This window comes from Pseudomonas kurunegalensis (genome assembly GCF_030291635.1).
Lineage (GTDB): Bacteria > Pseudomonadota > Gammaproteobacteria > Pseudomonadales > Pseudomonadaceae > Aquipseudomonas > Aquipseudomonas monteilii.
On record NZ_CP127871.1, the window covers coordinates 455,582 to 566,975 of the forward strand.

A 111,394-nucleotide genomic window follows, 5' to 3' on the forward strand; every position below is an offset into this window, starting at 1 on the left:
ATAAGCACTTTGCGCTGGCGCGGGAAAGCGTCCAGCACTTCGAGCATGCCGCCCGGGCCGTTCTGCGCCAGGTGGCCCATTTCGCGGCCCGTGCGAGTGCCCACGCCACGGCGTTTCATTTCATCGTCTTCCCACAGCGTGCCGTCGACCAGCAGGCAGTCGGCGCCGTGCATCATCGCCAGCAGTTTGTCGTCCACCTGGCCCAGGCCTGGGGCGTAGAACAGCTTGCCGCCGGTGCGGGTGTCTTCGACCAGCAGGCCCAGGTTGTCGCCCGGGTGCGGGTCGAAGCGGTGCGGCGAATAAGGCGGTGCGGCGCTGCGCAGAGGGAATGGGGTGAACTTGAGGTTTGGGCAGGCCTCGATAACGAAGCTACCTTCCAGCTCGATGCGGTTCCACTGCAGGCCACCGTTCCAGTGGCTGAGCATGTTGAACAACGGGAAGCCGGTGGTGAGGTCCTGGTGGACCATGTCGGTGCACCACACCTGGTGCGGGCAGCCTTCACGCAGGCTGAGCAGGCCGGTGGTGTGGTCGATCTGGCTGTCCAGCAGCACGATGGCGTTGATGCCGGTGTCGCGCAGGGCCCGGGCTGGCTGCATCGGCGCGAACGCCTGGAGCTGGGCGCGGATGTCGGGCGAGGCATTGCACAGCACCCAGTGTACGCCGTCGTCGGACAGGGCGATGGACGACTGGGTGCGCGCCGTGGCCCGCAGGGTGCCGTCACGAAAGCCCTTGCAGTTGACGCAGTTGCAGTTCCACTGCGGGAACCCGCCACCGGCGGCGGAGCCGAGAACCTGGATGTACATGGCCACTCTCTATGCAGAAAACCGGATCGGAAAAACGAAAACGCCCCGGCAGGCCGAGGCGTGGAACCCTAAGCCGGGCTTAGCGGTTAGCGAAGTACATGGTGACTTCGAAGCCGATACGCAGATCAGTGTATGCAGGTTTGGTCCACATGGGATTACTCCTTCCGGATGGGTTTGGGGTTGCTCAGTTACTACTTGGGTACCACCACGCAAAGGCGGTTCCCGGAACTGGGATTGCGCTATCTTACAAGAAAAATTTGTACTGGAAGGTTAATTATTCGAAAAGTGCCGTTGCAATTTGCGTAACAATCACGGGTCTGGATCACTTCCACGTAGGAGTTGGCGCGGCAGCGTTGGCCAAACACAACCAGGAGGCGTCTGCATCGAGCAGGTTACCCAGCAGGTGGTCCAGATCCGTCTGCCGCGTGTTCAGAATAGCCCTGCGCAACGTATCCAGCCTGCTGGGTTGTGTAGCCAGGTGTGTCTGCCACGCCCATTCGGCGACATCGGCGTTGGCCATGGCCGGTTCATCGAATTGACTGGCCAGGGCTTGTTGGATGCCTGGGTCAAGGGTGACACCCTTGCTGAGTAGCGTGAGCAGGTGGTCGAGGATCTGTGCCTGGTGGGTGTGAGGCGATTGCACCCCGAACAGCAGGCCGCCGACCCCCTCTATCTGACGAAAGGTGCTGAATACCGCATAGCCGAGCTGCAGCTCCACCCGCAGCCGCTGGTAAACCGGCCCTTGCAGCAGTTGCGCGAGCAGGCGGCCGCTGGCTTCGCTGGCCGCAGGTAGCGGGCAGAACAGCAGCAGGGCGTGTTCGCTGCCCGGTACTTCGGCATGTTGCCAACGGTGGTTGGCCCATGTGGGTGGGGGGACAGGTAGCGAGCCGTGCCCGGGGCAGTGCTGCAACGCAGGCCCCAAAGCGCTTAGCGCGGCATTGTCGAAGCCCGTGGCAAGGCCATGCCATTTTGCGTGCTGCCACAAGCTTTCGAGTTGCTGTTGCTCCAGCGTGCAGGCAGGCGCAACTGGGGGCGGGGTGCCGAGCACCGCGTCTGGCAAATGCTTGAGCAAGGCCCTGATGGGGATCAGTGCCGCTGGTGGCGTTGTGCAAGGCAACCAGCATCTGGCCGGGGGGGTGAGCATCAACGCCAAGGCCTGCTCCACTGCCCGCAGCACCGCTGCCGGTAGCCCGGCGCAGCGCAACTGCCAGTATTCCCCGGCAGCCGTGTAGTGCAGTTGAACAGAGGCGCGTTCACAGCGCTCCTGCAGAGGCGCGAGGGCCTGTTCGAGTACGCCCTGAAAACGCTGGCGCAACGGTGAGGGTACGTGCCAGCGCAGGTAGAGCGCTGCGTATTGGCGGGCGCCAGGGAGCTGCTCACTGACCTGCAGCGCTGCCGGTAGTGGTATTGCATTGGCATGGGGCAGATCAGCCATCAGCAAGGGGTCGACCAAGGGCATGTGCCATTGGCCATACTCGCTGCATGGCAGGCCTTCCAGTACGGCTTGCAGGGCCTGTAAACCCTGCGCATCCAACTTGGCGAATGGCTGCCCTGTGCTATCCCGGCGGGCCAGCTCAAGTGCGCTGGCGCTGCGTTCGCGGCTGTGCTGCAGCAGGCCGAATTCGCGGTTCAACAGCTCGAGGTCGACCTGGCGGATGAAGCTGAACCAACCGTGCAACAGGGCGCTGGCTTCGTCTGGGCAGGCGTCGGCGCTGAGCTTCAGGTCGAGGTGCCAAAGCAGTTGCCCGGCAAAGGCATACAACGTTTCGGCCTTGAAGCTTTGCAGCCAGCCACGCTCGCGAAGTACGCCCAACCAGGTGCCCGGGCGGCTGTCGCCGAGGCAGGCGATCAGCAGCTCCAGCGCTTGCTCGGCACCTGCCGGGAGGTTTTCGTGAGTGAAGGCCAGTGGTGTAGCCGTCGCAGACAATGGCGGCGGTTCGATTTGCGGCACATGCTTGCCTGTGGCGAACAGCGTCGCATACTGCCGGCCAAGTTGCTCCAGCTCATCCAGCGGCTGCGGCCCGCACAGGCTCAAGACGATCTGGCCGCCCTGGTAGAAGCGTTGGTGGAAACCCGTAAGTGCTTGCTGAAAGGCAGGGGCCTGCAGGGCCAGGGTATACCGGTTGCCGGCATGAAATGCGCCCAGCGGATGGCCTTGCGACACTGATTGCAACAAGGCGAATTGCTGCTGGGCCTGCGGGTTGCGTGACCAGGCAATGAACTCGGCGTGGATCACTTCACGCTCGCGGCGTTGGCGCTCGATGCCCAGATCCGGTTCGGCGAGCATCTGGCACAGACGCTCGAGGCCCCCGGCCAACGCACTGGGCGGCACTTCGAAGAAAAAGTCGGTCGTGCGTTCCCGGGTGCTGGCGTTGACTTGGCCGCCCAGGGTCTGCACGTAACGCATCAGGCCGTCGTCCAGCGCAAAGCGTGGGGTGCCGAGGAAGAACAGGTGTTCGAGGAAGTGGGCCAAGCCCGGCCATTTGCCCGGTGCGTCGTGGCTACCCGCATGTACCCTTAGGGCGGCGGCCGAACGCTTCAGGCGCGGGGCGTGGCGCAGGGTCAGTTGCAGGCCGTTGGCGAGGGTGAGGTGGCGGATGGCGTCAGGCATGGGGGCTCCGGTTACTGCTGTCCATGCTAACCCATTTGTTTGCAGGCCCGGCCCAATCGCCGGCAAGCCAGCTCCCACAAGTACCCCACAATGTTCCAATCTGTCGCGATCCTGTGGGAGCTGGCTTGCCGGCGATTGGGCCGCACCGCTGCCCCTGTCAGCGGTTACGCAGATGCAGCTCCTGACGCAGATCTGTCAGGTAAGGAAATGCCATCCGCCCATGCACCACTTGCTCATGCTCCAGCTCGGCCAGCAACAGGCATTCATCCCGCCCGCCCATGGCCAGCAAACTACCATCCGGGCCGATGATGCTACTCTGCCCGCAATACTGGATCTCGTCTTCCGCGCCGCAATAATTGGCATACACCAAGTAGCACTGGTTCTCCTGCGCCCGTACCCTTACGGTCACCTGGCAGATGAAGTCATACGGCGCCATGTTCGCCGTCGGCACCAGGATCAGCTCGGCACCCGCCAGCGCCAGGCGCCGGGCGTTTTCCGGGAACTCGATGTCGTAGCAGATCAGCAGGCCGACTTTCCAGCCTTCAAGCTCGACCACCGGAAAGTGGTCCGGGCCTGCGCTGAACATCGAACGGTCCAGTTCGCCAAACAGGTGGGTCTTGCGGTAGTTGCACAGGCTGCGGCCATGCGCATCGATCAACTGCACGCTGTTGTAGATCGCGCCATCGTCCGCCCGCTCCGGATAGCCATAGACAATGGCAATGCGGTGCGCCTGGGCGATTTTCGCTACCTGCATGGCAGCCGGGCCATCGTCAGCTTCAGCCAGGCGCTCGACCTGAGGCAGGCCGATGTTGTAGCCGGTCAGGAACATCTCCGGGCACACCAGCAGCTGTGCGCCGCGCTCGGCTGCCAACTGCGCCTGATGGCGCAGCCGTTCCAAGTTGCCGGGCACATCCAGTGGCTTGGGTGTGCCCTGGAACAACGCGATGCGCATGACGCCTCCTTGATTCAGTCTGCCAGGGCAATAGGGCCGATTTCATCGAACACATCGCCCGGGCCTGGGTTGTCCGGGTGGGTGTGGCCACCGAAGTGGTTCATGATACCCCACACCGCATTCAGCGATGTTTGCACCGCGCCCTCCACCCAGGCGGGTGTCCACGATACATCGTCACCGGCGATGAACATGCCGCGCTGCTCGGCGGGCATGTCCTGCTGCATGAAGTGTGCGTACATGCGCTGGTTGTAGCGGTAGTGACCTGGCAGTGCGCCCTTGAAGGCGCCCAGGAAGTGCGGATCGGCCTCCCACGAAATGGTGATCGGATCGCCAATGATGTGCCCGGCGATATCGGTTTTCGGGTAGATCTTCTTCAGCGCATCCAGGGCCAGTTGCACGCGCTTTTCCACCGGATGCGGCAGCATTTTGAGCGCATCGCTCATCCACGCATAGGACAGGCAGATCACCCCCGGCTTGTCGTCGCCGTTGTCGAACAGGTAGGTGCCGCGGGTGAGGCGGTCAGTGAGGGTCATGCTCATCAGGTCGCGGCCGGTTTCCGGGTCCTTGTCCTTCCAGAATGGCCGGTCGACCATGACGAACGTCTTCGATGACTGCATGTAGCGGGTGCGGTCCAGGGCCATCCACATCTTTTGCGAGAACAGCGATTCCTCGCAGTCGATCTGGGTGGTCAGCAGCCAGGTCTGGCAGGTGGCGAGCACGGCGCCGTAGTGCCGGGTGTCGCCCCAGTTGTCGGTAACCGCCAGACGGCCATCGGCGGCACGGGCAATGCGTTTCACTCCAGTGCGCGGCGCGCCGCCATGCAGGCCGCTCAGGCTGGTGCCCTCCGGCCAGTGGGCACAGCGCTCCGGCACATGGCGCCAGATCCCTTGCGGCACCTGCTCCACACCGCCGACGACCAGGTGTTGGTGGTCGTCGCAGTTGGTCATCACCACGCGGAAGATTTCCAGCATCGAGTTGGGGAAGTCCGAGTCCCAGCCACCGGTGCCGAAGCCAACCTGGCCGAATACTTCGCGGTGCTGGAAGCTCAGTTTGGCGAACGAACGTGAGGTGGCGACGAAGTCGTAGAACGTGCGGTCGTCCCACAGTGGTACCAGCTTGTTCCACAGCTCTTTAAGGCGCGGTACGTCCCGATCACGAATGGCTTGCTGGATGTCGGCGAACTGGGCACCGCTTTCCAGCGCGTCGGCCCAGGCGTCGGCCACTTCGTGGAACAGCTTGGGCAAGTCGGTGGTTTTTTCGGCGTAGTAGGTCTGGCCTTCAAGGTCGATCACGGTGCTGCCCGAGGCCGGCGTCAGCGGGTTAGGGAAGGGCTTGGTTTCCAGGCCCAACTTGTCCACATAGTGGTAGAAGGCGGTGGACGATACCGGGAAGCGCATGCCACCCAGCTCGGCGATGATCCCGTCGGTGCCATTGAAGGCTTGTGAACGCAGCCGGCCGCCCAGTTTGGAGGCCTCATACACCACCGGTTTGAGGCCTAGCTTCATCAGCTCGTAGGCCGCCACCAGGCCGGCAATACCGGCACCCACGATGGCCACTTCTTCACCCTGGCGCTCAGCCGGAATACTGCCCAGGCCTGCGGGGTGTTCCAGCCAGTCATCGAAAGCGAAGGGGAAGTCCGGGCCGAAGATGGTGATGGGCTTTTTGCCGTCGGCGGGGTGGCGGTTTTTCTTGTTCATGAAGTGACCTTGCCAGAGGGGCTGCGCGGGTGGTGGAGCCTGAGTATAGGAGATGGCTGGAGGTCATTTTAGGGAGTGGGGTGTTCGTTAATAAGGCACAGAGTGGTGTCTTAATGTAGCTTTTGTCGTCATATTTACCATTTAAAAGATGTTTATGACGATTCAGGTCAGGGATGCCAAGTGATTCACCGTCTCGGGATACTTCTGTACAAGACGAATCAACGCGACGGCCTGTGCATTGGGCCTGGAACGGCCTTGCTCCCAATTCTCCAGCGTTCTGGCATTGGTCCGTAAATAATTTGCGAACAGTGCCCTGGACATGTTGAGGTGCTGGCGCAGCTCCAGCAGTTCGTTAGGGGCCAAGGGGGCAAGCTCGGTGAAGCTGACTTTGTGCGAGCGCAGGGTTTTCTTGCCCTGGCGATCTTCAGCTAGCGCATCAAAGCCTTCAGTCAGCTCAGTGAACAGGTTGCGGTGCATGGTTTGTCCTCGACAGATATTCGCGCTCGAGCAGAGTTCGCAGTATTTTTCGCTCGGTGTCGCTCCAGTCATCTTGCATGTCTTTCCCGTACACGGTGAAAAGCCAGAACTGACTGCCAGGAAGCCAGAAGTAGTAGATGACGCGGATGCCACTTCGCTTCCCCTTGTGACGTTGAGCATCAGAGAACCTCAGCTTTCTGAGGCCACCTGTGCCTTTGATCACATCCCCGGCAAGCGGATCGTTCATCAAGAAACGCTGCAAGGAACGAAAACCCTCGTCACTCAGGTAGCTGGCACGATGCCGCTCGAAAGGGGGGAGCTCGACAAAAACTGCTTCCATGGTGTGTACGTTATCTGCGTATAGTTTGGTGTTGGCCACGAGGTATGTCAATCCATCGCTAGCCAGCCTATACGCATTCGAGCTACACCTAAGGAGTAGTGAGTTGCAGCTTGTTACTTAGATTGCTGTACAGTCCGAGTGCCATTTCAAAGTGGTTGCCCACGGTCCACCTTGCTGCTGAGAATGATCGACGTGGTGGTTTTCTCCACCCCGTCGACACTGCCAATCTGGTCGAGCAACTGGTCCAGCTGCTCAGGCGAATCCGTAAGCAGCCAGGCCACGTAGTCGAACTCGCCGCTCACTGCGCACAGCTGCTGGACTTGGCCCATGGCACTCAGGCGCCGCACGACTTCCTTGCCGGAGCGCGGTTGCACCTTGATCCCCACATACGCCTGCAGCCCGCCACCCAGCACCCGCTGACCCAGACGCACGCCATAACCGGAGATGACCTTGTTCTTCTCCAAGCGCTCCAGGCGCGAATTGACGGTGGTACGGGCGATACCTAGCTGGCGGGCGAGGGTGGCGACGCTTTCGCGGGCGTTGATCTGTAGCAGGGCGATCAGCTGGCGATCGATTTCATCCAGCGTGATGGAGCGGGAATCCGACATGGCGAGTCTCTTCGGTTGGCCTGCTAGCCTAGCGAGCGACTGCCAATCAGGGCAAGACCGCGTCTACAGCGACCGCGCTGGCCTGAAGGCTGAGCCTTCGGCATGATGAAACGCTAGTCCAACGAGAACCTGAGCGTGAACCTCGACAACCTGCTCGAATGCTGGCGACTGGAAGTCTCCAACAAGAAAAGGCCAGGACGCCGTATCAGCCTGCTGTTCAACGTACTGCGGCGCGCACGCAAGGACAACAAACTGCGCTTTCTCTTTGCCTACCGCCTGGCCCAATACCTCGATGCTCGCGGCGGCCTGGCCCGGCGTCACACCCGGCGCATGCAACAACGGCTCAACCTCAAGTACGCGGTGGACATCGACATCGGCGCACAAATCGCGCCCGGCCTGCGCATTGCTCACCTACCGGGGGTGGTGATTACTCGGCATGTCAGCATCGGGCGAAACTTCTTCATTCGCCAGAACTGCTCTATCGGCATCAAGACGCTCGGGCTGGAGGAATACGCGCTGCGCATTGGCGACAACGTGAGCATGGGTGCCAACAGCTGCATTGTTGCCGACCGTATCGACATTGGCGACGAGGTGGTGATCGGGGCTATGTCGCTGGTTACGCGGGATATCCCTGCTGGGATGGTTTTCTACAACCAGAGGCAGGTCGAGATGCGGCCGATAGGGGAGTAACGTGAAGAGTTACATTTTTTGGACTGCGAGCGGATTGCTCGACTGGTACTGTCTGGTGCAATCATTGCACTGTATGATCAGCCCATGCCCACGATCCATCGACTGTCCAATTGCGTAATCTGCCTGTATGCAAATGACCATCTGCCACCGCATTTCCATCTGCGATTCAGTGACGGCCGTCAGGCACTGATTGCGATCAATGATCTGACACCGGTGACCGGTTTCGGTGGTTCGCAGGTTTCCCAGCGCGAGATGAGTGAAGCGCTTGAGTGGGCTTCGCGGAACAGGGCTCGACTGTTAGCAATGTGGGAGGAGCTGAATCCATGACCAACAAACATTTCCAGCTGACCGAGGTTGCGGTGGTGGGCCCTGGTTCATTGTTACTGACCTTTGCCGACGGGCAGCAATTCAATGTTGCTCTGGATGAAATCATCGAGAAAACTGCGACGCTGGCCCCCCTGGCCGATCCCAATGTATTCGCAACGGCTGCAATCGGTGAGTGGAAAGACACGGTCATCTGGGCAGGTGACGACAATCTTGAGCTTGCTGCCGACAACCTGCGCGCACGCGCGGTCGAACAAGCAGGTGAGTGTTCGCATGAGCTTATCTGGAACTGGATGGCCCAGCATGGGTTGACGTTGGATCGTGCAGCTCAGGAGCTGGGTTTGAGCAGGCGCATGCTGGCTTACTACCGAAGCGGCGAGAAGCCTGTGCCTAGGACAGTCGCCTTGGCAATGAAGGGGTGGGAAGCGTTGCGGATGGCTGATGTGGTAAGCGCAGCGGCTGGGCATGCCTCGAAGAAACGGGCGTGATACCTAAAGAGACAACGGGCACAAAAAAACCGCGCAATTGCGCGGCTTTTTCATATCTGGTGGGCCCACACGGACTCGAACCGTGGACCAAAGGATTATGAGTTGCCCGGCCAACCGATATGCCTGGCGAAATCACTCAAAGCTGAGTGAAGGTTAGCATAGCTGGAGGCCACGTAATACATGGCGTTAAGCGTAATTTAGACAAGCTTGCTCAAGCTGGGCAGTGTACCTTGGCTGTACTGTTTTTGCCGGTTGTTCGGTATTCTTCACAAGACTACTGGTGGCTCCGCTGGGCAGCCCAAATCACGGGGAGCACCTGGTCAGCGCACCATTAATGCAGCGGTGAGATGAGTTTGGTTAGCAACTATTCGCAGACTGGTACCAGCGTGGCGTGTAGGCCCATACTCCGCCCGACAAGCGAGGAAACATGCAGGTTGTAGAGGAGCCCACCAGAACCATGGTACGCATGTCGACCATTTCTGGCAGCAACTCGGCCAATGTGACTACCTTCAGCGTCTGCCCCGGCCTACCGATGTCACGGCCAAGGACTACAGGCGTGTTCCCGTCGCGGTGTCGGCGCACCACCTCCAGCGCCACACCCAGCTGATGAGGCCTGGCTTTGGAGATCGGGTTGTAGAAGGCCAGCACCAGATCAGCCTGGGCCGCCAGGTCCAGGCGTTTTTCGATGATCGACCAAGGCTTGAGGTTGTCCGACAGCGACATCACGCAGAAGTCATGCCCCAGTGGAGCACCTGCCTGGGCGGCCGTCGCGAGCGAGGCCGATACGCCAGGCAGTATCTCGAGGTCGACGCGGTGCCACGCCGGGTCACTGGACTCATGCAACGCTTCAAGCACCGCAGCAGCCATGGCGAACACGCCCGGGTCACCCGACGACACCACCACCACCGAACGGCCCTGGGCCGCCAGTTCGAAGGCATGCCGGGCGCGCTGCATCTCTTCACGGTTGTCGGTGCAGTGCAGCACCTGGTCGTCACGGAACGGCCCGGCCATGCGCACGTAGGTTTCATAGCCGAGTACGTCTTCGGCACGCGCCAGCTCGGCCTTCACCGCCGGCACCATCAGTTCGGCAGCGCCCGGCCCCAGGCCGATAACGGCCAGACGACCACGACGGCGGCCAACCTGCGCCACCTCCACCGGGGCAGGCGCCACCGCAATGGCCGCACCCTCAAGCTCGGTCAGCCGGGCATCGGGCAGTGCCGCCGCAAGCATGCTGGCCACCCCGTCTGGATTGGCAGCGAAGCGCAAGGCAACACCCAACGCCTGCGCGGCCTCATGCAAGCCGCTGTCGGCCATGGCCTGCTCGTCCGCCAGCAGGCAAGCTACCGATGGCTCGGCGAGGCCGGCCTGCTGCAGTGCGGCACGAATACCGTGCAGGTTACCGCCTGCAACAGCCACAACCACCGAGCGCGGGTGAATCAGTAGTTCGTCGCGGTTGGCCGGGCGCGCCTGATGCCCCACATGAATGGTGCGCCGAGCCGCCTCGCTGGCGGGCAACTGCGCCTGCTGCAGCCATGGGGCATCACCTTCGATGCGCACCGATTCGCCGGCCAGCAGGTCGGAAACAAAGCGTTTGCCTTGCTCGATATCCGCCAGGGCATAGCCCTGCGGCGGGTTCAGCAAGCAGGTACCAAAACGCAGCTCGCCACTGGTGGTAATGGCAGCGGCAACCCCCAGCGCTTCAGCCAGTTCACGCGCCATCACGTTCACGCCGCTCAGGCCACCGAGTAGCGGCACTACCGCGCTACCATCTTCGGCCACAGCCAGCACAGGCGGCTCGACGCCCTTCTCGCTGAGCAGGCTGGCCAGGCTGCGGATGACGATACCTGCGGCGCACAGGGCGATGATCGGCGTGTCCTGCTGGTACAGCCGGCGCAGGGTGTCGCCGAACGCGGTGTAGTGAAGGTCGACACCTTCGACCCGGCCTTCCAGGCCATGGATCGACGCCTGCGGGTAACGCTTCTGGATACGCTGCGCGGTGGCCAGGCTGCCGGGGCCAAGGATGACGATGGCGGGTGCCTTGTGCATGTTCAACCCTGCCATTTTTCACCCGGCACGATGATCAGCGAAAAATACGGCGACGACTGCGGGTCGACCTGGTCCAGCGGCACGATCTTCTGGTTGGCCATGGTGGCCCGCTCCACATACAGCGCACGCCCGTCCAGGCCCAGTTCGGCCAGCACCTCGCGCACCTTGGGGAAGTTGCGGCCAAGCTTCATGATCACCGCAGCATCGGCGTCGGCCAGGCGGCGCTTGAGCTCTTCGGCCGGCAATACGCCCGACAACACCGACAGGCTCTGGTTGCGGTACACCAACGGCGCGCCCAGCACCGAAGCACCACCCAGCATCGAGCAGACGCCCGGGATCACTTCGGCCTCATACCGCTGCGCCAGGCGATCGTGCAGGTACATGTAGGAGCCGTAGAAGAACGGGTCGCCTTCGCAGATCACCGCCACGTCGCGGCCGGCATCCAGGTGCTCGGCGACCTGCACGCTGGCTTCGTCGTAGAAGTCGCTGATCACCTGTTCATAAGACAGCGGCGCCGGCAGGGCTTCGGTGGTAACCGGGTAGACCAGTGGCAGCAGGGTCTGCTCGGGCTGCAGGTGTGCCTCGATGATACCGAAGGCGTTGCCACGCTTGCCCTTGGCCACGAAGTAGCCGACCACCGGTGCTTCGCGCAACAGGCGCAGGGCCTTGAGGGTGATCAGTTCAGGGTCGCCCGGGCCCACGCCCAGGCCTAGCAGTCGTCCATGCGGCGCCATCATTCCACCTCCGTGGCCAGGGCGTTGACCGCGGCGGCGGCCATCGCGCTGCCGCCCAGGCGGCCCTGCATGATCACGAACGGCACGCCACGGCTGTCGGCGGCGAGCATGGCCTTGGACTCGGCAGCGCCGACAAAGCCAACCGGGAAGCCGAGGATCAATGCCGGCTTAGGTGCACCGGCATCGAGCATTTCCAGCAGGTAGAACAGCGCGGTGGGGGCATTGCCGATCACCACCACGCTGCCTTCCAGGTGCGGGCGCCACAGCTCCAGGGCCACAGCGGAGCGGGTGTTGCCGGCGTCCTTGGCCAGGGCCGGTACGCTCGGGTCACGCAGGGTGCAGATAACTTTGTTGTCCGCTGGCAGGCGTGCCCGGGTAATGCCTTCGGCCACCATGTGCGCATCGCACAAGATCGGCGCGCCGTTAAGCAGCGCTTCGCGCCCGGCCCGGCCGGCACCTTCGGAGAACTGCAGGCCGTCGATGGCGTCGACCATGCCGCAGGCGTGGATCACGCGCACGGCGAGCTTTTCGAGGTCTGCGGGGATCCGCTCGAGCCGGGCTTCCTCACGGATGATCCGGAAGGAATTGCGATAGATCTCCTGACCATCGCGGATGTAGTCAATCATCTAAATCACCGGGCTCAACACAAATACCAAGGAGCTAGTTGGCTCTTCAGCGTTATCGCGCTTAGAAGTTGTCCAGTAAGAAGTTGCCAGCACCTTGACCGTCAAGCGTCGGAATTTCTGCTTCGTCCTTCAAATCAACGCCTGACAGCTGCCTCTTGCAGGCTTCGCGCATCAGATACATCAGACGGAACGCTGCTGTACCGTACGGTAGGCCCTCAAGGCGGACATTGGAGATGCAGTTTCGGCTTGCATCAGTAAGACCAACCTTGGGCCCATAGGTGAAGTACAGACCCAAGCTATCGGGTGAACTGAGGCCTGGACGCTCACCGATCAGGATGACAGTCATTTTGGCGCCCAGGATTTCTCCGACCTGGTCAGCTACTGCAACGCGGCCTTGTTGGACAAAACATACGGGGGCGACACTCCAGCCTTCTTCCTTGAAGCTTTGTAAGAGCCTTTGCAGAAACGGCACGGTGTGACGCTGAATCGCTAGCGCGGACAGTCCATCAGCGACAACTATGGCCACGTCGAAAGCTTCCTTTCTTTCCGAGACGTAATTACGCAGAAATACATCGGAATCCTCATGCAGCTTTCTGCCGTAGTCAGGTCGCTGAAGGTATGTGTCCCGATCGATAGCGGCGCTCTTCAGTTGCAAGCTATCCAAGCCAAGCTGCTGAAGGTTCGCTGCGAGCTGCTGGATGTCGAGCGCCGTATGGACAGCGTCTCGTGCCAATGCATGAGCAAACTGAAAATCGAGCGATGGCTCGGTTGGCAGGCTGGTGCCCGCACGCCCGAGCGCAATGCGCGCGGGCGTGTGGTTACGCAGATGCTGCCATTCGTTTTGAGTTGCAGGGGATTTAGACATAACGAATAGCCCTTCAAATTCATGGTCCAGCTATTGCGTGAGCGTCAGTTCAGACGGCCAATTGTGTGACGGAATGCCGCTGGCATCTCGCTCCCCATCAGCAAATTTCCCCCGTTTTGATGGAAGATGCCGGTGGTCTCCAGCCACTTCTCAAATTCCGGCGTCGCGTGAAGCCCGAGAATTTTTCTCGCATACAGAGCGTCGTGGAAGGAGGTGGTTTGGTAGTTGAGCATCACGTCGTCCGAACCTGGGATGCCCATGATGAAGTTGATTCCTGCGGCTCCTAGGAGGGTGAGCAGGTTATCCATGTCATCCTGGTCTGCCTCAGCATGGTTTGTGTAGCAGATGTCACATCCCATTGGGACGCCGAGCAGCTTGGCGCAAAAATGATCTTCCAGACCGGCGCGGATAATTTGCTTACCGTTGTAGAGATACTCAGGGCCGATGAAGCCAACCACAGTGTTAACCAGGAACGGGTTGTAATGTCGTGCCACCGCGTACGCACGCGTTTCGCAGGTCTGTTGGTCGCAATCGAAATGGGCGTTTGCCGAGAGCGCGCTGCCTTGCCCTGTCTCGAAATACATTACGTTGTTACCAACGGTGCCTCGATTGAGGCTAAGGCCCGCTTCATAGCCTTCCTGCAAAATTTGGAGACTGATGCCGAAACTTTTGTTGGCCGCTTCTGAACCTGCAATGGACTGGAAGACCAGATCCAGAGGTGCACCACGTTCGATAGCCATGATCGAGTTAGTTACGTGGGTGAGTACGCAGGATTGCGTGGGGATCTCGTAGCGTTGAATTACTGCGTCGAGCATTTCTACCAGCGTAGTAATCGAACTCATGCTATCCGTGGCCGGGTTGATGCCGATCATGGCATCGCCGTTTCCGTACAACAGGCCGTCCAGGGTACTGGCCGCGATACCTGCCGGATCGTCCGTGGGATGATTAGGTTGCAGTCGGGTGGACATCCGACCGCGCAAGCCCATGGTGTTGCGGAAGCGAGTAACTACACGGATCTTCGATGCGACGAGGACCAAGTCCTGAAGTCGCATGATCTTGGAAACTGCCGCTGCCATTTCTGGAGTCAGCCCTGGTGCAAGGGCCCGTAGAGCAGCTTCATCGGCTGCGTCACTCAACAACCAATCGCGGAACCCACCAACGGTCAGATGGCTCACTGGTGCGAAAGCGCTCGCGTTGTGGGTGTCGATGATGAGGCGGGTCACTTCATCCACTTCGTACGGGATCAATACCTCAACGAGGAATTGCTTGAGCGGAATGTTGGCCAAGGCCATTTGGGCGGCAACGCGTTCTGCGGCACTGGATGCTGCAACACCAGCGAGGTAGTCGCCAGAGCGTGCTGGACTAGCCTTAGCCATCACCTCACGGAGACTGTCAAACCGCCAAAGCTGGCCACCGACTGTATGTGTGTACTGCGCCATGTTCTTAACCTCTAAAAGATTCGAGTTTGTTCAGTGCGCTGCAGGTCAGTGCAGCGCCTCCTCAGCGGCTTTCACCGCAGCAAACTCCTCCTCGGGGGTGCCAGAAACTAGGTGATGACGGCTATAGAAGGCGAAGTAAGCAATGAACAACGCGTAAATCGCGATGGCACCGAAAACAACACGCGGGTCTACAAGGAAGCCCGCCAGCAATGCGATCGCGGCCAATACCAACGCTATAGAGGAAGTCACAATGCCGCCTGGGGTACGGTATGGGCGAGGCATGTCCGGGCGACGAACGCGTAGGGTGATGTGGGCCGCCATCATCAGGACGTACGACAGTGTGGCCCCGAAGACTGCGATGAGGATCAACAGGTCGCCTTGTCCGGTCAAAGAAAGAGCAAATCCGAATACGCCAGGCACAATCAAGGCGGCTACAGGAGCCTTGTTTTTATTGGTGATAGACAAGCTTCGAGGCAGGTAACCTGCTCGAGAGAGCGCGAAGATCTGCCGCGAGTACGCATAGATAATCGAGAAGAAACTGGCGACCAGACCCGCCAAGCCAACGATATTTACGAACTGGCTCATCCAGGTCGACTGGCCATAAACCTTCACCAAGCCTTCGACGAGCGGGTTACCAGTGCTGACCAATGCCTGGGCGCCTGCTGCGCCTGGCCCAACCAGGAGAATTAAGCTGGCGAAGGTGAGAAGCACCAAGACCGCACCAATAAGACCACGTGGTAGGTCTCTCTTCGGGTTCTTTGTCTCTTCTGCTGCGAGCGGTACCCCCTCAACGGCTAGGAAGAACCACATTCCATAGGGAATGGCAGCCCAAATGCCGAAGTAGCCATTGGGAAGGAAATCGCTGGCCCCTACTGCGGTGGTAGATGCCGGGATGTCGAACAGATTTTTCAGATCGACATGTGGTGCCATGGCGAAGATGAAAACAGCCAGAGCACAGGCAGCTATCGCAGTGATGACGAACATGATCTTCAAAGCCTCGCCTGCACCGAGGACATGAATGCCGATGAAAATCACGTAGAACGCGAGGTAGACCTGCCAGCCGCCAAGGCCGAAAAGAGACTCGCAATAAGAACCGATGAAGCAGGCAATCGCAGCTGGAGCAATTGCATATTCCATCAATATCGCAGTTCCGGTGAGGAAGCCACCCCAAGGGCCAAATGCTGTCCGGGTGAACCCATAACCGCCGCCTGCAGTTGGGATCATGGATGACAGCTCGGCGAGCGAGAAGCACATACACAGGTACATGCACGCCATGAGAAGGGTCGCCAGGAGCATCCCGCCCCAGCCCCCCTGTCCTAATCCAAAGTTCCATCCGGCATAGTCGCCGGAGATTACGTACGCAACGCCAAGGCCAATTAGCAATACCCAGCCAGCGGCGCCTTTTTTGAGCTGACGGCTGGCGAAGTAATCTTGATCGACACTTTCAATATCCACACCTTGGGTATGGACTACGGTGTTCGGTTCGTGGCTTGCCATTTGAACTCCCTCTTCGTCCGCCACCCAAGGGTGACGGACGTTATAGTGATTAGATGAGGTTTTTGGCGGAGTGGTTAGAAGAAGCCGAGTGGATTGATGTCGTAGCTGACTAGCAGGTTTTTGGTCTGTTGGTAGTGATCGAGCATCATCTTGTGGGTTTCACGGCCAACGCCTGATTTCTTGTAACCGCCGAATGCTGCGTGGGCTGGATACAGGTGATAGCAGTTGGTCCATACGCGACCTGCCTGAATGCCGCGGCCCATGCGATAGGCGCGGTTGATGTCGCGGGTCCACACACCTGCACCAAGGCCAAACTCGGTATCGTTCGCGATCGCCAGAGCTTCTGCTTCGTCTTTGAAGGTAGTTACCCCCACTACAGGCCCGAAGATCTCCTCCTGGAACACACGCATTTTGTTGTGCCCTTTGAGCAGGGTCGGCTGGATGTAATAGCCAGTAGCGAGATCACCACCGAGCTGCTCACTGCTACCACCGGCCAGCAGTTCAGCACCTTCACTTTGGGCGATATCGAGGTAGGAAAGGATCTTGTCGAACTGCTGCTGGGACGCCTGGGCGCCGACCATGGTCTCGGTATCGAGCGGGTCGCCACGTTTGATGGCCTTGATCTTCTTCTGAACTTCAACCATGAACGGCTCGAAGATTGATTCCTGAACCAGTGCACGCGAAGGGCATGTACACACCTCGCCCTGGTTGAAGAACGCGAGCACTAGGCCCTCAGCGGCTTTTTCGATGAAGCTCGGCTCAGCCTGCATGATGTCTTCGAAGAAGATGTTAGGCGATTTACCACCCAGCTCTACGGTCGACGGGATAATGTTCTCGGCGGCACATTTCATGATGTGCGAACCGACTGGGGTCGAGCCGGTAAAGGCAATCTTCGCGATTCGCTTGCTGGTCGCCAGGGCCTCGCCGGCTTCACGGCCAAACCCTTGCACGATGTTCAGCACACCAGGTGGCAGGAGGTCGCCGATGAGCTCAACCAGGACAGTAATCGAGAGCGGGGTCTGCTCTGCTGGTTTAAGGACGATGCAGTTACCTGCGGCCAGAGCGGGAGCCAGCTTCCAGGCTGCCATCAACAGCGGGAAGTTCCAGGGGATGATCTGGCCGACTACGCCAAGCGGCTCGTGGAAGTGATAGGCAACGGTGCCTTCATTGATTTCGGAAGCGCCGCCTTCTTGGGCACGAATGCAGCCGGCGAAATAGCGGAAATGATCGGCGGCCAGAGGAACGTCAGCATTCAGCGTTTCACGAATAGGCTTACCATTGTCCCAAGTCTCGGCTACTGCGAGTACTTCGAGGTGCTGCTCAATGCGATCGGCGATCTTCAGTAGCACCAGAGCGCGGTCTTGAACCGACGTACGGCCCCAAGCTGCTGCCGCTGCATGCGCTGCGTCGAGGGCTAGCTCAACGTCTTGACTAGTGGACCGGGGGAACTGGGCAATGACCTGGCCAGTGACGGGAGTACTGTTTGTGAAGTAAGCGCCTTCCTTCGGCGGAATGAACTCGCCACCAATGTAATTCTCGTAGCGAGTTTTCGGAGTGAAGATGGCACCGGGCGTGCCAGGCTGAGCATAGATCATCGAAGTCTCCAAGCGGTGTTTCTTATAATAAAAATCACTTGCGCGCCAGCATCGCGCTAGCGACGGGGTGTTTTAGATGATGCACCCCTTTCTCCCCTTATGACTTGACCTTGAGGACCGATGCTCAGCACCTAAAGCCAACCTTCCGTGTTTTTTACACAATTTTTTACAAATGCTTGACGCTTTCCGGAAAATGAGGCATCTGTAAAAAAGCTCTGGCACAGGGAAGCGCTTATGACAGCTTGCTCTTATAGCAAGAGATGAACCTGATATTCTATTCAGATCTATGCCATCAGGTGAGCTCTAAACGCACCAGGTGTAAGTTATATGCATACAACAAATTCGAAAATGTTTATTCCCAGCGACACAGCCCCTCATAGAGGAGTGCTCGCCGCTGCGGCGACTGGACTGCTTGAGTTCATCAAGAGCCAAGGCGGTGAACCAGGAAAAGTAATTGGGCAATTAGGTATCAATCATCATTTGATTGAGAATCCTACAGTCAGCTTGTCCTTGCCTGATTACTGTTCGGCGTTGGAAGAGTCGGCGCGAATTTGTAAGTGCGACAATTTTGGCCTTTATTATGGCCAGCAATTTAAGCCTCAAAGCCTGGGTCTATTAGGCTATATTGGATTAACTTCAGATACGCTTGAAAAAGCTTTAGTGAATTTTGCACGCGCTTTTCCGTTGCATCAGCATCACAGCCTCGTCCGCCTGATTGATCAAGGAGAGACTTACCGTTTTGATTATCAGGTTCGCCATGGCGCAATTATGATCCGTCGCCAAGATGCCGAGCTTACATTAGGGATGGTTGTAAGCTTGATACGAGAGGTTTTAGGTCGGGACTGGTCGCCTCGTGCGGTCCATTTCGAACATCCCAAGCCAAAATCATGGAAAGATCACGAGCGTCTGTTTGGCGCGCCGGTACACTTTGGCCAAAGCTATAACTCGCTGATCATTCCAAAAAATCAGTTGGCTCGACCCATGCCAACACGAGACCCGATACTTTTGGCACTTATGCAGGGCTCTCTGAGTCAGATATCTAGCCAAGTTCTCAGTTCTCAGCAGACCATTGTTGAAATCGTTCGCGAGTATGTTAGGCAAATGCTTAAGTACGGCGAGCCAAAATTAAATGATGCTGCACTTGAGATGAACGTTACACCGAAGCTGTTGCAGGCTAAATTGCGTGATGAAGGAACGTCTTTTAGCCAGGTTTTGGATCAAGTGAGAAAGGAGATAGCGTCGTTCTACCTGAAGCACTCACAGCTTAGTGCGTCCGAGTTGACTGCTCTCTTGGGTTACTCTGAAATAAGTGTTTTTTCACGTGCAACGAAGCGTTGGTTTGGTATAGCATCCCAACAAATTCGCAAAGGAAATTAGGAAGCTATCTTCAGTCTTGTGTTTATAAGATTTTTAGGGCGCACTGCTTCAGTGCGCCTTCTTTCTATTGACTTCGACTCAAACGGTTTCTTCATAAGTTTACTGTGGCTAGTTGCCCCTAGAGCCTTCTTTAAAGGACCGTAAGGTCAATCCCTCGAATTTTTTCTTGTTAACTTGGTCGGGTGGATCTACTGAATTTTCATTCCGTTAACTTACCCGTGTGAGAACTCAAAGCGCTAACTTCGCGGATTCCCGCTCCTACCCGAGTTACCCGCATTTTATCTGCATTACTCCATCAACTCGCAGTATCTGCACCGACCAGAATTGGAGGTAGACCATGGGCTATCGATTGTCGAAAATCTACACACGCACTGGCGACAAAGGGGAAACAGGCTTAGGAGATGGTCGCCGAGTGTCCAAAGATCATCCACGTATAGAGGCAATTGGGGAGATTGATAGCCTCAACAGCCAATTAGGTTTGCTTCTTGCAGGTTTAGCCAAAGCTGGGCTGGATGAGGTAAGGGAAGTTTTGGCACCCTGCCAGCACCGCTTGTTCGATCTCGGTGGCCAATTGGCCATGCCGGGGTACCAGGCACTCAAAGCCACTGAGGTAGAACGCTTGGAGGCTGCGATCGACCAGTGGAACGACGAACTCGGCCCATTGAAAAACTTCATTCTGCCAAGCGGCTCTACGTTGGTTGCCCAGGCCCACGTTTGCCGAAGCCTTGCACGCAGTGCGGAACGACGGTGTCAGCAGCTAAACCATGTGGAACCGCTAGACGAAGTGCTCCTTGCATACATTAACCGGCTATCTGACGTGCTCTTTGATGCCGCTCGCATTATAGGCCGCAGGCAGGGAGTGCCTGAAGTGCTATGGCAAGCTACTGATCTGCAGTGAGTGTTCAATCTTAGGAAATTTCATCGTAAGTAAACTCAAGTTTATGCCCGCTTTGGGTTGGTGGGTATCGCCACGACCGGCACAGACCAACCTAGAGTGGGCACCTACCGTGGACGGGCAGGATATGCCAGGCCGTCCCCATCTCGGCCATAACTGAGCACTGAGTTGAGGATATGTCGTGCTCATGTCTAGGGCTGAAGCAGTCAATTCTGCACTCCTTTGGCCGCTTCGATTTTTTGTAGATTTTAGCGTATGCTTGTAAATACGTGATTTTTACATTGGCTCTTTTGTTTGGTGGTCTGGTATGGTGCCTGGTCCGGCAAGATCAGATATCTCTTTCACTCCATTTTTCTTCAGAATTGATCGTAGCGTAGTTTTCGTGACATAGATTGGGAACGTTTCTATAGGCCCGCTATCGTCATCATTAAAGTGTGGAATTAATTCTGAGTTGGGTGTGTTAATTTACCTTCTCCAAATATCAATTGTCGGCATTGTTCAGGGACCTCCAGGCCAGATTTCGAGTGTTAGCATGGCGTGGAAACGAGTGGCTACGGCCATCCTCCGGGCATGCTGCAAAGCTTGGCGGCACTAGCTTTGCGCTTGGGCTCGAGGAAATGCGTCGTTCAATAGATTAGTTCACATCGATATGAGCGCTCTACGCCTCTTGTTAATCATCAAGTTGATCTTTGTTGACAAACTTCGCAACTTCATCTGATTCGGTGCCATCGATTTCCTTCTCTAGATCTGGATTGACTTCCGCTTTCGTATTTATGCTCGCATTGATCGCGGCCGCTAGGCGCCCTCCGACAGTGCCTGCAACCGCAAGATTGGCCCTGTCGCGTATGCTCTGGCCGGCATGCTCTGCCAAGAGTGAACCTGCATTCGCAGCCACAACTAGAGCGCTTGGGTGACGGGAGGCAGAGCTTAAACCCTGGTGGCTGCTCGACGTCCCCATAGCTTGTGCGAAAGCTGATTGCGCTGGAGCGCCTTCAGCATGCTGTTCACCGCCAAGATCAACGTTGCCGCTGTCATTGGAAGGATTGTCAAGCCCGGCCTGGGCGGCCTTGAACGCCGCTGAAAGAGCTGAGCTCCCACCAGCAATCTCTTTTGCTCCTGCTAGTACTGTCGTGCCGGCAGATGCTAATGCCGAGGCCGCCACAGTGGCCGCACCGATTGCAGCGCCGGCACCAAAACTACCGATCCCCGCGTTTTGTCCTGTAGAGCCTACTATTCCTGCCAGCGTGGGAGGGAGCTTATTGACCAAGGAAAGCAAAATCACTGATGCAACCAACAACACGCAGAGACTGTTCAAGTCCGGAGTTCCGGTCGCAAAGGCTCTGTAATACTGATCAAGGAATGACTTACCTACTCCAATCAAAAATGTCATGGTGAAAAGCTGGACGCCAATCCCGAGCACCGTTTTGTAGAAGCTAATCGCAATATCTGACGTCCATCGGCTGCCGCCAAAGCCCAGTAGGAAGATCCCCGCGTAAGCAAGCAGCCAAGCTGATACGAGCAATAGCAGCATGTTCACGGCGATGAGTGCCAGGATCACCAGAACCACTATTGCGGCTGCGAGCATCAATGCGGATACCACTGGGGACAACAACGAAGCAGAAGCGCTGACCTTGGTCAGAATGCCGAATCCGATATCCACGATGCTCGACGGAGATAATCCAGTTCCTAGGCCCGCCGCCTTTGCGCTTATCGCCCGCATCGTGTTGATGATGGACATTGAGATAGCTGGGCCACTTTGGAGCAGCCACCAGAAAAAGCTCATGGTGCCGAAGAAGCGGACGGTTTCGGCAAAAAATGACTGTAGGTCAGCATTTCGTAGTGCCATGAGGCCGTAAGTCCACACCATGCTGATCAGCGCGAGGCTCCAGAACAGCCATGACGCGCTGGAGGTGATCTCGGATTGCCAGGTGGTGGCAACGGTCGAGAAGCTGTCGAGGATTTTATTAAGCATGTTTCCGCTATCGAGCCCACCAGCGAGGGCGGTCTTGCTAAACGAAAGTGCTGTCATGGCTAGGTAGATGGTCAACGATCTTTTCATGGGTCACCATTTCCTATCGTCGCTTTGGGTGTTTTTATGCCCAAGGACGCAAGCGTCGTAGCTATTTTTTTGAGATGTAGCTCGTCCTACCGTCGATGTATCGCACTCAGTAGAGGTAGGCGTTTCTGGAGCGTCACAGCCGTTGAGCAGCAGCGTGCTCAGAATGAGGATCCGTTTGAGTTGTACGTGCATGCTTTTGCCCTCACCAGCCTTTATCAGCGCTTGGGCTGTTTCGGCTACTCAGTGCTCGTTTGTCAGCGGCGGTGTGTTGAGCATCGCGATCAACACGGACTTGAGCGCTGGTGGCCTGGGCGTTTTGCTGAGCAATCAGCAAGCTGCGAATTTGCAGAAGCTGATTTGCCTGTGCGCTAGCAAGCTGATTGGCAGCTTGGATGGCTTGCATCTGGCCTTCCGCGCTGGTGGCCTGTCGCTGCAGGCCAGCGAGCTCACCAGCGTCTTTGCGCAATGTTTCCTGTTGCTTTGAGACACTGGTCAGCAGGGCATCATTCGCGCGCTTCTTTGTGGAGCTGGCCTCTTTCTGTGCCTGTGCAATGGCTTGTTGATCCGATACACCGCACGCGTCCGAGCCTATGCAAGGTGCGCTTTCGTAGTGGGCCGTGTCCTGGTAACGCTCAAGATATTTCTCCAGACTGCCAGCTTGGGTCTTGTAGTAGCTGAGCGTGTCCTGAGCAGCGAGGAGCATAGAAATCGTCTGATCGGCCTGACTCCAAATGTAGTCTGCTGGAGCCGCTGAGTTTCTGAGCATGATCTGGTACTGCTGCAATTGGGTTTTGTACTGCTCAATCTGCTTCGTCACCGCAGCGACATTTTGAATCGCGCTGACGGTTGTCTGGCTCAGATTTACCCCATCCACAACAGGGATTCCGGCGAATGCAAGGTGAAAGGGCAGGGCGCTGGCTACCGCGAAAATCCACTGCTGTTTCTTCGATCTTTTCATAGGGACTCCAGAGGTGAAGGCTCGATTTTTTTAGCCGCTAAAATTTCAGTGCCTGGACCAGCCGAAGCATTTCGTCTTGATTGGCCTCAATGCGTTTCAACAACGCTCGTACCATGCCTGTTGTTAGCGGAGTACCGCAGGCCGTCAATTTGGCGTCATCGGTTAGCCATAGCTTCAGAAGCCCACCAAGACGGCCTTGGTCAGCGTTGATTTTTACGATCTGCGCTACGTACTGGGAGTCGAGCGTGCTTGTAATCTCATAGCCAAGGCTCAGCCGCCGCAGGTACTCAGCGACCGTCAGGCTCGCCTTGGATGCGTTTTCTTTAATGGTTAGCTCCTCACTCGGTAATACCGGCACACGTAAATGCTTTCCGTGTTTACGTGTATCTCTCTCAGCTTCATTGCGGTTCATGGTCTGACCTCTCTTTGGTGTTCACAGAGTCGCGGCAGCGACTGCCTCGCAGAGCAAGACAGCATTGAGCGCCGAAGGCGCGAATACGCGAGAGTGAAATTAGATGGCCGACTTGTCGGTTAGCTAACTTCACCTGTCTTGCCCTAGAATCCATGTTTGTCTACTTGCACAGGTTACGTTTGCCAGTGCAGTGAGGTGTGTTGCTCCAAGCGAACAATTTCAGATTTTTTACTGCGGCAACGTTATTTTTTGATGATTATTCGGCGTGGGTCATTGTTGTTCGGTGTGGCAACGCAGTTTAATGGTTTGACAACGGTTGATTATCTGCGTTAGCAAACCTATCTGGCAGGTGAATGATCTTTCGAACATGCCGGCTAAACGCTTGATAACCGAAGTCTACTCCGCCCTCGTCATGCAACACTGTCCAGATACTTAGCAGAGAGTGACCACGCTGAATGGCTTGCTGGATTTCCTGTTTGTATATGAAAACTACTGCTCGGTTGGCTAGGGGGCTCTTGGGGTTGGCCGTCTTGATTACGTGTTCAGCGATCCGCAGGCTCAGTGACTTCATCGATACCTCCCGAGGACTACAAATAGCCCCTCATTTGTCATGATGTATCGATTTTTAAGAAATAGGCTTACATATGTTTTTCTTTAACTGGTTCAACGCTTCCAGAGCTACGCTCGACTGCTTGGACGTTTTGACACTTGGGGGGGCAATCAACGCGCTATTCGGCTCGGCGGGGGGCGGTGAGGCTGAATCGAGCACATGCACTGGCTTTGGTGGCATCGGTTTGAAGTTGTACTCGCCGTTCTTGTACCGCTTGATTACGGCATGAAGCCATCCGAGCTGAGATTTTTTAATTTCGCCAGCCCTGACTGCCGCGCAGAAATCGTCAAGCATTCTCTGTCGCTCGCATGGTGCGACCTGCTCTAGCGCCTTACGGACTTGAATCTGGGTCTCTGCGAGCATGGTGGCACTGAACCTCAGGTCCTCAGCCGCGTATCCGCTTTGCTCTCCTGGGGTAGTAGTAGTTTTCTTGCTTTTTGGTTTTTTTGTTTTGTATGTATTTATATGGCCGTGTTTTTCCGATGGCGGGCTATCCGGTTTCGGATTTTCCGCATCCGGGATTTCTTGACTATTCTGCGCCGTTTCAGCTCCTCGGGCCGTGTCTCGAAGGCACCACAGGACCCCATCATACTGCCCAAGAGCATTGTTGATCTGGTGCACCTCTAAATAACCAGCGTCTTTCAACTCATCAATTCCAGAGCGAACTGCCGAAGCTCCGTCTTTATGTTTCCTGGCGATTTGTTCAATGCTGAGGTTTCGAGGGTTAGGGGGTAGTGAAAGCAGCAGGACCAAAATACCTTTGGCTTTAAAAGTGAGATTGGTGTCGTTGAGTATGTGGTTATGGATTACGGTGTAGCCCTTTTCAGGTTTAATCCTCTCCACTTTTAGGCTTATACCCATGGACGTTATTCCTGGTCTAAGGCTTTCGCGACATCCGACGTCCGGAAGTAAACCCTTCTTCCTATCTTTACCTTGCACGGCAGGAATTTACGCGAGACCTCGTTATCCCCAGAAAGGCTAAGTCGCAGGCCGTTTTTGCTCCTTAGCAATATCTCCGCCAGTTGATCAATCGAAAGAAGTGGTGCCCCATCGTACTTCTCCAGAATGGCTTGCTCGGTGCTCATAAGTATGCTCCAGGTTCGTTAAGCTTGAGTAATCCTAGAGAAGTTTCAAAGAGCTTAAAAGCTTTTTTTGAAAATTAGTTATTTGAAGAATGAATTTTCTTAGCTTTCAGGGTGTTAGCTTTATAAATTTCGATATATCACTTGCTATAAGTTGGGCTTTTCTGGGGCGCCCGTCGCTGTGCAATTGTGAGAGTTTTTATTTTTGTAGAATTTTAGCCGCTAAAATTTCGGTCGTACATTTCGGTGTATCGAAAAATAAGCTACTTTATTTGAATTGGTCAGTTTTTTGTTTAGCTAAACTTTTCGGGGCTTTTCTCTGTTTTATCTTGTCAATTTTCTTAACCAAGTCCTCTGAACGAAGGTGCGTGTATCTCTTTAACATCTGCATGGACTTGTGTCCGCTGATCGCTGAGACTTCCTGGTCAGACAACCCGCCCTCGACCAGTCGGCTAACTGCCTCATGTCTCAAGTCATGGAATCTGAAGTCAGATAACCCAAGCTCTTTAATCAGTATCCCCCAAATCTTGGTGAATGCGTACGGTCGTCGTATCCCGTCCTTACCCGGCTCGCCGAAGAACACCAGATGGCAGTCACCTGGTCTAGCTGGGTTTGCCATAGCGGTCTTGAATAGTTCTGTTGCTCGTCTGCTCAGGGGCACCGTTCGCTGACCGTCATTCTTAGTGTCCACAAGCTTCACTATGCGTCTCTCCAGATCGACCATAGGTCTACGGAGTGTGCTGATTTCAGCAGAGCGCATACCTGTCTCTAGAGCGATGCCGACAATCCAGCCCAGCATGGGGTTGCTGTGCTTGTTCACTGCGGCCAAAAGTCGTCTTTCTTCATCGGGAGATAGCCGACGATTGCGCCCTTCACCGGGGCTTGGTTTACGAATGTTCAGGACCGGGTTAAAGGTGAGGCCCAAGCCCCACTCCTGGATGGCTACGGTGAAGAGGTGGCTCAGTAGGGCAAGTTCCAGGCGAACGGTGTTGTTGCTAGTGGTTCCTGTACGCCCTTTCTCGTTCAAGCGTTTGTCGCGGTAGTTGGCGATGATTTCAGCAGAGAGTGCCGCTAGCGAATACTTGCCCAGATGCTCTGTGAGCTTCTTGGCTTTCGAGGTCTCGCCACGTTGGGTGGTGGGCTTCTTGGTAGGGGTTATGTCGTTCAGGTAGCGCTTGAGCGCCATTTCGAGCGTCATGCGTTCAGAGCCGCTGCGCTGGATGTAAACGCCGCGCACCATTTCGTCTTCGGTGCGTCGTGACCAGTCTTCAGCATCGCGTTTGGTGCGGAAGGTTTTGGCGTTGGTAGGCCATCCGGTTTTACGGATGACGGCTTTCCAAGTGCCGGCAGGGGTTTTGACGATTGTGGCCATCTGAAAGGACTCCAAAGGTGTACTGGCGCACCAGCACTGTACCGATTTTGTACCTTTGGACCATAGGACTGTATCTGGTGTGTTTGCCCCAGAAACGCAAAAAACCGCGCAATGCGCGGCTTTGAGTATGGTGGGCCCACACGGACTCGAACCGTGGACCAAAGGATTATGAGCCCGAAAAAATCACCCATGCCCATTGGGAAAACCCCTGATGTACCTGATTTTATTGAATATCCGATTTTATTGGGGAAGGGTTTTAGATTTCGGTGTGGACACATTGTGGACACATCCGACTGTACCGGACTGCATAGGCCTTCAATCCTTTGCACAGTGTGCAATGCCCTGGTGCCCTACGCGGCCCGCGCTGGGCCAGCACTGGGGCTAGCTTGCACCAGGGCTGGCCTTTGCACTATTTCGCGAGGCGAAGCGCGTCGGCGGGAGGGGGATAAGTGATTTTCAGCCTGGTTTTTTTTCCGAGGCTGAAATTTTTTAGTGACTGGGACCTTTAAGGCTCTAGGTCCGTTGCTTCAGCGATTTGATCGCCAGCATCTACCTCCGGAGCAGCGGGGGTAGCGCCTTCTGCAAATCTGAGATGAAAGTCAGCCATTCCTTCAGGAAGCAAAATTCCTACTTTCCCAGTCTTGGTATTTTCTCCAAGCAAGCTGTGTTGAGTAGCAAACCTAATTTCCTCTTCTGCGCTTTCATCCAAGTGCTGAATAACATGTTCAATGAAATTCTCGATTGCCTGGAAGTCTTCTCTTATTGTCGCGAATCGGACTGACTGCATACTGGTTCCGATTGTGAGGCTCCAGAAGTCGTCGTACTGTTTAAATAGAGGGGTGTTTTCATGGAAATAGATATCACCAACTGAGAGCTTGTCAACTTCAACGTTGCCGTGAAGTAGTCCGTTTCGCTCGTTTATGAGAGTGCTAAATGCCTTGCACTCCGGTGATGAATAGTCGATTGGCTTTTTGAATCCATTACAGTTGAGGTGCAACGTCTGGATTCGAATGTCTAAATTGAGTCGGTTCATTCTTTGGAATAGAACCGGATTTGATTTTATTTCCTCCCTCGCTCGCATAAAGAATAGAAGGTTGACAAACGACTCGGCCATAACAGGAAGCATTGCACGTAGGCCAAACACCAGACCCACTGCGGCACTGTAGCGGGCGCTGATAGCACGCCATCTATCCTCAAATCCTACCGTGTCTTGGCTGTTTCTGGGATGGTGAATACGATCACGCTGGGGGTCGATATCTAAGGCTTCGAGTTGAATAAAGTTCTGATCTACCGCTTTTCTGATTCGGTGATAAGGATTGACGAATTGAGTCCATGTTTCAATGTTTTTACGGAAGGCAGATATGGACTTTCCATGGTTTTTCATGTCCGATTTAATCTGGCTTAAAAACATTTCCTTCGTGAGCAGGTCTTCAGGGTAATCCCCTCGAAACATGACTTCAGTTCTAAAGTTCATGCCAAGGATCGAAAGCAAGCCATACTCGGTGGCAAACGTCCACTCCCAGTGTATTAGGTTGTCGGAAGATGGAGACTTAAAAATATTTAGTAGCCCATTGGGTGGACCGTACTTTCCATGGAAGTAACAATATAAATCAACTGCTTTGATTTCATTTGTAAACTCCCATTTCATACCTTTTTTAGGTAGTAGTCCGCCTTTGACAACGTTGATTATGCATTTAGGATGCATCACCTCAAGATTGACGAAAAAGTCTTCCAAGATATTCCCTCCTAAAGTCCAAGAGGACAGCCTGCCACAAATTTCTCAGTTTTGCGCGAATGATGGGTGGCAATCTGCGATCACAAAAAAGCCCGCTCATGGCGGGCCAGATGGATCGAATGGGTCTGCTTAGTTGGACACGCCGTAATCCGTTTTTAGCGCCTTCATCAATGCCGCGATCATGTCATCACTGGCCTCTCTGCGCAGCGAGTCACCGAACAGGAAGAAGTCGCCGATCAGATTGTCGGTGAGGCCTGTGGAAGCCGATGGCAGGCCGATAGTCACGTAGCCGGTATCACCAATGGTGTTTCCCTTCTTCTCGCGCTGGGCCACGCTCCAGGCGATACCGTCCCGGGAAATGCTGACCAAGCCCGTGTCGTTGTTGAAGTCGACCGCGACGACACCCCAAGCGTTGGCCGCAGGCAGGCTGGTGAGCGCATACGGGGCGTTCGCCCCGATCCCCACACTCAGCAGCTTGTTCTTGTAGGTTTCCGAGGGGTTCGCCGCACCGGTCGCCGACAGCATCTGGTTGGCCAGCACCCCGTCTACGTTGTAACCCGCGATTAGCTGGCGAGTGACGCTGTAGGTGTTGGCCGTCCCTTCGCCGATGTTCAGGGCCAGCACAATCGTGTACGACGGAGTTGCACTGCCTACAGGCAACTTGATGCCCAAACTGCCGTTACCTGCAGATGAGCCGATTCCCTTAAAGCCGTTCCTGGTGAGCACGGAAAGAAACGACTTGTGGGCGCCCTGCATCTGCAGATCCTTGCCCGTGCAGCGGCATCGACCTTTCAATCCCTCCACGGCGTCCGCTACCAGTTCACCAGGGCTCACCGCGTGGATAAGGTGCGGCATGAAGCGTGCGACCTGGTCAGCAGCAGACATGACAATGCGTGGTGTGTTCGGGCCAGCTTTGGCGTCAACGTCTTCGAAAATGATCATCTGGCTCATGGTTTACTCCACAGTAATGATTTGGTGGCAAGCCCAGTTGTAGAAGGCCTCGCCGAACGTATTGCGGGCGGTGTTGCTGTCGCGCAGGCAGCTACGGGCGCCAGTGGTGGGGCCTCCGAGCGCGCCGGGGATTCCGACGTCAGCAATCCCGACCTTGGGGTTCGCACCCGTAGGAACGGCCGAGAGCGTGACGGTCACGGTGTTGTCGTCGTTGACCTGGACGGCGGTCACAGACGCGCTGTCTGCGTCGTCGCTCCAGCGGATGCCCAGGTTGCCGGGGTCCGTAACGTTGACGGTGTCGCTCACCAACGGTCCCACCGGCGTATGGAATTTCAGGGTGACTACTGCCCCAGCGCGGGTCGCGGACGTGCAGTGCGTAGGCAGCCATCCCCGGCCGTCCAGGATCGCCTCAGCGGCGGCTCTGCGCATTTCGGCCACCTGGAGAGAACCCTTGCCCGTCAGGTGCACGCCATCGGTGTGATATTCGACCCAGTACTTCGGGCCAGCGCAGAGGAACTTCGTGCGGTTCTCCAGTGCGGCTTGCAGCTGCTCATGGGGAACGAAGCTTGAGGCGATGTTCTTGGTGGTCCAACTGCTCATCTGGCACAGCAGCATCGGTACGTTGGAATCCCCGGAGATCGCGCCAATGTCGGTGGTGAAGTCTTGTTGCAACTGCAGCAGGGCGGTCAGGTATGCACCTTTGCTGCCGGTGGAGTTGGCTTCACCTTGAATCCAGTCCACAAAGGGCACGGAGAAGGCGTATCCGCGTGCTGTCGCATCAGCCTTGCACTGCGCCACAGTGGTAATCAGGTTGTTGTAGGAAACGCTGCCCTTGTCCAGGTTCTGAATGCTGGTAGCGCCCACGCCGTGGCAGCTGCCGATAATGCCCGCGTCGGCAGGAATGTTTCGGTGGCGCGCCAGGCTCGCACAGAACTGGGCGTGCGGTGCCTCCTGCAGAACGGAGACCATCGGCTTGAGTGGCAGCACACTGGCGGCAGCCAGGGGCTGGGCCTGCAGCGAATCGGACTGTCGCAGGCCGACATTGATGGTGAACACACGATTCGCCACTGGTGGCTGTGTGGTGAGGATCTGCGAGTGCACACCCAAGCTCAGGGACTGGCCATGGCTGGGGATATGGACCAGGCGGCGAATGTAAGCCGCAAACTTGCCATATTCGGACAGTGGTGCCTGGACCTTTTCGACGTTTGCACCCGCCCTGGACATGTAGCTGATGTACCCATTGCTTACTTTGGGGTCCCAGTTATGTCCGCTGGTGGTCATCTGGTAACTGGCGCCATTCATGATCATCCAGATATCCGACAGCCCGGAATCCTGCAGCTGATAAGGGACGATGTTTTCATCTGTCGAGTCGCCGAACGAAAGCGTGGTGCCATCCCAGCGATACCCGTTGAGAATGACGCCCTTGCGGTCCACAACGACGTGCCGCCACACGCTGCTGAGGAAGAACAGGCCCGGTAGCTCATCGAGGACGGCAACTGCGACACCATTGCGTTTCGCCGCAAGAATGGGCGCGCCCCGCTTATCAAAAGTGCCCCAGCCATAGATGGCGGACAGCATGCGCGGGTCAGTGCGCTCCAGCGCCAAGGTCGACTGGCGAATGCTGAGGCGGTTTGCCTCGGCATTAGGACGGCTGTCGATTTGCTCGGCGACGCCGCTGTTGTTGTAGAACAGCACGGTGTATTCCAGGCTGTCCGGGCTCGGCACACTGAAATATTGGCCAGAAACCGTCTTCTGCAGCCCAATAACGGTGCTCGGGAACAGGCCCGCAGATTCCTCTGCTGCATCCCGCGCCCGCTGGGCGTCATTGGCGGCAGCATTCGCGGCAAGTAGGGTGTCACCTACGTCATTGAACTGGACTCGCACGCGGTAGTCGCGGGTTTCAGTCACAACGCGCAAGTCATACAGGCCGTTGGCTGCAGCGAGCTGGATCAGCCCGGTAGCGTCCGCATTGAATGGGTTGTCCAGGGCGACGCCATTGGCCCTTTGAAGTCCATTCACCAGACTTTCAGTGCCACGCTTGTACAGGTAGCAAGTTGCACCACCGAGGATGTTGCCCTGGTCGTCCTGGGCGAAGTAGTTCTTGAGTTCCAATTCAAACTCCTGTGATGGGCTTCAACTGCCCAGAAAGTAATTCGCCATTCGCGGCATGCCCGGCGAAGGCGCCGGCGTTCGAGGGGGCGGGGCTCGGCCCGTGGGTATGGCCGGCCAGGTCGGTGTTCATCAGCACCACCAGGTCGATCAGGTCGCACAGCACCTGCAGCACGTTCACGCCTTCCGAACCGATCCAGGTGGTGTTCGCAATGCTTCGGCGAGCGCCCTGGACGCGCTCGAGGAGCTGGCCACCTACGGTCAGGTTGAGCCGCTGGCCCACTACCTGGTTGAGGTCACGCCCCGTCGACAGTCCAAGATCGTCAATTGCGGCGAGCGAGGCGGTACCGCCGGTGAGCAGCTTCAGCGCGCCCATGGCCTCGATCGTCTTGATGCCGCCCACCGACTCGGTGGAATGGTCATCGACGGTGCGGCTGTCGCTCTGGTACTGCTCGGTATTACTGAGGCTTTCGACGACCCGCTCGGTGGCCTTGTCGCGGATCCGCCCGTCGGTCTGCCTGGTCCAGTCACCATTGGCTTCCACGCGCTGCTGCGAGGCTTCGCTGTGCTGCCAGACCTGGTCCCCTTTGGGCAGGCTGGGCAGGGACAGGCCGTGCGGGAGGATGCACTGGATAAACGGCTTGTGTGGCAGGCCCTGGGCGAACGACACGACGACCTTGGTGCCTTCTTCAGGGAAGCTGTAGAACCCCATTTCATCGCCACCAGTCGGGACCGGTACCGGCACGCCAGCCAGCACCGGCATGGACTGATCCGGTTCGTTGTCCTGGTCCAGGACCTGCAGGTCCACGGCAAAGCGCGGACGAAACTCGTCGCAGATACCGGCGCCGGCCGGCGCGTCGGCCACGCCGACGACCTGGGCAAAGCGCGGCAAGTGATAGCCCCCGCTCAGCTCGGGAAACATGCGCTCTACACAGCGCCGGATTGCGTCTTCCATTTGATCGCCATTTCGGTACCGACGAGTGCCACAGAGGTGACCCGCTCGCCCTGGTTGATGGTTGCACCTGGACGCAGCCCGGGAAGGGCCGCGATCACGGCGCTCTGGTTGCCCTGGTAGTTGTTGAACAGCTCGACCGGCAGCTGCAGCGGCGATCGATCACCAAAGAAGCTGTGCGCCCAGCTGCCGACGAAAACTTCACCGTCGCCCTGCTGTTGCCAGACCAGGTCGGGGATGGAGAAAACCCGGGCCAGGCTGTCCATGGCCTGAAAACCCGACGCCAGGCTGTAGAAGTACGGGGCTTTGGTCGTGGCGTAGGCCTGCGCCGGCACACGAAATCTCAGGCCGGTGTGATCGCTGATCGCGGCCAGGACGGTGCGCAGATCGGCATGGCGCAGGTTCAGCGGGAGCGGGTTGGCCAGGATCGCCGCCAGCTCGCGGCAATACAGCACCTGCTCCAGCTGGTTCACCGCGGTGCTGCGCTCCACGTAGCCGATGAAGTGGCGCTGCAGGGTCGCCTCGTTGTAGCCGATGTCGAGCGTGACCAGCCCAGACACTGGCGCGCTGGCCTTGATGGTGAGCTGGGCGCGGCCAGGTGTGGCCAGGTCCAGGCGCACATCATCTTTGACCAGGACGTGCTCGATGCCGGCGATACGCAGAACCTTGTGGAGCTTCACGATTTGCCCCCCAGGTAGTCATCCAGCTTTTTCAGGGTCGCCTCGAAGCCGGTCAGCTCCTGGCCACCGGTGCCGCTGGCTTCGCCATTCGCGCCACTGGTGGTACCGCTGACCGCTTGCCCGGGCGCGCTCTGGGTGCCAATCGCGTTCGCAGCACGGCGTTTCTCCACGCGCTCGGGGTTGGACAGTTTCTCTGTCAGCGTGAACTGGATCCGCCAGCCGCGTAGTGAATCGTCCTCGCGGGCACTGACGCCGTCCGAGAACTGCACCTGGCGCATGCCGATCGCAGCCGCTGTGTCGTTGACGATCCGGTACGTTTTGAGCTGGCCACCGCTCTCCGTGGCCTCGGCCAGGCGCATGAGCGTGCGCAGGTCGGCCGAGTCGGTGAAGCGGATCAGCAAGTTGACGGTCAGCGTTTTGGGCTTGAAGCCCTTGTGTGCGGTGTCGGTGTTGCTGGTCTGGCCCGACATGTCGCCACTTTCAATACGCAGGTCTCCGGTGACCTTCATGCCCCGGCCTCGGATCCGTTCGCCGTCCAGGAGCAGTGTCATAGACCCACCAGTTCGCGGACGAAGCTCAGGCCTTTCAGCGATCCCAGCAGCATGACGCCGGCGGAAATCGGCCATTCATGACCTGGTGCGTTGCCGGCCAGCAACTCGCGGCGCAGTTCGACCGCATTGCCCGGGCCAATCAAACGAGCAGTCATCGACACGTCTGCAGACGCGCCGTCGAACATGGACTTGAGGTTGGCCAGCTCCTGGTCCTTTGCCGTGCTGCGCTGCGCCTTACGAGTGGCCAGCGCTTGCAGATCCGCCAGGGGCGAGCTGGGCGCGAAGCTCTCAAGCGCGGCCAATTGCCCCGACATCGCCTGGCGTGCTGCACGGGTGATGGTCGACTGCTCCAGGGGAAGCTCACCCCAGCGCGGGAGCGCACCGGCGGTCGGCAGCTCCCACTTAGCCGTTTCAAGCTCAGCCAGCCGCCCTGCGCGGTTCTGCGCGCGCTTGAGGTCAGGCAGCGGCAGCACGGCGTTGAAACGGCTCAAGGTTGTGGCGAAGTGGTCGTAACGAGTGCCCACGAACATTACGACCAGGGCGTACTGCTCACCCCCAGGGCGATTGGTGTCCGTCACGTCCTCGAGCTTGGCGCCCAGGTGCTGAAGCAGGTTCGGTGCCGACAGGTAACGCTGAAGCCCCCGACCTTGGCCCACTCCACTTTGAAAAGGCGTCACCACCAGCGTTGCCGGGACTTCGCCCAGAGCCTCGTCCAGGGCGCTGCGCCCAGCGGCAACTGCAGCAGCTGCCGCTTCCCCGACAGGGCTGGGGTCGGTGGTGGCCAACTCCTGCAGCGCGGCCACGCGCTCGCCAGCGCTGGCCAGCTCGCCGCCTGCCATGGACTTGGCCTCATCGAGGCCGGCCAGCCAACTGGTGGATTGGCTCGGCCAGCGCATGGTCACAGGTAACCAGGTCATACCAGGTCAGCCTCCCAGACCACGGCATTGATGCCGTTCAGGTCTTTGGCGTCGCGGGCCTGCTGCAGGCGCTCCTTCAAGCTGTAGGCCTGCTGCAGCAGCTGCAGCTTCACGCGGGTGAAGTCGTCGGCCACCAGGCGCAGTTGCGCTGCGGTGTGGGGTCTGTAGGCCTTGATGCCGCTCCGATCGGCGCAGGGGTACGACAGGTCAACGCCCAGGGCGGCGGCGCCGCTCAAGTTGACCTGGTCGTCCAATGCAGTGCTGTAGCAGTAGCTGTCGCCCAGGGCCGAAGACCAGAACCCACCAAAGATGCGGGCACTGCAGGTGGCATCGATTTCCGTCACCCGTTCCTGGTACCGGCGCTCGATCGTGGCGGGGATGTCATCCACCCATTGGCCGTCCTGCCACACCTGGCCTGGTCCAGGCGGGTCGAGGGTGTAGCCAGCCGGCAGCTGTCCCAGTCGGTCGATCGACTTGGCTTCGCCGGTCTTGGTGTTGTACGCGGTGAGGCCCAGGTAGGAGTCGATCAACTGCCAGCGCTGACCATCCCAGTGCGCGGCCTTGTAGTCCGGTACTGCCGGCGGCGGCACCTCGACGCAGCCCCGGGGGATCAGCCAGACGCCTTCCTCCAGCGGGGACGGGTCGGCGTAGGCCGGGCCGGTGTAGATGCCCAGGTGGTCCGTTTGGTAGACGATCTTGGATTGCATGGCTGGGCCTCAGTACTTGATGAAGGCGTTGAACGCGATGTTCTGCGGCCGCGTCTCGCTGCCGCCGGTGGCGTTAACCGTGACTTGGTGCGTGTGGTCGCCTACGGCCAGCACAGTGACCGGGTGCGTGTGGCTGCCGGATTCGCTGGTGAGCTTGTCGTGCACGCCGGCCTCGCCGAAGTTGACGATGTTGCGGGGCTCGGTGATTTCACCCGACGTATCGACGCCATCAGGGGTGTAAACGCCGGAGCGCACCAGGTGCGCATGGTTACCGGCCTCGGCCGTGCTCGCGCTGTGGGTATGGCCGCCGGCACCGGCGGAGCTGGCCGTGTGGCTGTGGGAGCGGATTTCATCCGCCTGGGTGCTACCCAGGACGCGGCCGGGGTCAAGATTGCGGCCATCGTCCAGGACTCGGATGAACAGGCCGCGCACGTCTGGCAGGTTGAAGGTGCTCACACCGTCGCCGGCGCCGTGGCGGGTACCGATCTTTGCGAACAGCCTGGCGTAGACGGTGCGGGATACAGCGGCGCCGTTAGGACGCATGAAGCCTGGCGGCGGGGAATCGAGGTCGAAGAACGAGACTTCACCCACCTGGTTGTTTTCCAGCTGGGCGATCGCGGCGCGCAGGGCCTTGGTCGTGGCCAGGATGTCGCTGCTGTCGCTGGTTGGATCGTCGCTTTTGGCGTTCGGCAGGTTGCCCAGCCCCACGTCGTCCTTGGTTGTGGCCCTGGCGCGCAGGGCTGGGTAGTCGCCGACTTTGGCTGCAAAGTGATCCACCAGCGCCATGGTGATCGGCTGCCACTGGCGTTGGTCGGTAATGTTGCCTGAGGCATCGACGCTGGCCAGTTCGACCAGGTAGTGCAGCGTGCCGTCGCTGTCCTGGTAGTCGGCTTTGGCCGAACCAAAGGAAACGACCCACTGCGGTACCACATCGTTGCCCTGCCGGCGCAGTGCAACATCAATCCAGGCTTTGGTAGGTAGCGCAGGGAGCTGAACCACTGCAGGCTCGCCGAGCGCCACGCGCACGCCTTCGATGTAGGCGATCCCGGCTTTCATCTGGTAGACGCCCAGGCCACTGCGCTCCAGCTGCAGGCCAGCATCCCAGAAGCAGGTTCTGCCATACACGTCGCGGTTGCTCAGCCGCTCGCGGCTGTCGACACCGGCCAGGCGGACGGTGAAGTCGTGCTGCCAGGTGCTCGCGTCGACCGTGATGCCGGTGATTTCCTGGGCACCGTCGTACTCCACCAGGAAGTTACGGGTCAGGTTGTTGCCGATCTGCAGCGGTGGGATGTTCTTGCGCTTCTGCTGCAGCGGCACGTAGGCCACGGCCAGCAGGATGTTTTCCTCGGTTTCCAGGCCGATCCAGTTGAAGTCCCAGTCGCCCACACTGGAGTCGGCCACAACGCTGTAGATCACCTGATTAGGGTTCACATAGCCGGTTCGTTGAACTGCGGTGGTGTAGACCAGCTGGGCCGCAGGGGGCTTGCCTGCAGCACGGTCCACCGGCGCCGACGGGTTGAGGCCCGGAACGTTGGCGAACACGAAGCGCGCCACGTTCAGGACCTGCTTGTTGGCCTGCTTTTGCGCGATCAGCGACTGGCCGGCGAGGGTAATGCTTGCTCCCATGAGGGCTCCTAGGTGTTCTCGGTGGTCACGACGGCCAGTTCATTGATCACGACCAGGCGGCTAGCGCGGTCGTCCCAGACGGCACAGAGGGTTTCCTGGTCGTCATGGAAGTGGGCGACCCGCATGCCCAGGGTTACCGGGGTGATCGTGGCGAACTCGTAGCGGCGGCAGGTGCGCCCGTACTGCTGCATCAGTACGCGCAGCAGCACCGGGTTGGCGCTCAATTGGCTGTCGGTGAGGTAGAGGCGCACAACGTCCCAGTTCACGCTGTCGAAGCGCTCCTCGATCTCGACGTAGCCGACACCAAGGCGCTGGAAGATCCGCACGGTGCCGGCGCTGCTGCCGGCGTCCACGGCATTGATGAAGGCGTACTTCACCCTTTTCCGATACAGGCTCTCTGGCTCGCCCTGAAAGCGCTGGATGTCGCGCTGCCAGGCGAGCAGATCGAGAACGGTGATGTGGCAGGTCTCGGCATCGAGCTGCATCAGCGGCCAGTTCATCCAGGTCTCGACCTTGGCCCACCAGGCCTGGGCGGCGTCGCGCAGCTTTGAGAGCTCCACGCCCTCCAGCCAGAACGGCAGTTTGAGCTTATCCACCGAGCACCACCTGGACGTCATCAAGGCGGGGAATGGTCAGCTGCGAGACGATGTCGACGTTGTCGAACTTCAGCGACTCGATGCCTGCAAAGGTTTCGTGCAGCTCCTCGCCCAGGCGGCTGAAAGAGAACCGCGACTGTGGATAGGTCAGGGTGGGCTGATAGTCGCTCGCGGTGCTCTCGCGGAACGCTGCCCGGATGAACAGCTCTGTGTCGCTCAGCAGTATGTCCTGGTTCTCGGTACCGACCTGAGCGGTTGGCCAAACCGTGACGCGCACGGTGTGCTGGGTGGCGGGCATCTCCTGAACCAGCATGTCGTCGCCGTGCCCATGGTTGCCCTGGTCGCGGACGTAGCTGTTGATCTTTTCCAGGTAGCTGGCCGCCGGCGAGCCTGCTTCGAACAGGACAAAGGCATTGGCACTGCCAGGTCCTCGAGGAGCATCGTGCTCGAAGTACACCCCGTCAGGCTCTACGCCCGGGAAGGCCGCGATCATGGCCCGGTACACGGCGTCGGTGTGCCACTGGTTGACCGCGCTGAACTGGTTGCGAGTGCGCAGGCGCAGGTCGTCGTCATGTTCTTGGTCTGCCCCGGGCTGGGTCAGCCAGCCATCGGCGTTGACCACCTGGATCACGCCGGGGATCGGCTCGGGTAGGATCGAGTAGTAACCCGGGGCGAGGTTGTAGCCGCTGCCTGCTTCACTCGCCTCGACCGGCACCAGGACCTGAGAGTCGCCGTCCAGGAACTGGGTGGCGGCGGTGGTGACCAGGACGTAGACGTTGCCGTTGATGGCCACCGACTGCACGCGCACGCCGGCGGGGATCTCCAGCACGCCGGCGACACCGCTGCGGGTGAACAGCAGCTGTCCTTGGGCCTTGGTAGAGGCCTTGCGAGTGACGTCGACCGCCCAGGCCAGCATGTCCAACCAGGTGCCGGTGGCTGTCTTCACGAAGAAGTTCGGCAGCACGGTGTTGACCATGAACTCGATCAGCCACAGCACGGGCTTGGTCACCAGAGCCGTGACCAGGCGCCAGAACGGCGACCAGGCGCTGGTGTTGCTCAGCTTGCTGCCCTGGGCGGCTACCTCTTTCTCCCAGGCGGCACGCAGGCCTGCCTCGGTCGTCGGGACGCCGGCGTCCTGCAGGGCTTTCTTGAAGTCGACGTCACTCACAGGACTACCTCAGTGGTTCCAAATGCAACGGTGGTGGCGGTAACCAGGTACTGGCCGCTGCCGGTTTCGGTGATCTGTACGGTGCCCGGTACCAGGCGTTCATCGGTCTCTACCAGCAGCTCCAGCTGCTGGATGCAGTCGGCCTGGCGGAAGCGGTCGCGCTCGGCCATGAGCGTGATGAGCAGTCCGCTCTCGCGGATCATGTGGGCGATGTCCTGGGCGATGCTGGCCCGATCGTCCACCAGCACGGGCTGGTTCGAAGGGTCCAGGGTCAGGTCGTTGTTGGTGATGAGTAGATCGATATAGAGACTCATCAGCCGGTCGCCATCGCCATCATGTTTTCAAGCTCCAGCGGGCTCATTGGCTTGGCGGTGTTGATCTCCACCTTCTCAATGTGGTTGCCACGGTTCTGGTTCTGGGTGTTCTGGATGCTGGTCAGCAGGCCGCCGGCGGGCACGGCGTCAGCCTTGGTCGGGCTCAGACTGCCCGTGGGCTGATACTCGGCATTGGCGCCCACGCTGGGCAGATCAGGGATGCTGCCCAGCTTCAGGTCGATATCGACGCCAGGGATCTTGTTCAGCATGGAGATCAGCGAGTTCAGGGCAGACCGGAACACGCCCACAATCCCGTCCCAGGCGGCTTTGGCCATGCTCGACCAGCCGCCCATGCTGTTGAACCAGGTGCTGAGCGCGCTCAGTTGCTCGCTCACCCACTGGAAGGCTGCGGTGTTCATCAGGGCGGTGGTCCACTGGTCCCAGTACGCCACGGCCGCGACGATCACTGCGACCAGGGCGACGATGCCCAGGACCACCAGGCCGACCGGGTTGGCGGCCAGCGCCGCGTTCACCAGCCAGATAGCGCCCTGCCAGACCAGCATCGAGGCCTTGGCCAGGCCGATCGCCGCGATCATGCCGAGGATCCGGGCGATGAACAGCGCGCCCTGGACGGTGTGGGCGATGAACATGGCGATGCTCTTCCAGCCGGTCCAGGTGAGCAGGGTCCAGACCACGTTCAGGCCAAGCCAGGCCATCTTGCTCAGGCCGACGACCACCGTCAGCGCGCTGATTGCAGCGGTAATGGCCAGCACGACAAGCGTTGCGATGCCCATAACGCGGGTGATATTCGGGAAAAGTTGGGTCCACCTGGTCATGGTCTTGCCGATGCCAACCAGCTTGTCCATCAGCGGCTGCAGCATCGGGATCAGTGCCTGGCCAAAGGCAATACGCAGCGCCTGGACTGCCGCCCCGAACTGCTGCCACGGGTCGACCATGGCCGCTGCCATCTTCTCGGCCTGCTCCAGGCCACGGACCTTGCCCAGTTGGTCGATACCGCTGCGCAGCCGGTCGGTGTCCTGAGCCAGTGCGCCGATCACCTGGGCGCCTTCACCGCCGAACGCCTCGACCAGCTTGCTATCAGCTGCAGCGTTGCGCAGGTCGCCGAACTTGCCCTGCAGCTTGGCCATGATGTCCAGCATCGGCAGGACCTTGCCGTTGGTGTCGGTGAACTTCATCCCCAGCTTGTCCGAGGCGTTGCCGATGTTCTCGAAGAACGCCTTGTAGCGTCCGCCGGCGTCGCCGCCTTCCATGGTGCTGGACAGGGTGCCGATCACTGCCATCTGTTCGGCCAGGTCGATGCCGGACGCCGAGGCGATCGCCCCGGCTTCCTTGAAGCCTTCCTTCATCTGCTCGCCACTGGTGCGGAACAGCTGCACCGCCAGAGCGGTCTGGCCGCCCAGCTTCTCGACCCACTGGCTTTTGCCCATGGCGTCTGCCTGCTGCTTCTGCAGGTTGTAGAGCGTGCCGACGTATTCGCTCATCACGTCCTGGTCGGACTTGGTGGCCTTGGCCAGCACGGCACTGGTGTTGGTAAAGGTGGCCAGCTGGGAGCCGGCCAGGCCCTTGATGGCCCCTTGGATCTTGTACGCCGAGGCGACGAAGGATTCGGCGTTCTCGCCGTAGGAAACCGAAAAGTCGAGGGCTTGGGCGTTGAGGGCGGTCAGCGCGTCCTCGGCCACGCCGAGCGAACGGACGTCGCCCAGGGCGCGGTTCACATCCAGCGCGGGGGCCATCGACGCCTCGATACCGGTCAGGGCGCCCCAGACGCCGGCGACACCGGTACCGATCTGCTTGATGTTGGCTTCGCCCTGGGAGGCCAGATTGTCGAAGCCCTTGGTCACCTTGGCCAAGGGCGCCGAGACCTTGTCGGTCAGGCTCAGGATGAAGTCCAGGCGGCTGGATGTGCTCGCACTCATGGGGTCAGTTACCTTTCCAAGCTCGTGATATGCCGTTGGCTATGGCGAGTTCCGTTCGCCGCCAGTACTCGTCTTCCAGCCACTTGGCTGTGCCCAGGGTCTCGGGCGATCGATCTGCACCAGGTAGCCACCGATCGGCGAGGGCCAGCAGCTGGCCCATGCCGTCCTCGGTCAGGCGCTCGGCGTGGTCGAGCGCTTTTTTACGGTGACTTCAATGGTCGGGGAGTACTCCTCCATCAGCGCACCGGCGATCTGGATCGCGGTCACTGGGTTGACCAGGAGCGGCTTCAAGGCCGCTTTCTGCTCCTGGTTCACTGCGTTCATCAGCAGGTTGTGGGAGGGCGCGACCTTGTTGGACTGGGTCATGCTGTTGATGTACTTGGTCATCAGGGCCGGATCGACGGTGAAGTCGAATTCCTGGGTGCCTACTTCCAAGGTGATTTCGGTACGTTCGGTCATGGTGCGGTTCCAGTGTTTGCCAGTTGGGTTGGGCAGAAGCTGCGGACGTGGTCCTGCAGCCCCAGGATCATTTGCTTGCTGACGGCGAGCTGATCTCGGAGGGTGAAATAATCCGATCGAGCGTCTGCTGCGAGTTCGGCGGTGGCTCCATCAGCCACGCCGGCGGCGCCGGTGACTGCAGGCACAGGGGTTGCGCAGGTGGCTTTGACGAGCAGCCGCTGATCGCGATCGTCAACAGCGCGGCGCAGAACCTGGTTGGCATTACGGGCATCGTTCAGCTCCTGGGTGTGTTTGTTGTCGAGGTCCTTGGCCTGGGCCAGGCGCTCGGCATTCGCGTTAGCGACCTGGATCACGGCCTTGAGGTCGACCAGCGCCTGGTCCCGCTCCGATCGCACCGTTTCCAGTTGGGCCTTGTAGTCCCATACAGCCCAGTTCAGCAGGGCCATAAGCAGTAGCGTCAGGACAGAAAACACTGATTTGAAAGTCATTTGGCGCACAGCCTCGCTTCGTCCAGCTGGCGGGCGTGCAGGCCGCGCACGAACACCTTGTTGCCCTTGGCGTCGGTGACGTAGGCCCACACGGGACGGCCATCAGTGCCCCATGCCAGCGCCTTGCAGCCTTCCGCGATGCGACCGGCATTGATGAGCACCAGGGCACGGCTCGCACAGGTCGACGGCGCTCCAAAGTGGTGGCCGTGGCTGCTGAGCGCGTCGAAAGTGTTCTGGCTGATCTTGTCGTTGGTCAGGCAGTCGGCTAGGGCCAGTTGGCCCTTCTCGATCACCAGCTGCTCCACCTCGGCACAGCGCGCCGGCGACCAGTAGTCGCCGACCACTACCGGGTAGGGGCTGGTGTAGCGGGTGATGCCCAGGCACACAGTCGGTAGGCCCCGGGCCAGCTGATCGGCATAGACGACGTTCTGGCCTTCGCCTTCCCATTTGCCCAGGAACGCCATCAGGGTGCTGCTGCTCAGCACCAGGGCGATGGAACCCGTCAGGATCTTGTTGCGCAGGCTCATGGCTTGACCTTCCAGTCGCGCAACATCTGGCGATACTTGGGTACCAGCAGGAGGATCTGCAGCACCATGTAAAGGGCGGTCAGCATGTAGGCGACCGCCGACCAGTCGACGGTGCCCGTTACGCCGGTGGCGGCTACTCCGATTGCGGGCGCGGCCTTGGCCAGGGCGACAGCAGTGTCTTGAGCGGCCTGATTCGCGCTCATCGATGACCCCCTTTCTCAAAAGTGGACTGGCAAGGGACGCAGCGGGTCATTCCGCCCAGGGCACGGCGCGCCTCGGGGATCTCGCCGTCGCAGTCCTCGCAGTGGGTCAGGCTCGGCCCGGTCGAACGCGCACGGGACAGGGCGGCAGTGATCGCCTGGTCACGCTGACGCTGCTCCAGGGCTTGGGCGCGATCGAACGGGCAGGTCATCAGCGCAGGCCCTCGATCTCGGCTGCAGCCAGGTACGGCACACCGTTGATGCGGATGAAGTCCGGACTGGTGACGTCGAACGGCACCTTGTGCTTGTGCTTCTCGCCGCCCTTGGCGTCGATGTTCAGCAGGCTGGAGATCTTCGGCTTGCAGCCAAAAGCCTCCACGCGGAACTCGTCGGTGGGGGTTTTTGCGTAGAACAGCGAGTCGAACGGCTCCAGCTGGCGGAAGCTGCCGGCTGCGCGGGCGGCATCGATCAGCAGGTTGAAGTTGGAGGTGTCCAGCTCCAGCTCGCCGCTCGCGGCAACGTCACCGTCGACGTAGCCATCCGGCACGCCGCCGGTCTGGGCCACCGCGCTGTTGTCAGTGATATCGAGGGTGACGGTCTCAACGTGGATCTGCAGGTCGCCCACGGTGATGTCAAAGTTCTTGCCGCCGATCTTGGACATGGGGTTACTCCTCGTCGCTCAGGTCGAGAGCGATGTTTGCGGTAAGGTCTTTGGGGCAGTTGTAGGGGCGCAGCTTCAGGTACGCCTCGACGGCGGTTTTGCTGGTCCAGACCAGGGTGATGGCGTCGTCCGACGGCGCCTCGATGTCGCCCGGGAACTGCACGCCGGCGAACACGACCGAGCGGGACATGTCGCGCAGCGGCTTCATCAAGGCGGTCTTGTTCTGCGCCATCGAGGTCGCCGTGTTGTTCAGCTTCCGATCGGCGATACGCTGGATCAGCAGGATCCGAACGCGGCGGGCGGCCTTGTCAGCGATGCGCAGGTACTCGACCACCTGGTAGTCCGAGCCCGGGGCATCGAGCATGTTGCCGTCGCCCCAGAAGGTGCCCGGGTAGTCGGGGTAGGTCTGCGGTACCGAAAAGCGCGCCTTATCCAGCTCGGCGACGATTGCGGATGGGAGCGGAATGCTGTCCTTGTCGACCGGGACAGCGCCGAGGCCGACCAGGGCGCCGGTGGCCACCCGCATCGGGCTGTCGGCGATGCTGACGTCTGCCCGGGCCAAGCGCCCGGCGAGCACGCCGAGGTTGTTGCCGTGCAGCTGCGGCACGACCAGCACGCGGGCTGCGGCCACGTCGGCCACCTTGGCCTTGGCTTCGGAAAGGTAGGTAGCCCAGTCCTGGGCAGCGGTGATGCCGGCGACCGCCGACATGATGAACACCCGGCGCCCGTACTTGGCACTCAGCTCCAGGGCTTTGGCGTGCATGGCCTCGAACGTGGCCTTGTCCGCGACGGGGGTGGTGATGACCACAGCCTCGACCGAGACGTTGTCCTGCTGGGCCTTGTCCAGGGCGGCAGCCCAGTCGCCGTTGGCGGCGATCGGCGCGGCCATGCACGCCCACTTGTCCCCGCCGTTCTGGCGTGCGGCCAGGACTTGGGTTTTCAAGTCGGATGCCGTGGCGCCCAGGTCGGTGTCTAGGTCGCTCTGGGTATTGAGGGCCAGCAGCTTGCCGACGTTCTTGCCGGCAGGGCCGATGAACAGGAAGTAGCGCTCGATCTCGGTCACAGCGCCCTGGCCGAGGTTGAGGTTGTTTACGTTGGCGGATCCAAGTGCCATGGAATGCCTCTTAGCGGGGTGAGTTGAGGATTTGTTCCAGCACCAGGTTCACCAGCTCGCTGGTGTCGCGGTTGCTGTTTGCGCCCAGGAACTGGCGCTTGGGCAGCTTGATTTCCCAGCTGTCGGCACCGGTGGACTCGCCCTGTTCTTCGTCCAGGATGCGAATCAGCAGGCCGGCCTGCATGTAGCTGACGTGCTCCAGGATCCAAGCCACGGCTGGCCGGGAGAGCCGCTTCTTACCCGCCTGGCGCACCTTGAAACCCAGCCGACGCAGCCGCTTGGCCTGCTTGGGCGTCGACATCGAGCCCTCGTCGACCTTGTTCCAGCGGCGCATCTGCTGGGCTGTTCGGCGTTCGGTAGCGCCGTTGTGCTGCTGGGCGGCTACCCAGGAGGTCAGGTTGTTCTTCCAGCCCAGGACGGCCTGGTCAGGGGTCAGGCTGGTGACCTGCAGCAACTTGCCCAGGCCGGTCTCCATCTTCTTCTGGCCTGGCTCAGGGTTTTTCCGGGCGGCAAAGGGCGAGCCGTCCAGGTTCTGCTGGCTGCGGATGCGCTTGCGGCTCATCGTTCGCAGGCGCTTGGTCACGTTGTTCAGCAGGCGTCGGCGTAGCCGCGGCTCCAGGCGCAGGAGCGCCAATTGCTCGCGCACGCCCAGGACGCCCCGGGCATCGATGCCGACGAAAGGACTAGCCACGGGCCGTTACCTCGCCTTCTTCCGCCACCCACAGGTCGTACGGAACGAATGCCCAGGTCTTGCCGAACGCCTCAAACTCGCCGTTGTCGTCTTCGGCCAGGTACTGGGGCTCCACGAACTGGACGGTCAGCTCGACGTCGAACAGGTCGTTGTCCAGGTCGATAGGCTCGATCACGAACGCCGGTGCCGGCAGGTCCTCGCGGTCTGGATCATTGGCTTCCAGCCAGGTGCCCACCAGGGCCAGTAGGCGCGGTGGGGAGCCGGTGAAGCGCTCCAGGTCGAAGACTGCGCGATAGGTCATATCGCCCATGTGCAGGCCCTGGGTGGTTTCCTTCCAGAGCAGTTCGGTGTCCATCTGCTCGACCCAGCTCTGCAGCTGCTCGGGCATCACCAGCTGGCGTTCGAGCAGGTACGCGGTCAGGGCCTTGATCTTGTTCATGCCAGGGCCGCCGTGATGCGGCTGCGGCCCTGCAGGGCGCGCACAGCGGCTTGGCTGAATGCCAGGTAGGTTTCAGCGCGCTCGGGCGCTTCCTTGCCAGTGTTCTCGGCCACCTCGCGGCGGGTCACAGTCGCAAAGTCGGTCAGGGCAGTGGCCTTGGCCCGGCAGTACACGGCGCGCTTGTACAGCGCCACCTTGAAGGTGCGCTCCTGCAGCAGCAGAGAATCGGCGGTGGCCACCTCGGTGATGCCGAGGTCACGCCAGCTGGCCATCAGCTTGGCCAGGTCCTGATTCACTTCGCCCATGGCGATGTTGAGGTGAGTGACCAGCGTGTCGCTCAGGTACTCCCCGGGCAGGCGGTAAGCCTTCTGGTACTCAGCCAGGGAGAGGTCCGGCCAGAAGCCGTTGTTCTCGATGGTCTGGTCCACCACGGTTGCGGTTTTTCCTGAAAAGCTCATCGCTGGTCACTCGAAAAGGGCGGGAGACACCGTTTCGGCGGGGGCTGGCCATAAATGGCTGGCTCCGCTTCACGGGTTCCCGCTGGGGGGGGTAGTCGGTTATTCGGTTTCGCCGGCGGGGGCTTCCAAGCGCGCCAGAACACGGCGGCACTTCTTGATACGCGTACCGCAGCCCGCCTGCGGGTACAGCTCGGTGGCTCGCTCCAGGTGTTTGAGCGCGACCGCCCATTGCTGGTCGTCCATGGCTCGGATGCCGATCAGCTTGTGGAACTTGCTCGGGATCTGCTCCGGCAGTGTCCACTCGCCATCTACTCGCGGCAGCAAGTCCGACAGGTAGGGCTCGGGGCTGCGGCCGGCTTCATACTCGGCATAGGCCCAGTCGCCCACGGCATCAGCGACAAAGGTCTGGATGTCCTTGCGCTTGAACGTCGCCGGCAGTCTTTGGCCTTGCTCGATCGCGATGTCGGCCAGTTCCAGGGCGTCATCGAACTGGGTGGTGTCGAACAGCCAGACCATCACCTGCACCAGGACGCGGTTCTGCAGCTGCAGGCCGGACTCCAGATAGCGCTGGATGTACTCCTGGTACTTGGGCAGCAGCTCGATTCGCTTGAGGTCCTGCTTGCCGGCGAGGTTCGGGATCGCCTTCAAGCGGACAAGGTCCGCGTCCAGGCTGGCCTCCATCAGCTTCAGGTGCTTGCGAGCATTCGCCGGGCTGCTCAGGGCCTCGCCAGGGGAGTAGGGAATGGCCGCTGCAGCAGCCACCTGGGCCACTGCAGCGGCGCCTTGCTCCAGCACACGGCGCTTGTGAGCTAGTGCGAGGCTCATACCAGCTCCACCGAATCGGATTCCAGGTAGGCGAGCTTGCCCAGTTGCTCAATCACGTAGCCTTCGTTACGCCCGTTGTAGTCCTCAACGCGGGAGCGCTTCGGGTTCTCGAGCAGGTGACGACGCCAGCTGGAATCCTGGAAGTAGATCGAGAGGTTGGCCCAGGAGGTGACCAGAATGCCCTTGGCCGGGAAGAACGGAACCACATAGGAGGGGAGACCGCCAAAGGTGTCGATCACCTGGGCTTCTTCGATGCGCTCCTTTTCGGTGGGGGTTCGCCCCTGCTTCGCGTACAGCTTGCCCTTCTCGTGGGCGAGCAGATCCGAGCCGACGATAGCAATCAGGTCGCCCTCGTCACGGAAGACAGGGTCGATCATCTGCTTGACGTCCTGGACGGCGGCGTCGAGGTTTTCGTAGTCGCCGCCTTCGCCGATCTTGATTTTCACCGCAGGATCGGCGGACTTCAGGACCTGCTCCGGAATCAGCTCACGCGCCTGCTGCAGCCAGCCCTTGTTTACGTCCTGGAGCAGTGGGTAGTTGGTGATGTTGGTCTGCTTGGCGGCATGGGTACCGCTCCAGCCGATCAGGATGCGGTCCAGGGCGATGCGCTTCTGCACGGCCTCCAGGTACTTGCGGGCGAACTCGGGGAACTTGGCCCAGGCATCGATGGTGGCGAACTTCAGCGCCACGTCGGTCTCGGTATGGAACAACTCGTAGCTGTTGTTTTTCAGATCGAGCAGGTGGCGCGGTTCGCGGTCGTTCAGGTCGGTGTCGGTGCGACTGGTTGCCGGACCGCTCAGGCCCAGCAGGACCTTCTCGCCCTTGATCTCGGTCACGCCGATGACGTTGATGCGTCCCAGAAAGTCCACACGCTCGGTGATCTGCTCGTTCAGCTCTTGGGCGTGGGTCGGTTCCACGGCAAAGGTGCGAGTGGCGTCATCGATGCTGTACGCCTCGGCCAGATCGTCCTGAAGCTGCAGATATTCCGCTGCAGCGCGTTTCGACAGGGCGCCCATTAGCGCAGGCCCCCACCGCGTTTCTTGTCGCCAGCCGCGCCGGTGGTACGTTTGACCTGGCGGCGGTTCGAGGTGGTGTTGAACATTTGGGTGAGGGTTTCCTGTAGCTCATCCATGCGGGCGCTGAGCTCCTTCACGTCGCCTTTGTCCTTACCGCCTTTACCGCCCTTGCCATCCTTGCGGTTGAACTCGCGGTTTTCGTCCGCTTCGTCCACCACGTCCTGGACGGCGGCACCTACTGCGTCGACCTGGTCCTTGTTGTCGGCGTCATCGACACCTTCAACGACGGGTTCCAGCACGGCCTGCAGGCCGGCCAGCAGGATCACGAATTGGTCATACAGCGCCTTGAGCGCCTTGGCTGTTGCTTCATCCATCGGTTTGGTCTCGTCAGTTGAGGGGGTGGTGGTGTCGGCGAAGCGCTTGCAAAGGCCGGTCAGGGCGTTGAAGAAGCGGCGCAATTCGCCCGGCTGCTGGCTTCCCTCGCGAAGGGAGCCCAGCTCTACGGGGGCGCAGAAGTAGGAGGTCTTGTCGTAGCGGTTGCCTCTGCGGGCACGTCTGGAGAAATACAGCTCCTGAGTACCCAGGCTTGCAGGCTCGTCAGTGACAGCCAGGCCAGTGAGGTAATGGCGACCGGAGTTGGCGAAGTTCGGTCTGATTTCAACGCTGGTGAATAGCTTTTCGCCCTGGTCGTTCAAGTGCAGCAGCTTGTCGTTGGGCTTGAGCTGGGCTTCCAGGGCCACTTGGCCGGGCTGCAGTTCGGGGTCGTCGTTCTCGGTCACCAAGCGCACGGCAAAGACGGTGCCGTGGGAGCCAGGCCAGCGCTCATGCTCGCTCCAGATCACGGCCGTGTACGTGGACAGCTTGTAGGTTTCGGCGCAGTCGACCAGCTCCTGCACGGTGATCTCGCGGTTGTCGGCGGTCGGGCCGCTGACAGCTACGCGCTTCCAGTAGGAGACAAGGGATCTGGGCATCGGTTGAAGCGCTCGGTGGTGGTCGATGAGCGCCACGATAGGGAGCGGATCAGTACCGGCCAACCGGTTTGCTTGAGCAGAATTCCTATTCGCCGATTCTAGGAATTTCGCTCACTTTTACGCCGAGTTTGGGGCTGTTTCGGCGCATAGACTCCGCCCCATGAACTACTCGATCGAAGTCAAAGAGGCCGCCAAGCGGCTGTACCTGCGCCGTGCCTCGGTGAAGGAAATCCAGGCTCAGTTGAAGCTCCCGAACGTGCGGATCATCTACTACTGGATCCGGCAGGGCAGTTGGGACGAGATGCTGACCGATGAGGAGCCGCTGACCGCGATCAGCCGGAGGATCACGCTCATCTGTGAAAAGCAGGACACGCTGACGAAGGGCGACCTGGACGAGCTGGACCGGCTCACTGCTGTGCGGGAAAAGCTGATTAAGCAGGCCAGCAAGCCCGCAGCACCGGCGCCGGCGGCAAGCGAGCCGGCACGGGAGCAGGGCGATCGCGACCAGGGCCAGCGCCGAGAGCGGCGCGGTGGCGGTGGGAAGAAGCGGGACAAGCCCGCGAAGAATGACGTCAGCGGCCTGACAGAGGTGGACTTCCTCGACCAGTTCATTTCCAAAATGTACCGGTACCAGCAGGAGCTGTTCGCGGCGAAACAGAACCCGCTGACCTGCAGGCTGCGCAACATCCTCAAAAGTCGGCAGGTCGGTCTGACCTACTACTTCGCCGGCGAGGCCTTCATGGATGCCGTGCTGACTGGGGATAACCAGGTGTTCCTCTCGGCCAGTCGCGCGCAGTCCGAGATCTTCCGTAGCTACATCATCCAGTTTGCCCAGAAGTGGTTCGGCATCGAGCTGACCGGCAACCCTATCGTCCTCAGCAACGGCGCCGAGCTGCGCTTCCTCTCGACCAATAGCAGCACGGCCCAGGGCTACCACGGCCATGTCTATGTGGACGAATACTTCTGGATCCGCGACTTCGAAAAGCTCAGCACTGTGGCCAGCGCAATGGGCACGCACAAGAAATGGCGCAAGACCTATTTCTCTACGCCCAGCGCTGTCAGTCACCAGGCGTACCCGTTTTGGACGGGCGAGACCTTCCGTAATGACAAACGCCGCAAGAAAGCTGCAGGTGAATGGCCTTCCGAGGCTGCGTACACCCAGGGCGCGCTTTGCCCGGATGGTCAGTGGCGCAAGACGATCACCCTGGACGACGCCATTGCCGGCGGCTGCGACCTGTTCGACGTGGCCCAGCTGGAGCTGGAGTACGACGAGGATAAATTCCAGCAGCTGTTCTACTGCAAGTTCATCGACAGCACGCAGAGCGCGTTCGGCCTAAAGGATCTCGAAGGCTGCTATTCCGACCTGATGCTGTGGGACGACTTCGACCCGGACGCCGATCGACCTTTCGACAACAACCCGGTCTGGATTGGCTACGACCCAAGCCGTACACGCGACGACGCCACTTGTGTTGTGGTCGCGCCGCCGGCCGAGCCGGGCGGCAACTTCCGGATACTGGAGAAATACAGCTGGCGTGGGCAGTCGTTCACCTACCAGGCGGCCCAGATCAAGAAGCTGACCGAACGCTTCAACGTCCAGCACATCGGCATCGACACCACCGGCGTCGGCATCGGGGTGTACGACGTGGTCTGCGACTTCTACCCGCGTGCGCAGCGGATCCACTACAGCCTGGAAACGAAGACGACCCTGGTGCTCAAGGCCCAGGACGTGATCCGTGCGGGCCGGATCGAGTGGGACGCGGGCTGGACGGACATCGCGCAGGCCTTCCTGACGATCAAGCGCGGGACCACCAACGGCGGACAGATCACATTCAGCGCCTCCAGGACCGAGGCCACTGGCCACGCCGACATCGCATGGGCGGTCATGCACGCCCTGCACAACGAACCCCTGAACACCAACAAGCGGCGCAAGAGCCGTTACCTCACGAGCGGAAGCCATGCCCAAACGACAGAGAAAACACCCCGCCAGACAGCCACAGGCACAGCAGCCCACGCGGGTGTTCACGTTCGGGGAGCCGGAACAGGTGCTGACGTCCAACATCGGCGAGTACCTGGGCATCTTTCCAACCGACGACGGGCGCCTGTACAAGCCACCGGTGTCCCGCGCCGGCCTGGCCAAGCTGCTGCGGGCCAACGCGCACCACGGCGCCATTCCCAAGTTCAAGCGCAACTTGCTTCTGCGTGAGTTCATCGCGTCGGAAGGCTGCAGCGCGCACACGATGAGCTGTGCCGCTCTGGACTACATGGTGTTTGGCGAGGCCTATTTCCTGGCTCACGAAAACTTCCTGGGGCAAGTCCTGGAGCTGGAGCACCTGCCGGCGATCAACATGCGGGTAAAGGTGGATGGTGGCTTTGTCCAGTTGCTGCAGAACGGTGAGGAGGAGGAGTACGACCAGGAGGAGATCATCCACATCAAGGACTACGACGTAGAGCAGAACATCTACGGAATCCCGGACTACCTGGGCGGGCTGCAGGCGCTGTTGCTGAATGAAGCGGCCACGCTGTTCCGCCGGCGCTACTACAGCAACGGCGCCCATGCGGGCTACATCTTTTATACCAATGATCCGAACTTGTCCGAGGAAGACGAAGACAACCTGCGCTCGCAAATCAGTGCAAGTAAGGGTGTGGGCAACTTCCGCTCGATGTTCGTGAACATCCCCGGCGGTCACGAGAACGCAATCAAGATCATCCCGGTGGGGGACTTCCAGGCAAAGGACGAACTGGAGAAGGTGAAGAACATCACCAGGAACGACATCATCGCGGCTTGGCGCATGAACCCGGCACTGGCGGGCATCATCCCGGAGAACAGCGGAGGGTTCGGGGATATCGAAAAAATCGACAGGGTGTATACGAGCAACGAGATTTTGCCAATCTGTCAGTTGTTCGACCAAGTGAACGAAGTTCTTAGGGAAGACCGAAGGATTGGGTGGAGGGAACCAGCAGAAACTGTCTCTTGAAATAGTTCTATTGAACCGACGACCGTTTTTCTATGGCACAATGGTTCCATAATTGGAACCCTGGGGAGGGGATATGCGAGTTTACTGCAAGGAATGTAGAGGGAAGGGTCGTATTTCATCTAGGAATGATATTTCCATGGAATTCTCCTCTCTCTATTGCACATGTCTAGATTGCGGTCACCGATGGGTAGCGCACCTGACTTTCTCGCATACCCTAACACCTTCTGCACAAATGATGGATCGACTAGTATTCGACCAACTCCGTGCATTGCCCAGGGCACGCCAGCAAGAAATATTTCAACAACTTGGTGCTATCGATGCGCGATAGTTTTCAAATTGAGTTTCAATTCTCTGAAAGTCCTCCATCAGAGTAATTGAAAATTGAATAAGCCCAATACGACCTCTTTCGGAAAGTTTTGTTGCAGGAAGTTCAGTCAGAAGTGCAAGCAGGTTTCCGTGATTTTCAAGGTCGTCGGCCAGCTGGGTGAGGCAGGGCGCTGGGTGTGTCATGGCGTAACTCCGTTTTGCATGATGGCACATGGCTAATAGTTTGTGGGCCGTAATGCGTCGCGTCAAGACCTTGAAATTTATCTGGAAGTGTGGGACTAAATTCTTGAGGGCGATATCTGTCAATATATGCCATATGTTTTATATGTATATTGACACCTTATGGGCATCTTATGGATATCTTATGGATATCTTATGGCTACTTTGAAGTAGCTCCAGCTAGCTCCAGATACCAAAACGGGCGCCTCAGCGCCCGTTTTTATTGGAGTAACTCACATTCTATAGGGGGGGCAGTTTGACGGCGCCGTATTTTCGCTCACCGGCGGTGTTCTCGAATGCCATTACAAAAGTGTCAGCCGGTAGCGGGATGATGGCCAGGCCATTCCCCGTGTCTTGATACACCTGCTGGGTCGCCTCGACCAGGAAGAAGTCCACGGGCAGACCCAACTGTTGTCGAGCATGCGCCACGTCCTGTTCACACAGAACCACCAGGCGTCCATCGATCAGCATTACGCGGCCTCCATTTCAGGCGGCAGCTGTGCCTCAAGTTCAGTGATGCGCTGCAGTAGCAGGCCGATCAGCTTGGTTTGTTCTTCGTTCACCTGGTCCTGGACCATCGACCGCTTCAGCCGGTTAACGATCTCCGAGTTCATGCTGCGGTCGTTGTCCTCGGCCAGTACGGCGATGTCGGCGCGCAGCCCATCTGGCAGACGGACGACAAACTTGTCAGCAGTGCGGGAGTTAGCGGTGGTGTATTGCTGTTGCATGGTCTTTCCCTCAGTTGAATGCGGTGCGTGGGTGTTGTGCCAGCAGCTGGCGGACGATGGCCGTGTCTTGGGCGCTCAGATCGCCCAAACGGCTGGCCATGTCGGTCACGCTTTCGAGTTGTGTACGGGCTTCCGGTGTCTTGGTGACGATGAAGCCGATCAAGGCCCCGCCAACTATGGCGGTGGCCTGCAGGTGGCGGGGCGTTGTGGTAGCCTTCACAGCGCTGCTGCTTGGGTTGGGTGCTTGCATGTGCTTCTCCTCCTAGTGGTGGTTGGTGCCAAGGAGCTGCAACTCCTTGGCACCGTCCTCTCAGCCCTAGTTCATGGCCTTGGCCGTGAATACCGGGCGCGTCACACTTCGAACTTCAAAGCTCCCCAGGTCCGTGTTGTCCACGCTGTGCAGGTGCACTACACAGCACTCGGGTGGGGTCTGGTGATTGCGCCAGAAGTCGCTTGTCACCAGTTCGGCCAGATCTTCTGGCCGAGCGATCAGCAGATAGGTAGCGGGCATCAGCATCGAGCCGGCCTGGCCATCGACGGTGTAGAGCACATTCATTCCAACGTCTCCGGTGCCCACTGCTCGATAAGGCGCTGCCAGATCTGGCTGCCATTCGCGATCCGCTCATGCACCTCCAGGTCGGGCGTGTAATCCATCATCAGCACCTTCAGGCAGTCCTCGAACAACGGCAGGTCCAGGCTGCGCAGATCACTCATGACAAAGGGGAAGTCTTCGCCGTTGTAAACGCTCAGCAGGAAGCGGCCTAGGACACGACTCTGGCCACTGTCACGCAGGGCGATCGGTACCAGCCGGTTGAGTGCTTGGGTGCCTGCGACGCGGATCGCAGGTATCTGCGTCTGATGGGCCTGGATGGCGGCAAGTGCAGAAGCCATCGTGCGAAGTCCGTTATTCATCGGCGTTGCCTCCTTCTGCTACTCGGTGCAACTCCCCGTCCTGCAACACAAACAAGTCCACGTCGGCCAGCCGGTATGCCCCACCGACACCACCCGCCAGAACGTGATCGTCATAGGCCGCACCAGGTGCTTGGAACTGGACGGGGAACGGATGCCCTATGCCATCCCGGATGCACCAGGCGATCTGGTGGTGGTACTTGCTGTCTTCGCGAATGCTCGCGAACAGTTGCCCGACAGGTTTAGGGTTGCGGCCAGCTTGGAACGCTTTGAACGCCAGCTGGACAGCAGGGTGGGCAAAGGCTTGGCCATCCATTTTCAACTTGTCGCTGCTGAGCCGTGCTTTCGCGAACTCGCGAAATTCGTTCACAGCCAATTGAAAGTCAGCAGTTGATTGCTCGGTTTGCATGCGTGCTTCTCCTTGGTGCGCCCATCGGCGCATTTGCGCGGTTTCCCGCCAGTTTTCTGAATGCGTCGGGTATGCCCTCCAGGCATCTGGAATGTCTGGAAGGTCCCGGTGGTGCAGGCCCTCAAGCCCGCGTGGTAGCTGGGCTGAGCTTTTTTTGCTTCCTTCCAGCAGGGGTGGAAGGTAATGGAAGGTCAATTTGCCAGTACTAAGCTGCAGGCCGCGCAGCGCCTGGGCTACAGCCGTTTCACGGAAGAACCTCCAAAGTGGAAGGTTGGTGGAAGATGGTGGAATGAAATTTCTTCCAGCTCCTTCCTGTGGCATGCAGCTTGCTGAACGACCGTAACCACCTGTATTCATTGACCTATTCCTATTCCTTCTAGATATTCCAGATGATTTAAGGGATTACTCAGAAACCCATAGAACACCCGGCTACCCCTGACGCCGAATCTCTTACCCCCGCGCTGACGGGGTTATCCCCGCTTCTTGAACACCCAGCAGTTGAGCGACCGCTGCTCGATGCGAGAGTGGGTTTTTCGCGTCTCCAAGAAGGGGTGAGTGCGGCTCTGCTTAAGCGCCCTCTGCAGCAAAATCGTCGGCAACATTTCAAGGCCGGCAGCGCGGCACGCGGCTTGGAAGTGCTGGAGATTGACCGCGATCAGTTCTTTGTCAGAGCTGTGGTTCAGCGTCTCGCGGGTTTCCTGGCGGCGACCGTCCGCGTCCTCGATCGTGACGACCTGTTCGTTCAGGTAGTGGTAGGCCTGCCAGAACACCGAGGCCGTCTTGCTTTCGGCCGAGAGGGTCTGTTGACGATCAAGGGCTCGGGCTTCCAGGTGCTTGGCCAGGTTCTCCATCTGCCGATCGGTCCAGGTTGGGAACAGGGACTGGGTAGCCATTGCTGCAGCCAGGATCTGTGCGTGGACCTGGATGATTCGAGAATGCTCCACGCCACCCATGGCCGTGAAACGTTGTTCGCAGTCCGGGTACACCTCGAAGTAGCGCTCCAGCCAGGCGCTTTCCCGGCCAAGTACAGCGGGTAGGTAGCCGGACAACTGCTCGACCGGCATGGCCTTCAAGCGGTTGGCTACCACTTTCAGTTCATCGGAGTGGTTATCCCGCGTCATGTGGAAATAGCCGATCCGGGTGATGATCGCCTCGGAGCCTTCCACCATGGTGTTTTGGGAGATGCAGATTGCACCCCGGAAAATCAGCGCATCAGTGTCGCTATTACCGGACTTCACGCCCGTCACACGCAGCTTGGCGTTGATGTCGAACAGCGACTTGATTTCGTCCCAGGCGTATTGCTGGACCACCGTTCGGCCCATGGCGTCCGTGGTTTCCTTGTCCGACTCCAGAAGCACGACCGGCAGGTTGCTGACAGCAGAAAGCGAGCGCAGCAGGCCGATTGCCGAGGCCCCCGAGCCACTGGGCTTGATGCCTTCTTCGTTCTTGCGGCCAACCAGGCGCCACAGGTAGCGGATCAGAGTGGACTTACCTGCGCCGGCGTCGCCCGTCAGTTCCAGGAAGGCCCACCCTTGCTGCACTGCCCGGATCTGCTCGGCGAACAGGCATCCGGTCCACCAGGCCAGGCTGGCCACCCCGTTCAGACCGAATACGCGCTGGAAGTCGTCGAACCAGGACGGGTCGAACGACTCGCCACGGTGCATGGGGAAACTGCGAGCGGATGTCTTCAAACCTTGCCCCTTGATGTCGAGATAGCCGTGATCGTTCATCTGCATGGCCTTACCGTTGTGAAAGCCGAAGCCCGGGTAGCAGTAGGCGCCGGTGACTTCGTCGTAGCCCACGAAGGGCAGCGTGCGGACCACGTTGGGGTTACGCAGCCAATCGCTCTTGAGCATGCCCAGGACTTTCTCCCCACCTTCAAACATGCCGCCTGGGGTGCGCTCCAGGAGTGCCTTCGCGAATCCGCGGGGCTCGGTGATCGAGCTGGGGGGCAGTGGTTCCTTGCAGTTCAACCGCCGATTGGGGAACTCGAACTGGAAGAAGTACCGCTGCTCCCCGCTGATCGCGTCGCGCTCCAGGTACTCGAACCTGGGCACGCAGTTGGCAACCTGGCTGATGGTGGTGTGCTTGAAGAACTCGGTGCGGTACCCGCTTGGTGGGTCGCCAGGCTTGCGCGGCATGTCGTCCAGGTCTTTCTGCAGCTCGGATGTGTTCACCCGTGCTGAATAGAGGCAGCTTTCAAACTCCACCAGGAAGAAGGGGCGCGGGCGGCGGGTGTACAACAGGTATGCTTTCTTCATCGCAGACGAAGCGCAGAACAGTTGCCCCTGGTACAGCGCCTCGATCAGAAATTCGTCGTCCAGCCTCTTCTCGCGGTAGACGTCGTCCCAGTCCAGCTCGCCGGCGAGTGCGACCAGGCAGATCTCCTTCATGTTGGCCAAGCGACCACGGTACTTGGGGATCACTTCGCGGCCGGCCGGGTCGTCATCCAGGGCGATTACCCAGCGCACGCCCTTGCCCTTGTTGGCCTCGATGATTTCCCAGGGGAAGTTGTTGCAGCTAATGGCCGCGATCGCCTTGTAGCCGGCCAACCAAAGCGCAATGGCGTGGAAGATGCCTTCGACAATGAACACCTGGTCGTCTTTTTCGTAGCTCTGGCCCTTGGGTTCCCAGCCCTTGCCGGCGTACTTCAAGCCCTTGCTGATCCCGGCCTTGTCGCCCTTGTTCGCAGCTACAGCGCTTGCGTCGATGATGCGTTCCCAATAGCCGTCGCAAAGTTCAAAGCGGACAGTGGCAGCGTAGGAACCGTCGTTCATCTGCCGGCGGGCCTGCTTGTACCAGCCGGTGATCCGAGCGGTGTCGAACCCGCGACTACGTTGCAGGTAGGCGTCTGCTGTGGCGTTTGGGTTCTGCGGCGTCGAAGGGAAGCGCTCGCTGAGGTTTTCGAACAGGTCGCGGTAGCGGTCGCGGGTCTTTTCCTCGAACTGGCACTCGTTCAAGCGGTTGCACTTCAGCTGAAACGGCTTCTCCTTGCTGATGTACAGGGTGCGTTCGCCGCAACCCGGGCAGATGCCTTTGTTGAAGTACTTGGTGCTTGCGTCCTTGGGTAGGAACGACAGCTCTCGGTCATGCTCAAGCGCCGGGATGACGTCTTCGAGGTAGATGCGATCGAACTGATCCTGGCTAATCCGTGCGTTCATTTCCAACCCTTAGCGCTTGCGGTCTTGGCGCACGCGCTCGGCTTGCTCCGCCGCTTCCATGGCCAGGTGAACCAGATTGATAAGGACGGCAGATTTCGAGCCCTCGACCTTTGGCCGAATGATGTAGCGGCCAAGTTCGATCTCGCGGCGAATCGCCGTATCAGACTGGCCGGAGCGCTTGGCGTACTCGCCTACGGTGACGTAGGGCGTGTCGATGACTATCTGCATTCTGTTAACCTCTCGCGAATATTGGGGACCAAAGTTCCATATCTGGAACCAATCATGGTTCCAATATTGGAACCTGTCAAGAGAGGAGCAGCACATGGATATGCCGGCCAAGATGAAAGCGATTCGGTACAAGGAAGGTCTGACGCAGGGTGAGTTCTGCCAGTTGCTGGGCTTCAGCCTGAGTACCTGGAAGAAATATGAGGCGGGGATAACTGAGGTGGCGTTGGCACCGTTCCTGACCGTGGCCAATCACCCGCGCTTCACGAAGTACGCGCTTTGGCTGACCACTGGTAGGACTGCGGCTGAGGTCGGGCAAGTAAGCCCGGAATAGGCCATGGCCATCAAGAAACTGCCGTCTGGCGTGTGGTTGGTGGACTGTCGTCCGGAAGGGCGAGATGGCCCACGTTTCCGCAAACGGGTCCAATCGAAGAACGAAGCCATGCACCTGGAGCGACGGGTGATGGGTGACGGGTCGCGGGGAGAGTTTGAGGCACCATCCAAGCGAGACGATCGGTTGCTGTCCGACCTGGTGAAACTCTGGCACAAGTTGCACGGCCAGAACCTAAAAACGGGTGATGAGCGCCTGCAGCTGCTGCTGGCCATGGCCGAGCGGATGGGTGATCCCAAAGCGCATAGTTTCAACTCATCACACTTTGCCACCTACCGTGCTGAACGGGCCGAGGGGAAGCACACCAGGACTAAGCCTGGCCGTGGTTTCAGCAAGGCGGAAGGTAAAGGGAAGCCCATCAGCGCGAACATGCTCAACCATGAACTGGCGTACCTGCGCGCTGTTTTCAACGAACTGGCCAGGCTGGGGGAGTGGACAGGCGAAAACCCGCTGGCGACGGTGCGCAAGCTCAAGTTTGACGAGACGGAGATGGCTTACCTTGAGTCGGACGAGATTCGGCCCCTGCTTGATGCACTGGCGGCGGAAGATTCCGATGCTGGTCTGATCGCGGAGGTTTGTTTATCCACAGGAGCCCGGTGGGGGGAGGCTGAAGCGTTGTTGCCGCGACAGGTGCGTAATGGCCTGATTCAGTACCTCAAAACGAAGTCGAGCAAGAATAGGTCTGTCCCGATCGCCGCTGACTTCGAGAAGCGCCTGCAGGCTGCGCTACCGTTCCGGCCTGGTTACAACATCTTTCGGAAAGTCGTCGACCTGCTCCAGCTCGATCTGCCCGAGGGTCAGCTGACGCACGTACTGCGTCACACCTTCGCAAGCCACTACATGCGCAACGGTGGAGACATCTTGACGCTGCAGCGGGTGCTCGGCCATGCCACGTTGGCCATGACCCAGAAGTACGCCCACTTCAGTCCAGGGCATCTAGCCGATGTGGTCAATCTCAACCCTCTGGCTGGGACACGTGGACACATTGTGGACACTTCGAAGGATTGTGAAAGGTAAGCGAGGTGGGAAATGGCAGGGGCTAGAAACGACAAAGCCGCGCAGTGCGCGGCTTGTAAGCTGGTGGGCCCACACGGACTCGAACCGTGGACCAAAGGATTATGAGTCCTCTGCTCTAACCGACTGAGCTATAGGCCCTCAGTAAGTGGCCGGATTATAACGAGGGTTTCGCACCTGTGCCATCTGAAAGATCCGATAGTGCTATGCGAAGAAACGCGGCCGCAAATTCCTCGGGCGGCAGTGGCAGACTGACGATGTAGCCCTGGATCTGCTCGCACCCTTCGGCTGCCAGAAAACGTTGCTGGGCCTGGTTTTCAACACCCTCGGCAATGATCGTCAGTTGCATGCTGCGGCCCAGGGCGATGATCGCACGGGCGATGGCAGCGTCGTGTGGGTCGTCGGGCAGGCCACGGATGAACGACTTGTCGATCTTGAGAATGTCCAGCGGCAGGCGCTTGAGATAGCTCAGCGATGAGTAGCCGGTGCCGAAGTCGTCGATGGCCAACTGCACGCCCAGTTTTTTCAGCTGGTACAGCACGGCCAAGGCTTCTTCTGCCTGGCTCATGATGAAGTTTTCGGTGATTTCCAACTGCAAGTCGCCGGCCTTGAGCTGGTGTTGCTTGAGCAGTTGCTCGATGCGTCGGGCCAGGTGTGGGTGGCGTAGCTGGGCGCCGGCGAGGTTGATCGACAGCGGGCCGAACGGTTCGTAGTGTTGCTTCCAGGCCTGCATCTGCCGGCAGGCTTGCTCCAGCACCCAGTCGCCGAGCTGGAGAATGGTGCCGTTCTCTTCCGCCAGGTGGATGAAGTGCTCCGGCGGTACTTCACCAAAGGTGGGGTGGCTCCAGCGGATCAGCGCCTCGGCGCCTACCAGGCTTTGGGTCTTGAGGCTGAGCTTGGGCTGGAAGCACAGGCTCATTTCGTTGCGTTCGACGGCGCGGCGCAGCTCGTGCTCAAGGGCGATGCGCTCGCTGGCCTGAGCGGTGAGGTCGCGGGTGTAGGCTTCGACGCGGTTGCGGCCTTTGGCCTTGGAGCGGTACATGGCCGCGTCGGCGTTGCGGATCAATGTCGCGACATCAGTGCCGTCCTGTGGGTACAGGCTGATGCCGATACTGGCACTGGTAAAGAACTCGTGCTCACCGGCCTGGAACGGCGCGACGAAGCAGGCCAGCAGCTTGTTGGCGATGGTGCTGGCGTCACTGGGCTTGTGCAGGCCAGGTAGCAGGATGATGAACTCGTCACCGCCCAGGCGGGCCACGGTGTCGACGTCACGCACCTGCTCCTTCAGGCGCTGGGCGATGCCTTTGAGCAGCAGGTCGCCGACCGGGTGGCCGAGGCTGTCGTTGATGTGCTTGAAGCGGTCGAGGTCGAGGAACAGCACCGCGCCCTGGCGGTTGGACACTTGCGCGCAGGTAAGCACGGCCTGCAGGCGGTTCTCGAACAGGGCGCGGTTGGGCAGGCCGGTCAGCGGGTCGTGGTGGGCCTGGTAGTCGAGCTTGGCCTGGGCGTGCTTGAGGCTGGAAATATCGGCAAACACGGCCACGAAATGGGTGATCTCGCGTTCGTTGTTGCGCACCGCACTGATGGTCAGCCAGCCAGGGTACAGCTCGCCGTTCTTGCGTTTGTTGTAGATCTCGCCTTGCCAGTGGCCTTCATCGGTAAGCTGGTGCCACATGGCGGCGTAAAAGGCGCTGTCGTGCTGGCCGGAAGCGAGCAGGCGCGGGGTTTGGCCAAGGGCTTCGATTTCGCTATAGCCGGTGATTTCGCTGAAGGCGCGGTTGACGGCACTGATGCGTTGGTCGATGTCGGTGATCAGCACGCCTTCGGCGGTGTTTTCGAACACGGTGGCGGCCAGCTGCAGCTTTTCCTGCATCAGGTGGCGTTCGGTGATGTCACGGGCAATGGTCAGCATGCAGTCGACGCCGGCAATCGGCAGCGGCCTGGCGGACAGCTCGCAGAGGCGGATCTGCCCGTCACTGCGGCGGATGTGGCAGGTGAAGTCGCGCACGAAGCCGTCGCGGTTGAGCTGGTCGACCAGGCGCTTGCGCTCGTTGAGGTCGACCCAGATACCCAGGTCCAGCGAGGTCTGGTCGATGGTCGGGTTGAGGTCATAGCCGGTAAGGCGGCAAAAGCCCTCGTTCACCTCCAGCAGCAACCCGTCGCTCTGGCGCGACAGTAACAGGCCGTCGGGCGAGGCGTGGAAGGCTTTGGCGAACTTCTCTTCCGAGGTTTGCAGCTGTTCCTGGGTTTCCTTGAGCTGGCTGATATCGCGTACTGCCACTACCAGCGCCGGGGTGCCGTCGAGCTCGAAGGTTTCGGCCGAGGTCAGGCCGGTGAACAGTTGGCCGTTGCTGCGGCGGAAGCTCATTTCAAGGTTACGGATACCGCCCTGGTGCAGGCGTTCGAGCACCCGCGGGCCGCTGCCTTCGACACCCCACAGGTTGAGGTCGGTGGCGGTACGGCCAATCACCTGGCCTGGGGTCAGGCCGATCTGTTCTTCGAACGCTTCGTTCACCTCCAACAGACAACCGTCACTGTGACGGGCGATCAGCAAAATATCGGGGCACTGCTGGAACACCGAGGCGAACTTCTGCTCGGACAGGCGCAGGGCGTCCTCGGTGCGCTTGGTTTCGCTGATGTCGATCATCAGCCCGCGCATCACCGGTTGGTGGCCGTGCTCGATCATGCTGACAATGTTGCGTACCCAGAGGGGCTGGCCGTCGGCTCGGATTACCCGGTAATCCAGGCTGTGGTCGCGCCCGGCTGCAGTTTCGCTGTCGCAGTAGGCCTGGGCCCAGAGGGCGTCTTCCGGGTGCAGAATGCTGCGCCAGAAACCAGGCTTGAGCCAGTCACTCAAGGGATAGCCGAGCAGATCTTCGGCATGCGGCGAAACGTAGCTGTAGGTGAAGTCGTTGGCATCGGCTTCCCAGGCGATGGCCGACAGGCTTTCTATCAACCCTCGGTAGTGGTATTCGCTGCTGCGCAGCTCCTGTTCCAAGGCAATGCGCCGTGAAATTTCCGAACTGAGGCGGCGGTTGATGCGGATCACCACGGCCAGTACGGCCATCAGCAACAGCACCGTTGGCAGGCCATACACCAGCAGGTCGGACCAGAACATCCGCTGGTCGATCACATTGCCTACCCAGCGCTGCTGTATCTGGCTGACTTCGCTGCTGCTCATGTCGGCCATCACTTTGTCGAGAATACCGACCAGTACGTGGTTGCTGCGGGGGACGGCCATCGCCAGTTGGTAGCGGTAGGGCGTTTCGCCGCTGACGTAGAGGCCGTCGAGCTTGAGCTGGCGCAGGCTCCAGATGCTGGAAGCGAGGTCGCCGACGACGGCATCTACCTGATCGGTGGCCAAGGCCTGCAGCGTGGAGCTTACATTGGGCAGTGCGACCAGGTTGAGGTCCGGGTGGTGGGTGCGCAGCAACTCGTGGGGGGCGTAGTTTTCGACCACAGCGATTTTCAGGCCGTACAAGTCCTCCAGTTTGCGCGGCTGTGCGCCGCCTTTGTGGGCAAGGATGACAATGGGAAAGTCGAGGTATGGGCGGGTGAACGCCAGGTAGCCCTGGCGTTCAGGGGTAGACATGATGCCGGGCAGCAGGTCGATGCGGCTTTCGCGCGCCTGCGCCAATACTTCGGTCCAGCTACTGGGTTCGACCGGTTTTAGCGTCACACCCAGGCGTTGCTGGATCATGGCGATGTAATCGGCGGCCAATCCCTGGTACCGGCCCTCCTGGTCGCGAAACTCGAACGGTGGCCAAGAGGCGTCGACACCCAGGCTTAGCTGCGGGTGGGCAGCCAGCCAGGCTTTTTCCTCGTCTGTCAGGGTCAGGGCGCCGGCCGTTGTGTTCCACAGCATCAGGAGCAGCAACAGAATGGCCGGCTTCAAGGACATGGCAGCCTCGCATTCAGGTGGTCTGAAGTCGAGTGTAGACGGGCATTGCGGCAGATGTGCAGTGGAAACCGGGCTTTATGTTACGGGCCACTAAAGAAAAACCCCGGCCTGGGCCGGGGTTTGTCATCACTCGTCGAGGAAGGAGCGCAGGTGCTCGCTGCGAGTCGGGTGGCGCAGTTTGCGCAACGCCTTCGCTTCGATCTGACGGATCCGCTCACGCGTTACGTCAAACTGCTTGCCCACCTCTTCGAGGGTGTGGTCGGTGTTCATGTCGATACCGAAACGCATGCGCAGCACCTTGGCTTCGCGTGCGGTCAGGCCCGAGAGCACGTCGCGGGTGGCTTCCTTGAGGCTTTCGACCGTGGCTACGTCGATCGGGGACTGCATGGTCGAGTCCTCGATGAAGTCGCCCAGGTGCGAATCTTCGTCGTCACCGATCGGGGTTTCCATGGAGATCGGCTCTTTGGCGATCTTCAATACCTTGCGGATCTTGTCCTCAGGCATTTCCATGCGCTCGCCCAGCTCTTCCGGGGTCGGTTCACGGCCCATTTCCTGCAGCATCTGGCGGGAAATACGGTTGAGCTTGTTGATCGTTTCGATCATGTGCACCGGAATACGGATGGTGCGTGCCTGGTCGGCGATCGAGCGGGTGATCGCCTGACGAATCCACCAGGTGGCGTAGGTCGAGAACTTGTAACCGCGACGGTATTCGAACTTGTCCACCGCTTTCATCAAGCCGATGTTGCCTTCCTGGATCAGGTCGAGGAACTGCAGGCCACGGTTGGTGTACTTCTTGGCGATGGAGATCACCAGACGCAGGTTCGCCTCGACCATTTCTTTCTTGGCGCGGCGGGCCTTGGCTTCACCGATCGACATGCGACGGTTGATTTCCTTGATCTCGGCAACGGTCAGGCCGGTTTCGGTCTCAAGGTCGATCAGCTTCTGCTGGCAGGCAACGATGGCGGCGTCCTTTTCACCCAGGGCGGCAGCCCACTTGGTGTTGCGCTTGGCCAGGTCACCGCTCCAGGTCTGGTCGGTTTCGTTGCTTGGGAACATGCGCAGGAAGTCGGCACGCGGCATGCGGGCGTCACGCACGCACAGCTGCATGATGGCGCGTTCTTGCTGGCGCAGGCGGTTCAGGGCATCACGTACACGCTCGACCAGTACCTCAAACTGCTTCGGTACCAGCTTGATCGGCATGAACAGGTCGGCCAGGGCCTGCAGGGCCTCGACGCTTTCCTTGTGGGTACGACCGTTTTTCTTCAGGACCTTGGTGGTCGCCTGAAGCTGCTCGGATACCGCACCGAAGCGCTGGGCTGCGACGACCGGGTCCGGGCCGCTTTCGGCCTCTTCCTCGTCGTCACCGCCTTCGGACTCTTCGTCGTCGTCGTCGGACTCTTCTTTCGCAGCAGCGGCCTTGGTGCCAGGAATCGGCACTTCTTCGGTCGGCGCAGCGATGTTGTCGTCAGGGTCGATGTAACCGCTGAGAACGTCCGACAGACGGCCACCCTCGGTGGTGACGCGGTCATATTCGCCGAGAATGTAGTCGACAGTGCCCGGGAAGTGGGCGATGGCGCCCATGACTTCACGGATGCCTTCCTCGATACGCTTGGCGATTTCGATTTCGCCTTCGCGGGTCAGCAGCTCGACGGTACCCATTTCGCGCATGTACATGCGCACCGGGTCGGTCGTGCGGCCGATATCGGTTTCAACTGCCGCCAACGCAGCAGCGGCTTCTTCGGCCGCGGCTTCGTCGGTGTCGGCTTCCGCCAACAGAAGGGCATCCGCATCCGGAGCACTCTCGAATACGTTGATCCCCATGTCGTTGATCATGCGGATGATGTCTTCCACCTGTTCCGGATCTGAAATATCCTCAGGCAGGTGGTCGTTGACCTCCGCGTAAGTCAGGTAGCCCTGCTCACGACCGCGGGTGATCAACTCTTTGATACGAGACTGCTGTTGCGCTTTTCCGGACATAACACCCTATCCACTGAAGGTCTTGGCGGGCAAAAAACAAGCCGAGGATTATACCCGAGCATGGGCCTCACGCGCCAGATGAGGTCGGCGTTTGTGCGGGAACATTCCGGCTCAGCAGGGCGAGGAGCTGGGTTTTTTCCTCGCTGGTCAATTCGCTTTGACGTGATTTCCTGAGCAGTTGTTCCAGGCTGCGCTCGCGTTGGCGGGCGGACAAGCTAGTTATAGTGTCGAAAAACTGTTGTTCAAGGTTGTCGGCCACGATCAGCCATTCCTTTTCTGCCAGCGCCCGCAGCAGGCGGCCCTGTTCGGTGCCGTGCCAACGTGCGATCAACTGCATTGAGCTTAGCCCAGGATTTTTCTGCGCGGCTTCAATCAGTGCCACCAGCAGCTGACTGTACAGGTGTTCTTCGTCGGCAAAATGGCTGGCGTCTTCCACCTTGCCAGCCAGCAGCGGGTGGTGCAGCAGGGTGCGCAAGGCCGCCAGGGTGGGTGGCTCGACCGGGGCCGGTACGCGTGGTGGCGCTTCGTCGCGTTGCTGCCAGGGTTTGCCGCCTTTGCGGTTCTTGTCCCAGGGCTTGTCGCTCCATTGCTTCTTGCCGCCGCCCTTGTTCGGCTTCCACTCCTGTTCCTGATGAACAGGGGCGTAGTCGTGCTGCGGCATGTCGCCGAAGTCGGGGGTGTAGCTGGCCATGGCGTCGTAGTCGTAGCCAGGGTCGTAGTCCGGCACGCTGTTGGGCGCGGGTGCTTGTTGCGCCAGTTGCTCGACCTGCTGCGGATCGAGGCCGGTGATTTCCTTCAGGCGGTTGCGCATCAACTGGCGCAGGTTGGCGCCAGGGATCTTTTCGATCAACGGTGCGGCCAGGGTCGCCATGTGGGCCTTGCCTTCCAGTGAGCGAGGGTCGGCTTCGACACTCAGCTGCTCGAAGAAGTAGTCGGCCAGTGGCTGGGCGTGCTGGTTGATACGGGCCATGAAAGCATCGGTGCCTTCGGCGCGCACCAGGCTATCCGGGTCTTCGCCTTCGGGCAGGAACAGGAAGCGCGCGCGGCGGCCGTCCTGCAAGTTCGACAGGGTCGACTCCAGCGCACGCCAGGCGGCCTTGCGCCCGGCCTGGTCGCCGTCGAAGCAGAACAGCACGCTGGGCACCACGCGGAACAGCCGCTTGAGGTGCTCTTCGCTGGTGGCGGTGCCCAAGGTGGCCACGGCATTGCGCAAGCCTTGCTGGGCCAGGGCGATGACGTCCATGTAGCCCTCGACGACGATGATTTCGTCGAGGTTGCGGTTGTGCTTGCGCGCCTCGTACAGCCCGTACAGTTCCTGGCCCTTGTGGAACACCGGGGTTTCCGGGGAGTTCAGGTACTTGGGTTTGTCGTCGCCGAGCACCCGGCCGCCGAAGGCGATGATGCGCCCACGGCTGTCGCGGATCGGGAACATCACACGGTCGCGGAAGCGGTCGTAACGCTTGCCGCTTTCGGCGTTCTCGATCAGCAGGCCGGCGTCGATCATCACTTTCTGCTGCAGGGTGTCGGCACCCAGGTGCTTGAGCAGGTTGTCCCAGCCTGGCGGGGCAAAGCCCAGGCCGAAGTCGCGGGCAATTTCCCCGGACAGGCCGCGGCCTTTGAGGTAATCCACCGCCGCCTTGCGGGTCGGGTGGCTGCGCAGGGCCTGGCGGTAGAACTCCGAGGCGGCGTCCAGCAGCGGGTACAGTGGCGAGTCGGTGGGCTGGCGCGGCTTATGGTCGCGGCGGCCCTGTTCGCGGGGCACTTCCATGCCGGCGGCGCGGGCCAGTTCCTCGACGGCCTGGGGGAAGTCCAGGTTGTCGTGGTCCATGACGAAGCCCAGGGCGTTGCCGCCGGCGCCGCAGCCGAAGCAGTAGTAGAACTGCTTGTCGGGGCTGACCGTGAAGGAGGGGGTTTTCTCCTTGTGGAACGGGCAGCAGGCGGAGTAGTTCTTGCCGGTTTTTTTCAGCTGGACGCGCGAACTCACCACGTCGACGATGTCGAGGCGGTTGATCAGGTCGTCAATGAAGCTCTGGGGAATCAGCCCGGCCATGGCAGTCTCGTCATCTGGCAACTGGCAAGTCTAATCGCTCACGCGCCGAATGGGGCGAGTGTTGCTTGGGGAAGTGCGAGGGAGTGTGCTCGTCGCCGGCCCTTGAGGGCCCGTCAGTCGGACGTGCACGTCTGGTCATACAACAAGGAGGACCAGCTCTGACGTTTCAGGCAGGTTGCCCATGTGCAGTTCGCATGACGCTTGTGCAGGGCCTTGAGCTAGCTGCTCAAGTTTGAAGCGACCACTGCCATCGCCCGGCGGTTAGCCGGGCAGGGCAGAAGCTTTGCGTTGAACGCCTGTATTAGTACAGACGAACGGCGCGGCGCTGTTCGCGCTGAACTTTCTTGGCGTGACGCTTAACAGCGGCAGCTGCTTTGCGCTTACGCTCTGCGGTCGGCTTCTCGTAAAACTCGCGGCTACGAACTTCAGCCAGTACACCGGCTTTTTCGCAGGAGCGCTTGAAACGACGCAGAGCTACGTCGAAGGGTTCGTTCTCTTTAACTTTGACGGCTGGCATCCAGGGCTACCTTAATTCATTACCGGGGTAGACGTGCTCCTGGCAAAACAAAGGTGTGCTGGAGAACGTCGGTTTTCAAGGGTTGCGGATGTTAACCCTTAGCAAGCCGGAATGCAAAGCCTCTGATCGAAAACCGCTGGTCGGCATCCGACACGGGGACTATCATGCGCGGCTTCGAATTCAGCCCCCACAAGGGACGAACCCATGCTAGTACTGGGATTGGAAACATCCTGCGACGAAACTGGTGTCGCATTATACGACAGTGAACGCGGTTTGTTGGCCGACGCACTGTTCAGCCAGATCGACCTGCACCGCGTGTTCGGCGGTGTGGTGCCCGAGCTTGCCTCGCGTGACCACGTCAAGCGCATGCTGCCGCTCATCCGCCAGGTGCTGGACGAGGCCGGCTGCGTCGCCACCGAGATCGACGCCATCGCCTACACCGCAGGCCCTGGCCTGGTCGGTGCATTGCTGGTGGGCGCTTCCTGCGCCCAGGCACTGGCCTTTGCCTGGGACATTCCGGCAATTGGCGTACACCACATGGAAGGCCATTTGCTGGCGCCCATGCTGGAAGAAAACCCACCGGAGTTTCCGTTCGTCGCTTTGTTGGTTTCCGGCGGGCATACCCAGTTGGTTCGGGTCGATGGCATCGGCCAGTACGAACTGCTGGGCGAGAGCCTGGATGACGCTGCCGGTGAAGCGTTCGACAAGACCGCCAAGCTGATCGGCCTCAACTACCCCGGTGGCCCGGAAATCGCGCGCCTTGCTGAAAAGGGTGTGCCTGGGCGTTTCGTGTTCCCACGGCCGATGACCGATCGTCCGGGCCTGGAGTTCAGCTTCAGCGGCTTGAAAACCTTCGCCCTCAACACCTGGCAGCAATGCAAGGATGCTGGCGACGACGGTGAGCAAACCCGTTGCGACGTGTCCCTGGCATTCCAGCAGGCGGTGGTGGAGACTTTGACCATCAAGTGCAAGCGGGCGCTCAAGCAGGCTGGCCTCAAGCGCCTGGTCATCGCCGGTGGCGTGAGTGCCAACAAGGCGTTGCGGGCGTCCCTCGAGGACATGCTCGGCAGCATCAAGGGCAACGTGTACTACGCGCGGCCACAGTTCTGTACCGACAATGGCGCGATGATCGCTTACGCCGGCTGCCAGCGCCTGTTGGCCGGGCAGCAGCAGGACCTCGCCATCAGCGTGCAGGCACGCTGGCCGATGGAACAGTTGCCGCCGCTGTAGGTTTCAGAAGTGCCGTTCGCGCCCGGCAAACAGGTCGCGCAGGTTGCTGCGGTGGCGCCACACGATCATCACCGTCAGCACGGTGATCGGTAGCAGGGCTTCCGGCTCGCGCCAGGCCAGCAATGGCAAGGTCAGTGGCGTGGCAATCAGCGCCGCCAGCGAGCTGGTACGGGTAAGGTAGAACGTCAGTAGCCAGGCGCCGATGGCCAGCAGCGCGGCCGGGAAGTACAGGCCCATGAGCATGCCGGCGGCGGTGGCCACGCCTTTGCCGCCGCGGAAGCAGAAATACAGCGGGAACAGGTGGCCCAGCACCGCACATACGCCTACCCAGGCTTGCGCGTGCAGGTCCAGCCCGGCAAAGCGGGCAAGCAATACCGGCAAAAGGCCCTTGCACAGGTCGCCAAGCAGGGTCAGGATCGCCAGTTTACGGCCTGCCAGGCGTAGCATGTTGGTGGCGCCGGCATTGCCTGAGCCGCTGGAACGCGGGTCCGGGCTGCCCGAAAGGCGGCTGAGGACAATGGCGAAGGACAGCGAGCCGAGCAGGTAGGCGAGCAACGCCAGTAACCAAAACATGCTAACTATTCCGGGCGAGGACGCCCTGATTCTAACGGCGCCAGTCGCCCTTGTCGTGCTGTGGAGAGAAGTGCTTGGACAGAGTGTTCATCGAAGGCCTGGAAGTCGATACCGTCATCGGTGCCTATGACTGGGAGCGGGATATTCGCCAGTGCTTGCGCCTGGACCTGAGCTTCGCCTGGGACAACCGCCCGGCGGCGGCGGGTGACGACCTGAGCCTGGCGCTGGACTATGCCAGCGTGTCGGCGCGCGTCCAGGCGTTTGCCGAGCAGGCACGTTTCGAGTTGGTGGAAACCTTTGCCGAGCGCCTGGTGGCCACTTTGATGGACGAGTTCCAGATCCCGTGGGTGCGGTTGAAACTGACCAAGCCGGGGGCGGTGTCGGCGGCCCGTGGTGGTGTAGGCGTGGAGATCGAGCGCGGATGTCTCTGAGCACGGTTTACCTGGGCCTGGGCAGCAACATCGACCGCGAGGCGCACTTGTGCGCCGGGCTCGATGCGCTGGCCGGTATTCTGACCGACATGCGCTGCTCGCCGGCGTTCGAAAGCCAGGCGGTGGGGATCAAGAGCGGGCCGTTCATCAACTTTGTGGTGACCGGGCAAACCGCGTTGCCCTTGATCGAACTGGACCGCCGGCTGAAGTTCATCGAGGCCGACAATGGCCGCTATGCGCCGGATCGCAAAGGGTTGCCGCTGGACATCGACGTACTGATGTATGACGATTTGCACGGTACGTTCGATGGTCTGGTACTGCCCAGGGCCGAGATCCTGAAGAATGCGTTTGTGCTGTGGCCGTTGTCGTTGCTGGCGCCTGAGCTGGTGCATCCGGGGGCGGGCAAGACCATGGCGCAGTTGTGGCAGGAGGCGCAGATCGATCAGGTGTTGGCACCGGTCGCCTTTGAATGGCGTGGGTTGCAGCTAACGCTTGGCTGATTGTCTGGCGCGGTCATTGTAGGAGCGGCCTTGTGTCGCGAAAGGGCTGCACAAGGCCGCTCCTACAGGAGTCGCGTAGATCAGCTGAGCGTATTAAGCCTGAAGGGCCTTCAACCGTTCGCTCTTGAGCGCTTCGCCCAGTGCCTGGCCCGTCAGCCCGGCTTGCACCAGCGGCTTCACATCCACCGCCCGCGCCGCCGCTGCCGCACCACGCAGATAGTGCGCCTGTGGATAACCCTCTCCGCCATCACCCAGCGCCACCATCTCGCACGCAGCAATAAAATCCTCGAACCGCTGCGGCCGCCGGTAAACATCAAACTTCTGCAGCAGCTCCAGTAGTGCCGTGGCAGGCAGCGCCAGCGCCTGATTGCCCTGCGCCAGGCATTCCCCTGTCAGCAGCGCAAGTTCCTGGCATTCCCTTGGTGCCTTGAGGCGCTGGTTTACGGCTTTGATCGATGCCGGTTCCAGCCCATGCAGCAGGCAGGCCCAGCGCACGTGCAGGGGCTGCTTGTGCAAAGCTGCTTGCTCCAGCGCCGCCAGGGCCTGGGAATCGTCTACAAGCTCAGGCAGCAGCTCCTGCAGTGCATCGCAAGCACGCAGCACCTGGAAGAACACCTGCGGCTGCGCTTCCATCAATGCCCGCTCGATTTCCTTCCAGCTACGCTCGGCTGTCAGTGCTTGCAGCTCCCCCGAAGCACTGATCTGGCGCATCAGCTCCAGGGTCTCTTCGGCAACCCGGAAACCCAGTGGTGCATAGCGGGCAGCAAACCGCGCAACGCGCAGCACGCGTAAAGGATCTTCTGCGAATGCCGGGGAAACGTGGCGTAACAGGCGCTGATCGAGATCGGCCTTGCCATGGTAGGGGTCGTATACCGTGCCCGCCTCATCCTCGGCCATCGCATTGATGGTGAGGTCGCGGCGGATCAGGTCTTCTTCCAGGGTCACGTCAGGGCTGGCGTGAAAGGTGAAACCGCCATAGCCGCGCCCGCTCTTGCGCTCGGTGCGCGCCAGCGCGTATTCCTCGCCGGTTTTCGGGTGCAGGAACACCGGGAAATCGGCGCCGACCGGCCGATAGCCGTTGGCGAGCATTTCTTCGACTGTGGCGCCCACCACCAGCCAGTCGATATCGCTGACCGGGCGGCCGAGCAGGCGGTCGCGCACAGCGCCGCCGACTTTGTAGATGTGCATGTGCAGCTCTCCATAACTGCCGACAGGATAACCTGTCGGCCGTCATGGCGTTGCACTAGAGGTGGTGGATGACCGCCAGGTCCATGCGACCGTAGTCCGCGCTTTCGCCGTGCTCGCCACGCGGCGGCATGTGGTGGGTCTTCATCACCTGCTCACCTTGCACGGTTTCCAGGTGGATATCGAAGCCCCACAGGCGGTGCAGGTGCTTGAGCACTTCATCGGTCGAGTCGCCCAGCGGTTTGCGGTTGTGCTGCTGGTGGCGCAGGGTCAACGAGCGGTCGCCACGGCGGTCGACGCTCCAGATCTGCACGTTCGGTTCACGGTTGCCCAGGTTGTACTGTGCTGCCAGTTGTTCACGAATCACCCGGTAGCCGGCTTCGTCATGAATGGCAGGCACCAGCAGGTCGTCGCGCTGGTCGTCATCGAGGATGCTGAACAGCTTGAGGTCGCGCATCACTTTAGGCGACAGGTACTGCAGGATGAAGCTCTCGTCCTTGAAGCTGCTCATGGCGAACTTGATGGTAGAAAGCCAGTCACTGCCGGCAATGTCGGGGAACCAGCGGCGATCTTCCTCGGTCGGGTTTTCGCACATGCGGCGGATGTCGGTGTACATCGCAAAGCCCAGTGCGTACGGGTTGATGCCGCTGTAATACGGGCTGTCGAAGCCTGGCTGGAACACCACGCTGGTGTGCGACTGCAAGAACTCCATCATGAAGCCTTCGGTAATCAACCCCTCGTCGTACAGGTCGTTCATCAGGGTGTAGTGCCAGAACGTCGCCCAGCCTTCGTTCATCACCTGGGTCTGGCGCTGCGGGTAGAAGTACTGGGCAATCTTGCGCACGATGCGCACCACTTCACGCTGCCACGGCTCGAGCAGTGGTGCGTTTTTCTCGATGAAATACAGGATGTTTTCCTGAGGTTCGGCGGGGAAGCGCCCGTCATCGCGTTCGTTACCTTTGTCGGCACTTTTCGGGATGGTCCGCCAAAGGTCGTTGATCTGGCGCTGAAGGTGCTCTTCGCGCTCCTGTTGCCGACGCCGCTCTTCCTCGGCGGAAATGGGGTAGGGCCGCTTGTAGCGGTCTACGCCGTAGTTCATCAGGGCATGGCAGGAGTCGATCAGGTCTTCAACTGCATCAATGCCATGACGCTCTTCGCACTGGGCGATGTACTGCTTGGCGAACACCAGGTAGTCGATGATCGAACTGGCGTCAGTCCAGGTGCGGAACAGGTAATTGCCTTTGAAGAAACTGTTATGGCCGTAGCACGCATGGGCGATCACCAGTGCCTGCATGCACATGGTGTTTTCTTCCATCAGGTAGGCGATACACGGGTCGGAGTTGATCACGATCTCGTAGGCCAGGCCCATCTGGCCACGGCTGTACGACTTTTCCGTGCTGAGGAACTGCTTGCCGTAGGACCAATGGTGATAGCCCAGCGGCATGCCGACCGAGGCGTAGGCGTCCATCATCTGCTCGGCCGTGATCACCTCGATCTGGTTGGGGTAGGTGTCCAGGGCGTAACGCTCGGCCAGGCGGCTGATTTCCCGATCGTAGGTCTGGATCAGCTCGAACGTCCACTCGGACCCGGTGGAAATGGGTTGGCGTCTCTGTGCTCTGGCGGTCATGTGGCTAACCTGCGCTGGAAGAGTTCACGGAAGACCGGGTAGATGTCGCCGGCCGATACCAGCTGCTGCTGAGCGAACGTGTCGGGGTAGGCTTCACCGATGCGTTCGTATTCGTACCACAGCGCCTGGTGCTCACGGGGGGTGATCTCGACGTAAGTGTAGTACTGCACATGCGGCATGATCTGCTTGGAGAGTATCTCGCGGCAGATGGGCGAGTCGTCGTTCCAGTTATCGCCGTCGGAGGCCTGCGCGGCATAGATGTTCCAGTCGCTGGCCGGGTAGCGTTCGGCCATGATCTCCTGCATCAGCTTGAGTGCACTGGAAACGATGGTGCCGCCCGTTTCCCGCGAGTAGAAGAACTCTTCCTCGTCGACTTCCCGGGCGCTGGTGTGGTGGCGGATGAACACCACTTCGATGCGGTCGTAGTTACGCTTGAGGAACAGGTACAACAGGATGAAGAAGCGCTTGGCGATGTCCTTGGTGGCCTGGGTCATCGAGCCGGACACGTCCATCAGGCAGAACATCACCGCCTTCGAGCTGGGGTTGGGCTGTTTGACCAGCAGGTTGTACTTGAGGTCGAAGGTGTCGAGGAAGGGCAGGCGGTTGATGCGCGCCTTCAAGCGTTCGATTTCCTGTTCGACTTCCTGGATATCGGTGAAGTTGTCCGGTTCTTCGACCCGCAGGCGGGCGAGTTCCTTCTGTGCTTCGCGCAGCAGTGCACGGCTGCTTCCGGTCAGGGCGATACGCCTGGCATGGGCCGAGCGCAGGGTACGCACGATATTGATGCGCGATGGGTTACCTTCATTGGCGATACCGGCGCGCACGGTCTTGAAGGTGTCGGCGCCTGTCAGGTGGCGCTTGACCAGGTTGGGCAGTTCGAGGTCTTCGAACATGAATTCGAGAAACTCTTCCTGAGTGATCTGGAAGACGAATTCGTCCATGCCTTCGCCGGAATTACCGGCCTTGCCACGGCCACCGCCGCCACCCCCACCGCCTTGCGGCCTTGGGATGTGTTCACCTGCAGTGAATTCCTTGTTGCCAGGATGCACGATGGTCTGTTTGCCCCCGCGACCATGGTGCAGCACCGGTTCGTCGATGTCGCGACCGGGAATACTGATCTGCTCGCCATGTTCCATGTCCATGATGGAACGGCGGCTCACCGCCTCTTCGACGGCCTTCTTGATGTGTTCGCGGTACCGCCGCAAAAAGCGCTGGCGGTTGACCGTGCTCTTGTTCTTGCCGTTCAGGCGTCGGTCGATAACGTAGCTCATGGTCCCTCCGGTGACTGGATCCAGCTGCAAGCCACAAGCTTCAAGCTGCAAGAAAGAGCAGCCACCGCTGCTGCAGGCTGTGGCGCGGGCAGGAACGCCAACGCCAGGCAGCTTGCAGCTTGCGGCTAGTTGCTTGTAGCTTTATTGCGATTTCCTGACCCGCAGGTACCATTCCGACAGCAGGCGCACCTGTTTGTCGGTGTATCCACGCTCCACCATCCGGGTGACGAAGTCGTTGTGTTTCTTCTGGTCCTCTTTGCTGGCCTTGGCGTTGAAGCTGATGACGGGCAGCAGGTCTTCGGTGTTGGAGAACATTTTCTTCTCGATCACGACCCGCAGTTTTTCATAGCTCAGCCAGCTTGGATTCTTGCCGTTGTTGTTGGCGCGTGCGCGCAGTACGAAGTTGACGATCTCGTTGCGGAAGTCTTTCGGGTTGCTGATGCCGGCCGGTTTCTCGATCTTTTCCAGCTCCTCGTTGAGGGCGATGCGGTTGAGGATTTCGCCGGTTTCCGGGTCGCGGTATTCCTGGTCCTGGATCCAGAAGTCGGCGTACAGCACATAGCGGTCGAAGATGTTCTGGCCGTATTCGCTGTAGGACTCCAGGTAGGCGGTCTGGATTTCCTTGCCGATGAACTCGATGTAGCGTGGTGCCAGGTATTCCTTCAGGTAGCGCAGGTAGCGTTCGCGCACTTCCGCCGGGAACTGCTCCTGTTCGATCTGCTGTTCCAGCACGTACAGCAAGTGCACCGGGTTGGCGGCGATCTCGTGTGGGTCGAAGTTGAACACCTTGGACAGGATCTTGAAGGCGAAGCGGGTCGAAAGGCCGTTCATGCCTTCATCAACGCCAGCGGAGTCCCGGTATTCCTGGATCGACTTGGCCTTGGGATCGGTATCCTTGAGGTTTTCCCCGTCGTAAACGCGCATCTTCGAGTAGATGTTGGAGTTTTCTGGCTCTTTAAGGCGGGAAAGCACCGTGAATTGAGCCAGCATCTTGAGCGTATCCGGCGCGCAATGGGCCTTGGACAGCGAGCTGTTGACCAGCAGCTTGTCGTAGATCTTGATCTCATCGCTGACGCGCAGGCAGTACGGCACCTTCACGATGTAGATCCGGTCGATGAACGCTTCGTTGTTCTTGTTGTTGCGGAAGGTGTGCCATTCCGATTCGTTGGAGTGCGCCAGCAGGATACCGGTATAGGGAATCGCCCCAAGGCCTTCGGTACTGTTGTAGTTGCCTTCCTGGGTGGCAGTGAGCAAGGGGTGCAGGACCTTGATCGGTGCCTTGAACATTTCGACGAATTCCATCAGGCCCTGGTTGGCCCGGCACAGCGCGCCCGAGTAGCTGTAAGCGTCGGCGTCGTTCTGTGGGTACTCTTCAAGCTTGCGGATATCGACCTTGCCGACCAGGGCCGAGATGTCCTGGTTGTTCTCGTCGCCGGGTTCGGTCTTGGCGATGGCGATCTGGTTGAGAATCGACGGGTAGAGTTTCACTACCTTGAACTTGGAAATATCGCCGCCAAACTCCTGCAGGCGCTTGGTGGCCCATGGCGACATGATGGTGTTCAGGTAGCGCCGTGGGATGCCGAACTCTTCCTCGAGAATGGCCCCATCTTCGGTGGCGTTGAACAAACCCAAGGGCGACTCGAACACCGGCGAACCCTTGATCGCGTAGAACGGCACCTTTTCCATCAGCTGCTTGAGTTTTTCGGCCAGCGACGACTTGCCGCCGCCCACCGGGCCCAGCAGATAGAGGATCTGTTTCTTCTCTTCCAGGCCTTGGGCGGCGTGGCGGAAGTACGAAACGATCTGGTCGATGCACTCTTCCATGCCATGGAAGTCGGCAAAGGCCGGATAGCGGCGAATGACCTTGTTGGAAAAGATGCGCGACAGCCTGGAGTTGGTAGAGGTGTCGATCAGCTCTGGCTCACCGATGGCCAGCAACAGCCGTTCGGCCGCCGATGCGTAGGCACTGCGATCCTCTTTGCACAGCTCGAGGTACTCCTGCAGCGAGAGTTCTTCCTGGCGCGTAGACTCGAAACGTTGTTGGAAGTGGCTAAAAATACTCATGACGTCACCTCGCTCGATACGTGGAGACGACGCCGGATCAGTCAGCTGATGCTGGCATGCAACCGGGTTCACCGATTGCTGTATACCCCCCAGAACACCTTGTAACGCTACCGATGACCCGCACGCCGGTGTACCGGCTCTCCCCTTTTTGGATGGCCTGAGCTTAAGCGTAGTTGGTTATCTGCAAGGTCAAGGGGCGAGGAGGGCAGAAGTTACGAACGACCGTTCGTCAGATAAGCCGCAAGCCCGCACGGGGCGCGGGCTGCAGGAAAAATGAAAATATTTATTCGGCGCTGCCTTGGGCGGTCTCGGCCGGGTAGGTGGCGCGCCACAGTTCGAAGCCGCCGTCCACGCTGTACACGTTGGAGAAGCCCTGGCCTACCAGGTAGGCGGCAGCGCTCTGGCTGGAGTTGCCGTGGTAGCAGACCACCAGGGTCGGGGCATCGAGGTCGGCATTGCGGATGAACTCGGCAACCGAGTGGTTATCCAGGTGCTGGGCACCCGTGATGTGGCCAGCGGCAAAGGCCTGCGGGTCGCGAATATCGACGACGACCGCACCTTGCGCGCGCAGTGCCAGTGCCTGCTCGGGAGGGATGCGCTTGAATTCGCTCATGGGTACTACTTCCTTCAGGTGTGGTCGTTGAGTGTAGTGGGTTGTGCCGGCGGGCGCAGGGTGCCGTCGTCGGCGCAGTCGCAGCGGTGGTATTCGCCGCTGTCGACGTTGTACAGGGTCATGGCGCCGCCCCACACGCAGCCGGTGTCCAGTGCGATGACGCCTGGCGCGTCTGCGCGGCCTTCAAGGGCGGCCCAGTGGCCGAAGATGATCTTCACATGCCGCGAGCGACGGTCCTTGTGTGCGAACCAGGGCTTGTAGCCCTTGGGCGCGGTGCCCAGGCCCTCTTTGCTCTTGAGGTCGAGCTTGCCCTCGGCGGTGCAGAAGCGCATGCGGGTGAAGTAGTTGGTGATGACCCGCAGGCGTTCGACGCCGGTGAGGTTCTTGCTCCACTTGTTCGGCTCGTTGCCGTACATGCCGTCGAGGTACAGCTTCAGGCGGCCATCGTCGCGCAGTACTTCTTCCACCTCAGCCGCCAGACCAAGTGCCTGGCCGAGCGTCCACTGTGGCGGGATGCCGGCGTGCGCCATGGCAATGCCGCGTGCCTCGTCATAATGCAGTAGCTTTTGCTGGCGCAGCCAGTCGAACAGTTGATCGGCATCCGGCGCTTCGATGATTTCGCGCAGGGTGTCGCTTTTCTTAAGGCGCTCGACGTTGTGCCAAGCGGCCAGCAGGTGCAGGTCATGGTTACCCAGCACGCAGACCAGCGACTGGCGGATCGAATACAGGAAGCGCAGGGTTTCCAGCGACTCGGGGCCGCGGTTGACCAGGTCGCCGACCAGCCACAGGCGGTCGACGGCCGGGTTGAAATTGACACGTTCAAGGAGGCACTTGAGAGGTTGCAGGCAGCCTTGCAGATCGCCGACGGCGTAGGTAGCCATCAGTGCAGCGCCCCGGGCACCGCCAGGCGGAAGGGCGCGATTTCGGCGTCGAAGCGCTTACCGTCTTCAGCGAACATCTGGTAGCTGCCCTGCATGGTGCCCACGCGGGTGCTGATGACCGCACCACTGCTGTAGGTGTGGCTCTGGCCCGGGTCGATGTTGGGTTGCTGGCCAACCACACCGGCGCCGCGCACTTCCTCGACTTCGCCGTCACCGTTGGTGATCAGCCAGTGCCGCGACAACAGCTTGGCCTTGAGCGAGCCGTTGTTCTGCACGGTGATGGTGTAGGCGAACGCGAAACGGCTGTTTTCCGGGTCGGATTGTTCTTTCAGGTAGCGGGTCACGACGCTGACGTCGATTTGATAGCGGGGGTCGGACATGCAAGGGCCTTGGGCGAACTGACGCAATAATGCAGTCTAGGCCATTGGGAGGGGGGAGGGCCAGCGGTGTGGGGTCAAAGGAGGAGGGTTGTCTGTACCGGCCTCTTCGCGGGTAAACCCGCTCCTACAGGGATCTCACAGTATTCGAAGGCTGTGGTGTACCTGTGGGAACGGGCAAGCCCGCGAAGAGGTCGGTACAGGCGAAATCAGGCTTGCTGATCGGCCAACTGGTCAGCCAGGCGCACAAAGGCCGCCAGGTCCAGCTGTTCAGGGCGCAGGCTGCCATCCACGCCGGCAGCTTCGATGGCCGCGCTGTCGAGCAGGCCCTTCATGGTGTTGCGCAGGGTCTTGCGGCGCTGGTTGAACGCCTCGCGTACCACCTGCTCCAGCAGCTTGGCATCTTTGGCCGGGTGTGGCAGCACTTCGTGCGGCACCAGGCGGACGATGGCCGAGTCCACTTTCGGCGGCGGGTTGAAGGCGCCAGGGCCTACGTTGAACAGGTGCTCGACCCGGCAGTGGTACTGCACCATGATCGACAAACGCCCCCAATCACCACCACCGGGGCCGGCGGCCATGCGCTCGACCACTTCCTTCTGCAGCATGAAGTGCATGTCGCGGATCAGCCCGGCATGGCTGAGCAGGTGGAAGATGAGCGGGGTGGAGATGTTGTAGGGCAGGTTGCCCACCACCTTGAGGCTGCGCGGCGGCACGCCTAGCTGGTTGAAGTCGAACTTCAGGGCGTCACCCTGGTGCAGGCGGAAGTTGCTGCGGTCAGCGAACTTGTGCTGCAGGATCGGCACCAGGTCCTTGTCCAGCTCCACCACGTCCAGCTGTGCACCGCTGCCCAGCAGGCCTTCGGTCAGGGCGCCCTGGCCCGGGCCGATTTCCAGCAGGTGTTCGCCGGCCTTGGCGTTGATGGCACGCAGGATGCGGTCGATGATGCCGGCGTCGTGCAGGAAGTTCTGGCCGAAGCGCTTGCGCGCCCGGTGTTGGTATTGCTCGTTCATGGTCGGTTCTCGGCCATCTGGTAGGCGGTTTCCAGCGCGACGCGCAGGCTGCCGGTGTCGACCTTGCCGGTGCCGGCCAGGTCCAGGGCGGTGCCGTGGTCGACCGACGTGCGGATGATCGGCAGGCCCAGAGTCACGTTGACCGCAGCGCCGAAGCCTTTGTACTTGAGTACGGGCAGGCCCTGGTCGTGGTACATCGCCAGCACCGCGTCGCAGTGCTCCAGATATTTGGGGGTAAACAGGGTATCGGCCGGCAGTGGCCCGCGCAGGTCCATGCCTTCGGTGCGCAGGCGGGCCAGCGTCGGCTCGATGATGTCGATTTCTTCGCGGCCAAGATGGCCGCCCTCACCCGCGTGCGGGTTGAGGCCGCACACCAGAATGCGCGGGTTGGCGATGCCGAACTTGTCGCGCATGTCGGCATGCAGGATACGGGTTACACGCTCCACGCGCTCGGCAGTGATGGCGTCGGCAATATCACGCAGCGGCAGGTGTGTGGTCACCAGGGCCACACGCAAGCCACGGGTGGCCAGCATCATCACCACCTGTGCTGTGTGGGTCAGTTCGGCAAGGAACTCGGTATGCCCGGAGAAGGCGATACCGCTTTCGTTGATAACACCCTTGTGCACCGGGGCGGTGATCATCCCGGCGAAGTGCCCGTCCAGGCAGCCTTGGCCTGCGCGGGTCAGGGTCTCCAGCACGAACGCGGCGTTGGCTTTGTCGAGCTGGCCTGGCGCTACCGGGGCAGCGAGGGGGGTATCCCAGACGTAAAGGCTGCCTGCGGGTGCCGGCTGGTCGGGCCATTGGCCCGGGGCTACCGGCAGCAGGCTGACAGCCAGCCCCAGCTGCGTGGCCCGCTCGGCGAGCAGGTCACGGCTGGTGATGGCGATCAGGGGGTGGGGTTGGGCGTCTGCGGCGAGCAGCAGGCACAGGTCGGGACCTATGCCGGCTGGTTCGCCGGGAGTGACGGCGAAGCGCAGGGGCTTCACTGGGCGGCCTGGTCAGCGCCAGGCAGCTTGATTTCAACGTAGGCTTCGTCGCGGATCTGGCGCAGCCAGGTTTGCAGCTCTTCGTCGTACTTGCGGTTACGCAGAACGCTCAGGGCCTGCTGTTCGCGAGCCTGCTCGGTGCTGTCGGTGGCACGGCGGCCCAGCACTTCCAGCACATGCCAGCCGTACTGGGTCTTGAACGGCTTGGTCACCACGCCTTGCTGGGCGTTGGCCATCTGTTCACGGAACTCCGGTACCAGGCTGTTCGGGTCTACCCAGTTGAGGTCGCCGCCGTTAAGCGCCGAGCCTGGGTCTTCCGAGAAGCTCTTCGCCAGTTCGCCGAAGTCTTCGCCGTTCTTGATGCGGTCGTACAGGCGCTCGGCCAGTTGCTCGGTGGCCGCATCGCTGCGGATCTCGCTTGGCTTGATCAGGATGTGGCGTACATGCACTTCGTCACGCAGCACGTTCTCGCTGCCCCCGCGCTTCTCCTCGAGCTTGAGGATGATGAAGCCGTTAGGGATGCGGATAGGCTGGGTAATTTCGCCGACCGGCATGCTGCTGAGCATCTTGGCGAAGTCGGGTGGCAGCTGGCCGGCTTTACGCCAGCCCATCTCGCCGCCTTCCAGGGCGTTTTCGCTGGCGGAGCGGGCAATGGCCAGTTGGCCGAAGTCGGCGCCTTGCTTGAGCTGCTGGTACACATCGCCAACCTGGCGCGCCGCCGCCTGGATGGCTTCAGAGTTGGCGCCTTCCGGGGTCGGGATCAGGATGTTGGCCAGGCGGTACTCTTCCGACATTTGCATCTTGCCCATGTCCGAAGCCAGGAAGTTCTTCACTTCCTGCTCCGACACCTGGATGCGCTCGGCCACGCGGCGCTGGCGCACGCGGCTGATGATCATCTCGCGCTTGACCTGCTCGCGAGCGTCGTCGAACGACAGGCCGTCATGGGCCAGGGCAGCGCGGAACTGGTCCAGCGACATGCCATTGCGCTGGGCAATGGTGCCGATGGCCTGGTTCAGCTCTTCGTCGGTGATGCGGATGCCGGAGCGCTCGCCGATCTGCAGTTGCAGGTTTTCGACGATCAGGCGTTCCAGTACCTGTTGTTCCAGGGCGCCGGTTGGCGGCACACCGCCGCCGCGCTTGGCGATGGTCTGCTGCACCTCGTGGACGCGCTGGTCCAGCTGGCTTTGCATGACCACGTCGTTGTCGACGATGGCCACCACGCGATCAAGAGGTTGCACTGCGGCATGCACCGCGCCACTCAGCAATGCAACGCCCAGCAACGCCGGGCGCAGTCGATCAATAAGCTTGGTCTTCACGTTCACGGTAACCTTGAATGCCTTGGTCGAGGAAAGATTCGACCTTGTTGCCAACTACGCCACCGAGGCCTTTCAGGACAATCTGAAGGAAGACACCGTGGTCGCCTTTTTCGTTCTGTGGAAGAGCCTGGCTGAAGTCGTCGTAATCGATCCAGTAACGGTTGATCAGGCGCAGTTTCCAGCAGCAGTTGTCGTACTCGAAACCGCCCATGGCTTCCAGGGTGCGGTTGCGGTTGTAGTCATGCTGCCAGCGAGCGATAACGCTCCACTGCGGAACGATCGGCCAGATGACCGAGAAGTCATGCTGCTGGATCTTGTAGTAATCCTTGATGTAGTTCGGATCGCCAGGGGTGCCGTAGTCACCGCCGCCCACTTTCCAGGTACCTGTGGTCGAGTCGTAGGCAATGGTGTCGTTGCGATAGCGATAGCCGAGGTTGACCACCTTGTTCGGGTTGTCTTCAGGCTGGTAATGGAACATCGCGCTGCCCGAGCGGGTGCTGTGGCTGTCCGGGTCCCAGTTGAAGTCCGAATTGAAGCGCCAGTCGCGGTTGAAGTAGTAGTTGTACACCAGGGCGTACGGCGACACATCGGACTGCGCATCCTTGCGGTCGCGGTAGTCGATGCCTGGCAGCTGGACCTTGCGGTCCTTGAAGTAGTAGGCCTGGCCGATACTGAAGTTCTGCCGTTCGAAACCGTTGTCTTCGATGAAACGCGTGGTCACGCCCAGCGACAGCTTGTTCTCGTCGCCGATGCGGTCGGTGCCGCTGAATCGGTTGTCGCGGAACAGCGAGTCGTAGCTGAACAAGGTTTCGCCGGTATCGAACAGCGGAATGTCCTTCTGGTCCTTGTACGGGACGTAGAGGTAGAACATCCGCGGCTCGAGGGTCTGCTTGTAATCGGTACCGAACAGCGACGTGTTGCGGTCGAAATACAGGCCGCTGTCGACGCTGAAGATCGGCACATCGCGGCTCACGGTGCTGTCATAGCTACCGTAGGCGCTTGGGTTCTCGTTGCGCAACCTGATCGCATCGTCCTTGCCTTTGCTGTCCAGGTCGAGATCGTACTGGGTGTAGGCATACTTCAGCTTGGGCGTGAGGAAGCCGTAGCTGGCTGTCATTGGGTAGCTGATTGACGGCGCGACGTTCAAACGTGTTCCGTTGGCGCGTTCAATACCCAGAATGTTCTGGTCGAGCCGGCGCCCATCGGGGCCTGCCGTGAGGTCCAGGTTGCCATCCTTGTCGAATACGGTGTCGTTCTTCAAGTCACGTTCGAAGCGCGCAGCCTCGGTTTCGTAAGCAAAGTTCAACCCGCCCGGCTGATAAGGCAGCACACCATTGAAGGTAATCTGCGGCAGGCGATCATAAGGCGTGATCTGCGAAATAGTCGCCGCCTCGTAGGCATGCACGTTCAGCCGCGCGGTGTAGCTGTCGCCGCGGTAGGTCAACGCACCTTGCTGATCAAGGAAGTCCTTGCTTTCAACACCAATCTGGTCGGATTCCAGGTCCTGGAAGTAGAACGGGTCGCTGATGTCGGTGTAGTTCACCTCGGTCATCAGGCGCTCGTCCAGCCCGCCCTTGTGCTGCCAGTTGACCATCCAGCGCTGTTCTTTGTAGTCAGTCTGGTCTTTGCGGTCGTCGTCCTTGTCGTTCAGGTACGCACCGCCGAACTGGCCTTCGCTGGATTCGGTCAGGTAGCGGAACTCGCCTTCCATCAGCAGGCCGCGCTTGGTCATGTAGCGCGGGTACAGCGTGGCGTCGTAGTTAGGCGCCAGGTTGAAGTAGTACGGCGTTACCAGCATGAAGCCGGTGTCGCTGCTGGTGCTGAACGATGGCGGCAGGAAGCCGGACTGGCGACGGTCGTCGATCGGGAAGTAGATGTACGGTGTGTAGAACACCGGGAAATCCTTGACCCGCAGCGTCACGTTGGTCGCGGTACCGAAACCGGTGGCCGGGTTCAGGGTGATGTTGTTGCCCTTCAGCTGCCAGGCGTTGCTGCCCGGTTCGCAGGTGGTGTACGTACCGTCCTTGAGGCGGATGATGGCGTTTTCACCACGCTTGGCGTACAGGGCGCTGCCGCGGATGTGCGACTTGTGCATCACGTATTCGGCGTTGTCGACCTGGGCTTCGCCCGTGTCGAGCTGAATCTGTGCCTGGTCACCGACCACCAGCGAGCCGTTGTCACGGATCTTGACGTTGCCCTTGAGCTCGCCACGGTTTTCGGTCTGGTAGAGGTTGGCCTCGTCGGCTTCGGCCTGCATGCTGCCCTGGCGCATCACCACGTTACCGGCGAGGGTAGCGATCTGCTGCTCCTGCTGGTACTTGGACACCTTGGCGTTGATGTAGGTCGGCGACTCGTCCTTCGGCGTGGTGTCGGCCATGCCCGGGCGGGTTGGCTCGATGTACGCGCCACCACAGTAAGGACCGGTTTCGGCCAGCTGTGCGGCGGTGAGTTTTTCACGCGGAACCCAGTCCAGGTGGCTGTAGTCTTCGCTGCGCGACTTCAGGCCACGGCCTTTGGCCTCGGTGACCAGCATTGGCCGGTCCGCGGTTTCGCCTTCGCTCGCGGCTTCGGTGCCGGTGCTGACAGCAGCACCCTCGTGCACCGGGCGCGGCGGCAGGTTGTTGACTGGGGCCTTGGGCTTGCAGTCCCAACCACCGGCAGCGGACACTTGGCAGTCGAACTGTTCGGCTGCCACCACGTACGACGTGGCCAGAGGTTGCAGGGCCAGCAGACCGCCGGTTACCAGCAACGGAAACTTTCTACGAAACGCGGGGGATTTCAATGCCATCTTATTAGTCCGGGCTTCCTGCGTGCCATCTGCCCGCGTGTGGGGCCGCACGCCTCTCGATGGTCTGAAAAAGATGCTGGATAATAAAGCATGACCCGCTTGACGGCTAGGGCCGTCGGAGACCCTTGTAATGCCTGAACACGATGTACGCTTGCAACAACTGACGGTCTGGCTCGATGAGCAGCTCAATGATCTTTTCCGCAACAACGCCTGGGGCGAAGTGCCGGCCGGCAGCCTGACTGCGGCCAGCAGCGACGCGAGCTTCCGCCGCTACTTCCGCTGGCAGGGCGCCGGCCACAGCTTCGTGGTCATGGACGCACCGCCTCCGCAGGAGAACTGCCGACCGTTCGTCGCCATCGACCATCTGCTGGCCAGCGCTGGCGTGCATGTGCCGCTGATCCACGCTCAGGACCTGGAGCGCGGCTTCCTGCTGCTGGGTGACCTAGGCCACCAGACATACCTTGATATCATTGATGCCGACAACGCCGACGGGCTGTTCGCAGATGCTATCGATGCACTGCTGGCCTTCCAGCGCCTGCCGATGGACGCGCCACTGCCCAGCTACGACGACGCGTTGCTGCGCCGTGAAGTGGAATTGTTCCCGGAGTGGTACGTGGGCCGTGAACTGGGCCTGACCTTCACCGATGCCCAGAAGGCTGCCTGGCAGCGTATCAGCCAGCTGCTGATCGACAGTGCCCTGGCCCAGCCCAAGGTGTTGGTGCACCGCGACTACATGCCGCGCAACCTGATGCAGAGCACCCCCAATCCCGGCGTGCTGGACTTCCAGGACGCGGTGTACGGCCCGGTCACCTACGACATCACCTGCCTGTTCAAGGACGCTTTCCTCAGCTGGCCTCAGCCACGGGTCGAAGGTTGGCTGCGTGACTACTGGCAGAAGGCGCAGGTTGCCGGTATCCCGGTACAGGCCGACTTCGAGGCGTTCCAGCGTGCCAGCGACCTGATGGGCGTGCAGCGCCACCTGAAGGTGATCGGCATCTTCGCCCGTATCTTCCACCGCGACGGTAAACCCCGTTACCTGGGCGACGTGCCGCGTTTCTTCGCCTATATAGAAGAAGTGATCAGCCGCCGGCCCGAATTGGCGGAGCTGGGTGAACTGATCGCGCAGTTGCAGGCCGGAGCGCGTGCATGAAGGCAATGATCCTGGCTGCGGGTAAAGGTGAGCGCATGCGCCCGCTGACCCTGCACACCCCAAAACCGCTGGTCCCGGTGGCCGGCCAGCCGCTGATCGAGTATCACCTGCGCGCCCTGGCGGCGGCAGGCGTTACCGAGGTGGTGATCAACCATGCCTGGCTCGGCCAGCAGATCGAAGACCACCTGGGTGACGGCAGCCGTTTTGGCCTGAGCATCCGCTATTCGCCCGAGGGCGAGCCGCTGGAAACCGGTGGTGGCATCTTCAAGGCCTTGCCTTTGCTGGGTGACGCGCCATTCCTGCTGGTGAACGGCGATGTCTGGACCGACTACGACTTCGCACGCCTGCAAGCCCCCTTGCAGGGGCTTGCTCACCTGGTGCTGGTCGACAACCCGGGCCACCATGGCCGAGGTGACTTCCGCCTGCTGGGCGAACAGGTTGTCGATGGCGATGAGGCGCCAGGCACGCTGACTTTCAGTGGCCTTTCGGTACTGAACCCTGCGCTGTTCGAAGGCTGCCAACCGGGTGCCTTCAAGCTGGCACCGCTGTTGCGCCAGGCCATGGCGGCAGGGCAGGTCAGTGGCGAACACTACCGTGGGCACTGGGTGGATGTCGGCACGCTCGAACGCTTGGCCGAAGCCGAGCGCCTGATTGGCGAGCGCGCCTGACATGTGGTGGCCAGGGACACTGATTGGCGCCGGCGCCGGCTTTGCCGTGGCCAGCATTCCGGGCGCTTTGCTGGGCCTGTTGCTTGGGCAGGCCCTTGACCGCCGCTTGCGCCTGGAAGGCTGGGAAGACATGCGCGAGCGCCTGGGCGGGCGCCCGGCCTTGCGCGATGACGAGTTGCTGTTCGTGATGCTTGGGCGCCTGGCCAAGTGCGATGGTCGGGTGGGCGAGCAGCACATCCAGCAGGCGCGTCAGGAAATGGTGCGCCTGGACCTGGCCGAAACGGCCCGGCTACGCGCTATCAATGCGTTCAACCGTGGCAAGGCGGGCAAGGACCGGCTTGGCAGGCACCTGCGGCGCATTCGCCAGCAGCCACATGCGGCGGAAGGTACCTTGCGTGCCTGTTGGCGCATGGTCTGGGCCGACGGCAAGATGGGCAACAAGGAGCGTGAGCTGCTGCTGGACTGGGGGCAGAAGCTGGGCCTGAGCCGGCGGCAGGTACAGGCCATGTCGCTGGAGTACGAGCCGCGCAAGGCTACGGGGGCGGAAGGTGTCCCCATGACCTATGCGGCTGCCTTGCGCTTGTTGGCGGTGGAGGCGGACACCGAAGGCGACAAGGTCAAGCAGGCCTATCGTCGGCTGGTCAGCCGTCACCACCCGGACAAGCTGGCGGGCACTGGCGCCAGTGAGGCGCAGGTGCGGGAAGCGACCGAGCGTACCCGTGAGTTGCACCAGGCCTACGCCATGATCCGCAAGCGTCGGGGCCTGTAAAAAACGGGGCCGCAAAGCGGCCCCATCGATTTCAGCTCAACCCTGTGGACTCATCCATCCCCGCACCCGGCGGAACAACTGCTCCTGCTCGGCTGCCTTGTTCCCCGGCATGGCGATCAACGACAACTGCCGGTACTGGCTGTCCTTCTGCCGCTTGCTGGCCTGTAGTCGCTGTACGGCTGCGCTGCGGTCCTGGCTGCGGGTGGCGTAGTAGATATCGGCTGTCGGCACCTTCAAGGTTGGCGCCAGGCTTTCCAGGTCATGTTCCACCCGTGCTGGCGTCTGCGCAGCCACCATCACCAGTTTCTGCACGTGCGGTGGCTGTTTTTCGCTCAGGTAGCGGGCTGCCCAGTACGCACCGCTACCATGCCCGATCAGCACGATGCTGCGGGCATTGTGCTGCTGGGCAAACGCCACAGCAGCGTCCAGGCGGGCGAAAATGCGCTCGGCGTCGGCCGGGTCTGTCTGCTCGCTGGCCTGTTCGGCGTCGGTGCTTTCCGCCGTATCGGCATCGGCAGCAGTGGCCTGGGCGACATTGGCATTGGCGTCAGCGGGTACGTCCTTGGCTGGCGCACTTTCACCCTGGGTTTTTTCGGGCTCGACAGCCGGCTTGGCCTCGACCCGCGCCTGCGGGCTGTCGGCCAGCAGATCCGGCAGGCTAAGGCTCAGGCTGTGCCAGCCGACATCCGGGAATTTTTGCCGCAGGGGGCCTACGGCATTTGGCCAGTCGGCCGTTTCACCAGCACCCGGGACGATGATCACCGCCCCTTGCGGGTCGCTGTCGTTGGCCGGCTTCCACAAGGCCAGGAAGCTGTCGGCGCCCGCCTGCAACGTCTGCTGCTCGGCCTTGGGTACCAGCCGCTCCAGGGCCAGGGCATCTTCCTGGCTGCGCTCCAGCAGCGGCGGGCGCGGGGCTTCGGCAGCGGGTGCCTCGGTTGTGGCGGGTGCTTTTTCTGCATCGGCGGCCACGGCGGCGAGCGGAAGGATCGAGGCCAGGCAGCACATTGCCAGCGTCGTGCGATAAAGTGTGGACATGCGTCAACCCAAGGCCAGAATGATACCGGCAGCCTAATAGTATTTGCCCGTGACGGCCATGCTGCATGGCCGCCTTTGCCAAGACGAGCGTGTAGATGAAGCGAGTGCGTCGCCTGTTGGTTATCGGCTGCTTGTGGCTGCCCTTGATAGCCTTGGCCAGGACCGAGGCAGAGCCCACGGTTGTACTGGAACCTGCGCAGCAGCAGTGGCTGGACAGCCATCGCAGCCTGCGCGTCGGCCTGGTGCTGCAGGCGCCCTACGCCCAGTTCGACCGGCGGCTGCAGCAACTGTATGGGGCCAACGTAGAACTGGTGAACAGCCTGGCGCAGGCACTGCGTCTAGACCTTACCTGGCGCAACTTCACCGACCAGACCAGCCTTGAACATGCCCTGCAGGCCGGGGAAATCGACTTTGCCCCAGGCCTTACCCAGACGCCAGCCAGCCTGCGCCTGTGGTTGTTCAGCGACCCGTACATGCGCGTGCCGCAACTGGTGGTGGGGCCGCGCACCGGGGCCATGGCGGTAGAGCTGGAAAAGCTCGAAGCCGAGCAGCGCGTAGCGGTGCGCATGCCCAGCCAACTGGCGGATTATCTGCGTGGCAACTACGGCAACCTCAACCTGCAGGGGGTACCCAACGAGCGTGAGGCCTTGCAACTGGTGGTCGGTGGCCAGGCCAGTTTCGCCGTGCTGGATGAAGCCCAACTCAGCCGTCTGTCGCGTGAGAGCGAGTTCAGTGAGCTGGCGGTGGTTGGCGATATAGGCCTGCCACAGCTACTGCGCATTGGTTCTCGGCGTGACTGGCCACTGCTGGCCGACGTGCTGGAGCGTGGCCTGCAGGCATTGCCGGCCAAGGAGCTGGAGCAAATGCACCAGCGCTGGTTGCAGCCGAAGTACCCGCGCCTGAGCGAGTCGCCTGGTTTCTGGCAGAACCTGGCCTTGCTGTTCGGCATGCTGCTGTTGTGCGCGCTGGCCACGCTGGTGTGGCAACGCCGGCAGCAGCGCCAGCTGGAGCGCAGCCTGTTGGCCACGCGGGAAAGCCTGGTGGAGCGCCAGGTGCGCGAGGAGGCGTTGCGATTGAGCCAGTTCGCCATCGACCAGAGCACGGTGGGTATCTTGTGGGTCAACTGGGACAGCCACGTGCGGTACGCCAACCACGCTGCCGAGCGCATGCTGGGTTACGCCGAGGGGGAGCTGCTGGAGCGGCCGCTGGGTGACTTCGAGCCAAGCCTCAACATGGACCGCTGGCTGGAGCTGTGGAAGGGCGCGCGTACGGGGGCAACGGGTATTGGCCAGTTCGAGACGCAATGCCGACGGGCCGACCACAGCCTGCTGCCGGTCGAACTGTCGCTGAGCTTTCTGCGCTTTCGTGATTCCGAATACCTGGTGGTCTACCTCGCCGACGTCACCGAGCGCCACCGTGCCCTGGCGGCGCTGCGCGAAAGCGAGGCGCGGCTGAAGGGCATTGCTGGCAATGTGCCGGGGCTGGTATTTCGTCTAGAACGCGACCCGGCCGAGGGCGATCTGGAATTTCCCTACATCAGTGAGGGCAGCGAGGCGCTGGTGGGCTATACGCCCGGCGAAATCCAGCACCCGCAGATGGGGCTGCGTAACCTGGTGCACCCAGAGGACCGCGCCGATTACCATCGGGTGCAGGACCTGGCCCTGGCCAGTGACCAGGACTGGTCCTGGCAGGGCCGCATCCTCACCCGCCAGGGCGAACAGCGTTGGGCCGACATCAAGGCCAGCACCCGGCGCCTGGGTAACGGCCAGGTGGTATGGGACGGCGTGGTGTGGGACATCACCCAAGGCAAGCGGGCGGAAATGGCACTGGCCAAGTCCCAGGAGCAGCTACGCGAGCTGTCGGCCCACCTGGAAAGCGTGCGTGAAGAAGAGAAAGCCCGCATCGCCCGGGAAGTGCATGATGAACTGGGGCAGATGCTGACCGTGCTCAAGCTGGAAGTGTCGATGTGCGAGCTGGCCTTTGCCGAGCTGGACCCAGGCCTGAACGAGCGTCTGGGTAGCATGAAACGCCTGATCGCCCAGCTGTTCCAGTTGGTGCGCGACGTGGCCACGGCCTTGCGCCCGCCAATCCTCGATGCAGGTATCGCTTCGGCCATCGAATGGCAGGCACGGCGTTTCGAGGCGCGTACGCAGATCCCGTGCCTGGTACAAGTGCCGGATAATCTGCCAGCATTGAGCGATGCCAAGGCCATTGGGTTATTCCGTATCCTCCAGGAGGCACTGACCAACGTGATGCGCCATGCCCAGGCGCACAGCGTGGAGATCGAGCTGGTGCTTGCACAGGGGCAATTGCGCATGACAGTCAGCGATGATGGCCAGGGCTTTTGCCGCGAGCAGACCCGGCCCACCTCGTTTGGTCTGGTGGGCGTGCGTGAGCGGGTGCTGATGTTGGGGGGCAGCATGGCACTGGACAGCGAGCCGGGCGAAGGCACCAGCCTGAGCGTGGCCATACCGTTGGAGTAGGAGAGCGATCGTGATTCGAGTGCTGGTGGCCGAAGACCACACCATTGTCCGCGAAGGCATCAAGCAGTTGATTGGCCTGGCCAAGGACATGCAAGTGGTGGGGGAGGCCGGTAATGGTGAGCAGTTGCTTGAAACCTTGCGCCACACGCCCTGTGAGGTGGTATTGCTGGATATCTCCATGCCGGGTGTGAATGGCCTGGAGGCGATCCCGCGGATACGTGCGTTGCACGATGCCCCGGCGATCCTGATGTTGTCGATGCACGACGAGGCACAAATGGCGGCGCGGGCGCTGAAGGCTGGAGCGGCAGGTTATGCCACCAAGGACAGTGACCCGGCACTGTTGCTGACCGCGATTCGCCGGGTGGCGGGTGGCGGGCGTTACATCGACCCGTCGCTGGCTGACCGCATGGTGTTCGAAGTGGGCCTGACCGAGTCGCGGCCGTTGCACACGCTGCTGTCGGAGCGCGAGTTTTCGGTGTTCGAGCGCCTGGCCCAGGGCGCCAACGTCAACGACATCGCCCAGCAGCTGGCGCTGTCGAGCAAGACCATCAGCACGCACAAGGCGCGCCTGATGCAGAAGCTGAAAGTGAACTCGCTGGCGGAGCTGGTGAAGTACGCCATGGAGCACAAGCTGGTCTGATTGCGACATGCTCCTGGCTTGCACGGTTTTTTGTAGGCGCGGCCTTGTGTCGCGATAGGGCTGCAGAGCAGCCCCAGAAAATTGTGCATCTAAGCCGAAGCCTAGGGGCTGCTTCGCAGCCCATCGCGACACAAGGCCGCTCCTACACGGGGATATGTTTGTCCTGAATGCGCCATCCTTGTAGGGCAATCCCTACAACAAATCTTCCATCCGGATGATGGCATTCTCTCAGCACCCCCGATTTTCGGGCGCTTGCGCCTCTTCTACTCTTTTGCCTACGCAGTCATCCAACAAGAAGGTGCAGGCATGAGCGAGGCGAAGTCGAACGCTGCAACCAGCGAAACGCTGGTCAGCTTCCGTGGTGTGCAGAAGAGCTACGACGGCGAGTCGCTGATCGTCAAAGACCTCAACCTGGAGATTCGCAAGGGCGAGTTCCTGACCCTGCTCGGCCCGTCCGGCTCGGGCAAGACCACCAGCCTGATGATGCTGGCCGGCTTCGAAACGCCCACTGCGGGTGAAATCCAGCTGGCCGGGCGCTCGATCAACAACGTGCCGCCGCACAAGCGCGACATCGGCATGGTGTTCCAGAACTACGCGCTGTTCCCGCACATGACCGTGGCCGAAAACCTGGCCTTCCCGCTGACCGTGCGCAACCTCAGCAAGACCGACATCAGCGAGCGGGTCAAACGCGTGCTGAACATGGTCCAGCTCGATGCCTTCGCCAAGCGCTACCCCGGCCAGTTGTCGGGCGGCCAGCAGCAGCGCGTGGCCCTGGCCCGGGCGCTGGTGTTCGAGCCACAGCTGGTGCTGATGGACGAACCACTCGGGGCGCTCGATAAGCAACTGCGTGAACACATGCAGATGGAGATCAAGCACATTCACCAGCGCCTTGGCGTGACCGTGGTGTACGTGACCCACGACCAGGGCGAAGCGCTGACCATGTCCGACCGCGTGGCGGTGTTTCACCAGGGCGAGATCCAGCAGATCGCCGACCCGCGCACGCTGTACGAAGAACCTTGTAACACCTTCGTCGCCAACTTCATCGGCGAGAACAACCGCATCAACGGCACCCTGCTGGCCAGTGATGGCAAGCGCTGCCAGGTGCAGCTGCCGCGCGGTGAGCGGGTGGAGGCGCTGGCGGTGAATGTCGGCCAGGCCGGCGAGCCGGTCACCCTGTCGATCCGCCCCGAACGCGTACGCCTGAACGGCCACAGCGAAAGCTGCGTGAACCGCTTCTCTGGCCGGGTGGCTGAATTCATTTACCTGGGCGACCACGTGCGGGTGCGCCTGGAAGTTTGCGGCAAGGGCGACTTCTTCGTGAAACAGCCCATTGCCGAGCTCGACCCGGCGTTGGCCGTGGGCGATGTAGTACCGCTGGGCTGGGAGGTGGAGCACGCCCGCGCGCTCGATCCGATTGCCGAAGCCCATTGATGGATTGCTTCACCAACCCTGTACTGTGGAGAGAATAAGAATGCGCAAGCAGTTGAAACTGACCGCCCTGGCCTTGGGGCTGTTCGCCGCTGGCCAGGTCATGGCCGCAGACCTCACCGTGATCTCGTTCGGGGGCGCCAACAAGGCGGCCCAGGTAAAAGCGTTCTACGAGCCATGGGAGAAGGCGGGTAACGGCAAGATCGTCGCCGGTGAGTACAACGGTGAAATGGCGAAGGTCAAGGCGATGGTCGACACCAAGAGTGTGTCGTGGAACCTGGTAGAGGTTGAGTCGCCAGAGCTGGCGCGTGGTTGCGATGAGGGCATGTTCGAAGAGCTCGACCCGGCCCTGTTTGGCAATGAGGGTGACTACGTGCCGGGTGCCATCCAGCCGTGCGGCGTGGGCTTCTTCGTCTGGTCCACGGTCATGGCCTACAACGCCGACAAGCTGAAAACCGCACCTACCAGCTGGGCTGATTTCTGGGACACCAAGAAATTCCCGGGCAAGCGCGGCCTGCGCAAAGGTGCCAAGTACACCATGGAATTCGCACTGATGGCCGATGGCGTTGCGCCCAAGGAAGTCTACAAAGTGCTGGCCACCAAGGAAGGCCAGGACCGCGCCTTCAAGAAACTCGATGAGCTCAAGCCCAACATCCAGTGGTGGGAAGCAGGTGCACAGCCTCCGCAGTTCCTGGCCTCGGGCGACGTGGTCATGAGTTCTGCGTACAACGGCCGTATTGCCGCTGTGCAGAAAGAGAGCAACCTCAAGGTGGTGTGGAACGGCGGCATCTACGACTTTGACGCCTGGGCGATCCCTAAAGGTGCCAAGAACGCCGATGAGGCGAAGAAGTTCATCGCCTACAGCGTGAAGCCCGAGCAGCAGAAGATCTACTCCGAAAACATCGCCTATGGCCCGGCCAACTCCAAGGCTGTGAGCCTGCTGTCGGACGAGGTGAAGAAGGACATGCCGACCACGCCTGAAAACATCGCCAACCAGGTGCAGATCGACGTGGCCTTCTGGGCCGACAACAGCGAGCAGCTGGAGCAACGCTTCAACGCCTGGGCGGCGAAGAAGTAAACGTCCAGTGTGCGGGGCTGCACCGCAGCCCCCATTTCAGCCTGTATTGCGGAGTTCGCCATGGCCATTGCAGTGCCCCTCAACGAAGGCGCAGGTCCAAGTCTCAAGCAGCGCCTCAAGCACGCCGAGCGGGTCAACCGCTGGAAGGCGCAGGCGTTGATCGCGCCGCTGGCGCTGTTTCTTCTGTTGGTGTTCCTGGTGCCGATTGCGGCGCTGCTGTACAAAAGCGTCGGCAACCCGGAAGTGGTCGGCGGCCTGCCGCGCACGGTCGAAGTCATCAGCCAGTGGGATGGCAAGAGTCTGCCCGGCGAGGACGTGTACAAGGCGCTGAGCCAGGACCTGGCCGAGTCGCGCAAGAACCAGACCCTTGGCGACCTTTCCAAGCGCTTGAACATGGAACTGGCCGGCTACCGCAGCTTGTTGACCAAAACCGCCCGGGCACTGCCATTCAAGGCTGAGCCTGCTTCTTATAAAGACGCGTTGCAGGCCGTAGACGAGCGTTGGGGCGATCCGGCCTACTGGCAGGCGATACGCCGCAATACCAGCTCGGTGACGTCGTTCTACCTGCTGGCTTCTGTCGACCACCGCATCGACGACCTTGGCGAACTGGCCAAGGCCACCCCGGACCAGGCCATTTACCTGGACATTTTTGCCCGTACCCTGTGGATGGGGGTGGTGATCACCGCCATCTGCCTGGTGCTGGCCTACCCGTTGGCTTATTTGCTGGCCAACCTGCCGACCCGGCAGAGCAACCTGCTGATGATTCTGGTGCTGCTGCCGTTCTGGACCTCGATCCTGGTGCGGGTGGCGGCGTGGATCGTGCTGCTGCAATCGGGTGGCCTGATCAACAGTGCGCTGATGGCCATGGGCATCATCGACCAGCCGCTGGAACTGGTGTTCAACCGCACCGGCGTATACATCTCCATGGTGCACATTCTGCTGCCGTTCATGATTCTGCCGCTGTACAGCGTGATGAAGGGCATTTCGCCCACCTACATGCGTGCGGCGATCTCGCTGGGCTGCCACCCGTTCGCCAGCTTCTGGCGGGTGTACTTCCCGCAGACTTACGCGGGTGTTGGTGCCGGTTGCCTGCTGGTGTTCATCCTGGCCATTGGTTACTACATCACCCCGGCGCTGCTGGGTAGCCCGAACGACCAGATGGTCAGCTACTTCGTTGCCTTCTACACCAACACCAGCATCAACTGGGGCATGGCCACCGCGCTGGGCGGGCTGTTGCTGCTGGCGACCGTGCTGTTGTACCTGATCTATAGCTGGCTGGTCGGCGCCAGCCGCCTGCGCCTGAGCTGAGGAGCCTTGTCATGCTGAGCCCATACATGTCGCCCGTGGAGCGGGTCTGGTTCTACAGCCTGCGCATTCTTTGCGGTTTGATCCTGCTGTTCCTGATCTTGCCGGTACTGGTGATCGTGCCGCTGTCGTTCAACAGTGGCAGCTTCCTGGTGTACCCGCTGCAGGGCTTCTCACTGCAGTGGTACCAGGACTTCTTCGGCTCGGCCGAATGGATGCGGGCGCTGAAGAACAGCATCATCGTCGCCCCGGCAGCCACGGTGCTGGCCATGGTGTTCGGCACCCTGGCGGCCATCGGCCTGACCCGTGGCGATTTCCCCGGCAAGTCGCTGGTGATGGCGCTGGTGATTTCGCCGATGGTGGTACCAGTCGTGATTATCGGTGTAGCCAGTTACCTGTTCTTTGCGCCGCTGGGGATGGGCAACAGCTTCACTTCGCTGATTCTGGTGCATGCGGTGCTGGGTGTACCGTTCGTCATCATTACCGTGTCGGCCACCTTGCAGGGCTTCAACTACAACCTGGTGCGCGCGGCGGCCAGCCTGGGCGCGTCGCCACTGCTGACCTTCCGCCGGGTGACCCTGCCGCTGATTGCGCCCGGGGTGATTTCGGGGGCGCTGTTCGCCTTTGCCACGTCGTTTGACGAGGTGGTGGTGACCCTGTTCCTGGCAGGGCCCGAGCAGGCGACCCTGCCGCGGCAGATGTTCAGTGGTATTCGCGAAAACCTGAGCCCGACCATTGCAGCGGCAGCGACCTTGCTGATTGCCTTCTCGGTGATATTGCTGCTGACCCTGGAGTGGTTGCGTGGGCGTAGCGAGAAGCTGAGGACTCAGCAGCCTGCCTGATGGTTGGGAGGGCTTTGCCCTCCAATCGCGACACAAGGCCGCTCCTACAGGAGACCGCGATCCGTTGTAGGAGCGGCCTTGTGTCGCGATCGGGGCGCAAAGCGCCCCCATGTGTCGGACACCAATTGATACCAATCAGCCTCTACCCGTTTGCCTGAGTTACAATGCGCGCCACCGTGATTCTGCCAACAGGTGCGCCATGCAGCCCTACGCTATTGCCCCCTCCATTCTCTCCGCCGATTTCGCCCGCCTGGGTGAGGACGTCGACAAGGTTTTGGCTGCGGGTGCCGACATCGTTCACTTCGATGTCATGGACAACCACTACGTTCCCAACCTGACCATCGGCCCGATGGTGTGCACTGCCCTGCGCAAGTACGGCGTCACCGCGCCCATCGACGTGCACCTGATGGTCAGCCCGGTCGACCGCATCATCGGCGACTTCATCGAGGCCGGCGCCACCTACATCACCTTCCACCCGGAAGCCACCCAGCACATCGACCGCTCGCTGCAGTTGATCAAGGACGGTGGCTGCAAGGCCGGCCTGGTGTTCAACCCGGCCACCAGCCTGGACGCCCTGAAGTACGTGATGGACAAGATCGACATGGTGCTGCTGATGAGCGTCAACCCAGGCTTCGGCGGGCAGAAGTTCATCCCCGGCACCCTCGACAAGCTGCGCGAAGCGCGTGCGCTGATCGACGCCAGTGGCCGTGATATCCGCCTGGAAATCGACGGCGGCGTCAACGTCAACAACATCCGCGAGATCGCTGCCGCTGGCGCCGACACCTTCGTGGCCGGCTCGGCGATCTTCAACGCCCCGGACTACCAGGAAGTCATCGCCAAGATGCGCGCCGAACTGGCTCAGGCCCGCCCATGAGTGGCTTCGAGCAGCTGTTCCCGGGGACGCTGCCCAGGCTGGTGATGTTCGATCTGGACGGTACCCTGATCGATTCCGTGCCAGACCTGGCCGCCGCCGTGGACCGCATGCTGCTCGAACTGGGGCGCCCGCCTGCGGGCCTTGAGGCGGTGCGCCATTGGGTTGGCAATGGCGCCCAGGTGCTGGTGCGCCGAGCACTGGCGGGCGGTATTGAGCATGACGCTGTGGATGATGTGCTGGCCGAGCAGGGCCTGGCACTGTTCATGGAAGCCTATGCCGAAAGCCATGAGCTCACCGTGGTTTATCCCGGCGTGAAAGACACCCTGCGCTGGCTGCAGAAGCAGGGCGTGGAAATGGCACTGATCACCAACAAGCCGGAGCGCTTCGTCGCCCCTTTATTGGACCAGATGAAGATCGGCCGCTATTTCCGCTGGATCATCGGCGGCGACACCCTGCCGCAGAAAAAACCGGACCCGGCGGCGTTGCTGTTCGTCATGCAGATGGCCGGCGTTAGCCCGCAACAATCGTTGTTTGTGGGCGATTCGCGCAGTGATGTGCTGGCGGCCAAGGCGGCTGGCGTGCAATGCGTGGGGCTGACCTACGGCTACAACCATGGGCGGCCGATCCACGACGAAACCCCCAGCCTTGTGATCGATGACCTGCGCGCCTTGCTGCCCGGTTGCGAAGACCCGGCCACTGGGATAACGTTGGCGGATCTTCAAGCCTCACAAGACAGAGAGTCCACCGTGGCGGTTACTGGCAAATTCTGGATGAAAGTCATCAAGGCCCTGGCCCGTTGGCGTTGGCGCGCCTGACTTCTGCCTGCCGGCGTGTGCCGGCCCATCCGTTTGCCTGACTTATTGCTGCTTGCCACGAGGCTACTCATGAACCGCGAAGAATTCCTGCGCCTGGCCGCTGCCGGCTACAACCGCATCCCCCTGGCCTGTGAAACCCTGGCCGACTTCGACACGCCGCTGTCGATCTACCTGAAACTGGCCGACCAACCCAACTCGTACCTGCTCGAATCGGTTCAGGGCGGCGAAAAGTGGGGCCGTTACTCGATGATTGGCCTGCCGTCGCGCACCGTGATGCGCGTTCACGGCTACCACGTCAGCATCCTGCAGGATGGCATCGAGGTGGAAAGCCACGATGTCGAAGACCCGCTGGCGTTCGTCGAAAGCTTCAAGGACCGTTACAAGGTCGCCGACATCCCTGGCCTGCCGCGCTTCAACGGCGGCCTGGTCGGCTACTTCGGCTACGACTGCGTGCGTTATGTGGAAAAGCGCCTGGGCGCCAGTCCCAACCCGGACCCGCTGGGTGTGCCGGATATCCTGCTGATGGTGTCCGATGCTGTCGTGGTGTTCGACAACCTGGCAGGCAAGATGCACGCGATCGTGCTGGTCGACCCGGCTGAAGCGCACGCCTTCGAACAGGGCCAGGCACGGCTGCAAGGCCTGCTGGAAACCCTGCGTCAGCCGATCACCCCGCGCCGTGGCCTGGACTTGAGTGGCCCTCAGGCCGCCGAGCCGGAATTCCGCTCCAGCTACACCCGCGAGGACTACGAGAACGCCGTCGGCCGTATCAAGGAATACATCCTGGCCGGTGACTGCATGCAAGTGGTGCCGTCGCAGCGCATGTCCATCGACTTCAAGGCTGCGCCTATCGACCTGTACCGCGCCCTGCGTTGCTTCAACCCGACGCCCTACATGTACTTCTTCAACTTCGGTGACTTCCATGTGGTTGGCAGTTCGCCCGAGGTGCTGGTGCGTGTCGAGGACAACCTGGTTACCGTGCGCCCGATTGCCGGTACTCGCCCGCGTGGTGCGACTGAAGAGGCCGACCGTGCGCTGGAAGACGACCTGCTGTCGGACGACAAGGAGATCGCCGAGCACCTGATGCTGATCGACCTGGGCCGTAACGACGTGGGCCGTGTGTCCTCGACCGGCAGCGTGCGTCTGACCGAGAAGATGGTGATCGAGCGTTATTCCAACGTGATGCACATTGTCTCCAACGTCACCGGCCAGCTGCGTGAAGGGCTGACGGCGATGGATGCGCTGCGGGCGATCCTGCCGGCTGGCACCTTGTCGGGCGCACCGAAGATTCGTGCGATGGAAATCATCGACGAACTGGAGCCGGTCAAGCGTGGGGTTTACGGTGGTGCCGTGGGGTACTTTGCCTGGAATGGCAACATGGACACCGCGATTGCCATCCGTACTGCGGTGATCAAGGACGGCGAACTGCATGTGCAGGCCGGTGGCGGCATCGTTGCCGACTCGGTGCCAGCGCTGGAATGGGAAGAAACCATCAACAAGCGCCGCGCGATGTTCCGTGCGGTCGCCCTGGCTGAGCAGACTTCAGCCAAGTAAATGGATTGGGGCCGCTGAGCGGCCCCATCTATTCAGAAGTCCACGCTGATCCCCAGGCTCACCCCCTGCTGGGTCAATTCATCACTCTTGCGCCAGTTGTAGTTTCCGCGCAAATGCACCCCTGCCACCACTTCATGGCTCACCCCCAGGCTCGCCCGGGTCAGGTCGCTGTTCGGCGTATACCCGGTCAGGGTGAAATCATTCGCCGGGAGGCTGGTCAGGTGCATGGTCACATCCTGCCGGTCATCCTCGAACTCATGTTCTTGCGCCACTTCGGCGAACAGCCGGGTACTCGGCAGCACCTGCACACTGCCCTGCAACCCCAGGCCCAGGCGGCGTGATGTGCGCTCCTGGTCATCGAAGCCCAGCGCTGTCGAGCGCCCGCTCTTCTCGTCGTAACCATCCACCTTCACCCGCGCATAGTCGGCACTGATGAAGGGTGCCAGCTGCCAGTTGCTGCTGTCGGCCGCCAGGTTGTAGCCCAGCCGCCCGGACATCGCCCAGGCCTCGCCATCAGTGTCGCCTTTTTCGCTGCGGTCATTCACGCCAAGGGCGAAGGTGCGCTTGAGGTCGCTGTAATCCAGGTGCCCGGCGGTCAGCGCGGCATCCGCCCACCAGCGGCCCTGGCGGTATTGGGCAAAGGCGCTGGCCAGATAGCTGTTCAGCGTGTAGTCCGAGTCGTGTTCGCCGGCTTCCAGCTTCTGCCGGTATACGCCTCCGGCCAGGCCCAGGCGCCAGGCGTCGTTCAGGCGGTAGCTGCCGCCCACGGTCAGGTTGTAGCCGCGGCCATCGCCACTGGCCGCGCTGCTCTGGCCGTCGAAATCCAGGTCCTGGGCGCCGCTGGCGACAAAGGCTTGCCACTGGCCAACGGCCTGCCAGGGTGTCTGCCACTGGTTGCGCAGTTCGTCCTGGTGGGCACGCAGGCTTGTGTGGGCCATTTCCGGAAGCAGGGTCAGTTCCCATGGTGCGGAGAGGATCGAGTAGGCGTAGTCGGCTATTATCTGTTGGCCGGCGATGGTGGGGTGGACCGAATCGTTGAACAGCAATTTGGTGGGGTCGGGTGATGTGCCGTTCTCACCGTAGACCGGGTGCGCTACACAGTTGCTGCCGCTGTAGCAGGTGCTGATCAAGCTGTTGCCATCCGCCAGGCCGAACGTGTTCGGGTCGGCGACCGCTTCTTTCAGCAGGGCGGGTACATTCAGCGGGATGATCTCGGCATCGACCTGCTCAAGCTGGCTGACCAGCGACTGGTTGAACACACTCGACAATTGAGACAGCGGGCCTTGCAAAGGCGTGCCACTGAAGTTCGGCGTGAGGCCGATGTCGGGCAGCAACCACACCATGATGTAGCGTGCGCCTCCTTGCTGCAGTGCCTGGGCGCTAGCCGCCAGTCGCCCGCCTGCTGCCGCAGCCTCTGCGGGACTGTTCACCAGGCCCTGAAAGAAGTCGTTGCCGCCACCGGTCAGGTAGTAGAGGGCATTGGGGTCGGCGCGCAGGCCATTGGCCAGGTAGCCTGGGCGTTCACGATACACAGTTCCTTCGCCCGGGTTGCCAGGAGGGACGATCAGCTGGGAGGTGCCGATGATCGAGTCGAGTATCTGCTGGGTGGTGTAGCCACCCACTGCCCAGTTGTTGCCATCCGGGCGGATCCCTATCGATGTGGAGGGGTTGAGGTCGTCAGGCGCAACACCCAGCTGCCCGCCGAGGATCATGGACGACACCGGGGCGAATGTTCCATCGGCCTCTCGGTTGGTGTAGCGCAGGCTGTCGGTGCCTCCCTCAAGGTCCGGGAACTGGCCGGCGTCACCAAGGCTGTCGCCGAACACGATCAGGGATGAGTAAGGCGAAGGTGCCGCCACGGCCTGGCAGCAGGCCAGTGAGAGGGAGCAGAGAGTGAGGCGTAGGTAATGCAAACGTTGCATGGGTAGATATCCTTTTCATTGTTTTTATGGAAACAGCCCGATTGACCTTAACAAAGCAAAGGTCTTTGTTCACAAGTCCATTCGTTACCCCGTGTTTACAGGCATATTGCGCCCGCCGCCCCGGTAGGCTACTGTGCCGGGACGTATGAGCGAGACTTATCCTGTGTTGATCGTCAGCAAACTCTTGATGCGCGTAATCAAGGCCCACGCCCGTTGGCGTTGGCGCGCCTGACTTTATCTCTTGCCGGCCCGCCCGGCCCGTCCCCGTTTGCCTTCTTCATTTTCTGCCCTTTGTGGCGAAGCCGTGCCCGTGACGGCAGCAAGAAGGTTCGAATTCTGAAGTCAGTAAGTCCAAGAGGTTTAACACCATGTTACTGATGATCGACAATTACGACTCATTCACTTACAACGTCGTTCAGTACCTTGGCGAGCTCGGTGCTGAGGTGAAGGTCATTCGCAATGACGAAATGACCATCGCACAGATCGAAGCACTCAACCCTGAGCGCATCGTCGTATCCCCTGGCCCGTGCACACCGAGCGAGGCCGGTGTGTCCATCGAGGCTATCCTGCATTTTGCCGGCAAGCTGCCGATCCTGGGCGTGTGCCTGGGCCATCAGTCCATCGGCCAGGCCTTTGGGGGTGACGTGGTGCGTGCCCGCCAGGTGATGCACGGCAAGACCAGCCCGGTGCACCACCGCGACCTGGGTGTGTTCACCGGGCTCAACAACCCGCTGACCGTTACCCGATACCACTCGCTGGTGGTCAAGCGCGAAACCTTGCCCGACTGCCTGGAAGTCACGGCGTGGACTGCGCATGAAGACGGCTCGGTCGATGAAATCATGGGCCTGCGCCACAAGACGCTGAATATCGAAGGGGTGCAGTTCCACCCCGAGTCGATCCTGACCGAACAGGGCCACGAGCTGTTCGCCAACTTCCTCAAGCAGACCGGCGGCCGCCGTTAAGGATCGAGCATGGATATCAAGAGCGCGTTAAGCCGTATCGTCGGCCAGCTGGACCTCACTACCGAAGAAATGCGCGATGTGATGCGCCAGATCATGACTGGCCAGTGCACTGAAGCGCAGATCGGTGCCTTCCTGATGGGCATGCGCATGAAAAGCGAAAGCATCGACGAAATTGTCGGTGCGGTGTCGGTCATGCGTGAACTGGCCGACAAGGTCGAACTGAAAAGCCTCGATGGCGTGGTCGACATCGTCGGCACCGGCGGTGATGGCGCCAACATCTTCAACGTGTCCACCGCTTCGTCGTTCGTCCTGGCGGCGGCAGGCTGCACCGTGGCCAAGCACGGTAACCGCGCGGTGTCGGGCAAGAGCGGTAGCGCCGACCTGCTGGAAGCCGCCGGTATCTACCTGAACCTGACGCCCCCCCAGGTGGCCCGCTGCATTGACAGCTTAGGCATCGGCTTCATGTTCGCGCAAAGCCATCATTCGGCCATGAAGCATGCTGCCGGCCCGCGTCGCGACCTGGGGCTGCGTACCCTGTTCAATATGCTCGGCCCGCTTACGAATCCGGCCGGAGTGAAGCACCAGGTGGTCGGCGTGTTCGCCCAGACCCTGTGCCGCCCGTTGGCTGAGGTACTGCAACGCCTGGGCAGCAAGCATGTGCTGGTGGTGCATTCGAAGGACGGCCTGGATGAGTTCAGCCTGGCTGCCCCTACTTTTGTTGCCGAGTTGAAGAACGGCGAAATCACTGAATATTGGGTCGAACCGGAAGACCTCGGCATGAAGAGCCAGAGCCTGCATGGCCTGGCTGTCGAGAACCCGCAAGCGTCGCTTGAGCTGATCCGCGATGCGCTGGGCCGTCGCAAGACCGAAAACGGCCAGAAGGCCGCTGAAATGATCGTGCTCAACGCGGGGGCTGCGCTCTATGCCGCCGATCACGCGATGACCCTGGCCCAGGGCGTGGAACTGGCCCACGATGTACTGCACACCGGCCTGGCCTGGGAAAAGCTGCAGGAGCTGGGTGCCTTTACTGCAGTATTCAAGGTGGAGAACGAAGCATGAGTGTGCCGACGGTGCTGGAAAGGATCATTGCCCGCAAGTTCCAGGAAGTGGCCGAGCGCAGCGCGCGCGTCAGCCTTGCCGAGCTGGAACGCCTGGCCAAAGCTGCCGATGCCCCGCGTGGCTTCGCCAACGCGCTGATCGAGCAAGCCAAGCGCAAGCAGCCAGCGGTGATTGCCGAAATCAAGAAGGCTTCGCCGAGCAAGGGCGTGATCCGCGAGCACTTCGTGCCGGCGGAAATCGCGGTTAGCTACGAGAAAGGCGGCGCAACCTGCCTGTCGGTGCTGACCGATGTCGACTATTTCCAGGGTGCCGATGAATACCTGCAGCAGGCCCGCGCGGCGGTATCGCTGCCGGTCATCCGCAAAGACTTCATGGTCGACCCTTACCAGATCGTCGAAGCCCGGGCCTTGGGTGCGGACTGTGTGCTGTTGATCGTGTCGGCACTGGATGACGTGAAGATGGCCGAGCTGGCGGCTACGGCCAAGGATGTCGGCCTCGACGTGCTGGTGGAAGTGCACGACGGTGATGAGCTGGAGCGCGCGCTGAAAACCTTGGATACGCCGCTGGTGGGGGTGAACAACCGCAACCTGCATACCTTCGAGGTCAGCCTGGAAACCACCCTCGACCTGCTGCCGCGTATTCCGCGTGATCGCCTGGCAATTACCGAGAGTGGCATTCTCAACCGGGCCGATGTGGAGCTGATGGCGATCAACGAGGTTTACTCGTTCCTGGTGGGCGAAGCGTTCATGCGTGCCGAGCAGCCTGGGCTGGAGTTGCAGCGGTTGTTCTTCCCGGAGCAGGTGAAGAAGACTGTTCAGCCACTGGACTGAATAAATGAAGCCGGCGTTTTTGCCGGCTTTTTTGTATGCCTGTCATGGCCTCTCGCGCCGGACCGCCGCGAAGAGGCCATCAATAACAACATCAAAGGTGGATCAATGACCGATCAACCCCTGGCCCTGACCGTCGAACAAGGCCTGCACGCCGAACAGGAATTGCTGGCCGCCGTGTGCCGCGGCGAACGCGACAGTGGCGTGCTGTTCTGGCGCCCCACCGACCATGCCCTGGTCATGCCCCGGCGCATGAGCCGTCTGGACAACTTCGAGGCCGCCTGCTCGGAGCTGGCGATTGCCGGCTGGCCGGTGCTGCTGCGTGAGACGGGCGGTGAGCCGGTACCGCAGTCGCATTCGACCGTGAACGTTGCACTGGTCTATGTCGCCCCGCGCAGCGAAGGTGATCATGGCCGCATCGAGAACGCCTACGAACGTTTGTGCCTGCCGCTGTGCGATGTGCTGCGCGAGTGGGGTGGGGTAGCGTCGGTGGGGGAAATTGACGGTGCGTTCTGCGATGGCCGCTACAACGTCAACCTCAATGGCCGCAAGCTGGTGGGCACTGCCCAGCGCTGGCGCCAAGGGCTGGGCGGCAAACGCCCGGTGGTGCTGGTGCACGGTGCGTTGCTGCTGGACAACGAACGGGAGTCGATGGTGGCGGCGGTCAACCGCTTCAATGAATGCTGCGACCTGGAGCAACGCTGCCGCGCCGACGCGCACATCGCCTTGCATGAAGTGGCACCCGAGGCGCCCTGGTTCGAGCGCCTGTCACAGGCCTACGCCAAGGTGCTGGCAGACCTGCCCAAAGACTAGCGGGTACCGTAGACCACCATGGTCTTGCCCTTGACCTGTACCAGGCTGCGCTCTTCAAGGTCCTTGAGGACGCGGCCGACCATTTCCCGCGAGCATCCGACGATACGGCCGATTTCCTGACGGGTAATCTTGATCTGCATGCCGTCGGGGTGGGTCATGGCATCAGGCTGCTTGCACAGCTCCAGCAGGCAGCGGGCAACCCGCCCGGTCACGTCGAAAAAGGCCAGGTCGCCGACTTTGCGCGTGGTGTTGCGCAGGCGCTGGGCCATCTGGCTGCCCAGCGCGTAGAGGATTTCCGGGTCCTGGCGCGCCAGTTCGCGAAACTTCTCGTAACTGATCTCGGCCACTTCGCACTCGGTCTTGGCCCGTACCCAGGCACTGCGCTGCTGTTCACCTTCCACGGGTTCGAACAGGCCCAGCTCGCCAAAGAAATCGCCATTGTTGAGGTAGGCAATGATCATTTCATGCCCGTCGTCGTCTTCGATGAGGATGGTCACCGAACCCTTGATGATGAACGACAGTGTCTCGGCCCGGTCGCCGGCGCAGATGATGTTGCTTTTGGCGGTATAGCGGCGGCGCTGGCAGTGCACCAGCAGCTTGTCGATATTCTTGATCTTGGCGGGTAGGGCGGAGGCAACCATCACGAAATCCTGTTCGATACGACGCATAGGCTTTTTATAGAGGTTGGCTGGCGGCGAGCGCCAGTCATTTGGCGCCAGCTTATCAGACACTACAGGATGTTTCGGTACTAAACCGACACCTCTCGTACTTTTCCCACAGCCGCACAAGGTCTAAGCTGACACCCTTTTCCGAAAATCAGGAGTCCGGGTAGATGAAGGCACGTATCCAGTGGGCCGGTGAGGCCATGTTCCTCGGCGAGTCGGGGAGTGGCCATGTCGTCGTGATGGACGGCCCGCCCGAGGCCGGCGGCCGCAACCTGGGTGTGCGCCCGATGGAAATGCTGCTGTTGGGCCTGGGTGGCTGCAGCAGCTTTGACGTGGTGAGCATCCTGAAAAAATCGCGCCAGGCGGTGGAAAGCTGCGAGGCCTTTCTGGAAGCCGAGCGTGCCAGCGAAGACCCGAAGGTGTTCACCAGGATTCACATGAATTTCGTGGTGAAAGGCCGTGCGTTGAAAGAAGCCCAGGTCAAGCGGGCGGTGGAGCTGTCGGCGGAGAAGTACTGCTCGGCTTCGATCATGCTCGAGCGTGCCGGGGTTGAGATTACCCATGGTTACGAGATTGTAGAGCTGGGTTGATTTCGAGAAGCCGGGGCTGCGAAGCAGCCCCGGCAATATCAACTCCGAAGTGCCGGCAGTGCAGCTCGCGCCCACGCTGGCAGCCATCCCCGCATCACTTGGCTCAACCGCTCCCGCCGCTTCTGGTAAACCAGGCCCAGCCAGATAACCCCCAGCCCGATCAAAGTCACTACCACCGGGAACAGCAGCGATTCGGCAAACACGTCGTACGACAAGTACCCCAGGTAAGCCGCCACCCCCAGCGCACCAAACACCATGAACACCGGCCGGCGCAACAGCACCGCCATGCCCATCAGCGCAATGTTGACCAGGCAGTACACGGCCTTGCCCAACTCACTGCCGCTGTCCAGCAGCGTCAACCCGCCCCAGAATGCCGCCAGCCCGGCCAGGTAGCCCCAGCGGGCGTAGTCCTCTCGCGTGCGACCATCTATGCCCAGGAACACCACCAGCAAACCCAACCCGAACCACAGCGAAACCTCGCGGCGCTGCTCCCAGCTGAACGGCGAGCCAAAGAACCATTCGCTCAGGTCCATCGACATGAACCATAACGCCACGGCCATCGGCATGACGATGAACGGGTAAGGGATCAGCCGCAGCATCAGCAACCCGGCAAGCACCGTGGCCGCTTCCATCGCCAGCCAGCCGCCCTGCACATAGGTGTAGTACTGGTGATAGTTGGCTTGCGCGTCGTCCAGTGGCCACCAACCGGCCAGGCGTTCGATGGCGAACACTGCCAGGGGCACGATGCTGACGGCCACCGCGGCCAACACCCCGGCAGCGACAGGCTGGGCACGCCGTTGCAGGTTGAGGGCAAACACTGTGAGCAGCAGGATGTACAGGCTGGCGATGACCAGCAGGGCGATGTCACCGATGCGCATCCACGCCTCGGTGAGCAGCCAGCCCATGGCCGCCATGATCAGCATGGCGCCAAAGTAGAAGGCGACATGGGCCAGCTGGAAGCTGCCACGTTGCGCCGGTTGCTGGCGCAGGAACTCAAGCAGGGCTTGGTCCTGCCCCGGCTGCAGAATGCCGGCTTGCACGGCGCGCGCCAGGTCCTTGGCGTCGAAACGGTCCGTCATGGTGATGCCTTCAGATGCGGTAAGTGCTCTTGGTCATGACCTTGGCCAGCAAGCTCATGCCAAAGCGAACCGGGGCAGGGAAGCGATAACCGCCGGCTTCCAGTGCGGACTCCGCGTGCTGCTCTTCGTCGATGCGCATTTGTTCGAGAATGGCCCGGGACTTTTCATCTTCCTGCGGGATCTGCTCCAGGTGCTCGTCGAGGTGCTTGCACACCTGGTGCTCGGTGGCGGCGACGAAACCCAGGCTGACCTTGTCGCTGACCAGCCCGGCGAGTGCGCCGATGCCGAACGACATGCCGTAGAACAGGGGGTTTAGCACGCTCGGGTGGCTGTTCAGTTGGCGAATGCGTTGCTCGCACCAGGCCAGGTGGTCCACTTCTTCCTCGGCGGCATGCTCCATGGCCTTGCGCACTTCGGGCAGCTTGGCGGTCAGGGCCTGGCCCTGATACAGCGCCTGGGCGCACACTTCACCGGTGTGGTTGATGCGCATCAGCCCGGCGATGTGGCGGGTCTGCTGCTCGTCGAGGTCGACGTCTGGCTGGACGATGGCCGGCGATGGCCGGGCGGGTTGGCCGCTGAAGGGCAGCAAGGTGCGCATGGCGGTATCGGCCTGCAGCAACAAGCGGTCGAGCGGCGAGTAGTGACGTTCGGTAGCCATCGGGCACCTCCGCAAGAATGTGCCCGACAGTTTACCGCAATAGCGGCGGGGTCGCTTGCCGTGGATCAGCCCGGCGGCCAGTTCATCTGGCGCTGGCCAAGCACGTGCATATGGATGTGGTAGACGGTCTGGCCGCCTTTCGGGTTGCAGTTCATGACCACGCGGAAGCCTTCCTCGCAGCCCTGCTCGACAGCCAGGCGCTGGGCGGTGAACAGGATGTGGCCAGCCAGGGCCTTGTCTTCTTCGGTCAGGTCATTGAGCGTGCGGATGTGCTTTTTCGGGATGACCAGAAAATGTACCGGTGCCGCGGGTGCAATGTCCTTGAAGGCCAGGATCTGGTCGTCTTCGTAGATGATATCCGCCGGGATTTCCCGGTTGATGATTTTGAGGAAAAGATCGTCCACAGCACTTGCTCCATGGTGAGGGTCGGGCCGAGTGTACTCAGCCGGGCGCCGCTCGCCCAGTGCCTATTCCATGCCGACCGGGCAATAGCGGCGGTGGATGGCCCCGGCCAGCTTGCGCAGCAGCCAGCGTGGCAGCAGGCGCGGGGCAAATGCCAGCCAGCGGTTGCGCCGGCCGGGCAGGATCAGTGCGCGGTTCTTGTCCAGCGCACGCACGGTGTACAACGCCACTTCCTCGGGGCTCAGGCAGCGTGGTTTGCCATCGAGCCGCGGTATGCGTCGGCGTGAGGAGCGGACCGGGCCGGGGCATAGCACCGAAACCTTGATACCGGTGCGCTTGAGTTCTTCGCGCAGGGCCTGGGAAAAACTCAGTACGTACGCCTTGCTGGCGGCATAGGCTGCCATCCATGGGCCAGGGGCGACCCCGGCCAGGCCTGCGACGTTGAGGATCTGCCCGCCGCCCTGTACGGCCATCAGGTTACCGATGGCGTGACACAGGCGGCTCAGGGCCAGTACGTTGACCTCCAGCAGGTCCTGCTCGTCGGCCCATTCATGGGCCAGGAACGGCCCGTAGCTACGCAGGCCGGCGCAGTTTACAAGCAGGTCGATACGTCGCTCGCCTTCTTCCAGCTCCAGCACGAAGCCAGACAGGCGCAGCGGCTGGCTGAGGTCGCAGGCGCGAAACAGTACCTCGACACCAAAGCGTTGGGTCAGCTCGATGGCCACCGGTTCCAGCGTTTCTCGCTGGCGTGCCACCAGGATCAGGTTGCGCCCGCGCCGTGCCAGGGCTTCCGCCAGGGCCAGGCCCAGGCCGCTGGAAGCACCGGTGATCATGGCGTAACGGGTCATGCAAGGCTCCTGGGGCCGGAAGAGGGCGCCTAGTGTACAGCTTGGCCGGGCAAGGTGTTGCCTTTTGCTACAAGGTGCGGGCGCGCAGGGCCTGGCAGCGTTCCAGTGCCTCTCGGTACTCGCTGTGCAGGCGCTCGATCAGGGCGCTGGCACTGGGCAGGTCGTCGATACCACCGACGCCCTGGCCCGCCGACCAGACGGTCTTCCAGGCTTTGGCTTCGTCGTCGATCGGTTTGAGCTTGCCCTGTTCGTGGCCGCTCTTGAGGGCATTCATGTCATACCCTGCCTGCTCCAGGCTTGGGCGCAGGAAGCTGGCAGGGATGCCGGATACTGCCGGGGTGTGGATGATGTCTGCCGCGTGGGCGCTCAGCAGCATCTGCTTGTAGGCATTCTGGGCGTGGCTTTCTGCCGTGGCGATGAAGCGCGTGCCCATGTAGGCCAGGTCAGCGCCCAATAGTTGCGCAGCCAGGATCTCATGGCCGTGGTTCATGCAGCCGGCCAGCAGCAGGGTCTTGTCGAAGAACTGGCGAATCTCCGCAGCCAGGGCGAACGGGCTCCAGGTACCGGCATGGCCACCCGCACCAGCGGCGACAGCGATCAACCCGTCCACGCCTGCTTCAGCAGCTTTTTCGGCGTGGCGGCGGGTGGTGACATCGTGGAACACCAGCCCACCGTAACCGTGCACGGCATCGACCACCTCCTTCACAGCACCGAGGCTGGTGATGACGATTGGCACGCGGTGCTCTACGCACAGGGCCAGGTCGGCCTGCAGGCGCGGGTTGGTCGGGTGGACGATCAGGTTGACCGCGTAGGGCGCGGGTGTCTGCAGTTGTGCCAGGCCTGCCTCGATCTCTTCCAGCCACGCCTTGAAGCCGGCGCTGTCACGCTGGTTCAGGGCCGGAAAGCTGCCCACCACGCCGTTGGCGCAGCAGGCCAGCACCAGTTGGGGGTTGGAGATCAGGAACATCGGTGCGGCAACCACCGGCAGGCGCAGGCGTTGTTCGAGCGAGGCGGGTAGCGACATGGCAAAGCTCCTTGTGCGGGTGGCTATGTCAGAACGGTTTGACCACCACCAGAATTACGATACCCAGCAGGAACAGCACGGGTACTTCGTTGAACCAGCGATAGTAGACGTGGCTGCGGGTGTTGTTGCCGCTGGCGAAGCGTTTGCGCTGGGCGCCGCACATGTGATGGTAGCCGGTCAGCAGGATGACCAGGGTCAGCTTGGCATGCAGCCAGCCCTGGCTCAGCCAGCCGGGGGTGAGGTACAGCATCCACGCGCCGAACACGTAGGTGGCGATCATCGCCGGGTTCATGATGCCGCGGTACAGCTTGCGCTCCATGGTCACGAAGCGGTCCTGGCTGATGCTGTCCTGGCTTTGCGCGTGGTAGACGAACAGCCTGGGCAGGTAGAAAAGGCCGGCGAACCAGCAGACCACGCTGACGATATGCAGCGCTTTGATCCATAGGTAAAGCATGGAGGGAGTTCCTTCAGGTATTCACGGTCGTCAGATAGTAGTGGTCAAGCGCCCGAAGGGTCACCCGAAGAGTTGTTACAGGCGCCTTGCGCCCCTATTATCGTGCGCTTTCCAGACGGCTCGTTGATAAGGGGCAAGCGTTATGATCAAGGTCGGTATCGTCGGCGGCACGGGTTACACCGGCGTCGAACTGTTGCGTCTGCTGGCACAGCATCCACAGGCCGAAGTGGCGGTCATCACTTCGCGCTCCGAGGCGGGCGTGGCGGTGGCGGACATGTACCCGAACCTGCGCGGCCACTATGACGGGCTGGCGTTCAGCGTGCCGGACAGCAAAACTCTGGCTGCCTGTGACGTGGTGTTCTTCGCCACCCCGCACGGTGTCGCCCATGCACTGGCCGGTGAACTGCTGGCAGCCGGTACCAAGGTGATCGACCTGTCGGCCGACTTCCGCCTGCAGGATGCCACCGAGTGGGGCAAGTGGTACGGCCAGCCGCACGGTGCTCCAGAGCTGCTCAAGGACGCGGTGTACGGCCTGCCTGAAGTCAACCGCGAGAAAATCCGCCAGGCGCGCCTGATTGCAGTGCCGGGTTGCTACCCGACCGCCACCCAGCTGGGCTTCCTGCCGTTGCTGGAAGCGGGCCTGGCCGACCCGTCGCGCCTGATCGCCGACTGCAAGTCGGGTGTCAGCGGCGCTGGCCGTGGTGCGGCAGTGGGTTCGCTGTTCTGCGAAGCCGGCGAAAGCATGAAGGCCTACGCGGTCAAAGGCCATCGCCACCTGCCGGAAATCAGCCAGGGCCTGCGCCTGGCCGCTGGCAAGGACATCGGCCTGACCTTCGTGCCGCACCTGACGCCGATGATCCGTGGTATCCACGCCACCCTGTACGCAAATGTCGTCGATACCTCGGTCGACCTGCAGGCGCTGTTCGAGAAGCGCTACGCCGATGAGCCGTTCGTCGACGTGATGCCAGCGGGAAGCCACCCGGAAACCCGTAGCGTGCGCGGCGCCAACGTCTGCCGCATTGCGGTTCACCGCCCGCAGGGTGGTGACCTGGTGGTGGTGCTGTCGGTGATCGACAACCTGGTCAAGGGCGCGTCGGGCCAGGCGGTACAGAACCTGAACATCCTGTTCGGTCTGGACGAGCGCATGGG

Annotated in this window: 114 protein-coding genes and 1 tRNA gene (2 of these 115 cut by a window edge); 31 read left to right on the forward strand and 84 right to left on the reverse strand. The window is 60.7% G+C overall.

Features of this window, described 5'->3' with window-relative positions; genetic code table 11:
• The 8 genes from pqqB to QQ992_RS01905 all read right to left on the reverse strand — a co-directional run.
• Positions 1-803, reverse strand: the 5' portion of a protein-coding gene (pqqB, locus tag QQ992_RS01870) for a pyrroloquinoline quinone biosynthesis protein PqqB (protein WP_119368602.1). The gene continues 109 nt to the left of window position 1, outside the view; only the first 803 of its 912 coding nucleotides appear in the window; the start codon lies at positions 801-803; the stop codon falls past the left edge of the window.
• Between the two features lie 79 nt (positions 804-882).
• Complete coding sequence (gene pqqA / locus QQ992_RS01875) at positions 883-954, reverse strand: pyrroloquinoline quinone precursor peptide PqqA (protein ID WP_003243383.1); 72 nt, start codon at positions 952-954, stop codon at positions 883-885.
• Between the two features lie 171 nt (positions 955-1,125).
• Positions 1,126-3,414 carry a pyrroloquinoline quinone biosynthesis protein PqqF gene (pqqF, locus tag QQ992_RS01880; protein WP_286112066.1) on the reverse strand — a complete coding sequence of 763 codons (2,289 nt, stop codon included), beginning with the start codon at positions 3,412-3,414 and terminating at the stop codon, positions 1,126-1,128.
• 157 nt (positions 3,415-3,571) lie between these two features.
• Entirely contained in the window at positions 3,572-4,366 is a 795-nt protein-coding gene (locus QQ992_RS01885; RefSeq protein ID WP_286112067.1) for a carbon-nitrogen hydrolase family protein, read from the reverse strand.
• 14 nt (positions 4,367-4,380) lie between these two features.
• Positions 4,381-6,063 carry a flavin monoamine oxidase family protein gene (locus QQ992_RS01890; RefSeq protein ID WP_019097148.1) on the reverse strand — a complete coding sequence of 561 codons (1,683 nt, stop codon included), beginning with the start codon at positions 6,061-6,063 and terminating at the stop codon, positions 4,381-4,383.
• Between the two features lie 162 nt (positions 6,064-6,225).
• On the reverse strand, positions 6,226-6,540 hold the full coding sequence (locus QQ992_RS01895) for a helix-turn-helix domain-containing protein (protein WP_286112068.1): 315 nt from the start codon (positions 6,538-6,540) through the stop codon (positions 6,226-6,228).
• Positions 6,518-6,880, reverse strand: a complete 363-nt coding sequence (locus QQ992_RS01900) for a toxin (protein WP_286113887.1) — start codon at positions 6,878-6,880, stop codon at positions 6,518-6,520. The genes QQ992_RS01895 and QQ992_RS01900 overlap by 23 nt, the downstream gene beginning before the upstream one ends.
• A gap of 146 nt (positions 6,881-7,026) precedes the next feature.
• Complete coding sequence (locus QQ992_RS01905) at positions 7,027-7,488, reverse strand: Lrp/AsnC family transcriptional regulator (protein ID WP_016484597.1); 462 nt, start codon at positions 7,486-7,488, stop codon at positions 7,027-7,029.
• A gap of 135 nt (positions 7,489-7,623) precedes the next feature.
• Here QQ992_RS01905 and QQ992_RS01910 point away from each other — a divergent pair, with 135 nt between their 5' ends.
• The 3 genes from QQ992_RS01910 to QQ992_RS01920 all read left to right on the forward strand — a co-directional run bounded on the left by QQ992_RS01910 (position 7,624) and on the right by QQ992_RS01920 (position 8,990).
• Complete coding sequence (locus QQ992_RS01910) at positions 7,624-8,178, forward strand: serine acetyltransferase (RefSeq protein ID WP_286112069.1); 555 nt, start codon at positions 7,624-7,626, stop codon at positions 8,176-8,178.
• An 84-nt stretch (positions 8,179-8,262) separates the two neighbouring features.
• Positions 8,263-8,505: a DUF4160 domain-containing protein gene (locus QQ992_RS01915; protein ID WP_286112070.1), complete on the forward strand. Its 243-nt coding sequence runs from the start codon at positions 8,263-8,265 to the stop codon at positions 8,503-8,505.
• A complete protein-coding gene (locus QQ992_RS01920; protein WP_286112071.1) occupies positions 8,502-8,990 on the forward strand; it encodes a DUF2442 domain-containing protein in 489 nt (162 codons plus the stop codon). Before QQ992_RS01915 ends, QQ992_RS01920 begins: the two co-directional genes overlap by 4 nt.
• 357 nt (positions 8,991-9,347) lie before the next feature.
• On the opposite strand, the gene cobJ is transcribed toward QQ992_RS01920, so the two are convergent.
• The 7 genes from cobJ to exaC form a co-directional block, all read right to left on the reverse strand.
• Positions 9,348-11,051: a precorrin-3B C(17)-methyltransferase gene (gene cobJ / locus QQ992_RS01925; RefSeq protein ID WP_286112072.1), complete on the reverse strand. Its 1,704-nt coding sequence runs from the start codon at positions 11,049-11,051 to the stop codon at positions 9,348-9,350.
• Entirely contained in the window at positions 11,039-11,773 is a 735-nt protein-coding gene (locus QQ992_RS01930; RefSeq protein WP_286111449.1) for a precorrin-2 C(20)-methyltransferase, read from the reverse strand. The genes cobJ and QQ992_RS01930 overlap by 13 nt, the downstream gene beginning before the upstream one ends.
• Positions 11,770-12,396 carry a precorrin-8X methylmutase gene (locus QQ992_RS01935; protein WP_286112073.1) on the reverse strand — a complete coding sequence of 209 codons (627 nt, stop codon included), beginning with the start codon at positions 12,394-12,396 and terminating at the stop codon, positions 11,770-11,772. Before QQ992_RS01935 ends, QQ992_RS01930 begins: the two co-directional genes overlap by 4 nt.
• Before the next feature lie 61 nt (positions 12,397-12,457).
• A complete protein-coding gene (gene eutC, locus QQ992_RS01940; RefSeq protein ID WP_286112074.1) occupies positions 12,458-13,261 on the reverse strand; it encodes an ethanolamine ammonia-lyase subunit EutC in 804 nt (267 codons plus the stop codon).
• Between the two features lie 44 nt (positions 13,262-13,305).
• Positions 13,306-14,700, reverse strand: a complete 1,395-nt coding sequence (locus QQ992_RS01945) for an ethanolamine ammonia-lyase subunit EutB (RefSeq protein ID WP_286112075.1) — start codon at positions 14,698-14,700, stop codon at positions 13,306-13,308.
• Between the two features lie 45 nt (positions 14,701-14,745).
• Entirely contained in the window at positions 14,746-16,197 is a 1,452-nt protein-coding gene (gene eat / locus QQ992_RS01950; RefSeq protein ID WP_286112076.1) for an ethanolamine permease, read from the reverse strand.
• 74 nt (positions 16,198-16,271) lie between these two features.
• Positions 16,272-17,792: an acetaldehyde dehydrogenase ExaC gene (gene exaC / locus QQ992_RS01955; protein WP_286112077.1), complete on the reverse strand. Its 1,521-nt coding sequence runs from the start codon at positions 17,790-17,792 to the stop codon at positions 16,272-16,274.
• 327 nt (positions 17,793-18,119) lie between these two features.
• On the opposite strand from exaC, the gene qhpR reads away from it, so the two are divergent.
• Both qhpR and QQ992_RS01965 read left to right on the forward strand, forming a co-directional pair.
• On the forward strand, positions 18,120-19,169 hold the full coding sequence (qhpR, locus tag QQ992_RS01960) for an AraC-like transcriptional regulator QhpR (RefSeq protein ID WP_286112078.1): 1,050 nt from the start codon (positions 18,120-18,122) through the stop codon (positions 19,167-19,169).
• Positions 19,170-19,506: 337 nt separating this feature from the next.
• Positions 19,507-20,067 (forward strand): cob(I)yrinic acid a,c-diamide adenosyltransferase, encoded by a 561-nt coding sequence (locus QQ992_RS01965; protein WP_286112079.1) that lies wholly within the window; start codon positions 19,507-19,509, stop codon positions 20,065-20,067.
• A gap of 667 nt (positions 20,068-20,734) precedes the next feature.
• Here the strand turns inward: QQ992_RS01965 and trbL are convergent.
• The 34 genes from trbL to QQ992_RS02130 form a co-directional block, all read right to left on the reverse strand.
• Complete coding sequence (trbL, locus tag QQ992_RS01970) at positions 20,735-22,123, reverse strand: P-type conjugative transfer protein TrbL (RefSeq protein ID WP_286112080.1); 1,389 nt, start codon at positions 22,121-22,123, stop codon at positions 20,735-20,737.
• Between the two features lie 202 nt (positions 22,124-22,325).
• On the reverse strand, positions 22,326-23,081 hold the full coding sequence (gene trbJ / locus QQ992_RS01975) for a P-type conjugative transfer protein TrbJ (protein ID WP_286112081.1): 756 nt from the start codon (positions 23,079-23,081) through the stop codon (positions 22,326-22,328).
• Positions 23,082-23,118: 37 nt separating this feature from the next.
• Complete coding sequence (traJ, locus tag QQ992_RS01980; RefSeq protein WP_286112082.1) at positions 23,119-23,493, reverse strand: conjugal transfer transcriptional regulator TraJ; 375 nt, start codon at positions 23,491-23,493, stop codon at positions 23,119-23,121.
• A gap of 298 nt (positions 23,494-23,791) precedes the next feature.
• On the reverse strand, positions 23,792-24,064 hold the full coding sequence (locus QQ992_RS01985; RefSeq protein ID WP_286112083.1) for a TraK family protein: 273 nt from the start codon (positions 24,062-24,064) through the stop codon (positions 23,792-23,794).
• Between the two features lie 54 nt (positions 24,065-24,118).
• Entirely contained in the window at positions 24,119-24,964 is an 846-nt protein-coding gene (locus QQ992_RS01990; RefSeq protein ID WP_286112084.1) for a helix-turn-helix domain-containing protein, read from the reverse strand.
• 5 nt (positions 24,965-24,969) lie between these two features.
• Positions 24,970-25,188 (reverse strand): MerR family transcriptional regulator, encoded by a 219-nt coding sequence (locus QQ992_RS01995; protein WP_023382691.1) that lies wholly within the window; start codon positions 25,186-25,188, stop codon positions 24,970-24,972.
• Between the two features lie 265 nt (positions 25,189-25,453).
• On the reverse strand, positions 25,454-26,557 hold the full coding sequence (locus QQ992_RS02000) for a site-specific integrase (RefSeq protein WP_286112085.1): 1,104 nt from the start codon (positions 26,555-26,557) through the stop codon (positions 25,454-25,456).
• Between the two features lie 505 nt (positions 26,558-27,062).
• A complete protein-coding gene (locus tag QQ992_RS02005) occupies positions 27,063-28,292 on the reverse strand; it encodes a hypothetical protein (RefSeq protein ID WP_286112086.1) in 1,230 nt (409 codons plus the stop codon).
• 129 nt (positions 28,293-28,421) lie between these two features.
• Positions 28,422-29,243 carry a hypothetical protein gene (locus QQ992_RS02010; RefSeq protein ID WP_286112087.1) on the reverse strand — a complete coding sequence of 274 codons (822 nt, stop codon included), beginning with the start codon at positions 29,241-29,243 and terminating at the stop codon, positions 28,422-28,424.
• A 3-nt stretch (positions 29,244-29,246) separates the two neighbouring features.
• On the reverse strand, positions 29,247-31,355 hold the full coding sequence (locus QQ992_RS02015; RefSeq protein WP_286112088.1) for a sialate O-acetylesterase: 2,109 nt from the start codon (positions 31,353-31,355) through the stop codon (positions 29,247-29,249).
• A gap of 1 nt (position 31,356) precedes the next feature.
• Positions 31,357-32,307, reverse strand: a complete 951-nt coding sequence (locus QQ992_RS02020; RefSeq protein ID WP_286112089.1) for a phage baseplate assembly protein V — start codon at positions 32,305-32,307, stop codon at positions 31,357-31,359.
• On the reverse strand, positions 32,280-32,984 hold the full coding sequence (locus QQ992_RS02025; protein ID WP_286112090.1) for a hypothetical protein: 705 nt from the start codon (positions 32,982-32,984) through the stop codon (positions 32,280-32,282). The genes QQ992_RS02020 and QQ992_RS02025 overlap by 28 nt, the downstream gene beginning before the upstream one ends.
• Positions 32,981-33,535: a baseplate complex protein gene (locus QQ992_RS02030; RefSeq protein WP_286112091.1), complete on the reverse strand. Its 555-nt coding sequence runs from the start codon at positions 33,533-33,535 to the stop codon at positions 32,981-32,983. The genes QQ992_RS02025 and QQ992_RS02030 overlap by 4 nt, the downstream gene beginning before the upstream one ends.
• A complete protein-coding gene (locus QQ992_RS02035; protein WP_286112092.1) occupies positions 33,532-34,452 on the reverse strand; it encodes a hypothetical protein in 921 nt (306 codons plus the stop codon). Before QQ992_RS02035 ends, QQ992_RS02030 begins: the two co-directional genes overlap by 4 nt.
• The gene (locus tag QQ992_RS02040; RefSeq protein ID WP_286112093.1) at positions 34,449-35,159 is read right to left on the reverse strand and encodes a phage tail protein; all 711 of its coding nucleotides are present in this window, start codon (positions 35,157-35,159) and stop codon (positions 34,449-34,451) included. Before QQ992_RS02040 ends, QQ992_RS02035 begins: the two co-directional genes overlap by 4 nt.
• A 9-nt stretch (positions 35,160-35,168) precedes the next feature.
• Complete coding sequence (locus QQ992_RS02045) at positions 35,169-36,785, reverse strand: phage tail-collar fiber domain-containing protein (protein WP_286112094.1); 1,617 nt, start codon at positions 36,783-36,785, stop codon at positions 35,169-35,171.
• Between the two features lie 8 nt (positions 36,786-36,793).
• A complete protein-coding gene (locus tag QQ992_RS02050; protein ID WP_286112095.1) occupies positions 36,794-37,381 on the reverse strand; it encodes a phage tail protein in 588 nt (195 codons plus the stop codon).
• On the reverse strand, positions 37,374-38,549 hold the full coding sequence (locus QQ992_RS02055) for a baseplate J/gp47 family protein (protein ID WP_286112096.1): 1,176 nt from the start codon (positions 38,547-38,549) through the stop codon (positions 37,374-37,376). The genes QQ992_RS02050 and QQ992_RS02055 overlap by 8 nt, the downstream gene beginning before the upstream one ends.
• A complete protein-coding gene (locus tag QQ992_RS02060) occupies positions 38,546-38,863 on the reverse strand; it encodes a DUF2590 family protein (RefSeq protein ID WP_209968490.1) in 318 nt (105 codons plus the stop codon). Before QQ992_RS02060 ends, QQ992_RS02055 begins: the two co-directional genes overlap by 4 nt.
• Positions 38,863-40,800 carry a phage tail tape measure protein gene (locus QQ992_RS02065; RefSeq protein WP_286112097.1) on the reverse strand — a complete coding sequence of 646 codons (1,938 nt, stop codon included), beginning with the start codon at positions 40,798-40,800 and terminating at the stop codon, positions 38,863-38,865. The genes QQ992_RS02060 and QQ992_RS02065 overlap by 1 nt, the downstream gene beginning before the upstream one ends.
• Positions 40,801-40,804: 4 nt before the next feature.
• Positions 40,805-40,951, reverse strand: a complete 147-nt coding sequence (locus QQ992_RS28020; protein ID WP_409312735.1) for a DUF6890 family protein — start codon at positions 40,949-40,951, stop codon at positions 40,805-40,807.
• Between the two features lie 20 nt (positions 40,952-40,971).
• The gene (locus tag QQ992_RS02070) at positions 40,972-41,259 is read right to left on the reverse strand and encodes a putative phage tail assembly chaperone (RefSeq protein WP_209968483.1); all 288 of its coding nucleotides are present in this window, start codon (positions 41,257-41,259) and stop codon (positions 40,972-40,974) included.
• Positions 41,256-41,747 (reverse strand): lysis system i-spanin subunit Rz, encoded by a 492-nt coding sequence (locus QQ992_RS02075; RefSeq protein ID WP_286112098.1) that lies wholly within the window; start codon positions 41,745-41,747, stop codon positions 41,256-41,258. Before QQ992_RS02075 ends, QQ992_RS02070 begins: the two co-directional genes overlap by 4 nt.
• Positions 41,744-42,274 (reverse strand): lysozyme, encoded by a 531-nt coding sequence (locus QQ992_RS02080; protein ID WP_286112099.1) that lies wholly within the window; start codon positions 42,272-42,274, stop codon positions 41,744-41,746. Before QQ992_RS02080 ends, QQ992_RS02075 begins: the two co-directional genes overlap by 4 nt.
• A complete protein-coding gene (locus QQ992_RS02085; RefSeq protein ID WP_132846432.1) occupies positions 42,271-42,477 on the reverse strand; it encodes a hypothetical protein in 207 nt (68 codons plus the stop codon). Before QQ992_RS02085 ends, QQ992_RS02080 begins: the two co-directional genes overlap by 4 nt.
• Entirely contained in the window at positions 42,474-42,686 is a 213-nt protein-coding gene (locus QQ992_RS02090) for a TraR/DksA C4-type zinc finger protein (RefSeq protein WP_286112100.1), read from the reverse strand. The genes QQ992_RS02085 and QQ992_RS02090 overlap by 4 nt, the downstream gene beginning before the upstream one ends.
• Positions 42,686-43,135, reverse strand: a complete 450-nt coding sequence (locus QQ992_RS02095) for a phage protein (protein WP_286112101.1) — start codon at positions 43,133-43,135, stop codon at positions 42,686-42,688. Before QQ992_RS02095 ends, QQ992_RS02090 begins: the two co-directional genes overlap by 1 nt.
• A gap of 4 nt (positions 43,136-43,139) precedes the next feature.
• On the reverse strand, positions 43,140-44,249 hold the full coding sequence (locus QQ992_RS02100) for a DUF2586 domain-containing protein (RefSeq protein WP_286112102.1): 1,110 nt from the start codon (positions 44,247-44,249) through the stop codon (positions 43,140-43,142).
• Between the two features lie 10 nt (positions 44,250-44,259).
• A complete protein-coding gene (locus QQ992_RS02105; protein ID WP_286112103.1) occupies positions 44,260-44,940 on the reverse strand; it encodes a phage virion morphogenesis family protein in 681 nt (226 codons plus the stop codon).
• Positions 44,933-45,379, reverse strand: coding sequence for a phage tail protein (locus QQ992_RS02110; RefSeq protein ID WP_286112104.1), 447 nt, complete (start codon positions 45,377-45,379; stop codon positions 44,933-44,935). Before QQ992_RS02110 ends, QQ992_RS02105 begins: the two co-directional genes overlap by 8 nt.
• Positions 45,376-45,837 carry a head completion/stabilization protein gene (locus QQ992_RS02115; protein WP_209968457.1) on the reverse strand — a complete coding sequence of 154 codons (462 nt, stop codon included), beginning with the start codon at positions 45,835-45,837 and terminating at the stop codon, positions 45,376-45,378. Before QQ992_RS02115 ends, QQ992_RS02110 begins: the two co-directional genes overlap by 4 nt.
• Before the next feature lie 99 nt (positions 45,838-45,936).
• Positions 45,937-46,662 (reverse strand): phage terminase small subunit, encoded by a 726-nt coding sequence (gpM, locus tag QQ992_RS02120; RefSeq protein WP_286112105.1) that lies wholly within the window; start codon positions 46,660-46,662, stop codon positions 45,937-45,939.
• Complete coding sequence (locus QQ992_RS02125; RefSeq protein ID WP_286112106.1) at positions 46,659-47,678, reverse strand: phage major capsid protein, P2 family; 1,020 nt, start codon at positions 47,676-47,678, stop codon at positions 46,659-46,661. The genes gpM and QQ992_RS02125 overlap by 4 nt, the downstream gene beginning before the upstream one ends.
• Positions 47,678-48,649 carry a GPO family capsid scaffolding protein gene (locus tag QQ992_RS02130; protein WP_286112107.1) on the reverse strand — a complete coding sequence of 324 codons (972 nt, stop codon included), beginning with the start codon at positions 48,647-48,649 and terminating at the stop codon, positions 47,678-47,680. The genes QQ992_RS02125 and QQ992_RS02130 overlap by 1 nt, the downstream gene beginning before the upstream one ends.
• A 160-nt stretch (positions 48,650-48,809) precedes the next feature.
• Between QQ992_RS02130 and QQ992_RS02135 the strand changes: the two genes are divergently transcribed.
• The 3 genes from QQ992_RS02135 (at position 48,810) to QQ992_RS02145 (ending at position 51,952) form a co-directional block, all read left to right on the forward strand.
• A complete protein-coding gene (locus tag QQ992_RS02135; protein WP_286112108.1) occupies positions 48,810-50,852 on the forward strand; it encodes a terminase large subunit domain-containing protein in 2,043 nt (680 codons plus the stop codon).
• Positions 50,764-51,624, forward strand: a complete 861-nt coding sequence (locus tag QQ992_RS02140; protein WP_286113889.1) for a phage portal protein — start codon at positions 50,764-50,766, stop codon at positions 51,622-51,624. The genes QQ992_RS02135 and QQ992_RS02140 overlap by 89 nt, the downstream gene beginning before the upstream one ends.
• A gap of 136 nt (positions 51,625-51,760) precedes the next feature.
• The gene (locus QQ992_RS02145) at positions 51,761-51,952 is read left to right on the forward strand and encodes an ogr/Delta-like zinc finger family protein (protein WP_433963102.1); all 192 of its coding nucleotides are present in this window, start codon (positions 51,761-51,763) and stop codon (positions 51,950-51,952) included.
• On the opposite strand, the gene QQ992_RS02150 is transcribed toward QQ992_RS02145, so the two are convergent.
• From QQ992_RS02150 to QQ992_RS02190, 9 genes are all read right to left on the reverse strand, one after another.
• On the reverse strand, positions 51,922-52,134 hold the full coding sequence (locus tag QQ992_RS02150; RefSeq protein WP_286114016.1) for a hypothetical protein: 213 nt from the start codon (positions 52,132-52,134) through the stop codon (positions 51,922-51,924). The two genes, QQ992_RS02145 and QQ992_RS02150, sit on opposite strands and share 31 nt — an antisense overlap.
• Before the next feature lie 276 nt (positions 52,135-52,410).
• Positions 52,411-52,641 carry a hypothetical protein gene (locus tag QQ992_RS02155; RefSeq protein ID WP_286112110.1) on the reverse strand — a complete coding sequence of 77 codons (231 nt, stop codon included), beginning with the start codon at positions 52,639-52,641 and terminating at the stop codon, positions 52,411-52,413.
• The gene (locus tag QQ992_RS02160) at positions 52,641-52,898 is read right to left on the reverse strand and encodes an Arc family DNA-binding protein (RefSeq protein ID WP_286112111.1); all 258 of its coding nucleotides are present in this window, start codon (positions 52,896-52,898) and stop codon (positions 52,641-52,643) included. Before QQ992_RS02160 ends, QQ992_RS02155 begins: the two co-directional genes overlap by 1 nt.
• A gap of 10 nt (positions 52,899-52,908) precedes the next feature.
• Complete coding sequence (locus QQ992_RS02165; RefSeq protein ID WP_286112112.1) at positions 52,909-53,148, reverse strand: hypothetical protein; 240 nt, start codon at positions 53,146-53,148, stop codon at positions 52,909-52,911.
• 66 nt (positions 53,149-53,214) lie between these two features.
• The gene (locus tag QQ992_RS02170; RefSeq protein WP_286112113.1) at positions 53,215-53,454 is read right to left on the reverse strand and encodes a hypothetical protein; all 240 of its coding nucleotides are present in this window, start codon (positions 53,452-53,454) and stop codon (positions 53,215-53,217) included.
• Entirely contained in the window at positions 53,451-53,810 is a 360-nt protein-coding gene (locus tag QQ992_RS02175; RefSeq protein ID WP_256221702.1) for a DUF7673 family protein, read from the reverse strand. Before QQ992_RS02175 ends, QQ992_RS02170 begins: the two co-directional genes overlap by 4 nt.
• Complete coding sequence (locus QQ992_RS02180; protein WP_286112114.1) at positions 53,803-54,573, reverse strand: hypothetical protein; 771 nt, start codon at positions 54,571-54,573, stop codon at positions 53,803-53,805. Before QQ992_RS02180 ends, QQ992_RS02175 begins: the two co-directional genes overlap by 8 nt.
• 113 nt (positions 54,574-54,686) lie before the next feature.
• On the reverse strand, positions 54,687-57,377 hold the full coding sequence (locus QQ992_RS02185; RefSeq protein ID WP_286112115.1) for a toprim domain-containing protein: 2,691 nt from the start codon (positions 57,375-57,377) through the stop codon (positions 54,687-54,689).
• Positions 57,378-57,386: 9 nt separating this feature from the next.
• Positions 57,387-57,605, reverse strand: coding sequence for a hypothetical protein (locus QQ992_RS02190; RefSeq protein ID WP_286112116.1), 219 nt, complete (start codon positions 57,603-57,605; stop codon positions 57,387-57,389).
• 94 nt (positions 57,606-57,699) lie between these two features.
• Between QQ992_RS02190 and QQ992_RS02195 the strand changes: the two genes are divergently transcribed.
• Positions 57,700-57,936: a helix-turn-helix domain-containing protein gene (locus tag QQ992_RS02195; RefSeq protein WP_060494833.1), complete on the forward strand. Its 237-nt coding sequence runs from the start codon at positions 57,700-57,702 to the stop codon at positions 57,934-57,936.
• Between the two features lie 3 nt (positions 57,937-57,939).
• A complete protein-coding gene (locus QQ992_RS02200) occupies positions 57,940-59,010 on the forward strand; it encodes a phage integrase (RefSeq protein WP_286112117.1) in 1,071 nt (356 codons plus the stop codon).
• 61 nt (positions 59,011-59,071) lie between these two features.
• Here QQ992_RS02200 and QQ992_RS02205 read toward each other — a convergent pair.
• From QQ992_RS02205 to rpsU, 5 genes are all read right to left on the reverse strand, one after another.
• A tRNA-Ile gene (locus QQ992_RS02205) sits at positions 59,072-59,148 on the reverse strand.
• A 16-nt stretch (positions 59,149-59,164) separates the two neighbouring features.
• On the reverse strand, positions 59,165-62,908 hold the full coding sequence (locus QQ992_RS02210; protein ID WP_286112118.1) for a bifunctional diguanylate cyclase/phosphodiesterase: 3,744 nt from the start codon (positions 62,906-62,908) through the stop codon (positions 59,165-59,167).
• Positions 62,909-63,034: 126 nt separating this feature from the next.
• Complete coding sequence (gene rpoD, locus QQ992_RS02215) at positions 63,035-64,885, reverse strand: RNA polymerase sigma factor RpoD (RefSeq protein WP_286112119.1); 1,851 nt, start codon at positions 64,883-64,885, stop codon at positions 63,035-63,037.
• 67 nt (positions 64,886-64,952) lie between these two features.
• Positions 64,953-66,935: a DNA primase gene (gene dnaG / locus QQ992_RS02220; protein ID WP_286112120.1), complete on the reverse strand. Its 1,983-nt coding sequence runs from the start codon at positions 66,933-66,935 to the stop codon at positions 64,953-64,955.
• A 301-nt stretch (positions 66,936-67,236) separates the two neighbouring features.
• Entirely contained in the window at positions 67,237-67,452 is a 216-nt protein-coding gene (gene rpsU / locus QQ992_RS02225; protein ID WP_003255575.1) for a 30S ribosomal protein S21, read from the reverse strand.
• 204 nt (positions 67,453-67,656) lie between these two features.
• Between rpsU and tsaD the strand changes: the two genes are divergently transcribed.
• Positions 67,657-68,682 carry a tRNA (adenosine(37)-N6)-threonylcarbamoyltransferase complex transferase subunit TsaD gene (gene tsaD, locus QQ992_RS02230; protein WP_016715759.1) on the forward strand — a complete coding sequence of 342 codons (1,026 nt, stop codon included), beginning with the start codon at positions 67,657-67,659 and terminating at the stop codon, positions 68,680-68,682.
• Between the two features lie 3 nt (positions 68,683-68,685).
• Here tsaD and plsY read toward each other — a convergent pair whose 3' ends face one another.
• Positions 68,686-69,255, reverse strand: a complete 570-nt coding sequence (gene plsY / locus QQ992_RS02235) for a glycerol-3-phosphate 1-O-acyltransferase PlsY (RefSeq protein ID WP_016715760.1) — start codon at positions 69,253-69,255, stop codon at positions 68,686-68,688.
• A 74-nt stretch (positions 69,256-69,329) separates the two neighbouring features.
• On the opposite strand from plsY, the gene folB reads away from it, so the two are divergent.
• Together folB and folK are read left to right on the forward strand one after the other, a co-directional pair.
• The gene (gene folB, locus QQ992_RS02240) at positions 69,330-69,686 is read left to right on the forward strand and encodes a dihydroneopterin aldolase (RefSeq protein ID WP_286112121.1); all 357 of its coding nucleotides are present in this window, start codon (positions 69,330-69,332) and stop codon (positions 69,684-69,686) included.
• Entirely contained in the window at positions 69,677-70,186 is a 510-nt protein-coding gene (gene folK, locus QQ992_RS02245) for a 2-amino-4-hydroxy-6-hydroxymethyldihydropteridine diphosphokinase (protein WP_286112122.1), read from the forward strand. The genes folB and folK overlap by 10 nt, the downstream gene beginning before the upstream one ends.
• 93 nt (positions 70,187-70,279) lie before the next feature.
• Here the strand turns inward: folK and QQ992_RS02250 are convergent, their stop codons facing one another.
• The 11 genes from QQ992_RS02250 to QQ992_RS02300 all read right to left on the reverse strand — a co-directional run bounded on the left by QQ992_RS02250 (position 70,280) and on the right by QQ992_RS02300 (position 84,304).
• Entirely contained in the window at positions 70,280-71,374 is a 1,095-nt protein-coding gene (locus tag QQ992_RS02250) for a tRNA nucleotidyltransferase/poly(A) polymerase-related protein (RefSeq protein ID WP_286112123.1), read from the reverse strand.
• A gap of 55 nt (positions 71,375-71,429) precedes the next feature.
• Positions 71,430-72,998, reverse strand: coding sequence for a SpoVR family protein (locus QQ992_RS02255; RefSeq protein ID WP_274081999.1), 1,569 nt, complete (start codon positions 72,996-72,998; stop codon positions 71,430-71,432).
• On the reverse strand, positions 72,995-74,269 hold the full coding sequence (locus QQ992_RS02260; protein WP_025754030.1) for a YeaH/YhbH family protein: 1,275 nt from the start codon (positions 74,267-74,269) through the stop codon (positions 72,995-72,997). Before QQ992_RS02260 ends, QQ992_RS02255 begins: the two co-directional genes overlap by 4 nt.
• Before the next feature lie 141 nt (positions 74,270-74,410).
• A complete protein-coding gene (locus tag QQ992_RS02265; protein WP_003255563.1) occupies positions 74,411-76,333 on the reverse strand; it encodes a PrkA family serine protein kinase in 1,923 nt (640 codons plus the stop codon).
• Between the two features lie 283 nt (positions 76,334-76,616).
• Positions 76,617-76,946 carry a thiosulfate sulfurtransferase GlpE gene (gene glpE / locus QQ992_RS02270; protein ID WP_060499068.1) on the reverse strand — a complete coding sequence of 110 codons (330 nt, stop codon included), beginning with the start codon at positions 76,944-76,946 and terminating at the stop codon, positions 76,617-76,619.
• 14 nt (positions 76,947-76,960) lie between these two features.
• Positions 76,961-77,827 (reverse strand): symmetrical bis(5'-nucleosyl)-tetraphosphatase, encoded by an 867-nt coding sequence (locus QQ992_RS02275; RefSeq protein WP_274081998.1) that lies wholly within the window; start codon positions 77,825-77,827, stop codon positions 76,961-76,963.
• A complete protein-coding gene (gene apaG / locus QQ992_RS02280; protein ID WP_012270198.1) occupies positions 77,827-78,207 on the reverse strand; it encodes a Co2+/Mg2+ efflux protein ApaG in 381 nt (126 codons plus the stop codon). The genes QQ992_RS02275 and apaG overlap by 1 nt, the downstream gene beginning before the upstream one ends.
• A 206-nt stretch (positions 78,208-78,413) precedes the next feature.
• Entirely contained in the window at positions 78,414-79,214 is an 801-nt protein-coding gene (gene rsmA, locus QQ992_RS02285; protein ID WP_028699058.1) for a 16S rRNA (adenine(1518)-N(6)/adenine(1519)-N(6))-dimethyltransferase RsmA, read from the reverse strand.
• Entirely contained in the window at positions 79,211-80,200 is a 990-nt protein-coding gene (pdxA, locus tag QQ992_RS02290) for a 4-hydroxythreonine-4-phosphate dehydrogenase PdxA (RefSeq protein WP_286112124.1), read from the reverse strand. Before pdxA ends, rsmA begins: the two co-directional genes overlap by 4 nt.
• Positions 80,197-81,516, reverse strand: coding sequence for a peptidylprolyl isomerase SurA (gene surA / locus QQ992_RS02295; protein ID WP_105947283.1), 1,320 nt, complete (start codon positions 81,514-81,516; stop codon positions 80,197-80,199). The genes pdxA and surA overlap by 4 nt, the downstream gene beginning before the upstream one ends.
• A complete protein-coding gene (locus tag QQ992_RS02300; RefSeq protein ID WP_286112125.1) occupies positions 81,497-84,304 on the reverse strand; it encodes an LPS-assembly protein LptD in 2,808 nt (935 codons plus the stop codon). Before QQ992_RS02300 ends, surA begins: the two co-directional genes overlap by 20 nt.
• A 130-nt stretch (positions 84,305-84,434) precedes the next feature.
• Here QQ992_RS02300 and QQ992_RS02305 point away from each other — a divergent pair, with 130 nt between their 5' ends.
• Genes QQ992_RS02305 through QQ992_RS02315 form a run of 3 tightly spaced genes read left to right on the forward strand, consistent with a single transcriptional unit; the run spans position 84,435 to position 86,891 of the window.
• Entirely contained in the window at positions 84,435-85,454 is a 1,020-nt protein-coding gene (locus QQ992_RS02305) for an aminoglycoside phosphotransferase family protein (RefSeq protein ID WP_286112126.1), read from the forward strand.
• Positions 85,451-86,122, forward strand: coding sequence for an N-acetylmuramate alpha-1-phosphate uridylyltransferase MurU (gene murU / locus QQ992_RS02310; RefSeq protein WP_286112127.1), 672 nt, complete (start codon positions 85,451-85,453; stop codon positions 86,120-86,122). Before QQ992_RS02305 ends, murU begins: the two co-directional genes overlap by 4 nt.
• Position 86,123: 1 nt before the next feature.
• Complete coding sequence (locus QQ992_RS02315; protein WP_286113891.1) at positions 86,124-86,891, forward strand: TerB family tellurite resistance protein; 768 nt, start codon at positions 86,124-86,126, stop codon at positions 86,889-86,891.
• A 36-nt stretch (positions 86,892-86,927) separates the two neighbouring features.
• Here the strand turns inward: QQ992_RS02315 and QQ992_RS02320 are convergent, their stop codons facing one another.
• The gene (locus QQ992_RS02320) at positions 86,928-87,926 is read right to left on the reverse strand and encodes an alpha/beta hydrolase family protein (protein WP_286112128.1); all 999 of its coding nucleotides are present in this window, start codon (positions 87,924-87,926) and stop codon (positions 86,928-86,930) included.
• A gap of 95 nt (positions 87,927-88,021) precedes the next feature.
• Between QQ992_RS02320 and QQ992_RS02325 the strand changes: the two genes are divergently transcribed.
• The 9 genes from QQ992_RS02325 (at position 88,022) to trpE (ending at position 98,942) form a co-directional block, all read left to right on the forward strand.
• The gene (locus tag QQ992_RS02325) at positions 88,022-90,409 is read left to right on the forward strand and encodes a PAS domain-containing sensor histidine kinase (RefSeq protein WP_286112129.1); all 2,388 of its coding nucleotides are present in this window, start codon (positions 88,022-88,024) and stop codon (positions 90,407-90,409) included.
• A 7-nt stretch (positions 90,410-90,416) separates the two neighbouring features.
• On the forward strand, positions 90,417-91,049 hold the full coding sequence (locus QQ992_RS02330; RefSeq protein ID WP_177313735.1) for a response regulator: 633 nt from the start codon (positions 90,417-90,419) through the stop codon (positions 91,047-91,049).
• A 306-nt stretch (positions 91,050-91,355) separates the two neighbouring features.
• The gene (locus QQ992_RS02335) at positions 91,356-92,480 is read left to right on the forward strand and encodes an ABC transporter ATP-binding protein (protein ID WP_016715779.1); all 1,125 of its coding nucleotides are present in this window, start codon (positions 91,356-91,358) and stop codon (positions 92,478-92,480) included.
• 40 nt (positions 92,481-92,520) lie between these two features.
• Positions 92,521-93,555, forward strand: coding sequence for an ABC transporter substrate-binding protein (locus QQ992_RS02340; protein ID WP_286112130.1), 1,035 nt, complete (start codon positions 92,521-92,523; stop codon positions 93,553-93,555).
• 60 nt (positions 93,556-93,615) lie between these two features.
• Complete coding sequence (locus QQ992_RS02345; protein WP_286112131.1) at positions 93,616-94,863, forward strand: ABC transporter permease; 1,248 nt, start codon at positions 93,616-93,618, stop codon at positions 94,861-94,863.
• 11 nt (positions 94,864-94,874) lie between these two features.
• Positions 94,875-95,702, forward strand: coding sequence for an ABC transporter permease (locus QQ992_RS02350; RefSeq protein WP_016715782.1), 828 nt, complete (start codon positions 94,875-94,877; stop codon positions 95,700-95,702).
• Positions 95,703-95,901: 199 nt separating this feature from the next.
• Positions 95,902-96,576 (forward strand): ribulose-phosphate 3-epimerase, encoded by a 675-nt coding sequence (gene rpe / locus QQ992_RS02355; protein WP_016484625.1) that lies wholly within the window; start codon positions 95,902-95,904, stop codon positions 96,574-96,576.
• On the forward strand, positions 96,573-97,391 hold the full coding sequence (locus QQ992_RS02360; RefSeq protein WP_286112132.1) for a phosphoglycolate phosphatase: 819 nt from the start codon (positions 96,573-96,575) through the stop codon (positions 97,389-97,391). The genes rpe and QQ992_RS02360 overlap by 4 nt, the downstream gene beginning before the upstream one ends.
• 69 nt (positions 97,392-97,460) lie before the next feature.
• Positions 97,461-98,942 carry an anthranilate synthase component I gene (trpE, locus tag QQ992_RS02365; RefSeq protein ID WP_060499053.1) on the forward strand — a complete coding sequence of 494 codons (1,482 nt, stop codon included), beginning with the start codon at positions 97,461-97,463 and terminating at the stop codon, positions 98,940-98,942.
• 32 nt (positions 98,943-98,974) lie between these two features.
• Here trpE and estP read toward each other — a convergent pair whose 3' ends face one another.
• On the reverse strand, positions 98,975-100,864 hold the full coding sequence (estP, locus tag QQ992_RS02370) for an esterase EstP (protein ID WP_286112133.1): 1,890 nt from the start codon (positions 100,862-100,864) through the stop codon (positions 98,975-98,977).
• Positions 100,865-101,232: 368 nt separating this feature from the next.
• Between estP and QQ992_RS02375 the strand changes: the two genes are divergently transcribed.
• The 4 genes from QQ992_RS02375 (at position 101,233) to QQ992_RS02390 (ending at position 104,525) form a co-directional block, all read left to right on the forward strand.
• Entirely contained in the window at positions 101,233-101,826 is a 594-nt protein-coding gene (locus QQ992_RS02375) for an aminodeoxychorismate/anthranilate synthase component II (RefSeq protein WP_016715787.1), read from the forward strand.
• A gap of 9 nt (positions 101,827-101,835) precedes the next feature.
• Positions 101,836-102,885, forward strand: a complete 1,050-nt coding sequence (trpD, locus tag QQ992_RS02380) for an anthranilate phosphoribosyltransferase (protein ID WP_286112134.1) — start codon at positions 101,836-101,838, stop codon at positions 102,883-102,885.
• Entirely contained in the window at positions 102,882-103,715 is an 834-nt protein-coding gene (gene trpC, locus QQ992_RS02385; RefSeq protein ID WP_105947271.1) for an indole-3-glycerol phosphate synthase TrpC, read from the forward strand. Before trpD ends, trpC begins: the two co-directional genes overlap by 4 nt.
• Positions 103,716-103,820: 105 nt before the next feature.
• Positions 103,821-104,525 carry a lipoate--protein ligase family protein gene (locus QQ992_RS02390; RefSeq protein WP_019097609.1) on the forward strand — a complete coding sequence of 235 codons (705 nt, stop codon included), beginning with the start codon at positions 103,821-103,823 and terminating at the stop codon, positions 104,523-104,525.
• Here QQ992_RS02390 and crp read toward each other — a convergent pair.
• A complete protein-coding gene (gene crp / locus QQ992_RS02395) occupies positions 104,522-105,166 on the reverse strand; it encodes a cAMP-activated global transcriptional regulator CRP (RefSeq protein WP_012270218.1) in 645 nt (214 codons plus the stop codon). The two genes, QQ992_RS02390 and crp, sit on opposite strands and share 4 nt — an antisense overlap.
• A 191-nt stretch (positions 105,167-105,357) precedes the next feature.
• On the opposite strand from crp, the gene QQ992_RS02400 reads away from it, so the two are divergent.
• The gene (locus tag QQ992_RS02400) at positions 105,358-105,780 is read left to right on the forward strand and encodes an OsmC family protein (protein WP_119368640.1); all 423 of its coding nucleotides are present in this window, start codon (positions 105,358-105,360) and stop codon (positions 105,778-105,780) included.
• A gap of 38 nt (positions 105,781-105,818) precedes the next feature.
• Here the strand turns inward: QQ992_RS02400 and QQ992_RS02405 are convergent, their stop codons facing one another.
• The 6 genes from QQ992_RS02405 to hemJ form a co-directional block, all read right to left on the reverse strand.
• A complete protein-coding gene (locus QQ992_RS02405; RefSeq protein ID WP_286112135.1) occupies positions 105,819-106,859 on the reverse strand; it encodes a DUF2157 domain-containing protein in 1,041 nt (346 codons plus the stop codon).
• Positions 106,860-106,869: 10 nt separating this feature from the next.
• Positions 106,870-107,517 carry a 2-polyprenyl-3-methyl-6-methoxy-1,4-benzoquinone monooxygenase gene (gene coq7, locus QQ992_RS02410; RefSeq protein ID WP_110741672.1) on the reverse strand — a complete coding sequence of 216 codons (648 nt, stop codon included), beginning with the start codon at positions 107,515-107,517 and terminating at the stop codon, positions 106,870-106,872.
• A 65-nt stretch (positions 107,518-107,582) separates the two neighbouring features.
• Positions 107,583-107,921, reverse strand: coding sequence for a histidine triad nucleotide-binding protein (locus QQ992_RS02415; RefSeq protein WP_003255518.1), 339 nt, complete (start codon positions 107,919-107,921; stop codon positions 107,583-107,585).
• Positions 107,922-107,984: 63 nt separating this feature from the next.
• On the reverse strand, positions 107,985-108,767 hold the full coding sequence (locus tag QQ992_RS02420; protein ID WP_286112136.1) for an SDR family NAD(P)-dependent oxidoreductase: 783 nt from the start codon (positions 108,765-108,767) through the stop codon (positions 107,985-107,987).
• A 67-nt stretch (positions 108,768-108,834) separates the two neighbouring features.
• Positions 108,835-109,791 (reverse strand): NAD(P)H-dependent flavin oxidoreductase, encoded by a 957-nt coding sequence (locus QQ992_RS02425; RefSeq protein WP_286112137.1) that lies wholly within the window; start codon positions 109,789-109,791, stop codon positions 108,835-108,837.
• A 28-nt stretch (positions 109,792-109,819) separates the two neighbouring features.
• Entirely contained in the window at positions 109,820-110,245 is a 426-nt protein-coding gene (gene hemJ / locus QQ992_RS02430; protein WP_016715797.1) for a protoporphyrinogen oxidase HemJ, read from the reverse strand.
• Positions 110,246-110,387: 142 nt separating this feature from the next.
• Here hemJ and argC point away from each other — a divergent pair, with 142 nt between their 5' ends.
• Positions 110,388-111,394, forward strand: partial view of an N-acetyl-gamma-glutamyl-phosphate reductase gene (gene argC, locus QQ992_RS02435; RefSeq protein ID WP_016715798.1) — the 5' portion only. The gene runs 28 nt beyond the window's last position; the window shows 1,007 of its 1,035 coding nt (coding positions 1-1,007); it begins with the start codon at positions 110,388-110,390; the stop codon falls past the right edge of the window.

What these genes read in the sequence shown, in the direction of transcription:
- pqqF (WP_286112066.1), bottom strand. Translation starts at nt 3,414, where the DNA reads ATGCCTGACGCCATCCGCCACCTCACCCTCGCCAACGGCCTGCAACTG.
- QQ992_RS01885 (WP_286112067.1), bottom strand. Translation starts at nt 4,366, where the DNA reads ATGCGCATCGCGTTGTTCCAGGGCACACCCAAGCCACTGGATGTGCCC.
- QQ992_RS01890 (WP_019097148.1), bottom strand. Translation starts at nt 6,063, where the DNA reads ATGAACAAGAAAAACCGCCACCCCGCCGACGGCAAAAAGCCCATCACC.
- QQ992_RS01895 (WP_286112068.1), bottom strand. Translation starts at nt 6,540, where the DNA reads ATGCACCGCAACCTGTTCACTGAGCTGACTGAAGGCTTTGATGCGCTA.
- QQ992_RS01900 (WP_286113887.1), bottom strand. Translation starts at nt 6,880, where the DNA reads ATGGAAGCAGTTTTTGTCGAGCTCCCCCCTTTCGAGCGGCATCGTGCC.
- QQ992_RS01905 (WP_016484597.1), bottom strand. Translation starts at nt 7,488, where the DNA reads ATGTCGGATTCCCGCTCCATCACGCTGGATGAAATCGATCGCCAGCTG.
- QQ992_RS01915 (WP_286112070.1), top strand. Translation starts at nt 8,263, where the DNA reads ATGCCCACGATCCATCGACTGTCCAATTGCGTAATCTGCCTGTATGCA.
- QQ992_RS01920 (WP_286112071.1), top strand. Translation starts at nt 8,502, where the DNA reads ATGACCAACAAACATTTCCAGCTGACCGAGGTTGCGGTGGTGGGCCCT.
- cobJ (WP_286112072.1), bottom strand. Translation starts at nt 11,051, where the DNA reads ATGGCAGGGTTGAACATGCACAAGGCACCCGCCATCGTCATCCTTGGC.
- QQ992_RS01930 (WP_286111449.1), bottom strand. Translation starts at nt 11,773, where the DNA reads ATGATGGCGCCGCATGGACGACTGCTAGGCCTGGGCGTGGGCCCGGGC.
- QQ992_RS01935 (WP_286112073.1), bottom strand. Translation starts at nt 12,396, where the DNA reads ATGATTGACTACATCCGCGATGGTCAGGAGATCTATCGCAATTCCTTC.
- eutC (WP_286112074.1), bottom strand. Translation starts at nt 13,261, where the DNA reads ATGTCTAAATCCCCTGCAACTCAAAACGAATGGCAGCATCTGCGTAAC.
- QQ992_RS01945 (WP_286112075.1), bottom strand. Translation starts at nt 14,700, where the DNA reads ATGGCGCAGTACACACATACAGTCGGTGGCCAGCTTTGGCGGTTTGAC.
- eat (WP_286112076.1), bottom strand. Translation starts at nt 16,197, where the DNA reads ATGGCAAGCCACGAACCGAACACCGTAGTCCATACCCAAGGTGTGGAT.
- exaC (WP_286112077.1), bottom strand. Translation starts at nt 17,792, where the DNA reads ATGATCTATGCTCAGCCTGGCACGCCCGGTGCCATCTTCACTCCGAAA.
- qhpR (WP_286112078.1), top strand. Translation starts at nt 18,120, where the DNA reads ATGCATACAACAAATTCGAAAATGTTTATTCCCAGCGACACAGCCCCT.
- QQ992_RS01965 (WP_286112079.1), top strand. Translation starts at nt 19,507, where the DNA reads ATGGGCTATCGATTGTCGAAAATCTACACACGCACTGGCGACAAAGGG.
- trbL (WP_286112080.1), bottom strand. Translation starts at nt 22,123, where the DNA reads ATGAAAAGATCGTTGACCATCTACCTAGCCATGACAGCACTTTCGTTT.
- trbJ (WP_286112081.1), bottom strand. Translation starts at nt 23,081, where the DNA reads ATGAAAAGATCGAAGAAACAGCAGTGGATTTTCGCGGTAGCCAGCGCC.
- traJ (WP_286112082.1), bottom strand. Translation starts at nt 23,493, where the DNA reads ATGAACCGCAATGAAGCTGAGAGAGATACACGTAAACACGGAAAGCAT.
- QQ992_RS01985 (WP_286112083.1), bottom strand. Translation starts at nt 24,064, where the DNA reads ATGAAGTCACTGAGCCTGCGGATCGCTGAACACGTAATCAAGACGGCC.
- QQ992_RS01990 (WP_286112084.1), bottom strand. Translation starts at nt 24,964, where the DNA reads ATGGGTATAAGCCTAAAAGTGGAGAGGATTAAACCTGAAAAGGGCTAC.
- QQ992_RS01995 (WP_023382691.1), bottom strand. Translation starts at nt 25,188, where the DNA reads ATGAGCACCGAGCAAGCCATTCTGGAGAAGTACGATGGGGCACCACTT.
- QQ992_RS02000 (WP_286112085.1), bottom strand. Translation starts at nt 26,557, where the DNA reads ATGGCCACAATCGTCAAAACCCCTGCCGGCACTTGGAAAGCCGTCATC.
- QQ992_RS02010 (WP_286112087.1), bottom strand. Translation starts at nt 29,243, where the DNA reads ATGAGCCAGATGATCATTTTCGAAGACGTTGACGCCAAAGCTGGCCCG.
- QQ992_RS02020 (WP_286112089.1), bottom strand. Translation starts at nt 32,307, where the DNA reads ATGGAAGACGCAATCCGGCGCTGTGTAGAGCGCATGTTTCCCGAGCTG.
- QQ992_RS02030 (WP_286112091.1), bottom strand. Translation starts at nt 33,535, where the DNA reads ATGACACTGCTCCTGGACGGCGAACGGATCCGAGGCCGGGGCATGAAG.
- QQ992_RS02035 (WP_286112092.1), bottom strand. Translation starts at nt 34,452, where the DNA reads ATGACCTGGTTACCTGTGACCATGCGCTGGCCGAGCCAATCCACCAGT.
- QQ992_RS02040 (WP_286112093.1), bottom strand. Translation starts at nt 35,159, where the DNA reads ATGCAATCCAAGATCGTCTACCAAACGGACCACCTGGGCATCTACACC.
- QQ992_RS02045 (WP_286112094.1), bottom strand. Translation starts at nt 36,785, where the DNA reads ATGGGAGCAAGCATTACCCTCGCCGGCCAGTCGCTGATCGCGCAAAAG.
- QQ992_RS02060 (WP_209968490.1), bottom strand. Translation starts at nt 38,863, where the DNA reads ATGAGTCTCTATATCGATCTACTCATCACCAACAACGACCTGACCCTG.
- QQ992_RS02065 (WP_286112097.1), bottom strand. Translation starts at nt 40,800, where the DNA reads ATGAGTGCGAGCACATCCAGCCGCCTGGACTTCATCCTGAGCCTGACC.
- QQ992_RS02070 (WP_209968483.1), bottom strand. Translation starts at nt 41,259, where the DNA reads ATGACCGAACGTACCGAAATCACCTTGGAAGTAGGCACCCAGGAATTC.
- QQ992_RS02075 (WP_286112098.1), bottom strand. Translation starts at nt 41,747, where the DNA reads ATGACTTTCAAATCAGTGTTTTCTGTCCTGACGCTACTGCTTATGGCC.
- QQ992_RS02080 (WP_286112099.1), bottom strand. Translation starts at nt 42,274, where the DNA reads ATGAGCCTGCGCAACAAGATCCTGACGGGTTCCATCGCCCTGGTGCTG.
- QQ992_RS02085 (WP_132846432.1), bottom strand. Translation starts at nt 42,477, where the DNA reads ATGAGCGCGAATCAGGCCGCTCAAGACACTGCTGTCGCCCTGGCCAAG.
- QQ992_RS02090 (WP_286112100.1), bottom strand. Translation starts at nt 42,686, where the DNA reads ATGACCTGCCCGTTCGATCGCGCCCAAGCCCTGGAGCAGCGTCAGCGT.
- QQ992_RS02095 (WP_286112101.1), bottom strand. Translation starts at nt 43,135, where the DNA reads ATGTCCAAGATCGGCGGCAAGAACTTTGACATCACCGTGGGCGACCTG.
- QQ992_RS02100 (WP_286112102.1), bottom strand. Translation starts at nt 44,249, where the DNA reads ATGGCACTTGGATCCGCCAACGTAAACAACCTCAACCTCGGCCAGGGC.
- QQ992_RS02110 (WP_286112104.1), bottom strand. Translation starts at nt 45,379, where the DNA reads ATGAACAAGATCAAGGCCCTGACCGCGTACCTGCTCGAACGCCAGCTG.
- QQ992_RS02115 (WP_209968457.1), bottom strand. Translation starts at nt 45,837, where the DNA reads ATGAGCTTTTCAGGAAAAACCGCAACCGTGGTGGACCAGACCATCGAG.
- gpM (WP_286112105.1), bottom strand. Translation starts at nt 46,662, where the DNA reads ATGAGCCTCGCACTAGCTCACAAGCGCCGTGTGCTGGAGCAAGGCGCC.
- QQ992_RS02125 (WP_286112106.1), bottom strand. Translation starts at nt 47,678, where the DNA reads ATGGGCGCCCTGTCGAAACGCGCTGCAGCGGAATATCTGCAGCTTCAG.
- QQ992_RS02130 (WP_286112107.1), bottom strand. Translation starts at nt 48,649, where the DNA reads ATGCCCAGATCCCTTGTCTCCTACTGGAAGCGCGTAGCTGTCAGCGGC.
- QQ992_RS02135 (WP_286112108.1), top strand. Translation starts at nt 48,810, where the DNA reads ATGAACTACTCGATCGAAGTCAAAGAGGCCGCCAAGCGGCTGTACCTG.
- QQ992_RS02145 (WP_433963102.1), top strand. Translation starts at nt 51,761, where the DNA reads ATGGAATTCTCCTCTCTCTATTGCACATGTCTAGATTGCGGTCACCGA.
- QQ992_RS02150 (WP_286114016.1), bottom strand. Translation starts at nt 52,134, where the DNA reads ATGACACACCCAGCGCCCTGCCTCACCCAGCTGGCCGACGACCTTGAA.
- QQ992_RS02155 (WP_286112110.1), bottom strand. Translation starts at nt 52,641, where the DNA reads ATGCTGATCGATGGACGCCTGGTGGTTCTGTGTGAACAGGACGTGGCG.
- QQ992_RS02160 (WP_286112111.1), bottom strand. Translation starts at nt 52,898, where the DNA reads ATGCAACAGCAATACACCACCGCTAACTCCCGCACTGCTGACAAGTTT.
- QQ992_RS02165 (WP_286112112.1), bottom strand. Translation starts at nt 53,148, where the DNA reads ATGCAAGCACCCAACCCAAGCAGCAGCGCTGTGAAGGCTACCACAACG.
- QQ992_RS02170 (WP_286112113.1), bottom strand. Translation starts at nt 53,454, where the DNA reads ATGAATGTGCTCTACACCGTCGATGGCCAGGCCGGCTCGATGCTGATG.
- QQ992_RS02175 (WP_256221702.1), bottom strand. Translation starts at nt 53,810, where the DNA reads ATGAATAACGGACTTCGCACGATGGCTTCTGCACTTGCCGCCATCCAG.
- QQ992_RS02180 (WP_286112114.1), bottom strand. Translation starts at nt 54,573, where the DNA reads ATGAATACAGGTGGTTACGGTCGTTCAGCAAGCTGCATGCCACAGGAA.
- QQ992_RS02185 (WP_286112115.1), bottom strand. Translation starts at nt 57,377, where the DNA reads ATGAACGCACGGATTAGCCAGGATCAGTTCGATCGCATCTACCTCGAA.
- QQ992_RS02190 (WP_286112116.1), bottom strand. Translation starts at nt 57,605, where the DNA reads ATGCAGATAGTCATCGACACGCCCTACGTCACCGTAGGCGAGTACGCC.
- QQ992_RS02195 (WP_060494833.1), top strand. Translation starts at nt 57,700, where the DNA reads ATGGATATGCCGGCCAAGATGAAAGCGATTCGGTACAAGGAAGGTCTG.
- QQ992_RS02200 (WP_286112117.1), top strand. Translation starts at nt 57,940, where the DNA reads ATGGCCATCAAGAAACTGCCGTCTGGCGTGTGGTTGGTGGACTGTCGT.
- QQ992_RS02210 (WP_286112118.1), bottom strand. Translation starts at nt 62,908, where the DNA reads ATGTCCTTGAAGCCGGCCATTCTGTTGCTGCTCCTGATGCTGTGGAAC.
- rpoD (WP_286112119.1), bottom strand. Translation starts at nt 64,885, where the DNA reads ATGTCCGGAAAAGCGCAACAGCAGTCTCGTATCAAAGAGTTGATCACC.
- dnaG (WP_286112120.1), bottom strand. Translation starts at nt 66,935, where the DNA reads ATGGCCGGGCTGATTCCCCAGAGCTTCATTGACGACCTGATCAACCGC.
- rpsU (WP_003255575.1), bottom strand. Translation starts at nt 67,452, where the DNA reads ATGCCAGCCGTCAAAGTTAAAGAGAACGAACCCTTCGACGTAGCTCTG.
- tsaD (WP_016715759.1), top strand. Translation starts at nt 67,657, where the DNA reads ATGCTAGTACTGGGATTGGAAACATCCTGCGACGAAACTGGTGTCGCA.
- plsY (WP_016715760.1), bottom strand. Translation starts at nt 69,255, where the DNA reads ATGTTTTGGTTACTGGCGTTGCTCGCCTACCTGCTCGGCTCGCTGTCC.
- folK (WP_286112122.1), top strand. Translation starts at nt 69,677, where the DNA reads ATGTCTCTGAGCACGGTTTACCTGGGCCTGGGCAGCAACATCGACCGC.
- QQ992_RS02250 (WP_286112123.1), bottom strand. Translation starts at nt 71,374, where the DNA reads ATGCACATCTACAAAGTCGGCGGCGCTGTGCGCGACCGCCTGCTCGGC.
- QQ992_RS02255 (WP_274081999.1), bottom strand. Translation starts at nt 72,998, where the DNA reads ATGACCGCCAGAGCACAGAGACGCCAACCCATTTCCACCGGGTCCGAG.
- QQ992_RS02260 (WP_025754030.1), bottom strand. Translation starts at nt 74,269, where the DNA reads ATGAGCTACGTTATCGACCGACGCCTGAACGGCAAGAACAAGAGCACG.
- QQ992_RS02265 (WP_003255563.1), bottom strand. Translation starts at nt 76,333, where the DNA reads ATGAGTATTTTTAGCCACTTCCAACAACGTTTCGAGTCTACGCGCCAG.
- glpE (WP_060499068.1), bottom strand. Translation starts at nt 76,946, where the DNA reads ATGAGCGAATTCAAGCGCATCCCTCCCGAGCAGGCACTGGCACTGCGC.
- QQ992_RS02275 (WP_274081998.1), bottom strand. Translation starts at nt 77,827, where the DNA reads ATGGCTACCTACGCCGTCGGCGATCTGCAAGGCTGCCTGCAACCTCTC.
- apaG (WP_012270198.1), bottom strand. Translation starts at nt 78,207, where the DNA reads ATGTCCGACCCCCGCTATCAAATCGACGTCAGCGTCGTGACCCGCTAC.
- rsmA (WP_028699058.1), bottom strand. Translation starts at nt 79,214, where the DNA reads ATGAACGAGCAATACCAACACCGGGCGCGCAAGCGCTTCGGCCAGAAC.
- QQ992_RS02300 (WP_286112125.1), bottom strand. Translation starts at nt 84,304, where the DNA reads ATGGCATTGAAATCCCCCGCGTTTCGTAGAAAGTTTCCGTTGCTGGTA.
- QQ992_RS02305 (WP_286112126.1), top strand. Translation starts at nt 84,435, where the DNA reads ATGCCTGAACACGATGTACGCTTGCAACAACTGACGGTCTGGCTCGAT.
- murU (WP_286112127.1), top strand. Translation starts at nt 85,451, where the DNA reads ATGAAGGCAATGATCCTGGCTGCGGGTAAAGGTGAGCGCATGCGCCCG.
- QQ992_RS02315 (WP_286113891.1), top strand. Translation starts at nt 86,124, where the DNA reads ATGTGGTGGCCAGGGACACTGATTGGCGCCGGCGCCGGCTTTGCCGTG.
- QQ992_RS02320 (WP_286112128.1), bottom strand. Translation starts at nt 87,926, where the DNA reads ATGTCCACACTTTATCGCACGACGCTGGCAATGTGCTGCCTGGCCTCG.
- QQ992_RS02325 (WP_286112129.1), top strand. Translation starts at nt 88,022, where the DNA reads ATGAAGCGAGTGCGTCGCCTGTTGGTTATCGGCTGCTTGTGGCTGCCC.
- QQ992_RS02335 (WP_016715779.1), top strand. Translation starts at nt 91,356, where the DNA reads ATGAGCGAGGCGAAGTCGAACGCTGCAACCAGCGAAACGCTGGTCAGC.
- QQ992_RS02340 (WP_286112130.1), top strand. Translation starts at nt 92,521, where the DNA reads ATGCGCAAGCAGTTGAAACTGACCGCCCTGGCCTTGGGGCTGTTCGCC.
- QQ992_RS02345 (WP_286112131.1), top strand. Translation starts at nt 93,616, where the DNA reads ATGGCCATTGCAGTGCCCCTCAACGAAGGCGCAGGTCCAAGTCTCAAG.
- QQ992_RS02350 (WP_016715782.1), top strand. Translation starts at nt 94,875, where the DNA reads ATGCTGAGCCCATACATGTCGCCCGTGGAGCGGGTCTGGTTCTACAGC.
- rpe (WP_016484625.1), top strand. Translation starts at nt 95,902, where the DNA reads ATGCAGCCCTACGCTATTGCCCCCTCCATTCTCTCCGCCGATTTCGCC.
- QQ992_RS02360 (WP_286112132.1), top strand. Translation starts at nt 96,573, where the DNA reads ATGAGTGGCTTCGAGCAGCTGTTCCCGGGGACGCTGCCCAGGCTGGTG.
- trpE (WP_060499053.1), top strand. Translation starts at nt 97,461, where the DNA reads ATGAACCGCGAAGAATTCCTGCGCCTGGCCGCTGCCGGCTACAACCGC.
- estP (WP_286112133.1), bottom strand. Translation starts at nt 100,864, where the DNA reads ATGCAACGTTTGCATTACCTACGCCTCACTCTCTGCTCCCTCTCACTG.
- QQ992_RS02375 (WP_016715787.1), top strand. Translation starts at nt 101,233, where the DNA reads ATGTTACTGATGATCGACAATTACGACTCATTCACTTACAACGTCGTT.
- trpD (WP_286112134.1), top strand. Translation starts at nt 101,836, where the DNA reads ATGGATATCAAGAGCGCGTTAAGCCGTATCGTCGGCCAGCTGGACCTC.
- trpC (WP_105947271.1), top strand. Translation starts at nt 102,882, where the DNA reads ATGAGTGTGCCGACGGTGCTGGAAAGGATCATTGCCCGCAAGTTCCAG.
- QQ992_RS02390 (WP_019097609.1), top strand. Translation starts at nt 103,821, where the DNA reads ATGACCGATCAACCCCTGGCCCTGACCGTCGAACAAGGCCTGCACGCC.
- crp (WP_012270218.1), bottom strand. Translation starts at nt 105,166, where the DNA reads ATGGTTGCCTCCGCCCTACCCGCCAAGATCAAGAATATCGACAAGCTG.
- QQ992_RS02400 (WP_119368640.1), top strand. Translation starts at nt 105,358, where the DNA reads ATGAAGGCACGTATCCAGTGGGCCGGTGAGGCCATGTTCCTCGGCGAG.
- QQ992_RS02405 (WP_286112135.1), bottom strand. Translation starts at nt 106,859, where the DNA reads ATGACGGACCGTTTCGACGCCAAGGACCTGGCGCGCGCCGTGCAAGCC.
- coq7 (WP_110741672.1), bottom strand. Translation starts at nt 107,517, where the DNA reads ATGGCTACCGAACGTCACTACTCGCCGCTCGACCGCTTGTTGCTGCAG.
- QQ992_RS02420 (WP_286112136.1), bottom strand. Translation starts at nt 108,767, where the DNA reads ATGACCCGTTACGCCATGATCACCGGTGCTTCCAGCGGCCTGGGCCTG.
- QQ992_RS02425 (WP_286112137.1), bottom strand. Translation starts at nt 109,791, where the DNA reads ATGTCGCTACCCGCCTCGCTCGAACAACGCCTGCGCCTGCCGGTGGTT.
- hemJ (WP_016715797.1), bottom strand. Translation starts at nt 110,245, where the DNA reads ATGCTTTACCTATGGATCAAAGCGCTGCATATCGTCAGCGTGGTCTGC.